Origin of the sequence: Pantoea sp. OXWO6B1 (assembly GCF_001641135.1) — a bacterium.
In the GTDB taxonomy this organism is placed as follows: domain Bacteria; phylum Pseudomonadota; class Gammaproteobacteria; order Enterobacterales; family Enterobacteriaceae; genus Pantoea; species Pantoea allii.
This window is the reverse complement of sequence record NZ_LWLR01000001.1, coordinates 3,128,135-3,243,477: the sequence shown is the minus strand read 5'-3', so window position 1 is coordinate 3,243,477 and position 115,343 is coordinate 3,128,135. Positions and strand designations below refer to the sequence as shown.

Annotated in this window: 105 protein-coding genes, 2 tRNA genes, 2 other RNA genes and 3 pseudogenes (2 of these 112 running past the window's edge); 59 read left to right on the top strand and 53 right to left on the bottom strand. The window is 52.5% G+C overall.

What is annotated here, in order from left to right:
* Both A6A26_RS17340 and A6A26_RS17335 read left to right on the top strand, forming a co-directional pair.
* On the top strand, positions 1-51 hold the 3' portion of the coding sequence (locus A6A26_RS17340; RefSeq protein ID WP_063879885.1) for a tellurite resistance TerB family protein. The gene continues 594 nt to the left of window position 1, outside the view; the window shows 51 of its 645 coding nt (coding positions 595-645); the start codon falls outside the window, past its left edge; it ends in the stop codon at positions 49-51.
* A gap of 116 nt (positions 52-167) precedes the next feature.
* Positions 168-2,240 (top strand): prolyl oligopeptidase family serine peptidase, encoded by a 2,073-nt coding sequence (locus A6A26_RS17335; protein ID WP_063879884.1) that lies wholly within the window; start codon positions 168-170, stop codon positions 2,238-2,240.
* On the opposite strand, the gene exoX is transcribed toward A6A26_RS17335, so the two are convergent.
* Together exoX and A6A26_RS17325 are read right to left on the bottom strand one after the other, a co-directional pair.
* Positions 2,224-2,892, bottom strand: coding sequence for an exodeoxyribonuclease X (exoX, locus tag A6A26_RS17330; protein ID WP_063879883.1), 669 nt, complete (start codon positions 2,890-2,892; stop codon positions 2,224-2,226). The two genes, A6A26_RS17335 and exoX, sit on opposite strands and share 17 nt — an antisense overlap.
* A 2-nt stretch (positions 2,893-2,894) precedes the next feature.
* On the bottom strand, positions 2,895-3,125 hold the full coding sequence (locus A6A26_RS17325; RefSeq protein WP_019105100.1) for a DNA polymerase III subunit theta: 231 nt from the start codon (positions 3,123-3,125) through the stop codon (positions 2,895-2,897).
* Positions 3,126-3,275: 150 nt separating this feature from the next.
* Between A6A26_RS17325 and copC the strand changes: the two genes are divergently transcribed.
* Genes copC through A6A26_RS17310 form a run of 3 tightly spaced genes read left to right on the top strand, consistent with a single transcriptional unit; the run spans position 3,276 to position 4,905 of the window.
* Positions 3,276-3,650, top strand: coding sequence for a copper homeostasis periplasmic binding protein CopC (gene copC, locus A6A26_RS17320; protein WP_063879882.1), 375 nt, complete (start codon positions 3,276-3,278; stop codon positions 3,648-3,650).
* Positions 3,651-3,654: 4 nt separating this feature from the next.
* The gene (gene copD / locus A6A26_RS17315; RefSeq protein ID WP_063879881.1) at positions 3,655-4,530 is read left to right on the top strand and encodes a copper homeostasis membrane protein CopD; all 876 of its coding nucleotides are present in this window, start codon (positions 3,655-3,657) and stop codon (positions 4,528-4,530) included.
* A gap of 27 nt (positions 4,531-4,557) precedes the next feature.
* Complete coding sequence (locus A6A26_RS17310; protein ID WP_063879880.1) at positions 4,558-4,905, top strand: YebY family protein; 348 nt, start codon at positions 4,558-4,560, stop codon at positions 4,903-4,905.
* Positions 4,906-5,260: 355 nt separating this feature from the next.
* Here A6A26_RS17310 and A6A26_RS17305 read toward each other — a convergent pair whose 3' ends face one another.
* Both A6A26_RS17305 and A6A26_RS17300 read right to left on the bottom strand, forming a co-directional pair.
* Positions 5,261-6,805: a methyl-accepting chemotaxis protein gene (locus A6A26_RS17305; protein WP_063879879.1), complete on the bottom strand. Its 1,545-nt coding sequence runs from the start codon at positions 6,803-6,805 to the stop codon at positions 5,261-5,263.
* A 476-nt stretch (positions 6,806-7,281) separates the two neighbouring features.
* Positions 7,282-7,995: a GntR family transcriptional regulator gene (locus A6A26_RS17300; RefSeq protein WP_063879878.1), complete on the bottom strand. Its 714-nt coding sequence runs from the start codon at positions 7,993-7,995 to the stop codon at positions 7,282-7,284.
* A 279-nt stretch (positions 7,996-8,274) separates the two neighbouring features.
* Here A6A26_RS17300 and A6A26_RS17290 point away from each other — a divergent pair.
* The 3 genes and pseudogenes from A6A26_RS17290 to A6A26_RS17275 all read left to right on the top strand — a co-directional run bounded on the left by A6A26_RS17290 (position 8,275) and on the right by A6A26_RS17275 (position 11,962).
* Positions 8,275-9,897, top strand: a pseudogene (locus A6A26_RS17290) (alpha-glucoside-specific PTS transporter subunit IIBC).
* Positions 9,894-11,216 carry a 6-phospho-alpha-glucosidase gene (locus A6A26_RS17285; RefSeq protein ID WP_063879875.1) on the top strand — a complete coding sequence of 441 codons (1,323 nt, stop codon included), beginning with the start codon at positions 9,894-9,896 and terminating at the stop codon, positions 11,214-11,216. Before A6A26_RS17290 ends, A6A26_RS17285 begins: the two are co-directional and overlap by 4 nt.
* 275 nt (positions 11,217-11,491) lie before the next feature.
* Entirely contained in the window at positions 11,492-11,962 is a 471-nt protein-coding gene (locus A6A26_RS17275; RefSeq protein WP_063879873.1) for an MEKHLA domain-containing protein, read from the top strand.
* A 37-nt stretch (positions 11,963-11,999) separates the two neighbouring features.
* On the opposite strand, the gene A6A26_RS17270 is transcribed toward A6A26_RS17275, so the two are convergent.
* Positions 12,000-13,544, bottom strand: coding sequence for a methyl-accepting chemotaxis protein (locus A6A26_RS17270; RefSeq protein ID WP_063879872.1), 1,545 nt, complete (start codon positions 13,542-13,544; stop codon positions 12,000-12,002).
* Positions 13,545-14,137: 593 nt separating this feature from the next.
* On the opposite strand from A6A26_RS17270, the gene A6A26_RS17265 reads away from it, so the two are divergent.
* Positions 14,138-14,332: a hypothetical protein gene (locus tag A6A26_RS17265; RefSeq protein ID WP_063879871.1), complete on the top strand. Its 195-nt coding sequence runs from the start codon at positions 14,138-14,140 to the stop codon at positions 14,330-14,332.
* A gap of 39 nt (positions 14,333-14,371) precedes the next feature.
* Here A6A26_RS17265 and A6A26_RS17260 read toward each other — a convergent pair whose 3' ends face one another.
* A complete protein-coding gene (locus A6A26_RS17260) occupies positions 14,372-15,505 on the bottom strand; it encodes an acyltransferase family protein (protein WP_063879870.1) in 1,134 nt (377 codons plus the stop codon).
* 181 nt (positions 15,506-15,686) lie between these two features.
* Between A6A26_RS17260 and A6A26_RS17255 the strand changes: the two genes are divergently transcribed.
* Both A6A26_RS17255 and A6A26_RS17250 read left to right on the top strand, forming a co-directional pair.
* Positions 15,687-16,433: an SDR family oxidoreductase gene (locus tag A6A26_RS17255; RefSeq protein WP_063879869.1), complete on the top strand. Its 747-nt coding sequence runs from the start codon at positions 15,687-15,689 to the stop codon at positions 16,431-16,433.
* Positions 16,399-16,728 (top strand): GNAT family N-acetyltransferase, encoded by a 330-nt coding sequence (locus A6A26_RS17250; RefSeq protein WP_082875203.1) that lies wholly within the window; start codon positions 16,399-16,401, stop codon positions 16,726-16,728. Before A6A26_RS17255 ends, A6A26_RS17250 begins: the two co-directional genes overlap by 35 nt.
* Before the next feature lie 50 nt (positions 16,729-16,778).
* Here the strand turns inward: A6A26_RS17250 and mdtI are convergent, their stop codons facing one another.
* The 5 genes from mdtI to betI form a co-directional block, all read right to left on the bottom strand.
* The gene (gene mdtI, locus A6A26_RS17245) at positions 16,779-17,108 is read right to left on the bottom strand and encodes a multidrug/spermidine efflux SMR transporter subunit MdtI (RefSeq protein WP_063879868.1); all 330 of its coding nucleotides are present in this window, start codon (positions 17,106-17,108) and stop codon (positions 16,779-16,781) included.
* The gene (gene mdtJ, locus A6A26_RS17240) at positions 17,095-17,445 is read right to left on the bottom strand and encodes a multidrug/spermidine efflux SMR transporter subunit MdtJ (RefSeq protein ID WP_063879867.1); all 351 of its coding nucleotides are present in this window, start codon (positions 17,443-17,445) and stop codon (positions 17,095-17,097) included. The genes mdtI and mdtJ overlap by 14 nt, the downstream gene beginning before the upstream one ends.
* A 407-nt stretch (positions 17,446-17,852) precedes the next feature.
* Positions 17,853-19,535 carry a choline dehydrogenase gene (betA, locus tag A6A26_RS17235; RefSeq protein ID WP_063879866.1) on the bottom strand — a complete coding sequence of 561 codons (1,683 nt, stop codon included), beginning with the start codon at positions 19,533-19,535 and terminating at the stop codon, positions 17,853-17,855.
* Between the two features lie 23 nt (positions 19,536-19,558).
* On the bottom strand, positions 19,559-21,031 hold the full coding sequence (gene betB / locus A6A26_RS17230) for a betaine-aldehyde dehydrogenase (protein ID WP_063879865.1): 1,473 nt from the start codon (positions 21,029-21,031) through the stop codon (positions 19,559-19,561).
* A 17-nt stretch (positions 21,032-21,048) separates the two neighbouring features.
* On the bottom strand, positions 21,049-21,642 hold the full coding sequence (gene betI / locus A6A26_RS17225; RefSeq protein ID WP_063879864.1) for a transcriptional regulator BetI: 594 nt from the start codon (positions 21,640-21,642) through the stop codon (positions 21,049-21,051).
* Between the two features lie 257 nt (positions 21,643-21,899).
* On the opposite strand from betI, the gene A6A26_RS17220 reads away from it, so the two are divergent.
* From A6A26_RS17220 to A6A26_RS17210, 3 genes are all read left to right on the top strand, one after another.
* Positions 21,900-23,930 (top strand): choline transporter, encoded by a 2,031-nt coding sequence (locus A6A26_RS17220; RefSeq protein WP_063879863.1) that lies wholly within the window; start codon positions 21,900-21,902, stop codon positions 23,928-23,930.
* A 131-nt stretch (positions 23,931-24,061) separates the two neighbouring features.
* Entirely contained in the window at positions 24,062-25,414 is a 1,353-nt protein-coding gene (locus A6A26_RS17215; protein ID WP_063879862.1) for an MFS transporter, read from the top strand.
* Between the two features lie 96 nt (positions 25,415-25,510).
* Positions 25,511-25,729, top strand: coding sequence for a DUF1272 domain-containing protein (locus A6A26_RS17210; protein ID WP_063879861.1), 219 nt, complete (start codon positions 25,511-25,513; stop codon positions 25,727-25,729).
* 138 nt (positions 25,730-25,867) lie between these two features.
* Here A6A26_RS17210 and rsmF read toward each other — a convergent pair whose 3' ends face one another.
* The 3 genes from rsmF to yebS form a co-directional block, all read right to left on the bottom strand.
* Positions 25,868-27,295 (bottom strand): 16S rRNA (cytosine(1407)-C(5))-methyltransferase RsmF, encoded by a 1,428-nt coding sequence (rsmF, locus tag A6A26_RS17205; protein ID WP_063879860.1) that lies wholly within the window; start codon positions 27,293-27,295, stop codon positions 25,868-25,870.
* 77 nt (positions 27,296-27,372) lie between these two features.
* Positions 27,373-30,012 (bottom strand): PqiB family protein, encoded by a 2,640-nt coding sequence (locus A6A26_RS17200; protein ID WP_063879859.1) that lies wholly within the window; start codon positions 30,010-30,012, stop codon positions 27,373-27,375.
* The gene (yebS, locus tag A6A26_RS17195; protein WP_063881191.1) at positions 29,981-31,225 is read right to left on the bottom strand and encodes a membrane integrity lipid transport subunit YebS; all 1,245 of its coding nucleotides are present in this window, start codon (positions 31,223-31,225) and stop codon (positions 29,981-29,983) included. The genes A6A26_RS17200 and yebS overlap by 32 nt, the downstream gene beginning before the upstream one ends.
* 211 nt (positions 31,226-31,436) lie before the next feature.
* Between yebS and A6A26_RS17190 the strand changes: the two genes are divergently transcribed.
* From A6A26_RS17190 to htpX, 4 genes are all read left to right on the top strand, one after another.
* Complete coding sequence (locus A6A26_RS17190) at positions 31,437-31,937, top strand: GAF domain-containing protein (protein WP_063879858.1); 501 nt, start codon at positions 31,437-31,439, stop codon at positions 31,935-31,937.
* A 96-nt stretch (positions 31,938-32,033) separates the two neighbouring features.
* Positions 32,034-32,735: an RNA chaperone ProQ gene (proQ, locus tag A6A26_RS17185; RefSeq protein WP_013026035.1), complete on the top strand. Its 702-nt coding sequence runs from the start codon at positions 32,034-32,036 to the stop codon at positions 32,733-32,735.
* A gap of 19 nt (positions 32,736-32,754) precedes the next feature.
* Positions 32,755-34,800 carry a carboxy terminal-processing peptidase gene (gene prc, locus A6A26_RS17180; RefSeq protein ID WP_063879857.1) on the top strand — a complete coding sequence of 682 codons (2,046 nt, stop codon included), beginning with the start codon at positions 32,755-32,757 and terminating at the stop codon, positions 34,798-34,800.
* Between the two features lie 247 nt (positions 34,801-35,047).
* Positions 35,048-35,929 carry a protease HtpX gene (htpX, locus tag A6A26_RS17175; RefSeq protein WP_063879856.1) on the top strand — a complete coding sequence of 294 codons (882 nt, stop codon included), beginning with the start codon at positions 35,048-35,050 and terminating at the stop codon, positions 35,927-35,929.
* A 47-nt stretch (positions 35,930-35,976) separates the two neighbouring features.
* Here the strand turns inward: htpX and A6A26_RS17170 are convergent, their stop codons facing one another.
* The gene (locus tag A6A26_RS17170; protein WP_063879855.1) at positions 35,977-37,341 is read right to left on the bottom strand and encodes an MFS transporter; all 1,365 of its coding nucleotides are present in this window, start codon (positions 37,339-37,341) and stop codon (positions 35,977-35,979) included.
* Between the two features lie 185 nt (positions 37,342-37,526).
* Between A6A26_RS17170 and kdgR the strand changes: the two genes are divergently transcribed.
* Complete coding sequence (kdgR, locus tag A6A26_RS17165; protein ID WP_063879854.1) at positions 37,527-38,321, top strand: DNA-binding transcriptional regulator KdgR; 795 nt, start codon at positions 37,527-37,529, stop codon at positions 38,319-38,321.
* Positions 38,322-38,355: 34 nt separating this feature from the next.
* Here the strand turns inward: kdgR and A6A26_RS17160 are convergent, their stop codons facing one another.
* Positions 38,356-38,592 (bottom strand): YobH family protein, encoded by a 237-nt coding sequence (locus A6A26_RS17160; protein WP_063879853.1) that lies wholly within the window; start codon positions 38,590-38,592, stop codon positions 38,356-38,358.
* 221 nt (positions 38,593-38,813) lie between these two features.
* Between A6A26_RS17160 and A6A26_RS17155 the strand changes: the two genes are divergently transcribed.
* From A6A26_RS17155 to rlmA, 5 genes and pseudogenes are all read left to right on the top strand, one after another.
* On the top strand, positions 38,814-39,086 hold the full coding sequence (locus A6A26_RS17155) for a YebO family protein (RefSeq protein ID WP_063879852.1): 273 nt from the start codon (positions 38,814-38,816) through the stop codon (positions 39,084-39,086).
* An 18-nt stretch (positions 39,087-39,104) separates the two neighbouring features.
* Positions 39,105-40,118, top strand: coding sequence for an MBL fold metallo-hydrolase (locus tag A6A26_RS17150; RefSeq protein WP_063879851.1), 1,014 nt, complete (start codon positions 39,105-39,107; stop codon positions 40,116-40,118).
* Positions 40,119-40,636: 518 nt separating this feature from the next.
* Positions 40,637-40,755 (top strand): annotated as a pseudogene (locus A6A26_RS25565) (DUF2627 domain-containing protein).
* A 37-nt stretch (positions 40,756-40,792) separates the two neighbouring features.
* Positions 40,793-41,002, top strand: coding sequence for a transcription antiterminator/RNA stability regulator CspE (cspE, locus tag A6A26_RS17145; protein ID WP_001062678.1), 210 nt, complete (start codon positions 40,793-40,795; stop codon positions 41,000-41,002).
* 137 nt (positions 41,003-41,139) lie between these two features.
* Entirely contained in the window at positions 41,140-41,949 is an 810-nt protein-coding gene (gene rlmA / locus A6A26_RS17140) for a 23S rRNA (guanine(745)-N(1))-methyltransferase (RefSeq protein ID WP_063879850.1), read from the top strand.
* On the opposite strand, the pseudogene A6A26_RS17135 reads toward rlmA, so the two are convergent.
* The 4 genes and pseudogenes from A6A26_RS17135 to manX all read right to left on the bottom strand — a co-directional run bounded on the left by A6A26_RS17135 (position 41,946) and on the right by manX (position 45,174).
* Positions 41,946-42,405, bottom strand: a pseudogene (locus A6A26_RS17135) (DUF986 family protein). The gene rlmA and the pseudogene A6A26_RS17135 overlap by 4 nt on opposite strands.
* Before the next feature lie 88 nt (positions 42,406-42,493).
* Positions 42,494-43,339, bottom strand: coding sequence for a PTS mannose transporter subunit IID (locus A6A26_RS17130; RefSeq protein WP_013026024.1), 846 nt, complete (start codon positions 43,337-43,339; stop codon positions 42,494-42,496).
* Between the two features lie 15 nt (positions 43,340-43,354).
* A complete protein-coding gene (locus A6A26_RS17125) occupies positions 43,355-44,155 on the bottom strand; it encodes a PTS mannose/fructose/sorbose transporter subunit IIC (protein WP_063881190.1) in 801 nt (266 codons plus the stop codon).
* A gap of 44 nt (positions 44,156-44,199) precedes the next feature.
* Positions 44,200-45,174 carry a PTS mannose transporter subunit IIAB gene (manX, locus tag A6A26_RS17120; RefSeq protein ID WP_063879849.1) on the bottom strand — a complete coding sequence of 325 codons (975 nt, stop codon included), beginning with the start codon at positions 45,172-45,174 and terminating at the stop codon, positions 44,200-44,202.
* A gap of 503 nt (positions 45,175-45,677) precedes the next feature.
* On the opposite strand from manX, the gene A6A26_RS17115 reads away from it, so the two are divergent.
* The gene (locus A6A26_RS17115) at positions 45,678-47,246 is read left to right on the top strand and encodes a TerC family protein (protein ID WP_063879848.1); all 1,569 of its coding nucleotides are present in this window, start codon (positions 45,678-45,680) and stop codon (positions 47,244-47,246) included.
* A gap of 104 nt (positions 47,247-47,350) precedes the next feature.
* Here the strand turns inward: A6A26_RS17115 and A6A26_RS17110 are convergent, their stop codons facing one another.
* The 4 genes from A6A26_RS17110 to pabB all read right to left on the bottom strand — a co-directional run bounded on the left by A6A26_RS17110 (position 47,351) and on the right by pabB (position 52,600).
* Complete coding sequence (locus A6A26_RS17110) at positions 47,351-48,913, bottom strand: EAL domain-containing protein (RefSeq protein ID WP_063879847.1); 1,563 nt, start codon at positions 48,911-48,913, stop codon at positions 47,351-47,353.
* Between the two features lie 213 nt (positions 48,914-49,126).
* Entirely contained in the window at positions 49,127-50,491 is a 1,365-nt protein-coding gene (locus A6A26_RS17105; protein WP_063879846.1) for an L-serine ammonia-lyase, read from the bottom strand.
* A 186-nt stretch (positions 50,492-50,677) separates the two neighbouring features.
* On the bottom strand, positions 50,678-51,241 hold the full coding sequence (locus A6A26_RS17100; protein WP_063879845.1) for a CoA pyrophosphatase: 564 nt from the start codon (positions 51,239-51,241) through the stop codon (positions 50,678-50,680).
* Positions 51,242-52,600, bottom strand: coding sequence for an aminodeoxychorismate synthase component 1 (pabB, locus tag A6A26_RS17095; RefSeq protein WP_063879844.1), 1,359 nt, complete (start codon positions 52,598-52,600; stop codon positions 51,242-51,244).
* A 109-nt stretch (positions 52,601-52,709) separates the two neighbouring features.
* Here pabB and A6A26_RS17090 point away from each other — a divergent pair, with 109 nt between their 5' ends.
* A complete protein-coding gene (locus A6A26_RS17090; protein WP_063879843.1) occupies positions 52,710-52,895 on the top strand; it encodes a YoaH family protein in 186 nt (61 codons plus the stop codon).
* A gap of 15 nt (positions 52,896-52,910) precedes the next feature.
* Here A6A26_RS17090 and A6A26_RS17085 read toward each other — a convergent pair whose 3' ends face one another.
* Positions 52,911-53,255: a RidA family protein gene (locus tag A6A26_RS17085; protein ID WP_063879842.1), complete on the bottom strand. Its 345-nt coding sequence runs from the start codon at positions 53,253-53,255 to the stop codon at positions 52,911-52,913.
* A 152-nt stretch (positions 53,256-53,407) separates the two neighbouring features.
* Here A6A26_RS17085 and A6A26_RS25775 point away from each other — a divergent pair, with 152 nt between their 5' ends.
* The 6 genes from A6A26_RS25775 (at position 53,408) to rnd (ending at position 60,122) form a co-directional block, all read left to right on the top strand.
* Positions 53,408-53,575, top strand: coding sequence for a hypothetical protein (locus A6A26_RS25775; RefSeq protein ID WP_172823901.1), 168 nt, complete (start codon positions 53,408-53,410; stop codon positions 53,573-53,575).
* A gap of 136 nt (positions 53,576-53,711) precedes the next feature.
* Positions 53,712-55,622, top strand: coding sequence for an ATP-dependent DNA helicase (locus A6A26_RS17080; protein ID WP_063879841.1), 1,911 nt, complete (start codon positions 53,712-53,714; stop codon positions 55,620-55,622).
* Positions 55,623-55,667: 45 nt separating this feature from the next.
* The gene (gene tsaB, locus A6A26_RS17075) at positions 55,668-56,366 is read left to right on the top strand and encodes a tRNA (adenosine(37)-N6)-threonylcarbamoyltransferase complex dimerization subunit type 1 TsaB (protein ID WP_063881189.1); all 699 of its coding nucleotides are present in this window, start codon (positions 55,668-55,670) and stop codon (positions 56,364-56,366) included.
* A gap of 60 nt (positions 56,367-56,426) precedes the next feature.
* On the top strand, positions 56,427-57,020 hold the full coding sequence (locus tag A6A26_RS17070; RefSeq protein ID WP_063879840.1) for a Slp/YeaY family lipoprotein: 594 nt from the start codon (positions 56,427-56,429) through the stop codon (positions 57,018-57,020).
* A gap of 204 nt (positions 57,021-57,224) precedes the next feature.
* Positions 57,225-58,901 carry a long-chain-fatty-acid--CoA ligase FadD gene (fadD, locus tag A6A26_RS17065; protein WP_128604249.1) on the top strand — a complete coding sequence of 559 codons (1,677 nt, stop codon included), beginning with the start codon at positions 57,225-57,227 and terminating at the stop codon, positions 58,899-58,901.
* Positions 58,902-59,000: 99 nt separating this feature from the next.
* Complete coding sequence (rnd, locus tag A6A26_RS17060) at positions 59,001-60,122, top strand: ribonuclease D (RefSeq protein WP_063879838.1); 1,122 nt, start codon at positions 59,001-59,003, stop codon at positions 60,120-60,122.
* A gap of 48 nt (positions 60,123-60,170) precedes the next feature.
* Here the strand turns inward: rnd and minE are convergent, their stop codons facing one another.
* The 3 genes from minE to minC are packed head-to-tail and all read right to left on the bottom strand — an operon-like array spanning position 60,171 to position 61,988.
* On the bottom strand, positions 60,171-60,440 hold the full coding sequence (minE, locus tag A6A26_RS17055; protein WP_063879837.1) for a cell division topological specificity factor MinE: 270 nt from the start codon (positions 60,438-60,440) through the stop codon (positions 60,171-60,173).
* Between the two features lie 3 nt (positions 60,441-60,443).
* Positions 60,444-61,256: a septum site-determining protein MinD gene (minD, locus tag A6A26_RS17050; protein WP_063879836.1), complete on the bottom strand. Its 813-nt coding sequence runs from the start codon at positions 61,254-61,256 to the stop codon at positions 60,444-60,446.
* A gap of 33 nt (positions 61,257-61,289) precedes the next feature.
* Positions 61,290-61,988, bottom strand: coding sequence for a septum site-determining protein MinC (gene minC, locus A6A26_RS17045; RefSeq protein WP_063879835.1), 699 nt, complete (start codon positions 61,986-61,988; stop codon positions 61,290-61,292).
* Between the two features lie 154 nt (positions 61,989-62,142).
* Between minC and A6A26_RS17040 the strand changes: the two genes are divergently transcribed.
* The 3 genes from A6A26_RS17040 to A6A26_RS17030 all read left to right on the top strand — a co-directional run bounded on the left by A6A26_RS17040 (position 62,143) and on the right by A6A26_RS17030 (position 63,887).
* Positions 62,143-62,418 carry a YcgL domain-containing protein gene (locus A6A26_RS17040; RefSeq protein ID WP_063879834.1) on the top strand — a complete coding sequence of 92 codons (276 nt, stop codon included), beginning with the start codon at positions 62,143-62,145 and terminating at the stop codon, positions 62,416-62,418.
* 299 nt (positions 62,419-62,717) lie between these two features.
* On the top strand, positions 62,718-63,377 hold the full coding sequence (locus tag A6A26_RS17035) for a fumarylacetoacetate hydrolase family protein (RefSeq protein WP_063879833.1): 660 nt from the start codon (positions 62,718-62,720) through the stop codon (positions 63,375-63,377).
* Positions 63,378-63,440: 63 nt separating this feature from the next.
* Positions 63,441-63,887, top strand: coding sequence for a YcgN family cysteine cluster protein (locus tag A6A26_RS17030; protein WP_063879832.1), 447 nt, complete (start codon positions 63,441-63,443; stop codon positions 63,885-63,887).
* A 41-nt stretch (positions 63,888-63,928) separates the two neighbouring features.
* Here the strand turns inward: A6A26_RS17030 and dsbB are convergent, their stop codons facing one another.
* Entirely contained in the window at positions 63,929-64,459 is a 531-nt protein-coding gene (gene dsbB, locus A6A26_RS17025) for a disulfide bond formation protein DsbB (protein ID WP_063879831.1), read from the bottom strand.
* 378 nt (positions 64,460-64,837) lie between these two features.
* Here dsbB and fadR point away from each other — a divergent pair, with 378 nt between their 5' ends.
* Positions 64,838-65,557, top strand: a complete 720-nt coding sequence (gene fadR, locus A6A26_RS17020) for a fatty acid metabolism transcriptional regulator FadR (RefSeq protein WP_063879830.1) — start codon at positions 64,838-64,840, stop codon at positions 65,555-65,557.
* Positions 65,558-65,596: 39 nt separating this feature from the next.
* Here fadR and A6A26_RS17015 read toward each other — a convergent pair whose 3' ends face one another.
* The gene (locus A6A26_RS17015) at positions 65,597-67,132 is read right to left on the bottom strand and encodes a SpoVR family protein (protein ID WP_063879829.1); all 1,536 of its coding nucleotides are present in this window, start codon (positions 67,130-67,132) and stop codon (positions 65,597-65,599) included.
* A gap of 503 nt (positions 67,133-67,635) precedes the next feature.
* On the opposite strand from A6A26_RS17015, the gene A6A26_RS17010 reads away from it, so the two are divergent.
* Together A6A26_RS17010 and dadX are read left to right on the top strand one after the other, a co-directional pair.
* Positions 67,636-68,937: a D-amino acid dehydrogenase gene (locus A6A26_RS17010; protein WP_063879828.1), complete on the top strand. Its 1,302-nt coding sequence runs from the start codon at positions 67,636-67,638 to the stop codon at positions 68,935-68,937.
* 19 nt (positions 68,938-68,956) lie between these two features.
* Complete coding sequence (gene dadX / locus A6A26_RS17005; protein WP_063879827.1) at positions 68,957-70,027, top strand: catabolic alanine racemase DadX; 1,071 nt, start codon at positions 68,957-68,959, stop codon at positions 70,025-70,027.
* Here the strand turns inward: dadX and A6A26_RS17000 are convergent.
* The 6 genes from A6A26_RS17000 to yeaG form a co-directional block, all read right to left on the bottom strand.
* On the bottom strand, positions 70,020-71,219 hold the full coding sequence (locus A6A26_RS17000; RefSeq protein ID WP_063879826.1) for a multidrug effflux MFS transporter: 1,200 nt from the start codon (positions 71,217-71,219) through the stop codon (positions 70,020-70,022). The genes dadX and A6A26_RS17000 overlap by 8 nt on opposite strands.
* Before the next feature lie 122 nt (positions 71,220-71,341).
* Positions 71,342-72,808: an undecaprenyl-phosphate galactose phosphotransferase WbaP gene (gene wbaP, locus A6A26_RS16995; RefSeq protein ID WP_063879825.1), complete on the bottom strand. Its 1,467-nt coding sequence runs from the start codon at positions 72,806-72,808 to the stop codon at positions 71,342-71,344.
* A gap of 377 nt (positions 72,809-73,185) precedes the next feature.
* The gene (locus A6A26_RS16990) at positions 73,186-73,419 is read right to left on the bottom strand and encodes a DUF1480 family protein (protein ID WP_063879824.1); all 234 of its coding nucleotides are present in this window, start codon (positions 73,417-73,419) and stop codon (positions 73,186-73,188) included.
* Between the two features lie 76 nt (positions 73,420-73,495).
* A complete protein-coding gene (locus A6A26_RS16985; RefSeq protein WP_063879823.1) occupies positions 73,496-75,223 on the bottom strand; it encodes a potassium/proton antiporter in 1,728 nt (575 codons plus the stop codon).
* A gap of 245 nt (positions 75,224-75,468) precedes the next feature.
* Positions 75,469-76,743, bottom strand: a complete 1,275-nt coding sequence (locus A6A26_RS16980) for a YeaH/YhbH family protein (protein ID WP_063879822.1) — start codon at positions 76,741-76,743, stop codon at positions 75,469-75,471.
* A 92-nt stretch (positions 76,744-76,835) separates the two neighbouring features.
* Positions 76,836-78,770: a protein kinase YeaG gene (yeaG, locus tag A6A26_RS16975; RefSeq protein ID WP_063879821.1), complete on the bottom strand. Its 1,935-nt coding sequence runs from the start codon at positions 78,768-78,770 to the stop codon at positions 76,836-76,838.
* 420 nt (positions 78,771-79,190) lie between these two features.
* Here yeaG and A6A26_RS16970 point away from each other — a divergent pair, with 420 nt between their 5' ends.
* Together A6A26_RS16970 and A6A26_RS16965 are read left to right on the top strand one after the other, a co-directional pair.
* Positions 79,191-79,940, top strand: coding sequence for a MipA/OmpV family protein (locus tag A6A26_RS16970; protein WP_063879820.1), 750 nt, complete (start codon positions 79,191-79,193; stop codon positions 79,938-79,940).
* Between the two features lie 70 nt (positions 79,941-80,010).
* Positions 80,011-80,862, top strand: coding sequence for an aldo/keto reductase (locus A6A26_RS16965; RefSeq protein ID WP_063879819.1), 852 nt, complete (start codon positions 80,011-80,013; stop codon positions 80,860-80,862).
* A 16-nt stretch (positions 80,863-80,878) separates the two neighbouring features.
* On the opposite strand, the gene A6A26_RS16960 is transcribed toward A6A26_RS16965, so the two are convergent.
* The gene (locus A6A26_RS16960; protein ID WP_063879818.1) at positions 80,879-81,757 is read right to left on the bottom strand and encodes a D-hexose-6-phosphate mutarotase; all 879 of its coding nucleotides are present in this window, start codon (positions 81,755-81,757) and stop codon (positions 80,879-80,881) included.
* A 72-nt stretch (positions 81,758-81,829) separates the two neighbouring features.
* Positions 81,830-82,828, bottom strand: coding sequence for a glyceraldehyde-3-phosphate dehydrogenase (gene gapA, locus A6A26_RS16955; protein ID WP_063879817.1), 999 nt, complete (start codon positions 82,826-82,828; stop codon positions 81,830-81,832).
* A gap of 340 nt (positions 82,829-83,168) precedes the next feature.
* On the opposite strand from gapA, the gene msrB reads away from it, so the two are divergent.
* Both msrB and A6A26_RS16945 read left to right on the top strand, forming a co-directional pair.
* Entirely contained in the window at positions 83,169-83,579 is a 411-nt protein-coding gene (msrB, locus tag A6A26_RS16950) for a peptide-methionine (R)-S-oxide reductase MsrB (RefSeq protein ID WP_063879816.1), read from the top strand.
* A 2-nt stretch (positions 83,580-83,581) separates the two neighbouring features.
* Entirely contained in the window at positions 83,582-83,863 is a 282-nt protein-coding gene (locus A6A26_RS16945) for a YeaC family protein (RefSeq protein ID WP_063879815.1), read from the top strand.
* 77 nt (positions 83,864-83,940) lie between these two features.
* On the opposite strand, the gene pncA is transcribed toward A6A26_RS16945, so the two are convergent.
* The 3 genes from pncA to sppA all read right to left on the bottom strand — a co-directional run bounded on the left by pncA (position 83,941) and on the right by sppA (position 87,527).
* Positions 83,941-84,549 (bottom strand): bifunctional nicotinamidase/pyrazinamidase, encoded by a 609-nt coding sequence (pncA, locus tag A6A26_RS16940; RefSeq protein ID WP_063879814.1) that lies wholly within the window; start codon positions 84,547-84,549, stop codon positions 83,941-83,943.
* Between the two features lie 16 nt (positions 84,550-84,565).
* Entirely contained in the window at positions 84,566-85,579 is a 1,014-nt protein-coding gene (gene ansA / locus A6A26_RS16935) for an asparaginase (RefSeq protein ID WP_063879813.1), read from the bottom strand.
* A gap of 85 nt (positions 85,580-85,664) precedes the next feature.
* Positions 85,665-87,527, bottom strand: a complete 1,863-nt coding sequence (sppA, locus tag A6A26_RS16930) for a signal peptide peptidase SppA (RefSeq protein ID WP_063879812.1) — start codon at positions 87,525-87,527, stop codon at positions 85,665-85,667.
* 172 nt (positions 87,528-87,699) lie between these two features.
* Between sppA and A6A26_RS16925 the strand changes: the two genes are divergently transcribed.
* The 3 genes from A6A26_RS16925 to A6A26_RS16915 all read left to right on the top strand — a co-directional run bounded on the left by A6A26_RS16925 (position 87,700) and on the right by A6A26_RS16915 (position 90,716).
* Positions 87,700-88,251 carry an NAD(P)H nitroreductase gene (locus tag A6A26_RS16925; protein ID WP_063879811.1) on the top strand — a complete coding sequence of 184 codons (552 nt, stop codon included), beginning with the start codon at positions 87,700-87,702 and terminating at the stop codon, positions 88,249-88,251.
* 252 nt (positions 88,252-88,503) lie between these two features.
* Positions 88,504-90,420 carry a DNA topoisomerase III gene (locus A6A26_RS16920; protein ID WP_063879810.1) on the top strand — a complete coding sequence of 639 codons (1,917 nt, stop codon included), beginning with the start codon at positions 88,504-88,506 and terminating at the stop codon, positions 90,418-90,420.
* Positions 90,420-90,716: a YnjH family protein gene (locus A6A26_RS16915; protein WP_063879809.1), complete on the top strand. Its 297-nt coding sequence runs from the start codon at positions 90,420-90,422 to the stop codon at positions 90,714-90,716. The genes A6A26_RS16920 and A6A26_RS16915 overlap by 1 nt, the downstream gene beginning before the upstream one ends.
* A 35-nt stretch (positions 90,717-90,751) precedes the next feature.
* Here A6A26_RS16915 and xthA read toward each other — a convergent pair whose 3' ends face one another.
* The 7 genes from xthA to A6A26_RS16880 form a co-directional block, all read right to left on the bottom strand.
* Positions 90,752-91,558, bottom strand: coding sequence for an exodeoxyribonuclease III (gene xthA, locus A6A26_RS16910; RefSeq protein ID WP_063879808.1), 807 nt, complete (start codon positions 91,556-91,558; stop codon positions 90,752-90,754).
* A gap of 239 nt (positions 91,559-91,797) precedes the next feature.
* Positions 91,798-91,920, bottom strand: a non-coding RNA gene (locus A6A26_RS16905) — RtT sRNA.
* A gap of 42 nt (positions 91,921-91,962) precedes the next feature.
* Positions 91,963-92,090, bottom strand: a non-coding RNA gene (locus A6A26_RS16900) — RtT sRNA.
* A gap of 42 nt (positions 92,091-92,132) precedes the next feature.
* Positions 92,133-92,217 (bottom strand) — tRNA-Tyr (locus tag A6A26_RS16895).
* A 35-nt stretch (positions 92,218-92,252) separates the two neighbouring features.
* Positions 92,253-92,337 (bottom strand) — tRNA-Tyr (locus A6A26_RS16890).
* Between the two features lie 143 nt (positions 92,338-92,480).
* On the bottom strand, positions 92,481-93,329 hold the full coding sequence (purU, locus tag A6A26_RS16885; protein ID WP_063879807.1) for a formyltetrahydrofolate deformylase: 849 nt from the start codon (positions 93,327-93,329) through the stop codon (positions 92,481-92,483).
* 56 nt (positions 93,330-93,385) lie between these two features.
* A complete protein-coding gene (locus tag A6A26_RS16880) occupies positions 93,386-93,841 on the bottom strand; it encodes a YchJ family protein (protein ID WP_063879806.1) in 456 nt (151 codons plus the stop codon).
* 97 nt (positions 93,842-93,938) lie between these two features.
* Here A6A26_RS16880 and rssA point away from each other — a divergent pair, with 97 nt between their 5' ends.
* The 5 genes from rssA (at position 93,939) to A6A26_RS16855 (ending at position 99,454) form a co-directional block, all read left to right on the top strand.
* Entirely contained in the window at positions 93,939-94,850 is a 912-nt protein-coding gene (gene rssA, locus A6A26_RS16875) for a patatin-like phospholipase RssA (RefSeq protein WP_063879805.1), read from the top strand.
* A 99-nt stretch (positions 94,851-94,949) separates the two neighbouring features.
* Entirely contained in the window at positions 94,950-95,966 is a 1,017-nt protein-coding gene (rssB, locus tag A6A26_RS16870) for a two-component system response regulator RssB (RefSeq protein ID WP_063879804.1), read from the top strand.
* 195 nt (positions 95,967-96,161) lie between these two features.
* The gene (gene galU / locus A6A26_RS16865; protein ID WP_063879803.1) at positions 96,162-97,070 is read left to right on the top strand and encodes a UTP--glucose-1-phosphate uridylyltransferase GalU; all 909 of its coding nucleotides are present in this window, start codon (positions 96,162-96,164) and stop codon (positions 97,068-97,070) included.
* A gap of 21 nt (positions 97,071-97,091) precedes the next feature.
* On the top strand, positions 97,092-98,432 hold the full coding sequence (locus A6A26_RS16860) for a UDP-glucose dehydrogenase family protein (protein ID WP_063879802.1): 1,341 nt from the start codon (positions 97,092-97,094) through the stop codon (positions 98,430-98,432).
* A gap of 14 nt (positions 98,433-98,446) precedes the next feature.
* Positions 98,447-99,454: an NAD-dependent epimerase gene (locus A6A26_RS16855; RefSeq protein ID WP_063879801.1), complete on the top strand. Its 1,008-nt coding sequence runs from the start codon at positions 98,447-98,449 to the stop codon at positions 99,452-99,454.
* A 92-nt stretch (positions 99,455-99,546) separates the two neighbouring features.
* Here the strand turns inward: A6A26_RS16855 and hns are convergent, their stop codons facing one another.
* A complete protein-coding gene (hns, locus tag A6A26_RS16850; RefSeq protein WP_063879800.1) occupies positions 99,547-99,954 on the bottom strand; it encodes a histone-like nucleoid-structuring protein H-NS in 408 nt (135 codons plus the stop codon).
* 413 nt (positions 99,955-100,367) lie between these two features.
* Here hns and tdk point away from each other — a divergent pair, with 413 nt between their 5' ends.
* Positions 100,368-100,988 (top strand): thymidine kinase, encoded by a 621-nt coding sequence (gene tdk / locus A6A26_RS16845; protein ID WP_063879799.1) that lies wholly within the window; start codon positions 100,368-100,370, stop codon positions 100,986-100,988.
* Positions 100,989-101,242: 254 nt separating this feature from the next.
* On the opposite strand, the gene adhE is transcribed toward tdk, so the two are convergent.
* A complete protein-coding gene (gene adhE, locus A6A26_RS16840; RefSeq protein ID WP_063879798.1) occupies positions 101,243-103,930 on the bottom strand; it encodes a bifunctional acetaldehyde-CoA/alcohol dehydrogenase in 2,688 nt (895 codons plus the stop codon).
* A gap of 435 nt (positions 103,931-104,365) precedes the next feature.
* Between adhE and A6A26_RS16835 the strand changes: the two genes are divergently transcribed.
* The 7 genes from A6A26_RS16835 (at position 104,366) to oppF (ending at position 112,968) form a co-directional block, all read left to right on the top strand.
* Positions 104,366-105,013 (top strand): YchE family NAAT transporter, encoded by a 648-nt coding sequence (locus A6A26_RS16835; RefSeq protein WP_063879797.1) that lies wholly within the window; start codon positions 104,366-104,368, stop codon positions 105,011-105,013.
* A gap of 582 nt (positions 105,014-105,595) precedes the next feature.
* A complete protein-coding gene (locus A6A26_RS16830; protein ID WP_063879796.1) occupies positions 105,596-107,212 on the top strand; it encodes an ABC transporter substrate-binding protein in 1,617 nt (538 codons plus the stop codon).
* 157 nt (positions 107,213-107,369) lie between these two features.
* A complete protein-coding gene (oppA, locus tag A6A26_RS16825) occupies positions 107,370-109,010 on the top strand; it encodes an oligopeptide ABC transporter substrate-binding protein OppA (protein ID WP_063879795.1) in 1,641 nt (546 codons plus the stop codon).
* Between the two features lie 91 nt (positions 109,011-109,101).
* On the top strand, positions 109,102-110,022 hold the full coding sequence (gene oppB, locus A6A26_RS16820; protein WP_013025963.1) for an oligopeptide ABC transporter permease OppB: 921 nt from the start codon (positions 109,102-109,104) through the stop codon (positions 110,020-110,022).
* Positions 110,023-110,036: 14 nt separating this feature from the next.
* Positions 110,037-110,945 (top strand): oligopeptide ABC transporter permease OppC, encoded by a 909-nt coding sequence (gene oppC, locus A6A26_RS16815; protein ID WP_063879794.1) that lies wholly within the window; start codon positions 110,037-110,039, stop codon positions 110,943-110,945.
* An 11-nt stretch (positions 110,946-110,956) separates the two neighbouring features.
* Complete coding sequence (locus A6A26_RS16810) at positions 110,957-111,970, top strand: ABC transporter ATP-binding protein (RefSeq protein ID WP_063879793.1); 1,014 nt, start codon at positions 110,957-110,959, stop codon at positions 111,968-111,970.
* Positions 111,967-112,968, top strand: coding sequence for a murein tripeptide/oligopeptide ABC transporter ATP binding protein OppF (gene oppF / locus A6A26_RS16805; RefSeq protein ID WP_063879792.1), 1,002 nt, complete (start codon positions 111,967-111,969; stop codon positions 112,966-112,968). Before A6A26_RS16810 ends, oppF begins: the two co-directional genes overlap by 4 nt.
* Positions 112,969-113,014: 46 nt before the next feature.
* Here the strand turns inward: oppF and A6A26_RS16800 are convergent, their stop codons facing one another.
* Both A6A26_RS16800 and cls read right to left on the bottom strand, forming a co-directional pair.
* Positions 113,015-113,344 carry an HI1450 family dsDNA-mimic protein gene (locus A6A26_RS16800; protein WP_208624999.1) on the bottom strand — a complete coding sequence of 110 codons (330 nt, stop codon included), beginning with the start codon at positions 113,342-113,344 and terminating at the stop codon, positions 113,015-113,017.
* A 38-nt stretch (positions 113,345-113,382) separates the two neighbouring features.
* A complete protein-coding gene (cls, locus tag A6A26_RS16795) occupies positions 113,383-114,843 on the bottom strand; it encodes a cardiolipin synthase (protein ID WP_063879791.1) in 1,461 nt (486 codons plus the stop codon).
* 162 nt (positions 114,844-115,005) lie between these two features.
* Here cls and A6A26_RS25560 point away from each other — a divergent pair, with 162 nt between their 5' ends.
* Complete coding sequence (locus A6A26_RS25560) at positions 115,006-115,179, top strand: YciY family protein (RefSeq protein WP_096010518.1); 174 nt, start codon at positions 115,006-115,008, stop codon at positions 115,177-115,179.
* A gap of 30 nt (positions 115,180-115,209) precedes the next feature.
* Here A6A26_RS25560 and A6A26_RS25770 read toward each other — a convergent pair whose 3' ends face one another.
* Positions 115,210-115,343 carry the 3' portion of a hypothetical protein gene (locus tag A6A26_RS25770; protein WP_164484316.1) on the bottom strand. 40 nt of this gene lie beyond the right edge of the window, so the window shows 134 of its 174 coding nt (coding positions 41-174); the start codon falls outside the window, past its right edge; it ends in the stop codon at positions 115,210-115,212.

Here is a 115,343-nt window from a genome sequence, read left to right as displayed (position 1 = left end):
GATGTCCGTGATGGCATTCAGCAAGATATCCTCCAGCAGAAAGCCAGCTAATCCCGAACAGGGCCGCCACATGGCCCTGAATTAATTAACAATGTTCTTACTTAACTTGGCATCTGATTACATTAGTGCCACGCTTAGTGTTCATTACATTCAGCGGGACGGATGACATGAAAGCACCGAGCGCAAAAAAAATACCTTATGAACTCTCGTTGCATGGCGAGACGCGCGTTGATAATTATTACTGGTTGCGTGATGACAGACGTGAAGACAGCGACGTACTGGACTATTTGCGCGCTGAGAACAATTACGGCCAAAAAATCATGGGTTCACAGCAGCCCTTACAGCATCGTATTCTGCATGAAATTATCGACCGCCTGCCACCGCAGGATCACTCCGTACCTTATGTGAAAAATGGCTATCGCTATCAAAGCCGGTATGAAAGCGGCAATGAATACGCTGCCTATTACCGACAGCCAGCCGCCAGCGAGGAGAGCGAGGCGTGGACGTTGCTGCTGGATGCGAATCAGCGTGCGTCGCACAGTGATTTTTACACCATGGGCGCGCTGCACATCAGCCCGGATAACCGGGTAATGGCGCTGGCAGAAGACTTTCTTTCCCGGCGTCAGTACGGTATCCGCTTTCGCAATCTGGATAACGGCAGTTGGTATCCAGAGGTGCTCAACGATGCGTCCTCCAGCTTCGCGTGGGCCAGCGATTCGCGCACGCTCTATTACGTACGTAAACATCCGCAAACCCTGTTGCCTTACCAGCTCTGGCAACATGAGTTGGGCACGCCGCAGAGCGACGATCGGTTAGTTTACGAAGAAAAAGACGATACCTATCACCTCAGCATCCATAAAACCACATCGAAACAATTCATCCTGGTCGTGCTGTACAGCACCAGCAGCAGTGAAATTCAGCTGATTGATGCCAGTTTCCCGGACGCTATTCCACAGGTTTTTTTGCCCAGACGGCGCGATCACGAATACAGTCTCGATCATTATGACCATACATTTTTTATACGCTCGAATCGCGATGGGAAAAACTTCGGCCTGTATCGCAGCCGCTATCTGGAGGAGTCACGTTGGGAAACCGTGATCCCGGCGCGCGACCATATTGTGATGGAAGACTTTCAGCTCTTCCGTGACTGGCTGGTGGTGGAAGAGCGCCAGCGTGGGCTGACCAGCCTGCGGCAAATCAACTGGCAAACGGGAGAAACCAGCGGCATTGCGTTTGACGATCCCACCTATGTCACCTGGCTGGCATACAACCCCACGACCCGCACCAGCAAGCTGCGCTATGGTTATTCGTCAATGACCACGCCCGCCACGTTGTTTGAACTGGATATGGACACGGGCGAGCGCCGCATTTTGAAACAGAGTGCGGTAAAAGACTTTAATCCGGATGATTACAAAAGCGAGCACCATTGGATCACCGTCTCTGACGGGACAGAAGTACCGGTCTCGCTGGTGTACAACCGCAAGTATTTCCAGAAGGGGCAAAACCCGATGCTGGTTTACGGGTACGGCGCCTATGGCAGTAGCATGGACGCTGATTTTAGCGTCAGTCGCCTCAGTCTGCTGGATCGCGGTTTTGTCTATGCGCTGGTGCATGTGCGAGGCGGCGGGGAGATGGGACAGCAGTGGTATGACGGTGGTCGACTGCTGAATAAAATGAACAGCTTCACCGATTTTATCGATGTGACGAATGCGCTCGTGGCTCGCGGATTCGGTCATCCAGACCGGCTTTACGCGATGGGCGGAAGTGCGGGGGGATTACTGATGGGCGCGATCATTAATCTGGCCCCAACGCTTTATCATGGCGTGGTCGCACAGGTGCCTTTTGTCGATGTGTTAACCACCATGCTGGACGAGTCTATTCCTCTGACGACCGGAGAATATGAGGAGTGGGGCAATCCCAATGAGGCGGAATACTACCGCTATATCCGGCAATACAGTCCTTATGACAATGTTGAAGCAAAAACCTGTCCCCACCTGCTGGTGACAACCGGATTGCATGATTCACAGGTGCAATACTGGGAACCGGCTAAGTGGGTGGCAAAACTGCGGGAGCATAAAACGGATGACAATCTGCTGCTGCTGTGTACCGACATGGACTCGGGGCATGGCGGCAAGTCGGGTCGATATAAGGCTTATGAAGGCGTAGCCCTTGAGCTCACCTTCATTGTCGCCCTTGCGCAGGGTAGCCTGCCACCGGCAGATCTTACGGAAGCTGACTAAGACATTTACGCAGCGCCTGCCGCAATGGTGGGCGCAAATCTTTTACGTTATCCAGCATCCATTTCAAATAACCCGGATCTTTACGGGCAATCACGGCCAACGCCTGACCACGATACTTGCCAAATGGCAGCACATCATCACGTTGAGCGGCAGGCTGCGAGCGTTGACACATTTCTTCCGCATTCCAGCCGGAGATCGCCATAATCCTGATGAGCAGGGCAGCCGTGACATAGCAGTCGTAAAGTGCCCGGTGGGCATGTAACTCCGCGGGCGGGGTAACTTCCAGCTTAAGGCTATGGCGCAGCGCCTGATTGCCATATTTGATGCCCGGCCACAGCTGACGTGCCAGCGTCATCGTGCAGATCCACTCGCCGTGCATTTCCGGCAACATCCGGCGATCGAAACTGGCGTTATGTGCCACATAAAAGGCACTGCCGTGATAGCGGGCGACGGCCTCTTCAATCGGCGGTTTGCCGATGACCATGGCTTCCGTAATGCGGTGCACGGCCATGGCCTGACGACTGATTGGCCGGTCAGGTGACACAAGATCGCTCATTGGATTGACGATCTGGCCGTCAACCACATCGACCGAGGCAACCTCCACCACGCCGCCTTGCAGCCCGCAGGTTTCCGTATCAATTACGCGTAGCATCATTATTTCTGTTTAGGCTCGTAGGGCAGGCGTGACAAGTTGAGAGAGGCCTGACGGTAATGCATTAAACGCTGACGAAACCAGTCGCGCAGGGCTTCTGGTTGTTCATTCGCGACCATTTCAGCCACGACAGGCATGTTATAGCGCTCTTTAAACGCAACGCCTGCCGCCGCCAGATCGACATTAACTTTGTCTTTCTCTTCCTGCGACAGCAAGGCAAGGTTATGACTCATGATGTTCTCCCGATAAACGTGGCCAAACGGAATGTTTTCCTCCGCATAGCGCAAGGTACAGGATAGCATTGCTGGCCTCGACAGTTAAATCGCTGCGGCGTATTCTTGCGCCACGCTCGTGGCCTTAACGACAGCTAACAGGATGATGTGATGAACAAAACAGCGATTTCTCGTGTGGTAATCGGCCTGGTTGCCACTGGTGCCCTGGCTTTTAGCCAGTTCGCGCTAGCCCATGCGCATCTGCAGTCTTCGACGCCTGCAGCCAACGCGGCGGTTTCACCCGCCCCACAGAACATTACGCTGACCTTCACCGAAGATGTGGAAGCGGCATTCAGTGGCGTTGAGGTAACCAATGCACAGCATAAAGCCGTAGGCGAAAAGGCCCGGCTGGATGGCAAGCAGCACAACCGCCTGCTGGTGGATTTTGCCCAACCGCTGGCGCAGGGCAGCTATCAGGTCAACTGGCACGTGCTGTCCGTGGATGGGCATAAGACGCACGGACGTTACGCTTTTACCGTGAAATAAATCTGTGACCCTGTTGTGGCTGGTGCTGCGCGCGCTGCATTTCACGGCGTTGATATTGCTGGTGGGAAGTACCTTTTATACCACGCTGCTGGCGCCTGCTGCGTTTCGGCCATCACTGGCAACCCGTCTGTTTCCCTTGCTAAAGGCAAGCGCCTGGCTGGCGCTGTTAACGGCGCTAGGGATGCTGGCCACGCAAAATGTGCTGATGAGCGGCGACTGGCATAATCTGTCAGACATGTCTGTCTGGTTGGCGGTGTTCTCAACCCGCTGGGGATCGGTATGGCAATGGCAGCTACTGTTTGCGCTGTGCGGCCTGGCCGCGATAATCCTGCGCGGGCGGCTACGTCAGCAGGTCTGGCTGTTGTCTGGCCTGCTGCAGACCGGCTCCCTGGCGCTCACCGGCCATGCCGCGATGCGCGAAGGCATAACCGGACTGCTGCAACAAGGTAACCACGCAGTACATTTAGTCGCCGCCGCCTTCTGGGCGGGCGGGTTAGTGCCGATGCTGGTGCTGATGCGAGTGGCACGTAATATTGAATTCCGGACTGATGCCATCCGAACCATGATGCGTTTTTCCCGTTATGGTCACATTGCTGTAGCCTTAACGATCGTCACCGGTGTGATTAACAGCCTGCTGATTGCCGGGTCGCCAGTAGACTGGCATCTCAATGATTATGTTGTACTGTTGTTGTGCAAGGCAGGGCTGGTGTCACTTATGGTGCTGATTGCGCTCTGGAACCGCTACTGGCTGGTCCCGCGCTTTCATGTTGCGGGCCTTGCTGCGCAACGTCTGTTTATTCGTATGACTCAGCTGGAAATTGTGCTGGCATGCGGCGTAGTGGGGTTGGTCAGCGTGTTTGCCACGTTGTCGCCAACCTGATTGATAAGAACCCGATAAAGGTAAGTTATGTTGCTGAAGAGAGCGATCCCCACACTGCTGTTATTAACGCTGGCTGGTCAGGCGCTGGCGGCGCAAATCATCACCGTCAGCCGTTTTGAAATTGGCAAAGACAAATGGCCATTTAATCGTGAAGAGGTGATGTTAACCTGCGAGAAAGACGGATCGCTGTTTGCCATCAATCCCAGTACTCTGATGCAGTATCCGCTCAATGATAAAGCGGATGCCCAGCTCAACGCTAAGCGGGTGACAGCGCAGCCCATCAGTGTGATTCAGGCACCCGATAAAGCACATCCGGGTCAGATGATGAGTCTGCAACCGATTGTTGAACGCGCCCAGGCGCTGTGCACCCAATAAGACTCAGGGCACGGTGACGTGCCCGAATCACCGCAAATTTGTCTTACCGGTCACAAACCTGTCGGGTTTATGGACTGAGCCGCTGCGCTGGCTGGAAAATCTACAGGGTTGTCCTACGCTTTATTAGCAAGGCGAGAGCCTCTATCAATGCCAACTTTTAGCGCACGGCTCCTTGAGAGCCATTTCCCTGGACCGAATACAGGAATCGTGTTCGGTCTTTTTTTGCTTTTCTGCACGCTACATGACGGCGCAGATTGTCTGAGATGTTATCCACCCGACAGCACCCGGCCCCCGCAACCGGAGGGCCGAAACGTAACCGGCGCGGTCACGTTTCATTGCCTTGTGCTAAAGGGCGCTACACCTGGAACGCTGCAACCATGCCACGCAGTGCGTGTGCCTGTTCAGAAAGTGACTGTGAAGCAGAGGAGGACTCCTCAACCAGTGCGGCGTTGTTTTGGGTAACGCTGTCCATCTGACTCACGGCGATGCTGACCTGCGAAATCCCCTGCATCTGTTCGGACGAGGCCAGAGAGATCTCATCCATTGCCGTTGCCAGTTCACCCACCATGTTAACAATCTTCAGAATACTTTGACCGGTTCCACTCGCGACTGTCACACCGTCTGCAACCTGTTGAACGGCCTGTTCAATCAGCGTTTTTATTTCCTTGGCGGCGATAGCACTACGCTGGGCCAGATTTCGGACTTCCCCTGCCACTACGGCAAAACCGCGACCCTGCTCTCCGGCCCGCGCGGCTTCAACGGCGGCATTAAGCGCCAGAATATTGGTCTGAAAAGCAATGCCTTCAATGACGCCGGTGATATCACGGATCTTTGTCGCACTGTCTGAAATCTCTTTCATGGTTTCCGACATCCGTTGCATATCTGCCTCGCCACGTTGAGCCAGATTGGCTGTCTCGCGCGCTGATGTCGCTGTGTGCTGTGCCCCAGAGGTATTGCTCTTCACTGTCGCGGTTAACTGCTCCATGCTGGCAGCGGTTTCCTGTAAGGCGGCAGCCTGCTCTTCAGTACGGGAAGAGAGTTCGGTATTGCCTTGTGCGATTTCATCGGCGGCCAGCGCGACGTTAGCGGAAGAGCTTTTGATCTCTGAAACCAGGCTGCGGAGCCTGGCCTGCATACCGTCAAGGGAGGCCAACAGGCTTGAAGTATCGTCACGACGCAGTAGCACTGCGGAGGTCAAATCACCGTTGGCAATCGCAGCCGCAATAGACTGGGCCTGAGCAGGCTCGCCCCCTAACTGACGCATCAGCACACGGGTGATAATAAATCCGGTGACGACTGAAAACACGATGGAAAGCAGGCCCAGGATAACCAAAATGAGTGTTGAGGTTCGGGTTGAACGACTGTTATCTTCGACTGCTTTACGGCTGTTATTCAACTGAACGGTAGTCATTTCGCTAAGAGAACTGAGTAGTGCACGTTGAGCAGGACGCACCGTTACCATCAGGTAATTTATGGCTTCTTGTGAACGGTTATCCAGACCAAACTGACCGGCCTTTTCCAGACCGGCGATCACCTGATCTTCATTGACCTGAAGTTTTTCCAGCGCGGCACGCCCGGCGGCCGTGGAGTCCGTACGCATGATGGTTTCAAGGGCTTCACGATTTTTTAAATAAGCCGCTTTTTGCAGTTTCAGCCGCTCCCACTCAGGCTGCATTGCTTTGATATCGGTAAGAAGCGCGAGGTTTCTCGCTGCAATAGCCATATCTCTCAGTTCATCTCGCATATCAACAGCGAGTTGATATTTGCGCATCTTAACATTGACCGCATCATCCATACCGGCACTGGCGGAATTAAGGGCTTTGAAAGAAATAACAATACAAATAATAAAAAGCAGAATTAACAGGCCAAAACCTATTGCCAGACGCGTTGAGATTTTCATCTTAGAATTCCTGAAAGTTAAGTTCAGGGTTCTTATCGGCAGAAAATATATAAAAAATTAATAAAAAATGCACATTTTTGAAATAATAAAATCTGTACGTAGGGTGAAAGTTTCTGGGGGAATGGTCATTTAAAAGGACTTGTAAGTTTAATTAACCAATTGAACATGGGGATGATAGGGAGGAGGATAATTTTTCAAAGCTATTATGCAGCACAGCAGTGGATCGCTAAAGATGTGCCACGAGGAAAGAACTGCATTTTCCTTAATTTGAAATAAGTGCCCCCATTTTCCTTATGCGTGACGCTTTTGTTAAATTAACAGACAAGTTTATCCGATCGCCTGCTACATTAAATTTAACGACATTTTAAAATGTGTTAACGAAACTCTGTCTCAAAAACTAAACTGCGATTCGAACCGGTGATTTTCTTTCACGGGAGTGAAGCACGCTCGCGCCTTGATGAAGACTGCTGATAGCTTTAGTCACTCAACCCGGTGCGTCGTAAATGATAGTTAACCTGGTAATCGTAGGTGTTTCTGTACATCACTGCGTAGTTGATAAATGCGCCCGTATTGCTGTATGAAAGCGAATCGACTCTGAGTAGCAGTGTTTTCTCAGCGATATTCATGAGGTGCGACAGGCGCTTATCTGATAAAACCGGGCTCAAAGATTCGTAATTGCCCTCTAAAACAATGCCACATTCCTGCTCGATATAGTCAAATTTAGATTTTTCCAGATGGGCCAGGGTAAGATCAGGAAATGTTTTAACTGGCATATAACTTTCTTCAAGCATCAGCAGCTTTTCATCAACATATCGTAACCGACGTGAGAAAAAGAGGCGTTCACCGCTGTTTATGCGTAACTGACTGGCTACGGCGGGAGGCGCGGCGATTAATTCAAATGCCAGAACTTTACTAATAACCTCCTTTCCCTGCAGACGTAATACCTCAGCCAGCCCGGTGAGCGAACTGGTTTCATGACAAATATCCTTTCCTGAAACGTAGGTTCCGCTGCCATGTCGTCGCTCCAGCAACCCTTCACTGACCAGCAAATCTATTGCCTTACGTAGGGTCATTCTCGCCACGCCAAATTCTGTGGCGAGCACTTTTTCAGCCGGTATAGCACTACCGACTGCCACGTAGGGTGAATTTAACCGGAGACGAAGTTTGTCAGCAATAAATTTATAGATCACTTCTGTACCTCCTGGAATGGGGACATAACCGCCAACATACGTAGCATAACGTTAAGGCGTGCAGGGGTTATAAATAAACTCAATTTTTATTTTTTTAACCGCACGGCAAGATGTCTGGTTATTACCATGAAAATAGACATCATGATTAAAAATAAAACCATGAGGGTGCTCACAAAGTCGCCAGTGACCACGTATGTCAGGTGAGGTATTGCCTTATTTTGACTGCGGTTACATTGACTATAACGATATATTCTTAGAGTCGTTGCGTGAGGAACTAAAATGCTCAGTCAAATACAGCGCTTTGGCGGCGCCATGTTTACCCCAGTATTGTTATTTCCCTTTGCCGGCATCATCGTTGGCCTTTCAATTATGTTACGCAACCCTTTATTTGTAGGGGAAGCACTAACGCATCCAGATAGTTTATTTAATCAAATAGTGTTCATTATTGAAGAAGGCGGCTGGACGGTTTTTAGAAATATGCCGTTAATTTTTGCGGTTGGCTTGCCGGTGGGGTTGGCAAAACAGGCTCAGGGACGTGCCTGCCTGGCCGTTGTCGTCAGTTTTTTAACCTGGAATTACCTGATTAATGCCATGGGCAGCACCTAGGGCGATTTTTTTTCCGTCGATTTTTCCAAAGGCACTGAAGCCGGAAGCGGACTGGCCATGATCGCCGGGATAAAAACGCTGGATACCAGCATCATCGGTGCCATCGTCATCGCCGGTCTGGTGACGGCGCTACACAATCGTTATTTTGATAAACCACTGCCGGTGTTTCTGGGTATTTTTCAGGGCTCATCATTTGTGGTCATTGTTGCCTTCTTAGCGATGATCCCCTGCGCCTGGTTAACGCTGTTTGGCTGGCCCAAAATTCAAATGGGCATTGAGTCGCTTCAACAGTTTTTACGCGATGCGGGCGCTGTTGGCGTGTGGGTTTATACCTTTCTTGAACGCATTCTGATCCCCACCGGACTGCACCATTTTATTTATGGACCTTTTATCTTTGGCCCGGCAGTGGTTGAAGGTGGCATCCAGGTTTACTGGGCCGAGCATCTGCAGGCGTTCAGCCAGAGCACGCAACCCCTCAAACAACTGTTTCCTCAAGGCGGTTTCGCCCTTCATGGCAACGCCAAAGTGTTTGGCGCAGTGGGGATTGCGTTGGCGATCTATTCGACAGCCTCACCGCTTCAGCGGATCAAAGTCGCAGGGTTATTAATTCCGGCCACGTTGACAGCCGTACTGGTCGGCATCACAGAACCCCTGGAGTTTACCTTCCTGTTTATTTCGCCCCTGTTGTTTGCGGTGCACGCTGTGCTGGCCGCCAGCATGGCGACAGCAATGTATATGTGCGGCGTCGTGGGGAATTATGGCGGCGGCTTACTGGACCAGTTTCTGCCGCAAAACTGGATACCCATGTTCCCTAATCATGCTGGCATGGTCCTGACCCAAATAGGCATTGGCCTGGTTTTTACGGGCCTCTACTTTGTGGTTTTTCACCAACTCATCCTGCGGTTGAACCTGAAAACGCCCGGTCGTGAGGACAGTGAAGTCAGGCTTTACAACAAAGCCGACTACCGGGCAGCGCGACACGCGCCTGCTTCATCTGGTGGGCAGAACCCGCAACACGATCAGGCACGGGGTTTTCTGCATGCATTGGGCGGGGCCAGCAATATAGCCAACATCAACAACTGCGCCACGCGCCTGCGGATAACCCTGGTCGATGAGGCTAAAACGCAAAACGATGCCGCGTTTATGGCGCTGGGGGCGCACGGTGTCGTCCGGCGTGGCAACGGTATTCAGGTCATCGTGGGCTTACAGGTCCCCCAGGTGCGCGAGCAACTTGAAAGCCAAATGAAAGACCAGGCCGAATCTGAAGCAACACCTTCCATGGAGAAACCATTATGAAGACATTCTCAGTTTTAATTGCGGGCGGCGGCAGCACGTTTACGCCGGGTATTGTGCTGATGCTCCTGGCGAACCGGCACCGCTTTCCTTTGCGCCAGCTGAAATTTTACGATAATGACGCCGCCCGTCAGGAAACCATTGCACAGGCCTGTCAGATTATCTTGCAGGAACAGGCACCTGAGATTGCGTTCAGCTACACCACCGATCCGCAGGAAGCATTTAGCGACGTCGATTTTGTTATGGCGCATATTCGGGTCGGTAAATATCCCATGCGTGAGCAAGATGAAAAAATCCCGTTGCGTCATGGTGTGCTGGGCCAGGAAACCTGTGGGCCGGGTGGCATTGCCTATGGGATGCGCTCAATCGGCGGCGTCCTTGAGCTCGTCGATTATATGCAACAGTACTCACCCGACGCCTGGATGCTGAATTATTCTAACCCGGCCGCCATCGTGGCTGAGGCAACGCGGCGCCTGCGACCTGAGGCGAAGATCCTGAACATTTGTGATATGCCGATTGGTATAGAAGGTCGGATGGCGAAAATTGTCGGTCTGCAAGACCGCAAACAAATGCGGGTACGCTACTACGGACTCAATCATTTTGGCTGGTGGACTGCTGTTGAAGATCTGAAAGGAAATGATTTGATGCCACAACTGCGTGAGTACGTGGCGAAACACGGCTATGTGCCGCCTTCAGAGGCGTCGTCAGTGGAGCCGAGTTGGAACGACACCTTCGTGAAGGCGCGCGATGTGCAGGCGCTGGACCCACTGACGTTGCCCAATACCTATCTGAAATATTATCTGTTTCCAGATTATGTGGTCGCGCATTCCAATCCTGCACGCACCCGCGCTAATGAAGTGATGGATCATCGTGAAAAGCAGGTATTCAGTGCCTGCAGGGCAATCAGCGATGCAGGTCATTCATCTGCCGGCGAGTTGGAGATAGACGAACATGCTTCCTACATTGTCGATCTGGCAACCGCGATCGCCTTCAATACTCAGGCGCGTATGCTGTTAATTGTGCCTAACCGGGGTGCCATTTCCAACTTCGACCCGGAAGCGATGGTGGAAATTCCCTGTCTGGTCGGTCGTAACGGTGCAGAAGCGCTTCAGGTTGGAGACATTCCTACTTTCCAGAAGGGCTTAATGAGTCAGCAGGTTGCGGTCGAAAAGCTTGTGGTGGAGGCATGGGAACAGCGTTCCCGGCAAAAGTTATGGCAGGCCATTACCTTGTCTAAAACGGTGCCGAGTGCGGCGGTCGCAAACGCGATTCTCGACGATCTTATCGAGGCGAATAAAGCCTTCTGGCCGCCATTGAGCTAAACCGCCAGCCAGCCTGGGATTGCGTTCAGGCTGGCTGACTTCAGCGCACACAGGGCGAGCCAACAGAATCGAATGCCGTTATGGATCACCCTGTGGATGGAGCGCGGGAGATGCCAATATTCTAACGTGCACTGAGCGGCGATAGCCGTGCTGTGCGCAGCGCGCGAGGTAGATACCTGTGAGCCATTCATCTTCACCGTAACCCATTCTTGATTTTCAACACGCATCCCGCCACATTACCTCCTCGCATCCTGCCTTTTGTAACGGAGTTGATAATGTCGACGGAAAACCAACTGGCTTTATTGCAGCGTATTGATGAACGCTACCGTGCACTCACCGGACGCGGCCTTTATTGCCCCGATGAGCATGTTGATCGCTACCTGTGGCTGCATGAACATGCACCGTACAGCATTCTGGCCCACAGTAGCGAAGCCGATCCGGTATTTGTTTATGCCAATCGTTGTGCACTGAGCTGCTTCAAATACAGCCTGGAAGAGATGCTGCAATTGCCTTCACGACTCAGTGCCGGACCTTCCGACAGGGAAGCGCGGCAGCGCCTGCTGGACATTGTCAAACGCGACGGCATTGCCACCGGCTACAGCGGGCCGCGGGTAGATAAACAGGGCAAGAGTTTCATCATCTATGAGGGCGAGGTATGGCAGTCAGACAGGGACGCAGAGGCCGGCTGGGGCCAGGCCGCACTGTTCTGGCCCGGTCCCCGTAACGGGATGGCAGAGATAACCTGATCGGTCAGGTCATCTCTGCCAGATGAAGAGGGCGCATTTATACCCTGAAGGCTTCGACCATGCCGCGCAGGGCGTGCGCCTGTTCAGAAAGTGACTGTGAAGCGGACGATGACTCTTCCACCAGGGCGGCGTTATTCTGCGTGACGCTGTCCATCTGGCTGACGGCGACGCTGACCTGAGAAATGCCCTGCATCTGTTCGGAAGAGGCCAGTGAGATCTCATCCATCGCGCTGGCCAGATCGCCCACCATGCTGACAATCTTCAGGATGCTTTCACCTGTACCGCTGGCGACTTTCACGCCGCTACCAACCTGTTCCACTGCCTGCTCAATCAGTGATTTTATCTCTTTCGCTGCGGTAGCGCTGCGCTGCGCCAGGGTACGGACTTCGCCCGCCACCACCGCAAAACCGCGGCCATCTTCGCCGGCCCGTGCGGCTTCAACCGCAGCATTGAGCGCCAGAATATTGGTCTGGAAGGCAATTCCTTCGATGACGCCGGTGATATCGCGAATTTTAGACGCGCTCAGCGAAATCTCGTTCATGGTTTCCGACATCCGGTGGACGTCGCTTTCGCCGCTGCGTGCCAGTACGGCGGTCTCGCGAGCCGTAGATGCGGTACTCTGAGCACCGGCGGCATTACTTTTCACTGTGGCGGTAAGCTGTTCCATGCTGGCTGCGGTTTCCTGCAGCGCGGCTGCCTGCTGTTCGGTACGGGAGGAGAGCTCCGTATTACCTTGGGCGATTTCTTCAGCCGCCAGCGCGACATTGCCCGAGGTCTGTTTAATTTCCGATACCAGACCACGAAGTTTGGCCTGCATAGCATCCAGTGAAGCAAGCAGGCTGGTGGAATCATTACGACGGAGCGTGACGCTGGAGGTCAGATCGCCTGCGGCAATCGTGGCCGCCAGCACCTGTGCCTGCGCCGGTTCACCGCCAAGTTGGCGCATCAACACACGGGTTATCATATAGCCGGTGGCCACCGAGAACAGCACGGAAAGCACGGATAAAAACACCAAGGTCAGCGAGGCCCGACTGGTGGCATTGCTGTTGACTTCCACCGCATTTCGGCTGTTGTGCATCAGAATGTCGGTGGTTTTATTTAGGGCGTTCAGCATATCGCGTTGCAGCGGACGCAGGGTTTCCATGAGATAACGTGTCGCTTCATCTCGCTCATTCTTCAGTCCCAGTTGCCCGGCGGACTCAAAGGCACCCATCACCGTGGCCTCAAGTTCTTTGATGTGACTCAAGGCAGCTTGTTCTTCAGCAGTGGACTGGCTCTGCATAATGGTTTCGAGCGTTTCACGGTTTTTGATGAACAGGCTTTTCTGTGTTTCAATGCGTTCCCATTCTGGCTGCATCTCTTTCGTGTCAGAAAGTAAGGCCAGATTTCGCACGGCTATCGCCAAATCCCGCAGCCCGCCGCGCATATCAAGAATAAGCTGGTACTTCCTCATTTTGACATTCACGACCTCATCCATCCCCGTTTTAGCGTTATGCAGCGAGTTAAGGGAGACGGAGGTACAGATAATAAAAAGCAGAATTAACAAACCGAAACCTATTGAAAGACGAGTAGAGATTTTCATGTAGATGTTCCCGATGGATTACCGTTTTGTTCTCTATCGGCACCAGTCTGGAAAAGGATTAACGAAAAAAGCAAAATTTACATAAGTTTCTTTAATATTATTTTTATAAATCAGAAAAATGATCTTAATCAATAAAGAGGGATATTTTTGTTATGGGCAGTATATTCAGGCAGAAGTCAGGAATTTAAGATGGCAGGTTGATGTGTTTAATCGGTTTGAGCGCGGATTTTCGGTGAAAACATAAATTATAATGGTGGTTGCGATTAACCCTGATAGCGCTGATTCAGCGGACATCAGGATCATGCCCGCGACCTGCTATCAGGCTTTAGCCAGTGCCTTAACGCATAACGCCTATCGCACACGGCGATGCCATCCTCTCTCCGCGGAGAGGACGCAACATTACCGAACGGATAACACCGCGTGCCGAGATAGCAGGATGCAACCGGGTGCTGTGCCCGCAGAAAGAGAGGATAAACAGCAGCAAGAATATGTGATCAAGGTAACAATCTTGACGCGAATTTTAAGTTTATCAGACACTTCATTACGCCAGTTTCTTCACTATAGCGACTCCATTCACAGCATGGGAAAGCGCAATGAAGAAACCGTTAGCCGTGGCCTGGTTATTTTTGATGATTTCATTTGGGGCAACCGCACAAGGTCTGGTGCACACCAGGATCGATCGCGTTCATGTCGCCGGATTAAAAACCCATAGCAGCATCGCCGATACGCCGGAGTCACCGGATGAACACGTGAGGGAAAGGCAGCACGAGGTGGGTAAAGCCGTGTGAAGTGAATAAAATGGCTCGCACTCGCGAGCCATTGTTCGGTCAGCGTGCAGGCTTAGCTGACAGGAACCTTTTACCCAGATTGATCCCCGGTTTTTCCACGTATTTGAACAGTAACGATGCCAGTCCATAGGTCAGCGGAATCGACACGGCGCATACGATCAGGAAACGCGTCAGATCATGTTGATACTCAATATCCGTCTGATTAAGCAACAGCGCAATCGCTGGAATCACGATCAGCAGGTGCAGCAAATAAACCGAAAACGAGACGTCACCTAACCATGTACTTAGTCGGTTGTTCAAAAGCTTGCGTGGGATCTGGATCAGTTTCGCCATCAGACTGTTTTCCTGATACTGCCACAGCACGGCCGCCATACCGATAATCATGACGGCTTCCAGCATCACCTGCAGCTTAATGGCACCCAATCCGATAAGAACGCTGACTGCCGGTCCGGCAAGGGCAAACACGATATAAAGCAGGGATTTGCGTCGAACGGCTTCGGCCAGCAACATACCTGAAATAAACATATTCAGTTTAATCAGAATCATCGATGGCATTTCAAACGCTTCATAGTAGTCGGGCAGCAGGTAACGACCGGCACAGCTCAGCGCCATAATGCTCAGCAGGGCGGTGGCATAACCAAAGCGCATCACCGCCAGCATAATAAAGGGAAACAGCAGATAGAACTGCATTTCCAGCCCAATGCTCCAGTCGGGCAGCGTTGTATTGAATCCATAGGCGGGCAGCAAGCCGAACAGGAACGACAGGTGCGTTAGCACGTTCATCAACGACTGATCGGCATAGCGGGAGGATTCTGTCGCGGTGCCGGAATAAAACTGTGCAATGGTATCGCGCATTTCACCAAACCAGGGGCCGTAAATCAGCGCAACGGCCAGCAGCAAATAGTAGAGTGGGGCGATGCGGAAAAAACGACGTAACCAGAATTTCTTGATGGTTTCCGCACTTTGCCAGGGCTCTTTATGCTGGCGTTCTACGTAGTTTTTCGCCATCAGATAACCCGAAAGCAGGATAAACAGATCCACACCAATGCCGGGTGAGGAAATCAGGGTGATATGGCAATGGATAAGCAGACTGATGTGCCCCAGCAGTACCCAAAGAGAAGCAATGCCACGCAACCCCTCCAGCTCCGTGGACCAACCTCGTGTCGCAGACATGGTAAAACCTCGTTAATCAGTTAGTTATACTGGCTCTAAGGCGGTAACTAAGCCTTAACGCTGTTGCCAAGTCCACCCGCAAACAAAAAAGTGAGAGGATTCTGACGCTGTGGTTAATAATTGAACGGCGAGATGATGTGCTCGCTAACGCTGTCTGGTACGTCAAACGGGAACCGAAAACATGAAAAAGAGTGGCAATACGTTGTTGATTACTGGCGGGGGATCGGGCATTGGGCGGGCACTGGCACATCGCTGGCACGACGCCGGAAATCAGGTGATTATCACCGGACGTCGGCAGGAAACCTTAGACGATGCGGCAGCCGGACGAGAGCGCATTGCAACCTGGGTGATGAATGTTACGGATGCAGCCGACGTCAACAACGCCATTCCTCAACTACTGCGCACCTACCCGCACGTGAATGTTTTAGTGAATAATGCCGGTGTGTTCAGCCCCGAAGATATCACTACAGTGCGGGATCTGAGCGAGGTAGCCAGAATGACAGAAACCAATTTTATTGCTCCCATCAGGCTCACGGATGCGCTGATCGATCATCTCAGCGGTCAGCCCGATGCAGCCATCATCAACGTCTCCTCAGGATTGGCCTTTGTGCCTTTTCCGGCGTCACCAACTTACAGTGCGACCAAAGCGGCACTCCATTCTTATACGGCGGCTATTCGGCCACTATTGCAGGGAAAGGTGGAGGTGATTGAGATTATCCCGCCCCAGGTGCAGACCGAGCTGGCGCCCGGACAGTCACAGGATGCCAACAGTATGCCGCTTGATGTGTTTGCCGATGAGGTGATGACGTTATTGCATAGCGGGGCAACGCCTGCGGAAGTCTGCGTGGCGCGCGTGCGCTATTTTCGCGAGGCCGAAGCGAAAGGCCACTTTGATGAGGCTTTGCAAATGCTCGTACAGTACAGCTAAGAGCACGCGGGCACGGTCGGATAACCAGGATAGCCCCATTGGTATTGGCCGGGTCATCGGGGACGGAGGATGCTTTTTTGTCATTACGGATATTGCAGTGATCCCGCAGCATCAAAAGAAAGGCGTAGGCGATCGTATTATGCGTGCGCTGATGAATTATATTCAGCGTCACGCACCGCCGTCAGCTTATATCAGTTTAATCGCCAGCCACGGTACGCCCGCTTTTTATGCGCGCTATGGTTTTGAACCGGCACTGCCTCCCGAGCGCGCAGGGATGTTTTTGCGCATCGCCTGATACGCGTGACGTCATAAATGACAATGGGGGACGTCACCGTCCCCGCAGTGTCAGGCCAGTTTAAGGATAATCATTCCCAGTAATAGCAGGGCAAGCCCGGCCCAGCCTGTTCGGTTGAGCCGCTGATCAAACAGAATCCATCCTGCTGCCACGGTCGCGACGAGGCCAAAGCCACCCCACAGGGCATAAGCAATCGACAGCTCAATGCCTTTTACCGCTTGAGACAGCGCGCTAAACGCCAGCAGCACGCAGGCCAACGACAGAATCCCATAACCGGGTTTTTTAAAGCCGTTGCTGTACTTAAGTAAAATATTAGCGGCGATCTCCAGCAGCACGGCCAGCGCCAGCCAGGTAAAGTGAATAAGATCAGGCAGGATCATGTTCTGCCTCCTTGACCTCACCGCTGCCGGCTTTAATTAACAGGATGCCGACAACCAGGGTGAACAGGCCGCAGACTTTCATCAGCGATAAGGTTTCGTCAAACAGCTGCACGCTAAATACGGTGATCAGCATAATGCCAACGCCTTCCCAGAGCGCATAAGCGACACCCAACGCAATGCGCTTAATGGCGAAACTCAGAAAGAGATAAGAACAGGCAATCATCCCCAGCATGATCACATATCCCGTCTGGCTTTGATTCAGGCTGGACCATTTCATGGTTAAAGTGCCAATGATTTCCGTAACAATAGCGAGTGCTAATAATCCCCAGGCGCGCATGGGTTTTCTCCACAAATAAACGTCATGATTTACCGTGATGCGTAACGCAACGGCAGAAAGAGAAATTTGCTGGCAGAGAGGGGACTAAAGCGCGCTGCGCCAGTGCTGATCGACGGCGTTAACGCTGAAAGCGGTAAGGGTAAAAAGGGCGGTAAAAAGCGTAATGAACGTCCTGCTCATAATTTAACAATGCATCCACGTTGTTGCTTCTCTTCAGTGGACGGATAAAGCCTCCGGTAATAAACACCACAGCGTTATATCACGTAGTCAGATGAAGAGACAGTCTGTTTGTTCGGATATTTGACGAATATCAGATGAATATGACGTGGGTTGAGGCGCGGTTTCGTTCTGGCAGAGAAATAAAAAAGCCGGACAGATGTCCGGCTTGGTGGTGGCACAGAAAACCGTTACGCCGTGCGTTCTGGCACCGTGCGGACGGGAGCATCCCCTGCAACATAGTAGTCTGCCGTGCTGCGTGGCAGTGGTTCAAGGCCACGAATGCTGTCGGCAATTTTTTCACCGATCATGATGGTGGTCGCATTCAGGTTACCGGTGATAATCAGCGGCATGATAGAGGCATCGACAACGCGTAGCCCCTGCAGTCCGTGAACGCGGCCTTCACTGTCAACGACCGACATCTCATCGTTGCCCATTTTACAGGTGCCACAAGGATGGTAGGCCGTTTCGCCGTGGTTACGCACGAACTCATCCAGCTGTTCATCGGTCTGGCATTCAATACCGGGACTGATTTCGCGGCCACGGTATTTATCCAGCGCGGGCTGATTAATGATCTCACGCGTGATACGAATCGCATCGCGGAATTCATGCCAGTCCTGTTCATGAGACATATAGTTGAACAGGATAGCCGGATGGCGACGCGGATCGCGTGATTTGAGGTGCACGTGACCGCGACTCGGTGAACGCATTGAACCCACGTGGCACTGGAAACCATGCGCATCAACCGCGTTCGAGCCATTGTAGTTAATCGCCACCGGCAGGAAGTGGTACTGAATATTTGGCCAGCTAAACTCCTCACGGCTACGAATAAATCCGCCCGCTTCAAACTGGTTACTTGCTCCCACGCCGGTGCCGTTAAACAGCCACTCCGCACCAATCTTAGGCTGATTCCACCATTTCAAGGCCGGATAAAGCGATACCGGTTCTTTGCACTCGTACTGCAGATACATCTCAAGGTGATCCTGCAGATTTTCACCGACGCCTGGCAGGTCGTGTACCACGGGAATATCGAACTGCTTCAGTAGCGCTGAGGCACCGACGCCGGAGCGTTGCAGAATTTGTGGTGAGGCAATGGCACCCGCACACAGCAGGACTTCACGACGTGCGTGAGCCGTGTGCAACGTATTGCTGTCACCGATTAAATACTCGACGCCAATCGCGCGCTTACCTTCAAACAAAATGCGGTCAGTCGTGGCATGTGTGGTGATTTTCAGGTTAGGGCGGCTTTTCGCCCTGTCTAAATAGCCGCGAGCGGTACTGGAGCGTCGGCCTTCAGGCGTCACAAACCGGTCCATCGGGCCAAAGCCTTCTTGCTGATAGCCGTTAAGGTCATCGGTACGCGGATAGCCCGCCTGAACGCCAGCCTGAATCATCGCTTCAAACAGAACGTTATTGCCTTTCTTCGGCGTAGTGACGCTGACCGGACCGTCACCGCCATGGTAATCGTTGGCACCGGTATCGCGCGTTTCTGATTTACGGTAGTAGGGCAGGCAGTCCAGATAGCTCCAGTTCTCCAGCCCAGGCATGTCAGCCCAGTTGTCCAGATCCATGGCGTTACCGCGGATATAGCACATACCGTTGATCAGCGATGAACCGCCCAGGCCTTTGCCCCGGCCACATTCCATCCGGCGGTTGTTCATGTAGGGCTCAGGCTCTGTTTCGTACGCCCAGTTATAACGTTTTCCCTGTAAAGGGTAAGCCAGGGCTGCGGGCATCTGGGTGCGAAAATCAAAACGGTAGTCAGGGCCGCCCGCTTCCAGCAGTAAGACATTTACGTTGCTGTCTTCGGTGAGTCGGGTAGCCAAAACATTCCCTGCGGATCCGGCTCCGATGATAATGTAATCAAATTCCATTCGTCGTTCCTCAGGTTAGGGGATTAAAATACAGACTGAAAACGCGTCAGTTCCACCTGAACCGACTTGACCTGGGTGTAGCTTTGCAGCGTCATCAGGCCGTTTTCACGTCCCACGCCAGAGTGCTTGTAACCGCCAACCGGCATTTCGGCGGCGGACTCACCCCAGGTGTTAATCCAGCAAATGCCGGCTTCAATCTGATGGATCACCCGGTGTGCGCGGTTCAGATCCTGCGTCACCAGACCCGCAGCCAGGCCGAACTCGGTGTCATTGGCGCGGCGCACCACTTCGTCTTCAGAGGTGTAACTCAGAATCGACATGACCGGGCCAAAGATTTCTTCACGGACAATCTTCATCTCATCACGGCAGTCGCTGAATACAGTGGGTTCAACCCAGGCACCCTGATCAAAGCCTTCGCCGGTTAAGCGCTTACCGCCGCACAGCAGACGTGCGCCTTCTTCAATGCCAGATGCAATAAAGCGCATGACATTATCACGGTGGCTAAAGCTGACCAGCGGACCAAAGTTAGTGTCAGGATCGCGCAGGTCGCCTGCTTTAATACGTGCAACGCGCTCAAGAATCCTGGCCTCAAAGGCAGACTGCAGCGCGGCAGGCACAAACACCCGCGTACCGTTGGTGCACACCTGGCCAGAACTGTAGAAGTTGGCCATCATGGCAATATCGGCGGCCAGGTCGAGATCGGCATCATCAAAAATAATCAGCGGAGACTTACCGCCCAGCTCCATCGTGACGTCTTTCAGCGTGGAACCTGCCGCGTTCGCCATGACTTTCTTGCCACTGACCACACCGCCAGTGAATGACACCTTATCAATGCCCGGATGTTCGGTCAGCAGTTGGCCGGTGACCGCGCCAGTGCCCGGCAGCACGTTGAACACACCATCTGGCACGCCGGCTTCTGTGTAGATTTCAGCCAGTTTCAGCGCCGTCAGCGGGGTAACTTCGCTGGGTTTAAAGATCATGGCGTTGCCCGCCGCCAGCGCTGGCGCAGACTTCCAGAGTGCAATCTGAATCGGGTAATTCCAGGCACCGATGCCTGCGACAACGCCTAGTGGTTCGCGGCGGGTATAAACAAATGAGGTATCACGCAGCGGAATTTGTTGGCCTTCCAGCGCAGGGATCAGCCCAGCGTAATATTCCAGCACGTCGGCACCGGTAACGATGTCAACGCTTGCGGTTTCACTGAACGGCTTACCGGTATCAAGCATCTCCAGTTCAGCCAGCTCATCATTGCGCTCGCGCAGGATATCAACCGCACGACGCAGAATGCGTGAACGTTCCATTGCGGTCATGGCCGCCCAGACTTTTTGTCCTTTTCGGGCAGCGGCAACGGCGCGATCGACATCCTCGCGTCCGGCGATCTGAACATCAGCCAGTACCTCACCGTTAACCGGGTTAATGCTCTGGAAGGTTTCACCAGAGGTAGCGGCAACGTAAGTACCATTGATGTAGAGTTGTTGCTCGTTGAATCGGGACATAATTTCTCCTGGTTCCGTTACTCGTGTTCGCCAGCTAACTGCTGACGAATGAATTGGGTGGTCAGTGTCCGGGCGGTAGCCGGATCAAAAGGCTTTCCGCTCAGTGCGGCGCGTAACCACAGGCCATCTATCATGGCGGCCAGCCCGTGGGCGGCAAGGCGGGCCTTTTCTTTGGGCAACTGGCGGCGAAATTCCACTGCCAGCGCTGAAAACAACCGTCGGTGGCTGACCCGTTCCAGCCGTCGAAGCTGAGGCTGATGCATGCTGCTTGACCAGAAATCAAGCCAGGCTTTCATTACCGCGCGTTCCACCTGACTTTCGTCAAAATTGCCGTCGACGATAGCGCGCAGCCGGACTTCTGCCGAAGCCTGCGCCAGTGGAGCCAGCCGAAGCGCGACCGCTTCACGCAGTTGTCGGGTGACATCGCGCATGGTGGCTTCCAGCAAGCCATTCTTGTCCTTGAAATAATGACTAATGATGCCCGTTGAAACGCCTGCGCGCCGCGCAATCTGGGCAATGGTGGCATCATTAATGCCGACTTCATTGATGGTGCCCAGCGTGGCATCAATCAACTGCCGACGTCGTATTGGCTGCATCCCTACCTTTGGCATGACTTTCACTCCAGCCTGAAACCGAGCCTCTATTTAAACTTTTTTTGATTGGATGTTCAATATAAATAGAAACCTTGTTAGGATGATGTGTCTTAAAAGTTGAGTAAGTGAAGCGGTAAGTGTGGCAGATTGGCTAGTTTTGACCAGAATGTAACAGCAGGAAACGAAGCGTAAAAAAACACATGCCGCCAGGGCGCCGGATTTTTAACCGGATTGAACTCTTGCAGAATTTACAAGCCAACAACCAGAGGTAAACGATGACGAGTCCACCAACTAGTGAAAAAGACAGAATCAATCCTGTAGTGTTTTACACATCGGCAGGATTGATTCTGACGTTTTCACTCATCACCATTCTGTTTAGCAACGAAGCTGCAGGCTGGATTTTAAAGGCAGTTAACTGGGTGTCAGCCGCGTTTGGCTGGTATTACATGCTGGCGGCAACGCTGTATATTGTCTTTGTGGTTTATATGGCGTGTTCGCGCTTCGGCTCGATCAAGCTGGGGCCAGAGCAGTCAAAGCCTGAGTTCAGTGTACTGAGTTGGTCGGCGATGCTGTTCGCCGCCGGTATCGGTATTGACCTGATGTTCTTTTCGGTAGCGGAACCTGTTTCACAGTATATGCAGCCGCCGGAAGGTGCAGGGCAGACCATGGAGGCGGCCCGCCAGGCGATGGTCTGGACGCTGTTCCACTACGGCTTAACCGGCTGGTCAATGTATGCCTTAATGGGGATCGCGCTGGGTTATTTTAGCTACCGCTATAATCTGCCGTTAACCATCCGCTCGGCGCTGTATCCCATCTTTGGAAAGCGCATTAACGGCCCGATTGGACATACCGTGGATATTGCAGCGGTTGTCGGCACGATTTTTGGTATCGCAACCACGCTGGGCATCGGCGTTGTTCAGCTGAATTACGGGCTGAAGGTGTTGTTTGATGTTCCCGAAGGGCTAACTGCCCAGACGGCGCTGATCATTCTGTCGGTGGTTATCGCGACCATCTCTGTCACCTCCGGCGTGGACAAAGGTATCCGTATTCTGTCCGAGCTGAATGTGGCACTGGCCCTTGGCCTGATTCTGTTTGTCCTGTTTGCCGGTGATACCAGCTTCCTGCTTAATGCGCTGGTCCTTAATGTGGGCGACTATATCAACCGCTTTATGGGCATGACGCTGAATACCTTTGCTTTTGATCGACCAACGCAGTGGATGAACAGCTGGACGCTGTTTTTCTGGGCCTGGTGGGTTGCCTGGTCGCCATTCGTTGGCCTGTTCCTGGCGCGTATCTCACGTGGTCGTACCATCCGTGAGTTCGTTCTTGGCACGCTGGTGATTCCTTTTACCTTTACGCTGCTTTGGCTGTCTGTATTTGGTAACGCCGCCCTGTATGAAATTATTCATGGCGACGCGGGCTTTGCCCAGGAAGTGATGACGCACGCAGAGCGCGGTTTCTATAGCCTGCTGGCCCAGTATCCGGCGTTTAAGCTGAGCGCATCGGTGGCAACCATTACCGGTATGCTGTTCTACGTCACCTCGGCGGATTCCGGTTCGCTGGTGTTAGGAAACTTCACCTCAAAACTGAAAGACATCAACAGCGATGCGCCCAACTGGCTGCGTATCTTCTGGTCGGTGGCGATCGGTGTGCTGACGTTGAGTATGCTGATGACCAACGGCATCACCGCGTTGCAAAATGCCACGGTGATTATGGGGCTGCCGTTTAGCTTCGTGATCTTCTTTGTGATGGCGGGATTGTATAAGTCACTCAAGGTTGAGGACTACCGTCGTGCCAGTGCGACACGCGATACTGCGCCTTACCTGGCACATGCGACCGATCGTCTGACCTGGAAAAAACGCCTGTCGCGGCTGATGAACTACCCCGGCTCGCGTTACACGCTGAAGATGATGGAAGAGACCATCTTCCCTGCCATGCAGGAAGTGGCAAAAGAGCTGGAGCTGCGTGGCGCCAGGGTCTCGCTGGATAAGGTGGCGGCTGACGACGAGCATCCGCTGGGTTATCTGGATTTGCGCGTTCAGCTGGGCGACGAGCAGGACTTCCTCTATCAGGTCTGGCCGCAGCAATACTCGGTACCTGGTTTTACCTACCGGGCGCGTAGCGGTAAGTCCACCTATTACCGACTGGAAACCTTCCTGCTGGAAGGCAGTCAGGGCAATGACCTGATGGACTACAGCAAAGAGCAGGTGATTATTGATATCCTCGATCAATATGAACGTCACCTGAACTTTATCCACCTCCATCGCGAGGCACCGGGAAGCAACATTACCTTCCCCAACGCCTGAGTCAGCAGCCCGTAAGCCGAGAGGTTTACGGGCTTTTTTCATAGTCGGAATAGTCCCGACCTAAACCGTCACAAAATCAACTATCTTTAAACACTACAGGACACCGATTACCGTGGTTGACAGGGAGTCGTATGCGAAAAATTCTTAGAACATTTCTGCCGCTTTACACCACTACGTTGCTGATGCTACTGGGATCGGGGTTGCTGACGACCTATGTGTCGCTGCGCCTGGCGCATGAACAGGTTAACGGGGCGGTGATCGGCGCGATTATCGCAGCCTATTACATTGGCCTGGTGATCGGCGGGAAAGTGGGGCACAACCTGATTGCGCGCGTCGGCCATATTCGCGCGTATGTAGCCTGCGCCGGTATTATCACCGCGTCAGTGATAGGACACGGTCTGACAGACTTTATACCGCTATGGGTTTTTCTGCGTCTGATTATCGGCCTGTGCATGATGTGTCAGTATATGGTGCTGGAAAGCTGGCTCAATGATCAGGCGGAATCTTCACAGCGCGGCCTGATTTTTGGCTTCTATATGGTGGCAACCTACCTTGGATTGAGTAGTGGCCAGGTGGTGCTGACGCTGCAAAGCGGTTTTGGTATCAATACGTTGTTGATTGTGGCCCTCTGTTTTGCGCTCTGTCTGGTACCCATCGCCCTGACAACGCGCACCCATGTGCGGCCCATGTCGCCCGCGCCCATGGAACTGAGCTATTTTATTCGCACGATTCCAAAGTTGCTCAGTACCACCTTGTTAACCGGTATGGTGGTCGGTGCGTTTTATGGTCTGGCACCGGTTTACGCCAGCAGTAAAGGGTTCAGCGATGCCCAAACCGGGATATTCATGAGCCTGACTATTTTCGCCGGGCTGGTTTCACAGTTTCCCCTCAGTTGGCTGTCCGATCGCTACGACCGCCAGCGACTGTTGTTCTATATTTCCGTCGTATTGATGCTGGCCTGTCTGCCGCTGGTTGTATTGCCAAACCTCTCTTTCAACTGGGTGCTGGGCATCGCGTTTGTCGCCAGCATGGTGCAGTTTTCGCTTTATCCTTTACAGGTCGCTCTGGCTAACGATCAGGTGGCTGCCGAGCAGCGCGTGTCACTCACGGCCTGTTTATTGATGGCCTTTGGCATCGGTGCCAGTATCGGTCCTTTGCTGGTGGGGGCATTAATTCAGCCGTTTGGCAGCAACATGCTTTATCTCTTCTTCACCCTGTGTACGCTGCTGATTGCCGCATTGAGCTATATGAAAACGCCGCTTCCGTTGCCGACCACCGAAGTACCGCTGCCCCATGTGGTCTTGCCAGACAGCCTGGCGACATCGCCATTAGGCGCGGCGCTTAACCCGGTGCTGGAAGATGAGGCGATTCAGGCGGCGATGGTGAATAGCGACGAAGAGAATGAGGATGACGAAGAGGATAAAGAGGACGATGACGATCGGGGCAGCAAGGATACGCAAAATCAGGAACACGCTAACCGCTGATTAAATCCATACGGCATCCTGGTGGCAAGATGAAAATCCTCGACAAGCGGTGCGGCTTTTGCCACGCTGGCAGCCGCTACCGCCAAGGAGGATGCCATGTTAGAACTGCGCCCTAACTGTGAACGCTGTGATACCGACTTGCCTGCCGCATCCTACGATGCGCGCATCTGTTCGTTCGAATGTACCTTTTGCGCTCCCTGTGCTGAGCAGCATCTTAAAGGGCTGTGTCCAAACTGTGGCGGGGAATTAGTCCGGCGGCCAATCCGGCCTGCGGCTAAACTGCTGACGCATCCCGCCAAACTGCGCAACGCATAAAGGCTGAACGCGCCGGCGGCGTCCGGCGTGGTCCTGTCCTGTTTAACGCATCTTCCATCACATCACGCCCGATTTAACCGCAATCCTGAGTCAAAAACAGGGCACGCAACGTGACAGTGTCACATTGCGTGCGTGCGCCTAGCGGAACAGCCTGCCATCACGCACCAGCTCGCGCGGGTAGCTGTTTTTAATGCGGCTACCAACACGTTTGGCCAGCCCGAGCGGCTGATGTTGATAGGTCACTATCATTTCGTCGAGGGTTGGCGCATTTTCAGGATAGATATCACGACCGCGATACCATTCTTCGGCTTCCGCCTCGCTCAACGCAAACGTCTGCTCAGGGCGCGGTGAGGCCAGCGCAATAACCGCCTCGTGTTGCCAGCGATAGCCTTTTGCAAAGGTCTCTGCCAGCTTCAGGCCAATCCGCGAGAAGCGCACCTTACCTAACAGCGGTGTAACCGCGGTCGGGAACAGCCAGATCTCTTTATCACGCTGCCAGAGCTGCAGGCTGTCATCCCATTGAATGGCGACCTTCGCGGCTGCCTGCACAATCTCGCTTTCGAGCTTGCGGCTCAGGTGGCTAAACGGCAGCTTACCGACTTTATAAGTCGGTTCGGGCAAACGCTCGACGGACGCCGTTTTACGTAAGCGGGCGACGAAGAAACCTTCACTGTCAAACAGCTGAGGAAAAACGTGCAGGAAACCCTCAGGCGTGGCTGCCCGCTCCGCACCTGCGAACAATGACTGCAAGGGGGCAATTTCGACGGCATTCGGATAGCGCTCAAGTAGCCCGGCTACCACCTGTTGGTTCTCAATCTGATTCAGCGTACAGGTGGAGTACACCAGCGTACCGCCTGGCTTCAGGGCATGAAACGCGCTGTCAATCAGATCGCGCTGGGTAGCGGCAATATCATGGGTGCTGGCAAGCGACCAGTTTTTCAGGGCATCAGCGTCTTTACGCATGACACCTTCGCCGGAGCAGGGCGCATCCAGCAAGATCGCATCAAACTGCTCCGGTAGCGCAGGTCCAAAGACGCGGGCATCAAAGTGCGTGAGTGCGCTATGGGTGACGCCGCAACGGGTAATATTGGCGTGCAACACTTTGACCCGGCTGGAAGAGAACTCATTGGCAAGGATAACGCCCTGGTTATGCATACAGGCGGCAATCTGGGTGGTCTTTGAGCCGGGTGCCGCGGCCATGTCCATGATGCTCATCGCATCGGGGTGCGCATCAAACAATGCCGTTACCGGCAGCATCGAGCTGGCTTCCTGGATATAGAACAGGCCGCTCAGATGCTCGGCGACGCTGCCCAATGGCAGGCTTTCATCCTCGCGGGTGATCCAGAATCCCTCTTTGCACCAGGGCACGGGCGTTAACTGCCAGCCGTAGTGGGCCGTTTGTGCCAGAAAGTCGCTCACGCTGATCTTTAAGGTGTTAACCCGCAGGCTGCGGCGCAAAGGCTGCAGGCTGATATCCATAAACTGCTGCAGGCTGGTGTCATCGGGCAAACTCTGGCGTATCAGGTCGAGGAAGTCGGCAGGGAAGCGTGAGGCGGAGTCGGACACGGATAGGTTCTCTTTGAGGCAAAGGTGGCAGTGTAGCACGCAGAAAGAAAACGGGCAGCCTGCGCTGCCCGTCTGTCTTAAGGCTGATTCGGGTCCGGAATCGCCGTTCCCCAGTTCCGCCACGCTTTAGGCGGTTCATCCTGCAGCAGGAAGTGTTTATCTGCGGTCGCCTGCGGAGCCAGCGGCACCGTTGGCGGCGTAGCAAACTGAATACCACCGCGAATAAACTGCTGGAAGGTGCCGGTTTTCACCACACCACCAATCAGTCCAAAGTCCAGGTTGTAGCCAGAGGCCAGCCAGAACACGGAATTATTACGCACCAGATGTTGGTATTTCTTACTGATGCGCAGGGCGATCTGGACGCGGTCCGCCATATTACCCAGCGAGGTGCCGGTCACCGTACCCACTTCCACCCCGCGGAACAGCACCGGCGTCCCCAGTGACAGGGAACCCGCCTCGGTGGCATCAACATAGATGTTCAGGCCGTTGAGGTAACGTGAGTCGGTAATGGTGCTTTCCTGCAGCTCAAACGTCCGCGCGCCACGGCCTTTGCCCGGATCGACGTTAACGTAGGGCTGCAGGATGGTTTCCAGATGATTGACGCCCGCAGCAGAAATCTCTGGTGACACGACGGAGAAACGGCTGTCGACGCGGGCGAAACTCTGGACATATTCAGGGTAAAGCACGGCTTTCGCCACCACCTGATTGTTGTCATTGCTCAGCGACAGTGACTCAATTTGCCCGACGTTAATCCCCAGGTAGCGAATTGGCATACCGGCGGACAGTTTGCTCGCGTCATAGGTATGTAATGTAATCTGGCTGCCGACCGCACGGGCCGCAGTTTCAGATGGATACAGGACGCGTTTAACGCCTTTATCGACTTTCGCGCCCGTCAGGTTATCAAAGCTGATGGCCCCTTTTAACGCACGGTTCAAAGGTGACGCCTGCACGGTTAAGCCGCTGCCGTTAAGCTGAACACGTGCGCCGCCTTCCGCCCAGAACACACTTTCGCCAGAGACCAGCTTGCGGTATTCCGGTTTGATATGGACTGCAATATCAAACGCATCGGCTCGCGGCGTGACGTTGGTAATTTCACCCACCTGGAATTTGCGATAGAGCACGATGGAGCCAGCCTGCACGTCAGGTAAGCTTTTGGCAGTCAGCATCAGTGTGGTTGACGGGCCATCGCCGGTAATACCTTCTTCTGCGCGTTCGGCATCGGCAAACAGCGGATAAGCCGTTTTGGGTGCGCCTTGCTTACCCGGCTCCAGGCGAATGCCACCGTCAACCCATTCGCGGGCGCTGGCACCCAGCACCTGCATGCCATCCAGACCAAACTTCACGTCAAGACGACTGTTGACAATGAATTTGCTGTCACCATGGACCAGTTGCCGCTGTTCAGGATCGACTGCGACCACAAAGTTAACGCCGTTTTCATCCAGATCCCGCGAAATTACCTGGCCAATTTTCAGGCCGTGTAACATCAGCGGCTGTCCCGCATCAATGCCATAGCTCTCGGGAGCACTGAGCTTAACCGTGAGGACATTGGGTTTTTGCAGTAACGTCTTGTTGGGCGCGACCACCGTGAAATGCTGCTGCGGCGCACCGTCGCCCGGCACCAGTTCAAAGGTGTTACCGGTGAGTAAGCTGCTCAGGCTGGTATCGGTAAGGCTGAGTTTAGGACTGCGCATCTCAATGCGGGTGCCTGCCCGCATCAGGCCCACGACCGATGGATCGATCGTCATCTCGCCCGTCACTTTACCGCCATCCTGCAAATTCAGCTTGGTCAGGGTGCCCACTTCTAAGCCCTGGTACATCAGCGGCGTCCGGTTTGCTGAGAGGTTATCCCCGCTGGGAAGATCAAGTGATATCAGCACGCCGCGCTGGCTGTGTGCCAGATCGGGATACAGCTGGTAGTTCTGATCGGTTTTCGCGGCTTCAGCGCCGTCAGGGGAGTCGAAGGCGATAGCGCCGTTGACCAGTGCCGCCAGGCTTTCAAGCTGGACTTTGGCACCGCTCAGGCTGACGTCAGCGTTCATCCCCGACACATTCCAGAAGCGGCTGTTGGTTTTCACCAGGTTCACGAAGCGACGTTCAATAAGGACGTCAATCGAAACGCCGTTATTTTGACCGTTGATGCTGTAATCATAAACCCGACCTACCGGGATTTTACGGTAATACACCAGCGAGCCGGTATTCAGCGAGCCGAGGTCAGGTGAATGCAGGTGAATCATCAGTTCACCGGTGTTCACGCGGTATTTGGGCTGGGTATCCAGTGCGGTGAAGGTGTCACTTTCTTTACCATCACCTGGCATCATGCCGATGTAGTTACCGCCAACCAGCGCGTCAAGACCGGACACACCCGCCAGCGAGGCTTTCGGCGTGACCAGCCAGAACTGCGTATTTTCACGCAGCGCATCGCGCATATCGCTTTTGATGCTGGCTTTGATCTGAATCTTGCTGTAGTCATCGCTCAGATTGATGCCCTGCACCGTACCGACTTCCACGCCCTGATAGCGAATAGGCGTCCGCCCAGGCACGATGCCATCGGCCGTCTGGAAATTGATAGAAATGGTGGTGCCGCGCTCCTGAAAGCTTGTCCAGAGCAACCAGCCCGCAATCAGCATTGCGATAATGGGCAGAAGCCAAAAAGGCGAAATCTTACGCTTATTGCGCAGCGTAGCATTAGTCGGTGTAGTCGGCGTTTCCTGTTGCATGTGCATCCCAGAGCAGGCGGCTATCCAGCCACTCAACGGCCATAATGGTCAGGACAACAGCAGCGCCAAAGTAAAACGCGGCTGGTCCCATGGTAAAAGCCAGCAGTTGATCACGGTTGACCAACGACATGGTTAGTGAAATGACAAACAGATCCAGCATAGACCAGCGTCCAACCCAGGTAACAAAACGCAACAGACGAATGCGGGTTTTCATGCCTTGCTCGCAGCGGAAATGGATACTGATCAGCAGCGCCAGCATCACCAGCACTTTGGTAAACGGGACTAAAATACTGGCGATAAATACCACAGCGGCCACGGGGACGTTACCGGAGGCCAGCGAAAGGATACCGGAGAAAATCGTGTCCTCCCGGCGCGAACCATTCAGATACACCACAGAAATCGGCAGCAGATTGGCCGGAATCAACAGCACGATAGAAGCGATCAGTGCGGCCCAGGATTTTTGTAAGCTGTGGCGACGCCGAAAGTCGAGCGGCGTATGACAGCGCGGACAGCGCCCGCGCGCATCAGGAATGTCGGTATAGTGGCAGTTGAGGCAGACCTGCAAATCGTCCCGGCGCGTCACCTGAGGCTGTTGTGGGTAAAAATGTTCCCAGAGTTGCTCCATGTTCAGATGGATCAGGGTTATCACACTCAGCACGGTTAACGCCACATAGGCCACCAGCCCATAGCCCAGTTCAAGATCGGCATAATCCTGCACTTTGATTGAGGCCACGGCGATGCCAATCAAAAAAATATCCAGCATGACCCATTCTTTAAGCTTATCCAGCATCAACAACACCGGACGGAGGTTCATGCCTAAACGCTGACCCAGCGCCAGGTAGCCGATGCCCGCCACCAGGGTGACCGGCGCACCGATAGTACAGAACGCCACCATCGAGGCCGTCAGAACATTGCCCTGCAGCGTCATCTGCACGATGCCTTCCAGCACGCTGGCATTAATGCGCATGCCCAGGAGGCGAATGTCGATGAGTGGCATGCTAAAAGCAAAAGGCATCAGCACCAGCATGGTGGCCGCCATCGCCAGTAAACGCGTCATTGACCAGTCACGGCCGCTCACAATCTGCGCGTTGCAGCGGGGGCAGTGCGCTGACTGATGCGATTTCACATCTGGTAAGGAAAAAAGGGTATCGCATTGCGGACAACGCTGATAACGTGCGTGAGGCAATGTCTGGCTGATAGCGTGAATTTTCATCATTAAGTGCAAGTTTCGCTTATTGTCATTAACGCAAAGGGTCAGTAAGACATCGCCTGGGTACCTGTCTTGGGTATCACGCTTCGATCCACAGAATGTTAAGGTTATAGTAACTAACGCTATGATTCACCTTATGGCTATGGATTTTTAGTGCTTATTTTTAACAAGCGGAGTGGTTAGCCGCTCGGATGTCACTAGTAACGGTTGAATAATGAACAAAACTGCCTTTTACGCCGATTTAGATCGCGATATGCGCGCCTTACTGGCGGGAGAAACGGCGTTCCTCGCCGCGATGGGTAATTTTAGCGCGCTGTTGTATGAACGTCTTGAAGGCGTGAACTGGGCAGGCTTCTACCTGCTGACGGAAGCGGACACGCTGGTACTTGGCCCGTTCCAGGGTAAGATTGCCTGCGTCCGCATTCCGGTGGGTAAAGGAGTTTGTGGTACGGCACTGGCGCAGGAACAGGTTCAGCGTGTTGATGATGTCCATGCTTTCCCCGGACACATCGCCTGCGATGCGGCCAGTAATGCAGAAATTGTGATTCCTCTGAAAATAAACGGTCAGGTTGTCGGCGTTCTGGACATCGACAGCGTGGAATACAATCGCTTTGATAGTGAAGATGAAAAAGGGCTGGTCGCCTTGACTAACGGGCTTTGCGACGTGCTCGCGAACAGTGACTTAGAAAAATATTTGCAACTGACGCGCAGCTAATCGACTGGATTGCATGGCATTTGGCGATGTTGTCATTATAATGTCGCCTGTTCATGCCTGCTCTGGTCGGCAAACCCGTAGTAATCAGGAAATTTCATGGAAAATCAACCTAAGTTGAATAGCAGTAAAGAAGTCATTAGCTTTCTGGCGGAGCGCTTTCCGCACTGCTTTAGCGCTGAAGGTGAAGCGCGTCCGCTCAAAATCGGTATCTTTCAGGATCTGGTAGAGCGCGTTCAGGGCGAAATGAACCTGAGCAAAACGCAGTTGCGTTCGGCCCTGCGCCTTTATACCTCCAGCTGGCGTTATCTCTACGGTATCAAAGCGGGCGCAACCCGCGTGGATCTCGATGGAAACCCATGTGGTGTGCTCGATGAGCAGCACGTGGAGCATGCCCGCAAGCAGCTTGAAGATGCGAAAGCGCGTGTTCAGGCACAACGCGACCAGCAGCGAGCCGCGCGTCGTGAAGCCGGTGAAGGCGAAGAAGGTGCATCTGCACCACGTCGCCCACGTAAACCTGCTCCGCGTAAACCGGCAGAAGGTGAGGCCGCGCGTAAGCCGCGTCCACAGTCTGCTGAGCGTCCTACTGCATCACAGAATCGCAAACCGGCACCACGCCCGGAGCAGCAGGCTAAACCCATCACTGATACCTCAACTTTGCAACCCGGCCAGAGTATTAAAGTTAAAGCAGGCAAAAGTGCGATGGACGCGACCGTTCTGGAAGTATCAAAAGACGGCGTCCGGGTGCAGCTCGCTTCCGGCATGGCAATGATTGTGCGCGCAGAACATTTGCAGTTCTGAAACGGAGGCTGACCCCGGCATGAACACCCTTTTAAAAGTTGGATTGATCGCGGGCCTGCTGTTGTCAGGCCCTTCCTTTGCGGCCGAGAACATCACGCGTGCCGATCAAATTCCTCAATTGCACGAGGACCCGCAGGATCCGACGGTAAGCGAGCGTGTGACCTCGCGGTTTACCCGTTCTCACTACCGCCAGTTCGATCTTGACGGTACGTTTTCCGCTAAGATTTTTGATCGCTACCTGAATATGCTCGACTACAGCCACAACGTATTGTTGGCGTCGGATGTCGCGCAGTTTGCCAGCAAGAAAGCCCAACTGGGTGATGAGCTGCGTAGCGGTAAACTAGATATTTTCTACGATCTTTATAATCTGGCGCAGAAACGCCGCTTTGAGCGCTATCAGTATGCGCTCACGGTGCTGGCTCGCCCGATGAACTTTTCCGGCAATGACACGATCGATATTGATCGTGCTAAAGCTCCGTGGCCGAAAGATCAGAGCGAGTTAAATGCGCTGTGGGACGCCAAGGTCAAATACGATGAGCTGAGCCTTAAACTCGCCGGGAAAGACGAAAAAGAAATTCGTGAAGTGCTGACCAAACGCTATAACTTTGCGATACGCCGTCTGGCGCAGAGCAACAGTGAAGATGTGTTCCAGCTGGCCATGAATTCGTTTGCTCACGAAATCGATCCGCATACTAACTATCTCTCGCCGCGTAATACCGAGCAGTTCAATACTGAAATGAGTCTGTCGCTCGAAGGTATTGGTGCCGTGTTGCAGATGGATGATGACTATACCGTTATCAACTCGATGGTGGCAGGCGGTCCGGCGGCGAAAAGCAAAGCCATTACCGTTGGCGACCGGATTGTCGGCGTCGGTGAGCCGGGCAAGCCAATGGAAGACGTGATCGGCTGGCGTCTGGATGATGTGGTCGCTAAAATTAAAGGACCGAAAGGCAGCAAGGTTCGCCTTGAGGTTCTGCCTGCAGGCAAAGGCACCAAGACCCGCATTGTGACGTTAACGCGTGAGAAAATCCGTCTGGAAGATCGCGCCGTTAAAATGAGCGTTCATAACGTCGGTAAACAGAAAGTCGGCGTGCTGGACATTCCGGGCTTCTATGTTGGCCTGACCGATGACGTTAAGGTCCAGCTGCAGAAACTGCAGAAGCAGAATGTGGACAGCATTGTTATTGACCTGCGTACCAACGGCGGCGGTGCGCTGACCGAAGCGGTTTCGCTTTCCGGCCTGTTTATACCCAGCGGCCCGGTTGTGCAGGTGCGTGATAACAACGGCCACGTGCGCCAGGACAGCGACAACGACGGCATTGTTTACTATAAAGGCCCGCTGGTGGTGCTGGTTGATCGCTTCAGTGCTTCAGCATCAGAAATCTTCGCGGCTGCCATGCAGGATTATGGACGTGCGCTGATTGTTGGCGAGCCGACGTTTGGTAAAGGTACCGTTCAGCAGTATCGTTCTCTGAACCGGATTTACGATCAGATGCTGCGCCCGGAATGGCCGGCACTGGGTTCGGTGCAGTACACGATTCAGAAGTTCTATCGCATCAACGGTGGCAGTACTCAGCGCAAAGGCGTTACGCCTGACCTGCTAATGCCGACCGGCGTAGAAGCGGCAGAAACGGGCGAGAAGTTTGAAGATAACGCGCTACCGTGGGACAGCATTACGGCCGCCACGTACACCAGGACTGGTGATGTCAAAGCGCTGGCACCGCAGCTGACCAAAGAACACGACGAACGTATCGCTAAAGATCGCGAGTTCCAGTACATCATGAAGGACATCGCTCGCTTTAATGCCATGAAAGACAAACGCAATATCGTGTCACTCAATCTTGCCCAGCGTGAGAAAGAGAATCACGAAGAAGATGCACTGCGTCTGGAACGGATTAATGCGCGCTATCAGGCTGAAGGTAAAAAGCCGCTGAAAAGCCTGGATGATTTACCGAAGGACTATAAAGAGCCCGATCCTTATCTGGATGAAACGGTCAAAATTGCCAATGATCTGGCGCAACTGGAGAAGTCATTACCCGACGCTCCCGCGGCAAAGACCAACTAAAGGCATAAGATTGACGAAAAGCACCGCTCAGCGCGGTGCTTTTTTTTATCATTAATTTGGCAGTGATTAGCGCAGTTAATGTGTTCTTCCGGACGGTTTTCGGCAGGTTACGCGGAAGGTTGTGTCATATTGTAAAGTTATGTCTTTTTAGGCACTTAAACGTTAAGGTCGCTTGAAAACCCGCGTAATGCTCATAGGATATGTATCCGCGCATGAGCGCATGAACTACTGAGGAAGATTAACCGTTATGATGCGTATTGCTCTTTTCCTGCTGACCAACCTGGCTGTGATGTTGGTATTCGGGCTGATTCTCAGCCTGACAGGAATTCAGTCAAGCAGTGTTCAGGGCCTGATGATAATGGCAGGTCTGTTTGGCTTCGGCGGTGCGTTTGTCTCACTGCTGATGTCGAAGTGGATGGCGCTCCGTTCGGTCGGTGGTGAAGTGATTGAACAACCACGCAATGAAACCGAGCGCTGGTTACTTGAGACCATTGGCCGCCAGGCACAGCAAGTGGGCATCGCGATGCCACAGGTCGCTATTTACCACGCGCCGGATATCAATGCGTTTGCAACCGGTGCGCGACGTAATGCTTCCCTCGTCGCCGTTTCTACCGGCCTGCTGCAAAACATGAGCCGGGATGAGGCGGAGGCCGTGCTGGCGCATGAAGTTGCGCACATTGCGAACGGCGACATGATTACTATGACGCTGATTCAGGGTGTGGTGAACACCTTTGTTATCTTTGTGTCGCGCATCCTGGCACAGATTGCGGCCGGTTTTATGTCCGGCAACCGTGATGGTGAAGAAAGCAGCAACGGTAATCCGCTGGTCTACTTTGCCGTTTCCATGGTGCTTGAGCTGGTGTTTGGTATCCTTGCCAGCATTATTACCATGTGGTTTTCACGCCATCGTGAATTCCATGCCGATGCCGGTTCGGCCAAACTGGTTGGGCGCGAGAAGATGATTGCGGCTTTGCAGCGTCTGAAAACCAGCTATGAGCCGCAGGAACCCAGCAGCATGATGGCGTTTTGTATCAACGGCAAAGGAAAGTCATTTAGCGAACTCTTTATGTCGCATCCGCCGTTAGACAAACGTATCGAAGCGCTGCGTAGCGGCGAATATCTGAAGTAAACCCCGATAAAAAGGCGACTGCTCAGTCGCCTTTTTTGTCGCCGGACTCAGGACGCTTTCATCCTTGACAGGCTGAGCAGGGCGGCGACGGTAGAGAATCCCCCGGCTAATAACAGCGAGGCGTGGGTTCCGCCATTTCCCATCAGATTGAACAGCAACGCAACCAGCGCTGCACCACTGCTTTGCCCCAGTAAACGTGCCGTTCCTAGCATACCGCTGGCACCGCCGCTGCGGTTGCGCGGGGCTGCGGTGACGATGGTGTGGTTATTGGGTGACTGAAACAGGCCAAAACCTGCACCGCACAGCATCATGCGCCAGATAATATCACTATCCTCAGGCTGGGCCGGCATCCGGGCGAGCAGGAACAGCCCGACAGCAAACAGAGCCAGACCAATCCCGCCCAGTAAACCGGCATGCACCCGCTCAATCAGGCGGCCAGCCACCGGCGAAAGCAGCATGGTAGCAAGCGGCCAGGGCGTCAACAGCAAGCCCGTAGCAACTTCATCACGACCCAGTACGCTTTGCAGATAGAAAGGCAGTGAAACCATGGCCAGCATCTGGGCGCAGAAAGAGCACACTGATGTGCAGATAGACAGGGCGAAAATGGGAATACGCAATAAATCGACCGGCAGTAACGGCACCGCCATCGCTAACTGGCGACGAATAAAGAAATAACCCACCAGGATGACCACCACCACTTCACTGGCTATCAGCCAGTGCGATTGTCCCTGTGCAAAGCCGCCCAGCGCAGAAATCAACAGGCCGAAAAAAAGCGCATTCATCACGGCACTGATGACATCAAACTTCTGTGTTTTTGCCCGCTGTGGGTTATCCGGCAGGTAGCGTAACGCCAGCCACAGTGTCACCGCACCGAGCGGCAGGTTAACCAGGAATAACCAGCGCCAGCTGGCGAACGAGAGAATGGCCGCCGCAACTGTAGGCCCGGCGGCGGTTGAGATCGCGACCAGCAGTGCGTTAATGGCGATCCCGCGTCCCAGATAGCGGGGCGGATAGATAATGCGTATCAGGGCCGTATTCACGCTCATTATCGCGGCACCGCCCAGTCCCTGCATGACGCGCGCCACGGTCAGCATCGTCAGGGAGGACGACAGGGCGCAGAATACGGAGGTCGCGACAAACACCACCAGGCCGAACTGATACACGCGACGGTAGCCGACGATATCACCCAGAAATGACAATGACAGCAGCGAAGAAACAATGGCGATCTGATAGGCGTTAATCACCCACACCGACTGGGCCGGACTGGCCTGCAGTTCACGTGAAATGGTGGGAAGCGCCACGTTGGCAATCGAACCGTCTAACACCGCCATGATGAGGCCAATGGCGATCGTCAGAATGGCCCAGTACCGTTGTGGCACAGCAAGTCCGCCGTCTGAAGAAGAGAGTGACATAGAGGCTAATATTAAAGGGGGTGAATATCATGATCCTAATCAATTACCGGACAAAATGCATCGCGCCGGGCCGAAAAATATATTTTGCAGATGTTACAGGCGTTGAAAGATTGCTGGGGCAATGTCGGCCCATCTATACTGCAACCTCGTTCCGTTTTTTTTGAAACACGTATTCAAGGTGGCACATGGTTCCTGATGAAAAGGACAAACAGCCTGATTCGGTCTCGTCGGTGCAAAAGGTGTTTGGCATTTTGCAGGCATTAAGTGACGCGCGCGAGCATGGGATTACCGAACTGGCTCAACGGCTGATGATGTCGAAAAGCACCGTTTACCGTTTCCTGCAAACCATGAAGTCACTAGGTTATGTGGCCCAGGAAGGGGAAAGCGAGAAATACTCGCTGACGCTAAAACTTTTTGAGGTGGGATCGAAAGCGCTGCAGAACATCGATTTGATTCGCAGTGCCGATGTGCAGATGCGGGAATTGTCCCGCCTGACCAAAGAAACGATTCATCTGGGCGCGCTGGATGACGAGAGCATCGTCTATGTTCACAAGATCGATTCGTTGTATAACCTGCGCATGTCGTCGCGTATCGGTCGCCGTAATCCGCTGCACTCTACCGCGCTGGGTAAGGTGTTATTAGCATGGCGCAGCCGTGATGACGTCAACGAGATTCTGCAGCGCATGACGTTTAGCATTCATACCGCCAATACACTTTCTGACGCGGGTGCGCTGCTGGAGGCGCTGAGTCAGGTGAAGCAGCGGGGTTATGGTGAGGATAACGAAGAGCAGGAAGCGGGCGTGCGCTGTATCGCCGTGCCCATTTTTGATCGCTTTGGCGTGGCCGTCGCCGGGTTGAGTATCTCTTTTCCCACCATTCGCTTCTCAGAGTCGAATAAGCAGACTTATGTCACGATGCTGCAAGACGCGGGACGACGTCTTTCCGCCGAGCTGGGTTATCACGATTACACGTTTTCGTAAAAAAAAGCGGGCCAGTTGGCCCGCTTCAGTGCGATCAGTTATCAACCACTTCACTACTTTTCTTCAACAGCGGGCAGTCGGTCACGCCCACTACGCCGCTGTCCGTGTGCAGATACTGTGCCGTGATCATGCCCCGTGCGGTAAGGTAGTTACACTTAAGTCCCAGTCCCGCCGCATTCTTATTACTGCCAGCCAGAATGCCATAGCCGGTAAACAGCATCGCCAGCCAGATAATCCCCACAACAACAATCGCCCGAATAAACAGTTTCATTGTATCTCCTTATGATGCCTAACGCAGCGTTCCAGTGACTGCTGCCTGACATGATGTACCGCAGCAGCATGCCTCGCTTTTACGCGGGAAGCGATCAGAGATAACTGAAATGAGCAGAATGATGCCCATCCCTTACTCCGCCATTATCTTTTACTGCGCCGCAGGGTAGAATAGACGGTCGCACCTTTTATGGTGGTTTCACCTGGTATCTTGAGGCAGTTATGAATGAGTTAGCCGCTAATGCGGGTCCTGTGGTCAGCTATGGCGTGATGGGGATAATGCTGATTGTGGCGTTGATCCTGTGGTTCTACGTTAACCGCGCCAGCGTTCGGGCAAATGAACAGATTGCGTTGCTGGCGTCGCTGCTGGAAGAGCAAAAGAAACAAAACGCCCTGCTGAAGCGTTTGATCGAGAAGCAAAGTGGTACGTCAGAGCAAAAAACTGACGCGCAGCCGGAAAATGGCGATTTTATTCGCCTCATTCCGGAACGTTAACGCCTGCATGGAGGCCGGATGGCCTGGAAGAATCCCTGGTTTGACAGCAGTAAAGCCCATCACACACCGGCGGGTTTTCGCAACCCCGAACCTGATACTCGCCAGCAGGGTGACCTGAAGCGCTGGCGTAAGGAACGTAAAGCCCAGGGATTACCCCATCCGCCTCAGCGGGGTTATGACGACTTTATTGCGCAGTGGTGGCAACCTGCCGACCTGAGCGGTGAGGATGACCGGCTCTGGTGGCTGGGCCATGCTGCGCTGCTGTTGCGACTGAATCAACGCTATATATTAATCGATCCCGCGCTTTCCCCGCGGGCCTCGCCTCTGCCGTTTATCGGGCCAGAACGGAAAACGCCGTCCCCGCTGACCATCAGTCAGTTGCCTCGTCTGGATTACGTGCTGATCTCCCATAATCATTACGATCATCTGGATAAGCCAACCATCAAGCAGATCGTACGCCATTTTCCTGAGGCTGTTTTTCTGGTGCCCTTGGGTCTGGCGGACTGGTGTAAACGTCGTGGGGTTAAACAGGTGCACGCGCTGGACTGGTGGCAACACAAGGCGATGGGTGGGATTCAGTTTGATGCGGTACCGGCCCGCCACTGGAGTATGCGCACCTTTACCGATCGCAACCGATCTCTCTGGTGCGGTTGGGTCATTAAAACCGACTCAGTGCGCTTTTGGTTCTCGGGTGACAGTGGCTACACGGAAAATCTTCATGCCATTGCAGAACGTCACGGCCCGTTCAATCTGGCCGCGCTGCCCGTCGGGGCCTATGAACCTCGCTGGTTTATGGGGGCACAACATATGGACCCTCAACAGGCGGTGGCGTTGTGGCGGGCAATCGGCCAGCCTCTTACTGTCCCAATCCATTGGGGGGTTTTTGAACTGGCCGATGAATCGCTGGATGCGCCTCCGGCGGAATTGCAGCGTGTTTTAACGCAAAGCGGTGAAGCGAGCAGGCACTTTACGCCATGGCAGATTGGCGAGAGCCGCAGCCTGACATATATCAACCCGATTAATCCGTCGTGATAACATTCTCGTCAGACGCCGCTACGTGTTGACTGGAATCCATTTTAATATCCTACATGGCGCAGGCCTAATTCAAAAAACGCCTGCGCGCAAGCTATAAATGATTGCGTTCACGCTCAACTTATGATTTTGCTGAAAATAATATTTATATGTGTACGGAATAAGTTTTGTTGTACAAGCTTGCCGCAATAGATTACTCGCGCTTCACTTATCTGCTCCTTTATTTGGTGCAATATTGCCATATTAGTGCAATGTTATTTTTTTAATGTTATCCATCGCGAGTGAGGTGGGTAAGGGAGTCAGATATCATCCTGTCCGGGCAGGAAAGCATTATTTTATAGTGATGTCAGGGCTATTACTGGCGTCCGCTATCCAGGGTTTTGTACCAGGAAGTACATTCTCTGGGAGCCACTTTGCAATTATGCAAAAAGCGCCGGTCAGGCATATAAAAATGGCTTGCCATTATTTAGCGGATATGTGATAACAATTCGTGGGTTAAACGAGGTACAGTTCTGTTTATGTATGGCATCTTCAGTAAAGAAGTTACGAGTAAAGACGTTGACGTTGAATACCGCTTCCTTGCCGAACTTTAATCAGTGCCTCATTCAGTAATGTCTCTGTTTTATCTGTAGGTTAGCCTCCGGGCAAAATAAACACTTTAAGGAATTAGTAAAATGGCAAAGATTAAAGGTCAGGTTAAGTGGTTCAACGAGTCTAAAGGCTTCGGTTTTATCACTCCAGCTGACGGTAGCAAAGATGTGTTCGTACACTTCTCTGCTATTCAGGGCAACGGTTTCAAAACACTGGCTGAAGGCCAGAACGTAGAGTTCGAAATTCAGGACGGCCAGAAAGGTCCAGCAGCAGTTAACGTTACTGCTATCTGATTTCGCCTCAGACGGGTGCCAGGCACCACAGTCTCAGATATTAAAGCCTTGGCCATCTGGCCGAGGCTTTTTTTACGCTTTCGATATTGTTTCCCGTCGAGTACACTTCTGCGCGTCGATTTCTGCCGGAGCGCCTGATGTCTTTGATTTGCCCACTTTGTCACTTTCCCCTGAGCCTTACCGAACGCAGCTGGCGCTGTGAGAATCGTCACCAGTTCGACCAGGCGAAAGAGGGCTATGTCAATTTGCTGCCCGTTCAACATAAAGGCTCGCGTGAGCCGGGCGACAGTGCTGACATGATGCAGGCGCGGCGTGAGTTTCTTCAGGCCGGTTATTACCAGCCGTTGCGGGATCGGGTGGTGAGCGTGCTTGATCAGCACCTGCAGCAACCGGCTGCGCAGATTCTGGACATCGGCTGCGGGGAAGGTTACTACACGGGCGCATTCGCCGACAATCTCGCCCCTGAAGGGCAGGTATACGGTCTGGATGTGGCGAAAATGGCGATTCGACTGGCGGCTAAGCGCTATCCGCAGGTGTTATTCTGTGTGGCCTCAAGCCAGCGCCTGCCGTTTAGTGACAACATGTTGGATGCGGTGGTACGTATCTATGCGCCCTGCAACGAGGCGGAACTGAGCCGCGTCATCAAACCGGGTGGCCTGCTGCTAACGGTTACGCCCGGGCCTCATCATCTGGAGCAGTTCAAGGCGCTGATTTATCGCGAGGTGCAGCTTCACGCGTCGGAAGAGAAAGTCTACCAGGGATTTACGCAACGGGCCCAGCACCGTTTGACCTATCCGATGGCGTTGACCGCACAGGCGGCAACCACCCTGTTGCAGATGACCCCGTTTGCCTGGCGCGCGCGGCCAGAAGTCTGGCAGTCCCTCGCTGAAAGCTCGCAATTTCACTGTGAAGCGGACTTTATGATTACCCTTTGGCAACGCGACTAACGCGCCTCGACCAGCGTTTGGTAAATACGTTCAAGATCGTCAAGCTGCTGCACGGCGATCAGCAAACGTCGCTGCTCAAGCTGCATGACTAAAATGCCGTCCTCTGAAAGATTCATGCCCTGTATGCGCCGATAGTCTGTCCACCTGCCCGCATAAAACAATCCCTGACTTTTCATCAGCAGTTTGGGACGACGCAGCCAGAAAAGCCAAAATGATAAAAAACACAGCACCATCAACAGCGCGGTGGTAAGTTTCGGGCCTTGATGGGCGACGTTGTTCCACAACAGGATGAGCAGTAAACCTATGAAGATCAGGCTGTCGGCTTTATGACGGCGTTGTAACGGTACACGTAACAGCGTGGGGCCATGACGACGTGGCAGAACCGCTTCATCATAAACAGCAAAAAAACAGAAGGGCGATGATGCAGAGGGCGATGATGCCGTCGGTCAATGACATTGTTCTTCCTTTACAGATAAAAGCCGGCTTTCTCACGCAGCGGGCCGCTTAAAAGCATCGGGAGCCGAGGCTCCCGATGCGGTTAACGTTACAGCCCGAGCAAACCGATCCAGTAACCAAAAATACCGATAGCAAAGAAGCCAACGATAATCCACAGCGCATTAACCTTGCGGCGCAGCAGCCACATACAGGCGAAAGTCAGCAGGAGTGGGACAATGCCCGGCATCAGCTGATCCAGAATCGACTGTACCGTCGTCACCGTGGTTTTCCCGGTCTGATCGGTAATGCGTGAAACCACCAGCGGAATATTGACGTGCGTCCACTTGTTAACCAGCGCGCCCATAACAAACAGGCCGAGAATCGATGCTCCCTCGGTCAGTTTTTGCAGGAAGCCACCGCCCATGTCGCTGACAATATCGATCCCTTTACGATAACCATAAGCGACGCCGTAGTAACGGGTTAACAGGCGCGCCAGGTTAAACAGGATAAAAAACAGCAGCGGACCGAGCAAACTGCCGCTCATCGCAATGCCTGCGCCTAAGGCCGCAAACACCGGACGAACGGTTCCCCAGAAAATCGGATCGCCTACGCCGGCCAGCGGGCCCATCAGGCCCACTTTGATACCGTTTATTGCACCGTCATCTATCGCTGCACCATTAGCGCGCTGCTCTTCCATCGCCATCGTCACACCTAACACAGGCGCGGCCACGTAAGGATGCGTATTAAAGAACTCAAGGTGGCGTTTGATGGCCTGCTTGCGGTCGTCATTGTTTTCAGGATAAAGACGGCGGATCACTGGCACCATTGAGAAACAGAACCCCAGCGCCTGCATACGTTCAAAGTTCCAGGAACCCTGAAACAGGTTTGAGCGTAAAAATACAGCGCGAACGTCACCCGGCGTCAGTTTCTTTTCGACTTTTGTTATATCAACCATGTTGTCACCTGTTCCTTAATCGAGTTCGTTGTCGAGGTCGTTAGCTGACGGCGATGCCGCGGGCCCACCGGCTACGCGGTTATATTTCGGGCTGAGCTGGATATAAAGCACCGCCATCACGACGCCAATCACGCCTAAAGCCACCAGGTTAAAGTTGGTAAACGCGGCAGTGACGAAACCCAGATAGAAGAACGGCATCAAATAGCCTGCACGCATCATATTGATGACCATGGCGTAACCGACGACCACGATCATGCCACCTGCGATGTTCAGACCGTTGGTGACGACCTCAGGGATGGAGCTGAGCAGAGAGTGAACCGCATCCGTTCCCACCGAGATGGCAACAATCAGCGCCGGTATCGCGATGCGCATTGCCTGAAGCAGCAAGGCGGAAACGTGAATCCATGAGATGGCCGTAAGGTTGCCTTTTTCCGCGGCTTTGTCCGCCGCATGCTGGAACGCCACGGTCAGCGTACGTACGATGATGGTCAGAACCTGACCGGCCGCCGCCAGTGGGATGGCCAACGCAATACCAGCACCCACGCTCTGTCCACCGGCAATCACCAGAATGGTGGAGATAATGGAGGCCAGCGCGGCATCAGGCGCAACGGCAGCACCGATATTCATCCAGCCAAGTGCAATCATCTCCAGCGTACCGCCGATGATGATGCCGGTTTTCATATCACCAAGTACAATCCCGATCAGCGTACAGGCCACCAACGGGCGATGAAACTGGAACTCATCCAGAATCGAACCCATACCGGCAATACAGGCGACAATAAAGATTAAAATAATTTGAAGTGTGGTTATTTCCATCATACTTCTTGTCCTCTACAGGATAGAAAAATATAGCTGGCGTGTTATGCGCTCACCTTAGCCACCAGATCCATCATTTTTAGTTTTTGATCGCCCGAGACTTTGCGCACTTCAAGTTCTATATTGCGCGCGTGAAGCTGGCGGAAGGCGGCGATATCTTTTTCATCGACCGAGACGGCATTATTCACCTGGGTTTTCCCCTGGCGAAATGCCATACCGCCAATGTTGACGCTCTTGATATCCACGCCTTGTTCAACAATCCGCAGGACATCCGTTGGGTTGGTAAACAGCAGCATGACACGATCGCGGGCATATTTGGGGTTATTCCAGACGCGCACCATTTTATCGATGTCCACCACATGTGCGGTGACGCCCGGCGGTGCCACCTGGGTTAACAGCGTTTTACGCACTTTGTCGTTAGCCACCTCATCACTGACCACGATAATGCGGCTGACGTTAGTTTCTTTGGTCCAGCGCGTAGCGACCTGCCCATGAATAAGACGATCGTCGATGCGTGCCAGGCAAATATTCATGTGTTCGTCAGGCGTCAGCGGCCGGTTGACGGGGGCCGCTGCGCGAGGCGCAGACGGCGGGGCGGCAACAGCAGCCGGTTTTTCTTCAGGTTGTGCTTTTAACGCTCTGACGCCTTCACGGCCGGTTTCAACCGCAATCGCCACCAGTTCGTCAAAAGAGGGGTTATCGTCTCGGGCCATCAGGGTTTCGACTAACATAGGAATGTTTACCCCGGCGACCACCTCGTGATGCGTTTTATCAACGACCAGCCGACTGGCCGCATTGAATGGACTGCCGCCCCAGGTATCCACCAGGAAAAGCACCCCCTGTGATGTGTCCAGCTCTGCCAGTCGTGCCTGATATTTTTCTATCAGGGTGTCAGCATTCTCCCCCGGTACAAAATCTATCCATGCGACATTGTTCTGTTCGCCTAAAAGCATCTCTGCCGTTTTAAGCAGCTGCTCCGCTGCCCAGCCGTGTGTACCAATTACAAGAGCAATGGTCACGTGCTACCTCCGTTCGCTTGTTGGTTCATCATAATGTGAGGAACCGTTAAGAATTATCGCGTTAACAACATCTAAATCTTGTTAATGTGAATTAACCTAATTTCAACATTGTTGGGATAACCAACTCACTACGTGAATGCCGGATTTATTTTAGTGTCCGAAAAAATAAAGTTTGTGATATTGGTTGGCTATTTGCAGCATAAATGAGGGAAATTGAGTTTTTATGACGCCTGAACCCGGCCGTGAGAGAGTGTAAAAATAAGAAAATTTTTTGACCTCGTGGTACGAACTGATACATTAGCAATCTGTTTATTATTCAGGAGTAGCGGGCTGCAGCCCACCCTTATGGATCGTCACCGACGTTGCTTAACCTTGTCTTTGCGCTCTTCAGCGCGTCAATTCACGCCAGACCGCGTTTTCTCTGCTTTTCCGCGCTTATTTCAGTCACGTCATCTGACGCTGGCACGCTTTAACGTAATCACATCCTTGTTCAGGAGTCACTAATGGAATTTCTGTTCGACCCCTCGATCTGGGCGGGATTGCTCACGCTCATTGTGCTGGAAATCGTTCTCGGCATTGATAACCTGGTCTTTATTGCCATTCTTGCGGATAAGTTGCCACCTAAGCAGCGTGATAAAGCGCGTTTGATTGGTTTGTCGCTGGCGCTGGTCATGCGTCTGGGCCTGTTATCGCTTATCTCCTGGATGGTGACTCTGACGCGTCCACTGTTTAGCGTGGGAAGTTTCAGCTTCGCCGGACGCGATCTCATTTTGCTGGCGGGAGGGATATTCCTGTTATTCAAGGCCACCATGGAACTGCATGAGCGGCTGGAGAACCGTGAGTTGGAAAACAACGGCAACCGCAGCTACGCCAGCTTCTGGGCGGTTGTGACGCAGATTGTCATCCTGGATGCGGTCTTCTCCCTGGATGCGGTGATTACTGCCGTCGGTATGGTCAATAACCTGCCGGTGATGATGACAGCGGTTGTTATTGCGATGATCGTGATGCTGGCGGCGTCTAAGCCCCTGACAAAATTCGTCAACGCGCATCCCACTGTGGTGGTGCTGTGTCTCAGCTTCCTGTTGATGATCGGCCTGTCGCTGGTGGCCGAAGGCTTTGGTTTTCACATTCCGAAAGGTTATCTGTACGCGGCGATTGGTTTCTCGATTCTTATCGAGTTGTTCAATCAGATTGCCCGCCACAATTTTATCCGTCATCAGTCGCATCGACCTATGCGTGAACGCACCGCCGAGGCGATTTTGCGGTTGATGGGCGGACGTAATCGGGTGCAGTCCGCTCCCGCGAGCACGGAAGAGCAGGCGATTGCCATTGCCATGCCACAGGAAGCCTTTAAAGACGAAGAACGCTATATGATTAATGGCGTGCTGACGCTGGCATCCCGTTCGATTCGCAGCATTATGACGCCGCGTGGTGATATCTCCTGGGTGGATGCCAACCGTCCGGTTGACGAAATTCGTATTCAGCTGCTGGATACGCCGCACAGCCTGTTCCCGGTATGCCGGGGTGAGCTGGATGAAATCATTGGCGTGGTCAGAGCCAAAGAGCTGTTGGTGGCGCTGGATCACGGCGTTGACGTCGCGACCTTTGCTGCCAATACACCGATCATCATCGTGCCGGAAACGCTTGACCCGATTAACCTGCTGGGCGTCTTGCGCCGTGCCAAAGGCAGCTTTGTTATCGTGACTAACGAGTTTGGCGTGGTGCAGGGCTTAATCACGCCGCTGGATGTGCTGGAAGCGATCGCCGGTGAGTTCCCGGATGAAGATGAAACGCCGGATATCATCATGGACGGTGATGGCTGGTTAGTGAAAGGCGGCACCGACCTGCATTCACTGCAGCAGCTCCTCGACTTCCACGAGCTGGTAAAGCCGGAAGAAGATCACGCTTCTCTGGCAGGGTTGCTGATTGCGCAGAAAGGGCAGTTGCCTAAGCCTGGCGACGTCATCGATATTGAGCCGCTTCATTTCCAGATCATCGAAGCCACGGAGTACCGTATCGATCTGGTGCGCGTGACCAAAGATCAACAACATGATGAGGAAGAAAAAGGTTAACCTACCTTCTTAGCGTACTTCTTAGCGTAAAACGCATCACATGGTGATGCGTTTTTTTTTGCGTGAAGACATGACCTGCCGACGTGTGGATGGCGTTGAGGGCACTACAGGTCACAGGTCAGTTGATGATGGCGCAACCACGCCGGAAAGTCCTCCAGCGGCATCGGACGGGCAAAGTAATAACCCTGCAGATGATCCACGCCGCGATCGCGCAGATAGTCTGCCTGCTCCTGGGTTTCTACGCCCTCTGCGACCAGGCTGATATTCAGACGCTGCGCCAGCGAGATCACCATATCGGTGACGGTGGCGTTAATCGCATCCGTCCCGATTGAGGCGGTAAAGATTTTGTCCAGTTTAAGCACGTCTGGCTGCAAATCTTTCAGGTAGGACAGCGAACTGTGCCCGGTACCGAAATCATCTATCGCCAAACGCACGCCGATGTCGTGCAGTTGAGCAATGACCGTCTGATCGACCACGGGCAGGGCATCACGCTCGGTTAACTCGACCACCAACTGGGGGACAGGATTGGCGGGCCACCAAATATTTTGCAGGTCTTCCAGAATGGCACGTTCGCGAAAATGGCTCGCCGCGACATTAACGGCAATATGAAAGTGTGGACTGTGGGGAAGATCCGGCAAGGCGTCGACGACGCGGTTCAGCACAAAGCGGGTTAACGGCTCAATCAGGTTCTGGCGTTCAACCAGGGGAATAAAAACGTCGGGTGGAATCCAGCCCTGACGCGGATTATGCCAGCGCAACAGAAGTTCAATGCCATCACATTTACCGTTTCGGGCATTGATCAGGGGCTGGCAGTAAACCATAAATTCATTGGCTGTGATGCCGTAGCTAATCTGCCAGCTCAGGCTCATGCGATTGGCGGTTGCCAGCCAGACCACATAGCCAATCAGCAAACTCAGCATGAGCGCCAGGGGCAACTGCGAAGGCAGAGAGGCCAGGGCCAGGCGCGAAGGTGAGGGGCCATAAAGGGTAACGGTATAGGGATAACGCAGCGAGGCTTCGGTATAGGTAACTTCATCCTCAGAAGGCAGCGTGGACTCAATGAGAGGATTGCCATATTCAAGGCTTTTGCCGTTCACGTTAAAAATTGCCCGTTCAACCCAGGGTGCCTGCGGCTCCAGCAGGTAGCTGCTCATTAATTCAATATTGATGGCCTGAAGTATTCCGGAACGGTTATCCAGCATCGTGGGCGTCCACAATAACAAGACGGGCGAACCTTTGAGCAAATAGTCATCCGTGGAGAGCAGCATGCGCTTCTCGTTAAGGGCAAGTTCAGGGTAGGTCTGGCTGAACGAGATATCTCGTGAGCCAAAAATACTGGAACAGTAAAGCCTGTCCTCCTCGACCAGCAAAATAGCGCGCACGGTTTGTAGCGAAGAAATTTTTTCGATTAAGGGAAAACGGGCATCCGGACAGGACATTCCGACCAATCCCTGCATGTTGTTGGCGGAGACATCAAGCGGTGAAAACATGCGATCAAAACGCGTAATTGCATTATCGGCAAAACTGATTGCTCGCTGTTGAACATATGATTTTTCTTCAAAGTAGCGAAAAGCCAGCGTTAACGAAAGAACAATCGAAGCAATCACCACAGCAATAAGCAAACGCTTACGTCTGTATTGTCCAACATATTGCTGGGCCATGAACATCAAGAATCACCTTCCCAAAACCAGAAAATAGATATAGCTGGGTTGTTATCGGCACGGCCCAACGCAAATTTAGGACCCGAGCGTAAAATGAAAGGCTACAAGAAAAGCAGAGCGACCCGCAGGTCGCTTTAATATCGTTAATATTTATAGCAGGCAGGACTGACTAATGCACTGGTTAAAAAGAAAAAAATTAGAATTAAATCTCAAAAATGATTAGTCACACTGAACTTTTATTGCCAGGCCGCCCCGTGACGTCTCGCGATATTTCGCATTCATGTCTTTGCCGGTCTCGTACATGGTTTCTATCACCTTATCCAGTGAAACGCGCGGTTCGCTGGTACGACGCAGGGCCATGCGTGCGGCATTGATGGCTTTCACTGATGCGATAGCATTACGTTCAATACAGGGCACCTGAACCTGGCCGGCTACGGGATCGCAAGTCAGGCCAAGGTTGTGCTCCATGCCGATTTCTGCGGCGACGCAAACCTGCTCCGGGCTTGCGCCTAACAGTTCTGCCAGACCTGCCGCCGCCATCGAACAGGCCACGCCAACTTCACCCTGACAACCGACCTCAGCACCGGAAATAGAGGCATTCATTTTGTAAAGAATACCAATGGCACCGGAGGCAAGGAAATAGCGAATAAAGATATCGGGTGTAACCGTTTCAATGAAGTGGTCATAGTAAGCCAGCACCGCCGGCACAATGCCGCAGGCACCATTAGTGGGTGCGGTAACGACGCGCCCACCGGCAGCATTCTCTTCGTTTACTGCCAGCGCATACATGTTGATCCAGTCGATAACGACCATGGGATCGTTAGAGTGCTTGGCGGAGGAGATCAGTAAACGACGCAGCGAGGCAGCGCGGCGTGGAACGCGCAACGGGCCAGGCAGGACGCCTTCGGTGTTGAGACCGCGATCGATACAGGCCTGCATGGTTTGCCAAATTGTCGTGAAATACTGGTTAATCTCTTCACGCGAATGCAGCGCCAGTTCGTTTTTCATCACCAGGCCGGACAGGGAAAGCCCGGTCTCGCGGCAGTGGGATAATAATTCTTTAGCAGAATGAAACGGCCAGGGCACGGACACTTCATCCAGCGCAGACTGACCGAAATGCTCCTCATCGACAATAAACCCACCGCCAACGGAGTAATAGGTTTTTGACAGCACCAGCAGATCGCCGGAAAACGCCAGCAGACGCAGGCCGTTTTCATGCAGCGAGAGATTCTCGCTGCGAAACACCATGCCGCCTTCGCGAGGGAAATCGACTTCATGGGCACCTTTCGCGATCAGCAGACGTTCCCGCTGTTGCACATCTTTAATGAAGGCGGGGATAGCATCGATATCGACGCTGTCAGGCGACTCACCCGCTAATCCCATAATAATGGCGATATCCGTATGGTGACCTTTGCCGGTCAGCGACAGGGAACCATAGACATCGACGGCGATGCGTGTCACCTCATGCAGTTTGCCCTGTTCAGACAACAGATCCACAAACTGTTTACCCGCTTTCATCGGACCGACCGTATGAGAACTGGATGGGCCAATGCCCACTTTAAACATGTCAAAAACCGAAATCATGGGTGACACTCCTCACAAAAAACGTTCAGACTGCCGCAGCAGTTTATGGCGCTAATAGTAAACGGCTAAGCAGGGTAAACGCGCTGCTTTTCGCATGAAATAAACTAATTAACACCACGAGAAAAAATTATAGTGTGATATTGCGCGGAAGCCTGTAAACAGGCGCAAAAATGGAGGCTGCGTCAATTAAAATGCAATCTGCTGACTCAGCGAACGAATAATCCCTGCTGTCATTCCCCAGACCAGGTAATCCTGATAGCGCGACAACCAGACAGGATGACGAATCCCGGCGCGATAGTAATCAAGCTCGGCGTAACGGCTCAGACGTAAAGCTTCCGTGAGCGGCATTTCAAACACACTTAACACTTCATCCGGATTGATGCGCAGCGCAATCTGGTCTGGAATGATGCCCACCACCGGCGTGACCTGAAACCCCGTGCTGCTGGTGACAGCCGGCAGACAGCCCAGGACATCGACCTGCAGAGGCGAAATACCCACTTCTTCGTGCGCTTCGCGTAATGCGGTGGCAACCAGAGAGGCATCTTCAGGGTCCTGCATGCCGCCGGGAAAGGCCACCTGTCCGGCGTGCTTCCGTAATCCGTGCGAACGCTGGGTGAGCAGCAAACCCGGCTGCTGGCGTGCCACTATGGGAATTAACACCGCAGCATGACGACCTGAGAGTGCTTGTGCAGGCTCCAGGGGCTGTTGCAGTAAAAAACGGGTGCGGAAATCCGCGAGCGTCAATGCCATTCAGGCCCCTTTTTCCAGCGCAGGTAAAATACGACTGACTTTATCCAGGGTTTCCTGATATTCAGATTCGACTTCGCTGTCCGCCACTAACCCGCCGCCGGCAGAGCAGTAAAGGTGATGATTTTCAGCCACCAGCGTGCGGATAGTGATACTGGTATCCATACGGCCACATAAACTCAGGTAACCGATGCTGCCACACCAGGCGTTGCGGCGTTGCGGCTCCAGCTCATCAATAATCTCCATGGCACGAATTTTAGGCGCGCCGGTGATCGAGCCGCCGGGAAAGCAGGCGCGCAACAGATCGCAGGCCTGTAGGTGATCAGGCAGCGTGGCGCGAATAGTGCTGACCAGATGATGAACCGCAGGGAAGGGCTCCACCACAAACAGTTCCGGGACGCTGACGGAACCCGCAACGGCGACCCGACCAATATCATTACGCAGCAGATCGACAATCATCAGGTTCTCGGCGCGGTCTTTGGTCGAGGTACGCAGGCTTTCGGCCTGAGCCGCGTCAGCAACAGGATCGCGGTTACGCGGGCGGGTGCCTTTAATCGGCCGGGTCGTAATGACGTGTTGATCCAGCGCCATAAAGCGCTCGGGGGACAGGCTGAGGATGGCACTTTCCGGCAGACGTAAGAAGGCGCTGAACGGCGCGCGGTTGGTCTGGTTCAGTAGGCAAAAAGCACGCCATTCATCGCCCTGATAGCCTGCTTTAAAGCGCTGTGCCAGATTAACCTGATAGCAGTCGCCCGCCTGAATATAAGCCTGCACTTTGTGGAAGCGTTGCGCGTATTCATCCCGGCTAAGGTTGGACTGCCATTTGCTGGTCAGAGAGAAAGGCGCGGTTTCACGTTCGGGCCAGCCTTCAAGCCAGCGAAGACGTCGCGCAACATCATCAATGGCAACCAGCGTTAATGTATGACGGTGATGGTCGGCAATCAGCGCCCAGCTATAAATGCCGATGGCCATATCCGGTGTGTGAAGATCGGCGAGGGCGGTCTGCGGCAACTGCTCAAAACGCCGGCCCAGATCATAGCCAAACAGACCCAGCGCGCCGCCTAAAAACGGCAAGTCCGGATGGCGTTGCGGGGCAATGCCCAACGCGTCGCACTGCTGTTGTACCAGGGACAGGGGATCGTCCTGGCTACGTTGGGAGCGATCGCCCTGCTGAATTTCTGTTATCCTGCCCCGGGTCGTCAGCGTCGTCAGCGGATCGGCGGTCAGGATATCAAAACGATTATCGCTGTGGTCAGCTTGTCCTGAAGACAACAGCATCGCCCACGGCAGATGCGCAATACGGGAAAAATAGTGGGTGATGGCGTCAGGCGAATAACTTAGGTTATGAGTTTGAACGATCATTGAGCACGAAATCTGACATCAGTAAGGCCGTTAGACTGACATATTTTTTCCTGACTGGCACCTGTTTGTTCCCCATGAAATAATGGCAGCCTCATAGCAGGAGTAAAACATGATTACAGGATTACCCGCACTTTCACACGACCAGCAGCAGCGCGCTGTTGAACGTATTCAGCAATTAATGGCTGGTGGCATGTCCAGCGGTGAAGCGATTACCCTGGTTGCGCAGGAGATTCGCGAAAGCCACACTGGTGAACTGATCCGGGCGCGCTTCGAAGATGAAGACGACGAAGGCTGACGCCCGGCAAGCGGTTTAGCGTGCAGCGATAATTTTTATTTCGACTTTATACTGTGGATTCATTAAACCTGCCTGAACCGTGCAGCGAACGGGCGCGTTATCGGGTGAAACCCAGGCGTCCCAGGCGCGGTTCATTGCGGCAAAATCAGCTTTATCCACCAGGAAAATAGTGGCATCAAGGATTTTGCTTTTGTCACTGCCCACCCGCGTAAGCAGGGCATCAATCACCGCCAACGCATTGGCGGTTTGCGCTTCGGCATCCGCCTCCAGGTTTTCAGGCACGCTGGTATAATAAATCGTGTCGTTATGAATGACCGCTTCGGACATACGATGTTCTGGATCAATGCGCGTAATGCTCATCATCTTCTCCCTGTTTTTTTGAACGCCTAGCCTGCCATAATCCCGGTGCGATTGTCATCCGTTGCAGCGCGCGCTGGGCGTCAGCCGCGCATCACGGGCGGAAAAGTGGTATAAAACGTCGCTTACCGGTTCAGGACTATCAGGATGAAGGCATGGCGAATACGCAATATCTGTTTTGGGTGATGTTTGGAGCACTGACACTGCTGTTTATCGTCATATCGACCTTTGTCGGCATGTCACGCACGGCCAAACAGGGGTTTATCACCCTGGCGGTGTTACTGGTGCTACTGATTGCCGGCGCGCTTTACATCAGTCATTAGCGCTGAAAACGGCGTCATCCCTGGGTCTGCAGGCAACAGGACGGCAGGGTGATAAAGACGCCACCGTCAGCGATTTCCTTAAGTCAGGGAATGCTGGCATAATATACAGTGTTTTTTGCCGTTATTGAGAGGGTACGTGGCAGACGATTTTGCAACTGATGGCGCGCTGGCAAAAGGCATTGCGGGATTTAAACCGCGTGAAGCCCAGCGTGAAATGGCGCAGGCCGTCGCGGAAGCCGTGCAGAATAGCGGCGAGCTGGTGGTCGAAGCGGGGACGGGGACAGGCAAAACCTATGCCTACCTGGCTCCGGCTTTACGCGCCAATATAAAAGTGATCGTGTCCACTGGCTCAAAAGCCCTGCAGGATCAGCTCTACGCCCGCGATTTGCCTACCATTGCCAACGCGCTGAAGTTCACCGGTAAAACGGCGCTGCTGAAAGGTCGCTCTAACTACCTTTGCCTTGAGCGCATGGAACAACAGTCGGCGACCGGCGGCGATCTGAGCGTTCAGGCGCTCACGGATTTAGTGACGCTGCGCGCCTGGTCATCGCAAACCACAGATGGGGACATCAGTTCCTGTGCCGGCGTTACCGAAGACAGTCCGATTTGGCCGCTGGTGACCAGCACCAATGACAACTGTCTGGGCAGCGACTGCCCGCTGTACAAAGAGTGCTTTGTGGTGAAGGCGCGTAAGAAGGCCATGGACGCCGATGTTGTGGTGGTTAACCATCATCTGTTTCTTGCCGATCTGGTGGTGAAAGAGGGCGGATTTGGTGAGCTTATCCCCGAAGCGGACGTGATGATTTTTGATGAAGCCCATCAACTGCCAGACATCGCCAGCCAGTATTTCGGTCAGCAGCTCTCCAGCCGCCAGTTAGGCGATCTGGCAAAAGACATCATTATTGCCTATCGCACGGAAGTCCGTGACGTACAGCAGCTGCAAAAATCAGCCGACCGTCTGGCACAATGCGCGCAGGACTTCCGTCTGGCGCTGGGCGAGCCGGGTTATCGCGGTAACCTGCGTGATCTACTCAGCGATAACAACATCATGCGCATGTTTACCCTGCTCGATGATGCGCTGGAGCTTTGTTACGACGTGATCAAGCTCTCGCTAGGGCGTTCGGCGCTGCTTGATGCGGCGTTTGAACGTGCAGCGCTCTATCGCACACGACTGAAACGGATACGCGCCATTAGTGAACCCGGCTTCAGTTACTGGTATGAATGCACATCGCGTCACTTTGTGCTGGCGCTGACGCCGTTATCGGTGGCCGAACGCTTCCGCGAAGTCATGGATAACCGTAAAGCCGCATGGATTTTCACGTCTGCGACCCTGGCCGTCGATGAAAAGATGGACCACTTTGCCGACCGGCTGGGCGTGAGCCAGGCTAAGAATCTGATCCTCAACAGTCCGTTTGACTATTCACAGCAGGCCTTGCTGTGCGTGCCGCGCAATCTGCCTGAACCCAATCGTCCGGGTGGTGCGCGTCAGTTGGCAAAAATGATGAAGCCGCTGATCGACGCGAACAAAGGCCGCTGTTTCTTTCTTTGTACCTCGCATCTGATGATGCGTGAGTTGGCCGCGGAGTTCCGTGCCTCTATGACGTTGCCGGTGTTAGTGCAGGGTGAAACCAGCAAAGGGCAACTGCTGAAGCAGTTCATTGATAAAGGCAATGCACTACTGGTAGCCACCAGCAGCTTTTGGGAAGGTGTGGATGTCCGTGGCGATGCGTTGTCGCTGGTGATCATCGACAAACTGCCGTTTACCTCGCCGGAAGATCCTCTGCTTAAAGCACGCATGGAAGACTGCCGGATTCGGGGTGGCGATCCCTTCAGCGACGTGCAACTGCCCGACGCGGTGATTACGCTTAAACAGGGCGTTGGCCGTTTGATTCGTGATACGGACGATCGTGGCGTGCTGGTGATTTGCGACCAGCGGCTGGTTTCCCGTCCCTATGGCGCGCTGTTTCTTAACAGTCTGCCGCCAACGCCACGAACACGTGATATTGCGCAAGCTATTGCCTTTATTCGTCAGCAACCTGGCGAGTAATTGTGTGCTAAGATGCGCGCCGTTTTTGAATCTTCAGAGGTCGTTATGTCGGTCCGAATTTTAGCGCTGGATACAGCGACAGAAGCCTGTTCTGCGGCATTGCTCAACGGGCAACAGATTGACGCGCGCTTTGAGATAGCGCCCCGCGATCACACGCAACGCATTTTACCCCTGATTGCAGAGCTGCTTGAGTCTCAGCAGCTTGAACTGACCGAACTCGACGCGCTGGCATTTGGCCGCGGGCCGGGCAGTTTTACTGGCGTCCGTATTGGTATCGGGATCGCCCAGGGCCTGGCGTTAGGTGCCGCCTTGCCGATGGCGGGCATCTCCACCCTGGCCACGCTGGCACAGGGTGCCTGGCGGCAGCACGGCGCAAACCGGGTGTTAACCGCGATTGATGCCCGTATGGGTGAAGTCTACTGGGCCGAATATCAGCGCGATGAACAGGGCAACTGGCAGGGGGAAGCGACGGAGAGCGTGCTGTCGCCCGCCGCCGCGCTGGCCCGGATGCAGGCGCTGGAAGGGGAATGGTACACCGCTGGAACGGGCTGGCAGGCCTGGCCGGACCTGCAGCAGGGGCACGCGCTGCAACTGGTCAACAGCAATGTGGCGCTGCCAGCCGCTGAAGATATGTTGCTACTGGCGGTCGCCGCATTACAGCAGGGCGCTACCGTGCAACCTGAACATGCCGAGCCCACTTATCTGAGAAACGAAGTGGCATGGAAAAAACTGCCCGGACGGTAAAATATGACGCAACTTATTGTTATCCAGGCACTCTAAACAGCAACGTTCAGGAGAATACCCATGTCAATGTGTCGTCGCGGTGTTGCAGGTTTGATGTTGGCCTGTGCCCTGGTTTTAAGTGGTTGTGCTTCCGTACCGGATAATATTAAGGGCAACTCGCCGATGCCCCAGCAGGACTTGCTGCGCGTAATGAAAGATCCGGCCATCTATGTTGGTCAGGAATCTCGCTTCGGCGGTAAAGTGGTTAACGTTATCAACCGCAACGGCAAAACCCGGCTGGAAATCGCAACGCAGCCGCTGGATGAGAGCGCAAGACCGGTGTTGGGTGCCAGCTCGCTTGGCCGAATCTATGCTGATATTCCGGGCTTTGTTGATCCTACCGATGTGAAAGATCAGTACGTAACGGTGCTCGGCACGCTAAAAGGCACCGAGCAGGGCAAGATTGGCGAGGCAAATTACCAGTTTGTGGTCATTGACGTGCGGGGCTACCAGCGCTGGCATCTCACGCGCCAGATCGTTGCGCCACCACAGCCGATCGATCCGTGGATTTGGTACGGGCCAACGCGTCATCGCGGCGGTTACTGGGGGCACAATCCTTACTGGGGCATGTATAACACCGGGCCTGCCCAGGTGGAAACTTTCCTGACGCCATAAGCGTTAGCCGTTTTTAATAAGCCCGGTCGCGGTGCTCGCAGCCGGGCTTTTTATTTGTATTGTTAACTAACACGAAATTTAGTGATGCACTTCGCAACCTCAACATGACAAGCAGAGCAAACTGGTACAATCAGTTAAAATATTGTTAAAAATACGATTGTCGAGGCGGCGATGAGTACACAACAAGATTATCGGGGTGAATCCTTGAATAAGGTTTGGCTAAAACGCTACCCGGCAGACGTACCTGCCGAAATCAATGCTGATCGTTACCACTCTCTGGTTGATATGTTTGAGCAGGCCGTTGTCCGCTACGCTGAGCAGCCTGCTTTTTATAACATGGGTCAAAAGATGACCTATCGCCAACTGGACGAGAAAAGCCGGGCCTTCGCCGCCTATTTGCAACATGCGCTGAAACTGCAGCCCGGCGATCGTGTTGCTTTGATGATGCCGAACCTCCTGCAATATCCGGTGGCGCTGTTTGGTGTTCTGCGGGCAGGGATGGTGGTGGTCAACGTTAATCCGCTCTACACGCCGCGCGAATTAAAACATCAACTCAATGACAGCGGTGCCAGTGCAATCGTCATTGTTTCTAACTTTGCGCATACGCTGGAAAAAGTCGTCAGTGAAACCGCCGTGAAACACGTTGTTCTGACCCGCATGGGCGACCAGCTTGCGCCGGTTAAAGCCACGCTGGTGAACTTTGTGGTGAAGTATGTGAAGCGGCTGGTGCCCAAATATCATCTGCCAGGCGCGATATCGTTTCGCCATGTGCTGGATGCCGGTGAAAAAATGGCGTACCAGCGTCCGGAAGTCAGCAACGATGACCTGGCATTTTTGCAATACACGGGCGGCACCACCGGCGTGGCCAAAGGCGCTATGCTTACCCACCGCAATATGCAGGCCAACCTGGAGCAAACCAAAGCGACCTACGGCAAGCTGTTACGTGACGGTAAAGAGTGCGTCGTCACGGCATTACCGCTCTACCACATCTTTGCATTAACCGTTAACGGCTTGCTGTTCGTTGAGTTAGGCGGCCAGAATCTGTTAATCACCAATCCGCGCGACATTCCCGGCTTTGTTAAAGAGATCGCCAAATATCCGTTTACCGCCATTACCGGCGTGAATACGCTGTTCAATGCGCTGCTTAATGACGACAACTTTAACAAACTCGACTTCTCGACGTTACGCCTTTCAGCGGGCGGCGGCATGGCAGTACAAAAAGCGGTGGCTGAACGCTGGGAAAAGCTCACAGGACACTATTTGCTGGAAGGCTATGGTCTGACGGAATGTTCCCCCCTGGTCTCGGTAAACCCCTATGACATCAGCTGTCACACGGGCAGTATCGGATTACCTGTGCCCTCAACGGACGTGATTATTCTGGATGAGAGTGGGAACGAAGTGCCTACCGGAGAGCCTGGCGAACTGTGCATCCGTGGCCCTCAGGTGATGCTCGGCTACTGGCAGCACCCGGAGGCCACAGCAGAAGTCCTGAAAAATGGCTGGCTCCATAGCGGGGATATTGTTACCGTTGATCCCGAAGGATTTATCCGTATCGTGGACCGCAAAAAGGATATGATTCTGGTGTCGGGCTTTAACGTCTATCCTAATGAGATTGAAGATGTCCTGATGCAGCATCCCAAAGTGCGTGAAGCGGCAGCGATTGGCGTGCCCAGCGAGCTGTCCGGCGAGGCCGTTAAAGTCTGCGTGGTTAAAAAAGATCACTCGCTGACCAAAGAAGAACTGCTGGATCACTGTCGTCGCCAGCTCACGGGCTATAAAGTGCCTAAAATCGTCGAGTTTCGCGATGAACTGCCAAAAACCAATGTAGGAAAAATTCTGCGTCGCGAACTGCGCGACGAGGTGAAAACCAGCACAGGCTGATTCACCGTCAGGATTCAGGTTGAACGCCGGCGCTGTCCGGCGTTTTTATTGCTTTTAACATGGAGCACCGCACGTTGTCGGCTGCGGTGAAAACTGAACGTGAACTATTCCCTGATCGAGAACGATGATCACCTGGCCGAGGTGTGCCACAAAGCACGCCAGCATACGGCCGTCGCCCTGGATACCGAATTTGTCCGTACCCGTACTTACTATCCGCAGCTGGGACTGATTCAGCTGTTTGATGGCGAACAGTTAGTGTTGATCGATCCGTTACCCGTTCGTGACTGGTCACCGTTTATTGAACTGCTAACGGACACCCGCGTGACGAAATTTCTCCATGCGGGCGGGGAAGATCTGGAAGTGTTCCTGCACCGTTTCGGTGTCCTGCCACAGCCGATGATTGATACACAGATTCTGGCGGCTTTCAGTGGTCAGCCGCTTTCCTGGGGATTTGCCTCAATGGTGGCGCACTTTACGCAGGTTGAATTAGATAAGAGTGAAGCGCGGACCGACTGGTTAGCCCGTCCGCTCACGGAACGGCAGTGCCAGTATGCGGCGGCGGATGTGCATTACCTGCTGCCGATTGCTCATCAACTGATACAGCAGGTGGAGCAGGCCGGTAATATGGCCGCGGCACTGAGTGAATGCGAAAACCTGTGTCAGCGTCGGCTGGATACGTTAGCGCCGGAGGATGCGTGGCGTGATATCACTAACGCCTGGCAGTTGCGTCCGCGCCAGCTGGCGGCGCTGCAACGCCTGGCGGCATGGCGCCTGAAAGTGGCGCGTGAAAAAGACATGGCGGTCAATTTTGTGGTGCGTGAAGAGAACCTGTGGAAAGTCGCACGTTTTATGCCGGGTTCTCAGGGTGAGTTAGATCATCTGGGCTTATCGGGCCATGAGATTCGTTTCCACGGCAGGGCGATGCTGGCGCAGGTGGCAGAAGCCGCTGAGCTGGATGAGAGTGCGTTACCGCCGCCGTTAAGCAATCTGGTGGATCATGTGAATTACAAGCGGGCGTTTAAGGCAATCAAAGCGCTGGTACAGCAGGTGAGTGAGCAGAGTGGTTTTAGTCAGGAACTGCTGGCGTCTCGTCGCCAGATCAATCAGGTGTTAAGTCAGCACTGGGGGCTTAAGCCACAGAACCGCGAACCCGAGCTGTTAACAGGCTGGCGTGGCGAGTTGCTGAAACCCGGTATTACCGACATCCTTGCCGGGCTGTAAAAAATTTCCCCTGCAACTGCGCAGGGGAAAGTCAGGAAACGGTTGACGTCATTTAGGCACGTCTTCCGTTTCGGGTAGCGTGACGTTCAGTTCAAGAATGGAGATATCATCCCCTTTCTGATCGAGTTGAACCGTCACCATGTCCGGATCAATCTTCACGTATCTGCAAATCACTTCAAGAATGTCGCGCTTAAGTTGCGGAAGATAATGGGGCTCACTGTCGCCCCTTCTCCGTTCTGCCACAATAATCTGTAGCCTTTCCTTGGCTATATTGGCAGTGTTCTTCTTCCGGGATAAAAAGAAATCAAGTAATGCCATGGTTTATCCCCCGAACAGGCGTTTCAGGAAACCCTTCTTCTCTTCTTCAATAAAGCGGAAGGGGCGAACTTCACCGAGTAACCGGTCAACGGTATCGGCATAGGCTTTACCAGCATCAGACTCACCGTCCAGAATCACCGGCTCGCCCTGGTTAGAGGCACGAAGTACGGACTGATCTTCCGGGATTACGCCGACCAGAGGAATGCGCAGAATTTCCAGCACATCTTCCATGCTCAGCATATCGCCACGATTAACGCGACCCGGGTTATAACGGGTCAGCAGCAGATGCTCCTTAACCGGTTCCTGGCTGGTTTCAGCGCGGCGGGATTTTGAAGAGATGATGCCGAGAATACGGTCAGAGTCGCGGACAGAGGAGACTTCCGGGTTCGTGGTAATAATGGCTTCATCTGCAAAATACAGTGCCATTAATGCCCCGGTTTCAATGCCGGCTGGCGAATCACAGACGATGAAATCAAACGCCATCTCTGCAAGATCGTTCAGGACCTTTTCGACACCTTCACGAGTCAGGGCGTCTTTATCACGGGTTTGTGAGGCTGGCAGAATATAAAGTTGCTCAGTGCGCTTATCACGAATCAATGCCTGGTTCAGCGTGGCATCACCCTGAATGACATTAACAAAATCGTAAACAACCCGGCGTTCGCAACCCATGATTAAATCAAGGTTACGCAGGCCGATATCAAAGTCGATGACAACCGTTTTTTTGCCTTTCTGCGCTAAACCGGTGGCGATGGCCGCGCTTGACGTGGTCTTACCAACGCCCCCTTTACCGGATGTAACTACAATAATGCGTGCCATAAATGTTGATTTCCTTAACGAAAGAAAAGGGGCCTAATTAAGTGTCTGTATAGTCAGCGCGCCATCCTGAAGACGGAGGCGTGCTGCTTTAGCAAAAAACGCTTCGGGGATTTGATCCATGATCCAGTACTCCCCGGCGATAGAAACCAACTCTGCTGCAAGGTTGGTGCAAAAAATCTGGCAATCGCTGTCACCGCTGGCACCTGCCAGAGCACGGCCACGCATCATGCCATAGATATGAATATTGCCATCAGCGACCAGTTCCGCACCGGCGCTCACGCTGCTGGTGACGATCAAATCCGCATTGCGGGCATAAATTTGCTGGCCAGAGCGCACCGGCGTGTTAACGATGCGTGTTTTCGCTACCAGCGGTTCGGCTGCAGCGGGCTTGAGTTCCGGCTCCTGCGCGTCACGCTTGTGGCTCTCTTTGCCTTCAGCCAGCACCGGAAGTCCGACGCGGGCAATCATTTTTTTCAGCGCATCATCTTTGCATCCACTGACCCCGACGATACGCAGTCCCGTTTCGCTCACGGCCTGCTGCATCTGTTTCCAGTTCACCGCGGCATCGAGGGCCGCAACATTCAGCACCACGGGTGCGTTCTTCAGGAAATCTGGAGCCTGGTCAATTTTGTCCTGGAGCGCTTTGCGGATCACCTCTGGCTCATGGTGATGCAAATGAACGACGGACAAGGTAAAACTGCTTCCCTTAAATTCGATTGGCGATTGCGGCATCTGTCCCGACTCAGTCCTGTTTTACTACCCTGTGCTAAGCGATGATAAAAGCATCGTTAAAGCGCGATCGGCGAATATTCGAAGTACTGCAAGCATGTTATAGTTACCGCTATATTCAAACAAGCCTCAGCGCTGGTTAATTCGAGTAAAAAATATGTTTTGTGTGATCTACAGAAGTCCGGTCCGCGACCGAACTTATCTCTACGTTGAAAAAAAGGACGATTTTTCACGCGTTCCTGACGCCCTGCTCAAAGGCTTTGGTAAGCCGCAACTCGCGATGGTGGTAAACCTTGCCCAACGCGACAAACTGGCTAATGCAGACATCAATAACGTTAAGCAGGGTTTAAGCGATCAGGGATATTATTTGCAAATTCCCCCACCGATCGAAAGTTTGTTAAAAACGCATCTCGAACACGACAGAAAAGATTAACTCGGATTGTTCCTTTAATATAAATTTTGCGCGACGGTCGGCGGCCAATTTATATTCCCAGCCGGGGTGAATAATAATTGTGCAGCACCGCTGTTTTTTTGCTTTTTCCGTGCAATCCGATCGGTCATCGGTTCGCGGTGACGCACAAATAGCCTGGCTGACTTGTTGACAATTTTCACGCATCTGTCAGGTTTAACCACTCTTAACCGTTATGAACAGGCTGGCTTTGCGTGCCGTCTGTCCGTAACGTCAACCCGCCGATATGGCTGACATTTCGGTAACATAAGCAGGGGATTAGCATGTATCAGCATCGTAACTGGCAAGGCGCTTTGTTAGATTATCCCGTGGGTAAAGTGGTGTGTGTTGGCAGTAACTATGCGAAGCACATTAAAGAAATGGGCAGTGCGACACCGACCGAACCGGTAATTTTTATTAAACCGCAAACGGCCTTATGCGATATGCGTCAGCCTTTATCGATTCCTGATGCGTTTGGTGAAGTGCATCATGAGGTTGAGCTGGCGGTGCTGATTGGCACCACCCTGAAACAGGCTTCAGACGCGCATGTGGCCAAAGCCATTGCCGGTTATGGTGTGGCACTAGATTTAACCCTGCGCGATCTCCAGGCGGGCTTAAAAAAAGCCGGGCAGCCCTGGGAAAAAGCGAAAGCCTTTGATAACGCCTGTCCTCTGTCGGGTTTTATTCCAACTGCGGAATTTTCAGGTGATCCACAGAACACCGAACTGAAGCTGGTCGTGAACGGTGAGGTTCGTCAGCACGGCAATACCGCCGATATGATTCACAAAATCCTGCCGCTGATTGCCCATATGAGCCAGTATTTTACCCTGCACGCGGGTGACGTCATCCTGACCGGTACGCCAGAAGGCGTTGGGCCAATGCACGCTGGCGATACGTTAGAGGTTTCCATCGCGGGCCATGGCATCAGCACGCGGGTACTGTAAAACTTGCATCATTGGGCCAATATCTTTATAAGGTGCGGTTTATGCTAAATCTGGACAACCATCATGACTGAAACCCCTTTCTGGCAACACAAGCGCCTGGCACAAATGAGCGATGAGGAATGGGAATCCTTGTGTGATGGTTGTGGCCAGTGCTGTCTGAACAAGTTACAGGACGCCGATACCGATGAAATTTATTTCACCAACGTCGCCTGTAACCAGCTCAACATCAAAACCTGCCAGTGTCGCAATTACGAGCGCCGGTTTGAATATGAAGAAGACTGCATCAAGCTGACGCGCGAAAACCTGACGACCTTTAACTGGTTGCCTCGCACCTGCGCCTATCGACTCCTGGGCGAGGGGAAACCGCTACCGGCCTGGCACCCGCTGCGCGCAGGGTCAAAAACCGAGATGCACGCTCAGCGCATTTCGGTGCGCTACATTGCCGTGCGGGAAAGTGAAGTCCGCGACTGGGAAGATCATATTATCGACCGGCCAGATCGGAACGGATGATGCACATAAACGAAAGGCTGCCAGCGGCAGCCTTTTTTACGTTAGCGACCAAATAAGTCGCGGCGTTTAGGTTTCAACGGCTGAGCGATCAGTACCAGCACGCCGACCAACAGATAGGCGGCGAAAATACCGATCATCCACTGTGGCATGCTGAGAGACAGAAAATCCCATCCGCGATCTGAGCAATCCCCGCTGGCAACAAATACCGACGGCAGCCATTTATCCAGCGGCAACCATGTCGGGAAACGCGCAGCGAAATCACAGGTCACAAAGGGATTGGGATGCAGCAGGATCATCGTGTGTTCGTAAGACAACTGCAGCCCTTTCCAGGCGCTGTAAATCCACACCAGAATCGCCACCAGGCGTAACGGTGAGCGAGGCAGAAGAAAGCCGATAACGCCTGCCGCCACTACGCCGAACAGCGCGCAGCGGACATAAATACACATTACGCAGGGTTTGAAGCCCAAACCATGCTGAAACCATAACGCCGTAAGCTCCAAGGCCAGTGCTGTGAGTGCCAGTAATAACCAGGCACCGCGACCACGCGAACATTGGTTTAAATATCGCAACATATTGCATTCCCTGTAAACGTCAAGCCCGCAGTGTAAACCAAAAGTCGCTGCACGCCATCCTGCGTGGATAAAAAATCATGTACAAACATGACCTGACACTGCTCCAGATTAATGACCTCACGCAAACCGCCACACAGCATGTTATTGCTGTTCGTCGGTGGCGCTAAACCGGATAGGCAAGACCGCAGCCGTTGCGGTGGGGCAGGCGCAAAAATGAGGTGTGATTCGGGCTTAAATGGCGTCAAAGATTATCAGGGTAATCTGTCTTAATTTTTTGCTAAACCGCGCTTTTAATCGTTGTGCAGGCTATATCCGCTATAGGGCGTCTGGTATGATGAGTGCCCATTACGATCCAGAAAGCAATGAGAACACACAGTTATGGTTATTAAGGCGCAGAGTCCAGCCGGATTTGCTGAAGAGTATATAATTGAAAGCATCTGGAACAGCCGTTTTCCACCCGGATCGATTCTTCCTGCTGAACGTGAGCTTTCTGAACTGATTGGCGTGACGCGCACTACGTTACGTGAAGTGTTACAGCGTCTGGCACGTGACGGCTGGCTGACGATTCAGCACGGTAAACCCACGCGCGTTAACAACTTCTGGGAAACCTCGGGTCTTAATATTCTTGAAACCCTGGCGCGACTCGATCACGACAGCGTGCCCGCACTGATCGATAACCTGTTATCCGTTCGCACCAATATTTCCTCTATCTTTATTAGCCGCGCATTACGCCATTATCCTGAGAAGGCACGCGAAGTGCTGGAGGCCGTTAATAGTGCTGAAGACCAGGTCGATAGCTATACCGAACTGGATTACAAGGTGTTCCGTGGCCTGGCGTTTGCCTCCGGCAACCCAATCTATGGCCTGATCCTGAACGGGCTAAAAGGGCTCTATACCCGGGTTGGACGACACTACTTTTCTAATCCGGAAGCCCGCAAAGTGGCCAGAGATTTCTATCAGACGCTGCTTGCCCTGTGTGATAAAGAGCCCACTCAGGACGAAATCGTCGAGTGCGTGCGCCGCTATGGCCGTCAGAGCGGTGATATCTGGCATTCAATGCAAAAAACGATGCCTGACGATTTAGGCAGCAAGCGTTAATAAAAAACCGGACGTGACGTCCGGTTTTTTTTTGTCCATTTACAGCGGGGAGTTACGCGGTGGATTTCGGTCCAGTAGCTCTACCGTTCCGTCTTCATTCTGTTGTTCCAGAATCACATCAAACCCCCACAGGCGATGGACGTGCTTAAGCACTTCCCGGCGGCTTTTATCCAGCGGTGCACGACTTTGCGGTACATAGCGTAGCGTCAGTGAACGATCGCCGCGTAAGTCGACGTTATAAACCTGTATGTTGGGTTCCAGATTACTCAGGTTGTACTGCGCCGAAAGCTGCTGGCGAACGGCGCGGTAGCCGGATTCATCGTGGATAGCTGCAATCTCCAGAAAGTTATTACGATCGTCATCCAGCACGGTAAACAGACGGAAGTCACGCATGACCTTAGGCGACAGAAACTGGCTGATAAAGCTCTCATCTTTAAATTCACGCATCGCAAAATGCATCGTTTTAAGCCAGTCAGAACCCGCAATATCCGGGAACCAGTAGCGATCTTCTTCGGTTGGCGACTGGCAAATGCGTTTGATGTCCTGGAACATGGCAAAGCCTAACGCATACGGATTAATCCCGCTGTACCACTGGCTGTTATAAGGCGGCTGAAAAATGACGTTGGTATGGCTGTGCAAAAACTCCATCATAAAGCGTTCAGACACTTTGCCTTCATCATAGAGGTGATTCAGGATGGTGTAGTGCCAGAAGGTTGCCCAGCCTTCATTCATCACCTGGGTTTGTTTCTGCGGGTAAAAATACTGGCTCACCTTACGGACGATACGCAAAATTTCACGCTGCCAGGATTCAAGCAGCGGGGCATTCTTTTCCATAAAGTAGAGCAGGTTTTCCTGCGGCTCTGACGGGTAACGCGCCGCTTCAATCTGAGTGGCTTCTTTTTCCCGTCGTGGCAGCGTACGCCACAGCGTATTCACCTGACTCTGTAAATACTCTTCACGGCTTTTCTGCCGAGCTTTCTCTTCCTGCAGCGAGATTTTCTGCGGACGTTTATAGCGATCAACCCCGTAGTTCATTAAGGCATGGCAGGAATCAAGCAGGCGCTCTACCTCCTCTACACCGTAACGCTCTTCACAGTCAGAGATGTAATTTTTAGCAAACAGCAAATAGTCGACGATGGAGCTGGCGTCGGTCCAGCTCCGAAACAGGTAGTTGTTTTTAAAGAAGGAGTTATGTCCGTAGCAGGCATGGGCCATCACCAGCGCCTGCATGGTCATGGTGTTCTCTTCCATCAGGTAGGCGATACAGGGATTGGAGTTAATCACAATCTCGTAAGCCAGGCCTTGCTGTCCGTGTTTATAGCGCTGTTCGGTCTCGATAAATTTTTTGCCGAATGACCAGTGCGAGTAGTTAATCGGCATGCCGACACTGGAGTAGGCATCCATCATCTGTTCTGAGGTGATCACTTCAATTTGGTGCGGGTAGGTGTCCAGACCGTAGTGTTTGGCTACACGGTCAATTTCAGCCAGATAGACATCCAGTAATTCGAATGTCCAGTCAGGACCATCGCTAATTCGTTTGCTGTCCATGAGGGAATCGTCAAAGATTGTGGTCATAGCGCACCTCTGTTTTGGCGAACGAGCGAACGCTGACTGGCTGCCCGTTACGATTTATTTAAGGCTCTTCCTGAGAAAGGAAACCCAAAAAAACTGAGTGAACATATCAATGATAGTTCACTGTCGCTTATCTGATCGGGGAACTCAAACGAATTCTTTGGCAGAAAAATCATTTCAGGTTGAAAGGGTTGGGATTAAATAGCCCTACTTGCTGCGCTGTGGGTTTTTTTTAGCATAAAGCACTGCTTTTTAGGATAAAGGCGCGCGTCAAATGATTCTCCTGCAATAGGAGGAATTAACTATAAACAATGTCATTTATGCCTGATTTTTTGCATCAGGGCGCATAAATCTCTGAATTTCAGTCTGTGAAATGATTTTAGTTACCTGCTGACGGAAAAAGAGGTGAAATAGTTGAATTGTTTAGAGGATGTTTCCACTTTGTGATCACACTGAATGTAAACCAGTGAACAGTGGATTATGCTTTTTAATTTCGCGGGGGACTTATGCACGTAGTGATTCTTGGAAGTGGCGTAGTAGGCGTAACAAGCGCATGGTATCTGGCGCGCGCCGGGCACCAGGTCACCGTGATCGATCGTCAGCCTCAGCCCGCTATGGAGACCAGCGCCGCGAATGCCGGACAGATCTCTCCGGGCTATGCTGCGCCCTGGGCGGCGCCGGGTGTACCACTGAAGGCAATGAAATGGATGTTCCAGCGTCATGCTCCACTGGCAATACGGCTGGACGGCAGTCGCTTTCAGCTCGAATGGATGTGGAACATGCTGCGCAACTGCGATATGCGTCACTACCAGCAAAACAAAAGCCGCATGGTCCGCCTGGCAGAATACAGCCGTGATTGCCTGAAAGCGCTCCGTGCCGAAACCGGCATTGCCTACGAAGGCCGCCAGGGCGGCACGCTGCAGCTGTTTCGTACCCAGCAGCAGTTTGACAGCGCCAGTAAAGACATTGCTGTACTGCGCGAGGCCGGCGTGCCCTACGAGTTGCTGGAGGCGCATCAGCTGTCCAGCGTCGAGCCTGCACTGGCGGCGACCCACCATAAACTCACCGGCGGATTACGCCTGCCGAATGATGAAACCGGGGATTGCCAACTTTTTACTCAACGTCTGGCTAAAATGGCCGAAGAAGCCGGAGTTGTCTTCCGTTTTAATACGCCAATCGATCAGTTGCTACGCGACGGCAATCGTATTTATGGCGTGAAGTGCGGTGAGGAAGTGATTAAAGGCGACAGCTATGTCGTGGCGCTGGGTTCCTATTCGACCTCGCTGATGAAGAATATCGTCGATATTCCCGTCTATCCGCTTAAAGGCTATTCCCTGACGATTCCGGTGACCAATCCCGATGCGGCACCGGTTTCTACGATTCTTGATGAAACCTACAAAGTGGCAGTGACGCGCTTTGATAACCGTATTCGCGTCGGCGGCATGGCCGAGATTGTTGGTTTTAACACCAAACTGCTGGAGGCGCGTCGTGAAACCCTGGAGATGGTGGTCACAGACCTTTATCCTGAAGGCGGTGATGTCAGCCAGGCGAGTTTCTGGACCGGCCTGCGCCCTATGACGCCAGATGGAACGCCGGTGGTTGGCGCTACGCCGCTCTCGAACCTTTATCTGAATACCGGACACGGTACACTGGGATGGACAATGGCGTGCGGTTCCGGTCAGTTACTCGCTGACGTCATGTCCGGAACATCATCCGCGATAGCCGCAGATGATCTCACCGTCTTTCGCTATTTACCCGGTTTTGCGGCCAGCCGATCGCCGCTTCGCAACGTTAACGCTACCCGTTAAGCCTTCAGGGAGAGGAAGTATGTCACGTCCAATTGTCGCTACCATCGATCAACACGCGTTGCGACATAACCTGGCGATTGCGCGCCGGGCGGCTCCTGCGTCACGCATCTGGTCAGTGGTCAAAGCGAATGCCTATGGTCACGGCATTGCCCGCGTATGGGAAAGCCTGTCAGCGACCGATGGTTTCGCTCTGCTTAACATGGAAGAGGCCATTATGTTGCGCGAGCAGGGCTGGAAAAAGCCGATATTACTGCTCGAAGGGTTCTTTCATCCTGATGACCTGGCATTAATCGATCGCTACCGGCTGACCACCAGTGTGCACAGCAACTGGCAGATTCACGCCCTGGCCAATGCCACGCTTTCTGCGCCTGTTGATATTTATCTGAAGATCAACAGCGGTATGAATCGTCTGGGGTTCCGTCCTGAGCAGGTCAATGGGATCTGGCATAAACTGCGTGCGATTGAAAACGTCGGGGATATCACGTTGATGGCGCACTTTGCCGATGCGGAAAATCCTGACGGTATTGTCGAACCGTTAAAGCGCATCGCGCAGGCCACGGAAGGGCTGGAAAGCCCGCTTTCATTGTCCAATTCGGCCTGTACGCTGTGGCATCCCGAAGCACATCACGACTGGGTGCGCCCGGGGATCATACTGTACGGTGCCTCACCAAGCGGTGACTGGCAGGATATCGCCAGCAGTGGTCTGAAGCCGGTGATGACGCTCACCAGTGAGATTATTGGCGTGCAGCAACTTCAGGCTGGAGATGGCGTAGGCTATGGCTACCGCTATCATGCAAAGCAGCCACAGCGTATCGGCGTGGTAGCCTGCGGCTATGCAGATGGTTATCCGCGCCATTCACCGACAGGCACCCCGGTTGCTGTTGACGGCATTATGACGCAGGTTGTCGGCGCGGTGTCTATGGACATGATTACGGTTGATCTCACGCCTTGCCCGCAGGCTGGCATTGGCTCGTCTGTCGAGTTATGGGGCGAAAACGTCAAAATCGATCAGGTGGCGAAAGCAGCCGGAACCGTGGGCTATGAGCTCATGTGCGCACTGGCCCCCCGCGTTCCGGTTAAGCTTATTTAACAGCGGTAATACGACTTTGCATGTTTTTGCTGCAGCGCCAGGCCAGGAAGGCCAGCGCTGCGCCCAGCAGCATCATCAATGTCAGCGACAGCTTTTCTGCCATCGGCAGGGCTACGACGATCAGACTGCCTGCTGCGCCTCCCGCCATCTGAATAAACCCCTGTAGCGCTGAAGCGACGCCCGCCTGCTGTTGATAGGGCTCCAGCGCATAGCTGGTGGCTGGCCCAACGGTGAAGGCCAGGCCAGCGACGGCAACCGCGACCGGAAACATATACAGCGCCCAGTGGGATTGCATACTCGCAGGGAATAACGTCATGCCTGCCACCAGCAGCACGGCACCCGTTAGCATCGTAATAAAGCCGATGGCCAGGCAAAACGGTCGGCCCGCTTTACGAATCGCTTTATTCACCACCACGCTAACCATCATGATCCAAAAACCATTGGCGCCGAAGGCGAAAGAGAAAGCCAGAGGGGACAGACCGCCTTCGGTCATTAATACCTGTGGGGCCAGTGATACATAGGTCAGCACCATGCCCAGGGCACCGGCACCGGCATTGGCAAAAGCAAAGGCCAGGAAGCGAGGTTGACGGAGAATGGTGGCGTACTGATTCACGGGAAGGCCTTTAACGCGCAGCGTATCCGCCGGGCGCGTTTCAGGGAGCCAGACGATAACCATCAGCATCACTACTGCCGCGTAAGCGCACAGGAACCAGAAGGGCGCTCGCCAGTCAAAGGCGCTGGCCAACAGCCCACCCAGTAACGGAGCCAGTGCGGGCACAATATTCAGTGCGCCATTCAGGAAGCCATAAGCCCGGGCGGCATCATCGCCGCTCAGTCGGTCGCGCACGCCGCTAAAGGCTACCACCGCGCTGCAACATACCGCGCAACCCTGTACCAGACGGGCCAGTAAAAACAGCGGGAAAGAGGTCGCCGTGGCGGCGATGGCGCTGCCCGCAATATAGAGCGCCAGGCCCAGCAAGGCGATGGGCTTACGTCCATAGTTGTCCACCAGCGGGCCACTGACCAGTTGCCCCAGGCCCATCACCAGCAAAAAGAGTGGGATAGTCGTTTGCACCAGGGCAACAGGTGTTGATAAGCCTTCGGCAATCTGGGGCAGCGTCGGTAAATAGAGATCGATGCCTAAAGGTGCCAGTAACACCAGGCTCAATAACAATAAGGTATATTTTTGCATAGCAACCAGAGGGTAAACGTTCGATAAAGCGAGGGAAGAGGGTAATGATTAACAGGACAAAAGGAAAGCGAATTACCGGGCGAAATCGCGATGCCTGTCCGAAACAGGCATCGCTGGCTACATCAGTAAGCGCCGTCGCGGCGGAATACCACGCCCGCCGTTTTAAACAGAATGGCGATGTCCGTCCACAACGCCCAGTTTTTAACATACCAGGAGTCAAAATAGACGCGGGTATCGTAATCAATATCGTTACGACCGCTGACCTGCCATAACCCGGTCATGCCCGGTTTTGCCATCAGGTAGTAATCCACATCGCCGGCATAACGCTCAAGCTCAGCCTCAATCACCGGCCGTGGTCCCACCAGACTCATTTCGCCACGGATCACGTTCCAGAGCTGCGGTAACTCATCAAGACTGGTTTTACGCAGGAAGCCGCCAATGCCTGTAATGCGTGGGTCTTTCTTAAGCTTAAAGTCTTTGTCCCATTCCCGGCGTGCCTCTTCGCTGGTCGCCAGGAGTTTTTCCAGAACCTCTTTGGAATTCGTGACCATCGAGCGGAACTTGAGACATTTGAACTTTTTGCCATCCTGGCCGATACGTTCGTGACCGTAAATCGCATTGCCGCCGTCACGCTTGACCATGTAGCAAAGCAGGCCGAAGACCGGTGCAAGGAAGAGCAGTAGCAATGATGCCACCACAATATCGAAGCCACGCTTCAGGAAGCGTGAGGAATGCTTCGCCAGGTTATTACTTACGCGCAGAATCATCACTTCATGGCTAAAAATAAACGACATGTCCGTACCGTAAAGCGGCACGCCGCGTAAGGTCGGGATCACTGACACGGAACGGCAGTTCATTTTGGATAAAAACTTCAACCAGCGGTCGCGTTCCGGTTGCTGCTCATACTCCATCGCGACAATAAACTGCACATTGTCACGGTCGATGGTGTTCCAGTTGATATCCTTCGCCGAGATGACGGGCACGCCATTAACACTCTGCTGCTGCGGCGCGTCTTCTACAGAGATAAACGCCTGAACGTTATAACCGAGAATTTCTTCACTTTGTAAGGCCGCGAAGGCTTCGGTGGCGTTGCGACCTGAACCAATGATGATGGTCTCTTTTTTCCATTGACCGGCTTTATTAATGGCTTTTTTTACGCCGGCGCGCATCAGCGGCAGCAGAAGCAGGGCATAGCTCCAACTGAACACCCACACCATGCGGGAAAAGTCCCATTTAGAAAACGCGATTAATGCCAGATCGAGCAGAGAGAAAACAACCAGTGTTTTGATAATCTCTTTCAGTTCGAACCAAAAGGGTTTGCGGTAAGTGTAGTGACGCAGACGCATCCAAAACCAGCCAGTACATAATACCGACATAATAAACTGCGCAATAAAACGGTTTTCAATTTGATGCGGTGGAATAAACGCATCAAGATCTCCCCAAATACCCTGAATAGTGGCAGCAGAGAGAAACAGCGCTAAATTCAGCGCAATAAGGTCGGAAAAACTGAGTGCAAACTTTACAAGAATATTCTTACGAAGACCGCTCCATGAGCGACTCGCATTGTTTATTACCATTGTACTTGCCATAAAACCTGCTCTCTTAATTAAGTAAAAGATGGCCTGACCAGAATCAAGTACGCGTTCAGGGGTTAACGACTGAAAATCCAAAACCGGGATGTTTTCAGTTTGTTACAGTCATTAGAGCCATTAACGCTGCAAGAAAAAATTTCGCTAAGCGTGAGTTGAGTCACGTAAAAATGCAGCACTGGGGAAGAGTATGCAGGAGATATTTGACAGAGTTAATACGGAATAATTCTTAAAAAACCAGGCGATAATCGCGTGAGTTTTGTTTAAGTGGCTAATTTGAAAGATAATATTTAAAAAGTATAACTTATGAGCAGTGCGTACAGGGGCTTTTTTTAGGAATTACCGCCAAATCCACTGTCTGGCGGCAATTCACAGGATCATGCTGATTTTTTTAATACCCAGCGGTCTTGTTGCTTATCGTAATGCCCGATGTGCAAGATGACTTCCTGGTCATCAATCCAGGCAGGAACGCTGGTGTCATGATCCCAGCCGTCGAGCTGATAACTCAGGCCGGGGTTGGTGTGGCAGGGAATACTCACTGTCACAGGTTCTTCGCTGCTGAATTCTGCATCGACAATTTCGTAGCGACCAATTTTAACCACGTGACCCATGGATAACTCCCGTTTTAACTGAATGTCATAAAAGCTTAGTGCAATTCAGCCAATTAACCGCGCCAATTAATTAAGATTATTCCTTGTCTTCACTTGGGCGCACACCAATTTTCACGATTTGATTATCTTCTTTTTCCGCCACGGTCCAGGTGAGCTGATTCCATTCAATCTGATCGCCTACGACGGGCGTGCCGCCGAGCATGCCGAGCATCAGTTGTCCCAGTGATTGTTGCGCGTTGGTGTGTTCATCCAGTTCAAGACCATATATTTGCGCCACATCGTTCAGGCGAGCGTCGGCATCAAGAATAAAGTCACCGAAGAAACGCTGATCCAGCGAGACGGGCGGCGACTGGCTGAACATTTTTCCCAACGCAGGCAGATCACGCTCACGACCAATGACGCAAATCACGTCGTTTTCTTTTAAACGCGTCGCGCTATCTGGATGCATCAACACGTTATCCCGAAACAGGGCGGCGATACGGGTTTCACGCGGCATCTGTAGATCGCGCAGCGCGGCGCCTACGCACCATTTGTCGGCACTAAGCTGATAGACAAACTGCTCCCAGGGATTTTCCGGATGGATATCCAGCCCGATGCGGCTGATGGGCGACGCCGTAGGCGGTACCACCACTTTGGCTTTCTTCGCGGCATATCCCAGCGAGGTGCCCTGCAGCATCAGTGAGACCAACACGACAAAGAAGGCAATATTAAAATAGAGCGACGCGTTTTCCAGGCCCGCCATCATCGGGAACACCGCCAGGATAATCGGCACCGCGCCACGCAGGCCCACCCAACTGATAAAAACCCGCTCGCGCCCGGTGAAGCCACGGAAGGGCAATAAGCCGATGAAGACGGACAGGGGGCGCGCAACCAAAATCAACCACAGCGAGAGAATCATGGCCGGGACCGCGATATGCCAAAGATCCGACGGCGTGACTAACAGGCCCAGCACGATAAACATGCCTATCTGACTGAGCCAGGCCATACCATCAAAGGTTTGCAGAATGCCAAAGCGGTTGCGGATAGGGCTGTTGCCGAGCAAGAAACCACACAGATACACGGCCAGAATCCCACTGCCTTCCAGGACCGTGGTCAGGGCAAACACCAGAATACCGCCGCTGAGTGCCAGTAAAGGGTAAAGGCCAGGAGCCAGGTTAATGCGGTTAATCAGCTGCTGCAGGGCCCAGCCGCCGCCCAGGCCCAGCACAATGCCCAGACCAAACTGTTGAATCAGGTGTACCACAAACATCCAGTCAAGGCCGGTTTTGCCCTGCTCGATCATCTCTATCAGCGTAATGGTGAGAAACACTGCCATAGGATCGTTGCTGCCAGACTCAATTTCCAGCGTTGAGCTTACGCGTTCATTCAGGCCTTTATCGCCCAGCAGTGAGAACACCGCCGCCGCATCGGTGGAACCGATAATGGCACCAATTAAAAAGCCCTGCATCATATCGAGCCGGAAAAGCCATGCGGCGACCAGACCGGTTAATCCAGCCGTGATAATGACGCCTACCGTTGCCAGCGACAGTGCCGGGCCCAGCGCCACCTTGAACGAGCTGGCTTTGGTGCGCATTCCGCCATCCAGCAGAATAATCGCCAGGGCAAGGTTAGAGATCAGGTAAGCGGCTGGGTAGTTATCGAAGGCGATACCGCCGATGCCATCAATCCCGGCTAACATTCCCAGCGCCAGGAAAATGACCAGGATAGGAATGCCCAGACGGGATGAAAAGGAACTGAGTAAGATACTCGACGCAACCAGCACGGACCCAATAATAAAAAGACTATAAACAATAGTGTGGTTCAAACCCGGTCTCCTGAGATACGGCAATCAATGTTAGCTAATGTGTAGAAACACCCATGCTATGTCTGCAAGATAATGTTTTATCAATGAGTTGTCATGGTCATTATGCAATTTATATCAATTGCTAATGCCTTTGTTACTCCAGTTTAACGATATTAATAGAGTAGTTGGAGGGTTTGTGACGGGGAAGGCCATGTTTTAACAGGTTATTAGACAAAAAAAAGCCGACAGGGCGTCGGCTTCGTGTCTCAGGCTTCCATTGCCTGCTTGTGAAACAGCTCACGGAACACCGGGTAGATATCCTCGGGTTCACGAATGTGCTGGATCGCAAAGTTATCGAATATCGACTGCAGGTGTTCATATTCGCGCCACAGGGTCTGGTGAGCACGACGGGTGATTTCAATATAGGTGTAGTAACGGACGACCGGTAAGATGTTCTTCGCCAGAATCTCATGACACAGCGGTGAATCATCCGCCCAGTTGTCGCCATCTGACGCCTGAGCAGCGTAGATATTCCACTGTGCCGGATCGTAACGCTCTTTGACCACTTCATCCATGAGCTTCAGGGCGCTCGACACGATGGTCCCGCCGGTTTCCTGTGAATAGAAAAACTCCTGCTCGTCGACTTCTTTGGCCTGTGTATGGTGCCGGATATAAACCACATCGACATTTTTGTAAGTGCGGCTCAGGAACAGGTAGAGCAAAATATAAAAGCGTTTTGCCATATCCTTGGTAGCCTGATCCATGGAGCCCGAGACGTCCATCAGGCAGAACATAACCGCCTGGCTGGAAGGTTCAGGGCGTTTTTCAAAGTTTTTGTAGCGTAAATCAAAGGTATCGATAAAGGGCACCCGAGCGATACGCGCACGCAAGTCGGCAATCTCTTTGCGTAAGCGCTCCTCTTCGAGCAACTGAGCCGGTTCTGACTTTTCAACCGTGGCGAGTTCATCTTCAAGCTGATGCAGCTGGCGACGTTTACCTGCGGTCATGGCAGTACGACGCGCCAGAGAGTTCTGCAGAGAGCGCACCACGCTGATGTTGGCCGGCACACCATTTGAGGTAAAACCCGCACGGTGGGTTTTATACTCGTTTAACTGGCGGTGCTGATTTTTACGCAAGTTGGGCAGCGCCAGATCTTCAAACAGCAGGTCCAGATATTCATCTTTGGAGATCTGAAAAACGAACTCATCCTGACCTTCACCGTCCTGACCGGCGTTGCCCTGACCGGAACCGCTGCCACCGCCGCCCTGCGGCCGCTCAACACGGTCATTTTGTATAAAGTGATCGTTGCCCGGATGGACACGATGGCGTTGCCCGCCGCGACCCTGATGGAAAATCGGTTCATTGATGTCATCAATCGGGATGGAAACGGATTCGCCACTACTGATGTCGGTCACCGAGCGTTTGTTGATGGCCTCGGAGATCGACTGCTTAATCTGGGACTTATAACGACGCAAGAAGCGCTGGCGGTTGACCGCGCTCTTGTTTTTACCGTTTAGTCGGCGATCGATAAAATAGGCCATGATGTTCCCCCAAACTACATTGCAAGCAGGCCGGGCTGTCCCGTCCTTAAGTGACCGGTGCTATCCCGCACCGGTTTGCTTACAGACTCTGATCAGGACGATTTACGTACGCGCAGATACCATTCACACAGCAGGCGAACCTGTTTGCGGGTATAGCCTTTTTCCATCATACGATCGACAAAATCATCGTGCTTCTTCTGCTCATCCGTGGACGTTTTCGTATTGAACGAAATAACCGGCAACAGCTCTTCGGTATTTGAGAACATTTTTTTCTCAATCACCGTACGCAGTTTCTCATAACTGGTCCAGTTCGGATTGCGGCCGTTATTATGGGCCCGTGCACGCAGCACAAAATTGACAATTTCATTACGGAAATCTTTAGGATTACTAATCCCCGCAGGTTTCTCAATTTTTTCCAGTTCCGCATTAAGTGACTCACGGTCAAACAGCTGCCCTGTATCAGGATCGCGATACTCCTGATCCTGAATCCAGAAATCGGCATAAGTGACATAGCGGTCAAAGATATTTTGACCATATTCGGAATAGGATTCCAGATAAGCCGTCTGAATCTCTTTGCCAATAAACTCTGCATATTTCGGAATTAAATAACCTTTCAGGTGCTCAAGGTATTTTTCCGCCTGATCTTGCGGGAACTGCTCACGTTCTATTTGCTGTTCCAACACGTAAAACAGGTGAACAGGGTTGGCTGCCACTTCAGCATGATCGAAGTTAAAGACGCGGGACAGAATTTTAAAGGCGAAACGGGTGGACAATCCGTTCATCCCTTCGTCTACGCCGGCGTAGTCATGGTATTCCTGCCAGGACTTCGCCTTGGGATCGGTATCCTTGAGGCTTTCACCGTCATATACACGCATCTTGGAGTAGATACTGGAGTTATCCGGATCTTTCATGCGTGACAGAATGGAGAATCGCGCCAGAGTTTCCAGCGTGCCGGGCGCGCAAGGTGCCGTGGACAGCTCACTGTGATTCAGGAGTTTCTCGTAGATCTTGATCTCTTCGGATACGCGGAGGCAGTAAGGCACCTTAACGATGTAAACACGGTCAAGGAACGCCTCATTGTTTTTGTTGTTACGGAACGTCACCCACTCAGATTCGTTCGAGTGCGCCAGAATGATACCGTTAAACGGCAGAGCAGAGATGCCCTCTGTACCGTTATAGTTACCTTCCTGGGTGGCGGTTAACAGGGGATGCAGCACTTTGATGGGTGCTTTAAACATCTCAACGAATTCCATGATGCCCTGGTTCGCCCGGCATAACGCACCTGAGTAACCGTAGGCGTCAGGATCGTTCTGAGCATGGTTTTCCAGTTTACGAATGTCGACCTTACCGACGAGTGCGGAGATATCCTGATTGTTTTCATCACCGGGTTCGGTCTTGGCGATGGCTAACTGCTCCAGAATCGACGGCCATACTTTCACCACTTTGAAGCGGGTGATATCCCCACCAAATTCGTGCAGGCGTTTAGCCGCCCATGGCGACATAATGGTGCCAAGGTAGCGGCGGGGTACGCCGTACTCTTTTTCCAGAATATTGGCGTCTTCCTGCGGATTAAACAGGCACAGGGGATGATCGTTGACCGGGCTGCGTTCGCCATCGGCGCTCAACACAAAGATGGGCACACGCTGCATCAGCGATTTCAGCCGCTCAGCCAGAGAGGACTTACCGCCGCCGACCGGACCCAGCAGATAAAGAATTTGTTTCTTCTCTTCAAGGCCTTGTGCCGCATGTTTCAAGTAAGAAACGATTTGTTCAATCGCTTCTTCCATACCGTAAAACTCTTCAAATGCCGGGTAACGTCCCATCACCCGGTTAGAAAAGATTCGGGAAAGGCGTGGCTCCTGAGCGGTGTCAACCATCACGGGTTCACCGATAGCCATTAACAGTCGCTCTGCGGCGTTGGCGTATGCACTGCGATCCTGTTTACAGATGGTAAGAAATTCCTGCAGTGTGAACTCTTCGTCCTTGGCAGCTTCATAACGCTGACGATAATGATCGAATATATTCATAGCGATGCCCGTCCTTTCGTTTTTAGCACAGGTAAAGGAGCAATAATCAGTGCTCGTACAGCTCCCGGAAGATATTATCTTTTGCTACAGCAACCCTTATGCCAACCTGATCATTGTTATCGGGATGCACAACTTTTATGGTTACTCTCTTTCAACAAAACCCTCGGTATTAAGTTTAACTGTAGAAGGCATTCAGGAAATTTCATCATAGATTTTTGATTAGTGAGCCACATATCAATAACAAAATCATTTTGTTGCGAAACCTTTTTGACGCATAAATGGCAAATTTGTGATGTCTCTAACCCGGTTATGCCACATCCTGCCTTAAATTGGGTAGATGATTTTCATATAAGGTTAATTCAGTCTGTAAAAAGCGTTAGACTGTATGAGTGATTGTTATATTTATGGAATGAATAAATTGTGAACCAATTCAAACTTAACACGCTTATCGCACTTCTCCCTTGTTATTTTCTGGGGCAGGCAGTTCAGGCCGCGCCTTTATCACTCGGTGCATCAGTGATTTATGCGCAATCCCCGTATCGGGGTGGGCAGGACCGCTATTTGCCCGTGCCCATCATCAATTATGAAGGAGAAAACTTCTGGTTTAACACGCTACAGGGCGGTTACTACCTGTGGAAAGACCCTCAGGATCAGCTGTCTCTGACGTTGCTGGGCTCACCACAAGAATATGACCCGGGTGACAACGATCTGGGCGATATGAAAGGGCTGGATAAGCGCCGCATGACGCTGATGGGCGGTGCGACCTACAGACATACCGCAGACTGGGGGATTGTTCGTACTTCACTGCTCGGTGACGTACTCAACAACAGTAATGGCATCATCTGGGATCTTACCTACCTCTACCGCTTTAACTTCGGCGATTTTACGTTAACGCCGGGGATTGGAGCCATGTGGAACAGCGCGAATCAGAACCGTTACTACTATGGCGTATCTGGCCATGAGAGCGATCGTACCGGTATCAGCCGCTATCATCCCGATGACAGCTGGTCACCTTATGCGGAGCTGAATGCCAGCTACAGCATTACGCCACAGTGGAATGCTAACCTGTCAGGACGCTACACCCGTTTTGCCAGTGAAATCAAAGACAGTCCCATGGTTGATAAAAGTGGACAGTTCACGATCTGGACAGGCGTAAGTTACACTTTCTGATTTGCACCTTAAGAGGGCAGGCGTTGCCCTCTGTTAGTTTGTCTGCCCTATAACAGTGCAGGAGCGTAAAATGGCAAAATACGTTAACGTGGCAGGTCAACAGGCAATACCGGCGATAGGGCTTGGGACCTGGTACATGGGTGAAGACAGCAACAGCCGACAGCAGGAAGTCAGCGCGCTTCAGGCTGGGCTGGATGCGGGCTTGAAAATTATTGATACGGCCGAAATGTACGCCGATGGCGGGGCGGAAGAGGTGGTCGGCGAGGCGCTAAAAGGGCGCCGTGACAGCGCGTTGCTGGTATCGAAAGTTTACCCATGGAATGCCGGAGAATATGACGCGATAGCCGCCTGTGAAGCCAGCCTGCGGCGTTTGCAAACCGACCGCCTTGACCTCTACCTGCTGCACTGGCGTGGCAGTGTGCCCCTGGACGAAACCATAAGCGCAATGCAAAGCCTGCAGCAGCAGGGAAAAATTGTGCATTGGGGCGTTTCAAACTTCGACAGCGATGATATGGATGAGCTGTGGGCCGAAGCCGGTGGTGAAGCCTGCGCAACCAATCAGGTGCTTTATCATCTGGCTTCACGCGGTATCGAATATGATCTTCTGCCCCTGTGCCAGCAGCATGCGATGCCGGTAATGGCCTATTGTCCGCTGGCTCAGGCAGGACGCTTACGCAATCGGCTGTTTTCAGAGCCAACCCTGGTCGCCATTGCTCAGCAGAAGGGGATTACGGTTGCTCAGCTTCTGCTGGCGTGGGTTATCCGTGCGCCGGGTGTGATTGCTATCCCTAAAGCCAGCTCACTGCTGCATGTGCAGGAAAATGCCGCGGCGCTGGATATTAGCCTGAGTGATGAGGAGTGTTTCCTGATCGACAAAGCTTTCCCGCCGCCGCGGCACAAAATGCCACTGGACGTCGTATGAAAAGCGCCCTTAAGCCTTAACTCGATTTCCCTTTCAGACGAATCGTGGTCGCCAGTCGGGCCGGTTTTTCGCCCGCACTGCGTAACGGTTTGCTGATGCGAGCCGTTTCCACACAAACCATGGTTTTGTAACCTTCGTTGGGCATGTCTGTCATGCTGCAGGACAGCTCAACGCCTGGGTTCCATGTGACAACGTCACTTTGGTGGTGATGATAAACCTCGATTTGCCGCTGTCCCACCTGATCGTTAATCACGGAGCAGTCGTTTGCCGCAGTAAAGATACGGTCAACCCGGCTGGTAAAACGCTGCTTACCGTCACTGGTGCCTTCCTGATTGTCGTTAACCTTATCGATATAGGTATCACCCAGTCCCGAGACATCGACCCCATTGATATCTGCCACGTTAAAGTAGCTGTGCAGCGCAGCGGTGGACTCATAGTCACCATAGGCTTCCAGTTCGATCTCACAGTGCTGCCCAAGACGAAAACGTGCTATCAGCGTAAATTCGTGTGGCCATAACTTCAGCGTCTGTGGGTTGCTTTCCAGCACCAGCGTTAAGATCACGCCTTCTTCGTTTTCATCATGAGCAGACAGCTTCCAGGATTGATTACGGGCAAATCCATGCGCCGGTTCACCCGCAGGTCCAAACCAGGGCCAGCAGATGGGGACGCCGCCGCGAATCGCTTTACCTGGCGAGAAAGGGCTTTTATCGCTCAGCCACAGCACGTGCTTTTCCCCGCTGGGTTGCCAGGCAATAAGGTGAGCGCCCTGTAAAGTTATGGCCGCACGCACGCGAGGATGGCTGACAACGATTGCCGGAAGATCCCCGACCTGACGCTGTGACAGGTAAGGCGTAATCTGTTTAACCACGGGGAGAGAAAAGAGTTTGTCTTGCATGCCCGACTCCTTACGAAATGGATCAAAAAAAGGGTGACCGAAGTCACCCTTATTCTCTTCTGTCTGGCTGCCTTATTTAGCAGAAACCAGCGCAATCAGGTCGAGAACTTTGTTTGAATAACCGGTTTCGTTATCATACCAGGAAACCAGTTTAACGAAGTTGTCATTCAGCGCGATACCGGCTTTAGCATCGAATACTGACGTCAGGATTTCACCGTTGAAATCGGTAGAAACCACGTCATCTTCAACATAGCCCAGCACGTCTTTCATTTCGCCTTCTGAAGCGGCTTTAATAGCGGCACAGATTTCTTTGTAAGACGCTGCTTTTTCCAGACGAACGGTCAGGTCAACAACAGAAACGTTTGGAGTAGGAACGCGGAACGCCATACCTGTCAGCTTGCCATTCAGTTCTGGCAGCACTTTACCTACCGCTTTCGCTGCACCGGTAGAAGAAGGGATGATGTTCTGAGACGCGCCACGACCGCCACGCCAGTCTTTATGAGACGGGCCATCAACGGTTTTCTGTGTCGCGGTGGTCGCGTGAACGGTGGTCATCAGGCCTTCAACGATGCCGAACTTGTCGTTGATCACTTTTGCCAGTGGTGCCAGACAGTTAGTGGTACAAGAGGCGTTAGACACGATGTCCTGACCCTGATACTTGTCGAAGTTTGCACCACGAACGAACATTGGGGTGTCATCTTTAGATGGACCGGTCAGAACGACTTTCTTGGCACCTGCAGTGATGTGCTTACGTGCAGTCTCGTCGGTCAGGAAGATACCGGTTGCTTCAGCAACGACGTCAACGCCGACTTCGTCCCATTTCAGGTTAGCCGGATCTCTCTCAGCAGTAACGCGGATTTTCTTACCGTTAACAACCAGAGCGCCGTCCTGTACTTCAACGGTGCCGTCAAAACGGCCGTGAGTAGAGTCGTACTTCAGCATGTACGCCATGTAGTCAGCGTCCAGCAGGTCGTTGATAGCAACGATTTCGATGTCAGAGCGCTGTTGAGCAGCACGGAAAACGATGCGACCGATACGGCCAAAACCGTTGATACCTACTTTGATAGTCATATATTCCACCAGCTAGTTGTTAGTGAATAAAAGGTTGGCTGTAAAATTACAAAAACCTTACCAGGCGTCAAGCGGAATCGTGTCAATTGTTGCGACAGGTCAATCCACTCAACAGGAATTATTTGTGCCGCAACCGCTTGCGCGCACCTGAAAAAAACGTGCTCTGTTGAATCCTTCGCCGAATATATAGGGATATGCCAGAGAAAAGGTGATCGAAGTCACAAATCTACCTTGTAGGATACGGACTGAAGGGTTGAGCACAAAAAAAGACCCGACTAATGTTGATCGTTTGTTAGAATAGTAGTCGATTTTTACAGAATGACATCCCGGAATTGCTCAAATGCCTAAAGAAACCGCACCCGAAGCAAAAATCGCCCAACTGACTGAGATGCAACGTTATGTCACGCAGCAGCGTGGAACGGAGCCACCGTACAGCGGTGCGCTGCTGCACAATAAGCAGGAAGGGATCTACCACTGTTTGGTCTGCAACGCTCCCCTGTTTTTGTCTGACACCAAGTATGACTCAGGTTGTGGCTGGCCCAGCTTCTATCAGCCGGTAAGCGATGACGCGATTCGCTATCTGGAAGATAATTCACATGGTATGCAGCGTGTTGAAATCCGTTGTGGCAGTTGTGATGCCCATCTCGGTCATGTTTTCCCGGATGGTCCACAACCGACCGGTGAACGCTACTGTGTTAATTCCGCCTCGCTGAACTTTACCGATCAGCAAGGTGACGAGACGAAAGGATAACGATGAAACAGCAACTTGACGCGATGCTTGATGCCATGACGCCTGAAATCTATGACCGTCTGGTTATGGCTGTGGAAACCGGAAAATGGCCGGATGGCGTGGCGCTTACCCAGCAGCAGCGTGATAACAGCCTGCAACTGGTGATGATGTGGCAGGCGCGGAATAACGAGGCCCCACAGCATATGACGATCGGCAAAGACGGCGAGATGGTCACCAAGTCTAAAAAGCAGTTGAAAGATGAGTTTGGCATTGAGCCAGACGTGACTCGTATCAACCTGCATTAAGCCTGGACAGCCTGTGAAAGTGACAGGCCGTTCGAGACGTGAAGGGCTGGCAACAAGCCAACCCTTCACGTTCAGCTTCAGATAATAACCGCACCCTGTGCTGCCATCTGCGCCAGGGCAATTTCGCTGTCTTCAGGATTGAGATTCACGCCCCGGCAACCTTCCGCCACCACGTCCACCTGATAGCCCAGTTCAAGTGCATCCAGAACGCTGTACTTCACACAGTAATCGGTCGCCAGGCCCAGCATCACCAGATGCGTGATGTCGCGCGCGCGTAACCAGCTGTCCAGCTCGGTTTTACGCCGGTGGCCGTTATCAAAAAAGGCGCTATAGCTGTCAACGTCCTGATCTTCACCCTTGTGGAAGACCGCGTCGAACAGGCTGCGATCAAGCCCAGGATGAAAGTCTGCGCCGGTTGAGTGCTGAATCCCATGATCCGGCCACCAGATTTGGGGCAGACCATTAAGCTCGCCCAGGGTATAAACCGGCTCACCAGACACGGAGGCAAAACTGCCATGGTTGGCAGGGTGCCAGTCCTGTAATGCCACAACGCACTCACCTTTTTCGCGAAAGGCACGGGCATAGCGATTAGCAATCTCTACCGTATGATCGCCTTCTGTAACGGCCATGGGGCCGCCGGGGCAGAAGTCGTTCTGAATATCAATAATGATCAGTGCCCGTTTCATTCCCGTTTGCTCCGTCTCAATCTTCGGTCAGTTCGCCACGCAGGTTTTGCTGCATTTTGGCACGGATTTGCTCGCTTGAGAGATCCTGACTTAACAGATAGTGAAGTTTTGTCAGGGCGGCTTCTACCGTCAGATCAAAGCCACTGATGACGCCCGCATGTTCCAGCGCATTTCCGGTTGCGTAGCCGCCCATATTGACCTTACCGGAGATACATTGGGTGAGGTTAACCACCACAATGCCGCGCTCGCTGGCCTGCTGTAGCTCAGACAGGAACTCGGCGTTCTGCGGGGCATTGCCTACGCCGTAAGAGCGCAAAATAAGGGCTTTAACCGGCTGGCGCAAAAAGTTACGCACGACATCCGCCGATATGCCGGGATAAATCGTCACCACGCCAATGGGCTGCGGCGTGATCGTATGTACGATGAGCTCGCCCTGACCTTGCGGCGCAGGCGGTGTGTTCAGACGGCGAATATGGATGCCGGCTTCCAGCAGGGCTGACAGATTGGGTGAGGCAAACGCATTAAATCCGTCGGCATGAGCTTTCGTCGTACGGTTACCGCGATAGAGGGTGTTATTAAAAAACAGCGTCACCTCGTTAACCGGATAGTTAGCGGCAACATACAGCGAGTTCAGCAGGTTTTGCTGACCATCTGAGCGCAATTCGGCTAACGGGATTTGCGAGCCGGTCACAATGACCGGTTTTGCCAGGTTTTCCAGCATAAATGACAATGCTGACGCGGTAAAAGCCATGGTATCTGTACCATGCAGAATTACAAAGCCATCATAGCGGTCGTAATTCAGCCGGATATCTTCGGCAATGGACTGCCAGTCCTGAGGCGTCATATCGGACGAATCGATCAGGGGCTGATATTCATGGATCGTGAAGTCAGGCATTTCCGGGCGATGGAATTCGGGCATTTTTGCCAGTTCTTGCTGTAGGTGACCTGAAACCGGAATATAACCTTGAGCAGAGCGTTGCATACCGATGGTACCGCCGGTATAGGCAACGTAGATGTTTTTCTTTTGCATAGGTGAACTCAGACTTGCTGTAAAACGCGCAGTATAAGGGCAACAGCAGGGAAAAGCAGCCCGACCAGCAGTCGGGCTGAGAGGTTTATCGCACTTCACCGCAGGTCAGGCAGAAGGCATAACGGTTTTGTGGATCGTTAAGATGGTCGAACAGGCCGGGCTGATTTCGCATGGCGCTCATGACATCGTACATCGGCGCGGGCAGCCAGGCTTTCAGCTGGCCAGGCAGCACGGCCTGAACAGAGGCGTTCATCTGGTTCAGCATCAAATCGACAAAGCCGGGATCTTCCTGATACCAGTCAAGCTGCGGTTGTGAAACCTTCGCCAGCTCGGCCGCTTTCTTCACCGCATCGTCAAAATCACCCAGTGCATCCACCAGTCCATTGGCTTTCGCGTCGCTTCCGGTCCATACATGACCCTGGGCGATGGCGTCGATTTGCTCCGGCGTTTTGTGACGTGAGGTCGCAACCAGCCCAACAAAATTGTGGTAGCCGTTTTCGATGGTCAACTGCATCAACTGCTGGACTTCAGGCGGCAGCGCTTTGGTGCTGGCGACATCCGCCAGCGGTGAGGTCGCGACGCCGTCCGTATGGACACCGATGCTGTCCAGGGTGTTTTCCAGCGTATTAATCACGCCGAAGATACCGATAGAACCGGTCAGGGTGACAGGACTGGCGATAATGTAGCTGGCTGGGGTAGAAATCCAGTAACCACCAGAAGCCGCCATACCGCCCATGGAAACCACAATCGGTTTACCGGCGGCTTTCGCCGCGGCCAGTTCGGAACGGATAGCTTCCGAGGCCGTTACGCTACCGCCAGGGCTGTTGACCCGCAAAATGATCGCTTTGATCTTAGGGTCCAGTCGCGCATCACGAATCTGTGCCGCCGTGGTATCACCGCCTACATTGCCCGGCGTTTCATCACCGTCCATGATGGCGCCGCTGGCCATAACAACGGCAATATTGCCTTTCTGTTGGCTGGCGTCCGGTTTAACGTTGTAGTCATAAATACTGACGCTGCGATAATCGCTGCTCTGTTTATCAAAACCAAAGGTCTTGATGAGCATCTGATCGGCATCAGCACGTGAGCCCAGAACATCGACCAGTTTGTTATCCAGCGCATACTGACCGGTATCGCCTTTAACGGCCTGTAAGCCGGCAATGATGGCTGCCGCGCCAGGGAACAGCTGATCAGGGGTGATCTGACGGTTAGCCGACACGGTATTAAGGTAATTCTGCCAGAGTTGTCCCACCCAACGGGTGTCCGCATCGCGCGCGGCAGGCGACATATCATCACGCAGGAAAGGCTCAACAGCAGACTTATAGGTGCCGACGCGGAAGACGTGTGAATTGACCTTCAGCTTGTCGAGCAGCGTTTTGTAGTACAACCCATTGGTGGCGAAACCATGCAGGTCAACGGTCCCCTGAGGTGACAGGTAGATTTTTGTCGCATAACTGGCAAGGTAGTACTGGGCCTGACTGTAACTGTCGCCGAAGGCGTAAATGGGTTTGCCGCTCTCACGAAATTCGCGCAGCGCTTTACCAACATACTGCAGCGACGGCTGATCGCCGCCGGCAAAGTCACGCAGATCTAACACCATGCCTTTAATATTGCTGTCGCCCTTTGCCTGACGAATCGCATCAACCACATCAAACAGGGAGTTTTCCTGTAGGCGGTCGCTGCTGGTGCCTAATAACTGGCGACCAATTTTACTCAGGCGATTGCTGACGGAAGGTTTATCGACCAGCACACCGGTCAGATCAACTTTTAAAGCGCCTTGTTGCACCGGGGCAGAATGACTGCCTGAGCCGCTGACCTGAAGCCAGATCCCGACACAGACGACAATCAAGAAAATCAGGAACAGGTTAAGGATACATTCCCTGATAAAGTTCAACACTCGCCAGATCCCGCGGAACAGACCAGCAATTATTCGCCACAATGTGCGCATCACACTCTCCATATTGATATACCGGAAATAGCCGCTTTGTAGGCCAGGTCTCCGTTGACGACCTCATCCTAAAGAGCGGCGCAACAAAAGTCAGCAGGAAATCACCCTGGACTGTTACAAAAAATCCACCTGTGCCAGGATTATGCGTGCTTTAACCCCTCAGGAGAAAAACATGGATGCACTTGAATTATTGGTTAATCGTCGCTCGGCCTCCCGCTTAGCGGAGCCAGCCCCCGGCGGCGAGGTGCTGGATAATATCCTGCGCGCCGCCATGCGCGCGCCCGATCACGGTACCTTGCAACCGTGGCGCTTTATCATAGTGGAAAACGAGGGCCGCGATCGCCTCAGCCAGCTGCTTGAGAAGGCGGCGCGGGACAATCAACTGGATGAAAAGGCCATTAACAAAGCCAGCCAGGCCCCGTTTCGTGCGCCGATGATTATTACCGTTGTGGCCCACTGTGAGCTGAACCACAAGGTGCCTCGCTGGGAGCAAATCGCCTCGGCAAGCTGCGCGGTGATGGCCATGCAGATGGCGGCGGTCGCCCAGGGCTTTAATGGTATCTGGCGAAGCGGTCCCTGGACCGACGATCCGCAGGTACGCGACGCGTTCGGTTGCCGGGAACAGGACGCTATTGTGGGCTTCCTTTACCTGGGCACACCGCAGCTGAAATCCAGCACTACCGTGGTACATCCCGACACGGCGCCGTTCGTTCGCTATTTCTGAACGCTCCCAAACGAGAGATTGTGCGGTTATTGTGCGAATAGTTCCGCATTGAACCCGACGCGCTTATCAGCCGCGCGCCGCCAGGCTACCATAGCGCTGCTTCATCTGGCAGCGCATACTCTTCTCCAGGCCTGTGCGTGTGATGCAACCGTTCAGCGGGCTAAGGGGCAGGCATCGTGCCGCTCAACCCTCCGCTGACCGGTTTGCGCTGTCACCCTTGTTGTTTGCTGACGTTAAGGATTACCCGATTTAATGCGTTTGTTTATTGCAGAGAAACCCAGCCTTGGACGGGCCATTGCCGACGTGCTGCCTAAACCGCACCGGCGTGGTGATGGCTTCATCGCCTGCGGCAATGATCAGATTGTCACCTGGTGCGTGGGGCATTTACTTGAGCAGGCGCAGCCTGATGTTTACGACAGCCGTTATGCGCGCTGGTCGCTGGCGGATCTGCCGATTATCCCTGAAAAATGGCGTCTGCAGCCGCGGCCTTCCGTTGCGAAACAACTTAAAGTGGTGGAGGGATTACTGGCGCAGGCCGATGAAGTGGTCCACGCAGGTGACCCCGATCGGGAAGGGCAGCTGTTAGTGGATGAAGTGCTGGATTATCTGCAACTCCCCGCAGAGAAACGCAGTAAAGTGCAGCGCTGCCTGATTAACGACCTGAACCCACAAGCGGTGGAACGGGCCATCAACCGGCTGCGTGAGAATCGCGAATTTATTCCACTCTGCGTGTCCGCCCTGGCGCGTGCACGTGCCGACTGGCTTTACGGTATCAATATGACGCGCGCCTGGACGCTGCTGGGCCGCAATGCGGGCTATGATGGTGTGCTGTCAGTGGGAAGGGTGCAAACGCCGGTGTTGGGGCTGGTGGTACGCCGGGACGAAGAGATCGCGAATTTTGTCCCCAAAGATTACTTTGAAGTCAAAGCGCACATTGTGACGCCGGATGAGAGTCGCTTTACCGCCAACTGGGTCCCCAGCGAAGCCTGTGAGCCCTGGCAGGATGAAGAAGGTCGGCTGCTGAAACGCTCGCTGGCGGAGCATGTGGTGGCACGCATCAGCGGTCAGCCAGCTATCGTTACCGCCTACAATGACAAGCGCGAGAACGAGATCGCGCCGCTCCCTTTTTCTCTCTCTACTCTGCAAATCGAGGCGGCTAAACGTTTTGGGCTGAGTGCGCAGGCGGTACTGGATGTGTGCCAGCGTTTGTATGAAACCCATAAGTTGATCACCTATCCACGTTCTGACAGCCGTTATTTGCCCGACGAACATTTTGCCGGTCGCCACGCCGTACTCAATGCGATTCAGGCGCATCAACCTGACCTGACGCCACCAGCGGAGTTTGATGCAGACCGCAAAAACCGCTGTTGGGATGACAAAAAAGTGGATGCGCACCACGCCATCATTCCCACCGCTCGCGCCAGCGCCGTCAGGCTTAACGAAAACGAACAGCAGGTTTATGGACTGGTCGCCCGGCAATATTTAATGCAGTTTTGCCCGGATGCGGTGTTCCGTAAATGCACCATCGATCTGGATATCGCGGGCGGTAAATTTGTTGCCAAAGCCCGTTTTCTGGCTGAGGCAGGATGGCGAGCGCTGCTCGGCGGTAAAGAGCGTGATGAAGAAAATGATGGCACGCCGTTGCCTGTCGTCGCGAAAGACGATGCGCTGCTGTGCGAGCGCGGTGAGGTACTGGCGAAGCAGACTCAGCCGCCGCGCCATTTTACGGATGCAACCTTGCTGTCGGCCATGACCGGCATTGCGCGCTTCGTTCAGGATAAAGAATTAAAGAAAGTGCTGCGTGCGACCGATGGTTTAGGAACGGAAGCCACGCGCGCAGGCATTATTGAGTTATTGTTCCGCCGTTCATTTTTACACAAGAAAGGACGCTATATTCATTCGACTGATGCAGGCAAAGCATTGATCCATTCATTACCGGATCTCGCTGCCCGGCCGGATATGACGGCTCAATGGGAATCGACCCTGACGCGTATCAGTGAAAAAGCCTGTCGTTACGATGAGTTTATGCAGCCGCTGGTACAAACGCTGAGCGGGTTAATTCAGCAGGCGCGGCAGCAGCCGTCGGGACCGGCGTTTCGTGGTTTACCATCCACCGGACAAAAACGTCCGCAGCGTAAAGCAAGGCGTAAAACTAAGGAAACCGAATAATGAAATCAGCATGGCTCCTCCTGGCTGTGATGGCTGTTTGCAACCCGGCACAGGCTAACTATCGTCACCAACAGGGTGATGCAGGCGGTAGCGATACCGATGTGATCGTTAATATGCCAGCGGAAGCCTGGACGCAGGGACAAAACCGCCAGCAGAATTGTCTGCAGTGCTGTATTTTTGAAAACCGTAATTATACGGAAGGCGCGGTAGTGAAGTCAGAAGGGGTGCTGCTACAGTGTGCGCGCGATGAGAAATCGCTGGGTACTAACAATTTGATTTGGAAAATTGTGAAATAAAAACGCGTGGCTTTTTACCACGCGTCAGGGCCGTATCAGAAACGGAAGGTTGACCAGACCGGGGCATGGTCGGACGGTTTTTCCATGCCGCGGATGTCATAATCAATCCCGGTTTCAATGCAGTGCGACGCCAGCCCGGTGCTCGCCAGCAGCAGATCGATGCGCAGGCCGCGATTATCATCAAAGCCTTTTGAGCGATAGTCGAACCAGGAAAAACGGTCGTTAACGTCCGGGTTCTGTGCGCGCCATGTATCGACCAGGCCCCAACTGAGCAGGCGATCCATCCATTCACGTTCCTCTGGCAGGAAAGAGCACTTACCGGTGCGTAACCAACGCTTGCGGCTGTCTTCACCGATACCGATATCAAGGTCGGTACTGCTGATATTCATATCACCCATGATCAGTACCGGCTTATCGGCGGCCAGGCTGTCACTCAGATAGCTTTGCAAATCGCGATAAAACTTCTCTTTCGCCGGAAATTTCGTCGGATGGTCACGGCTCTCGCCCTGGGGGAAATAGCCGTTTATTACGGTGATATCACCGATCGGGCTGGGGATCTCGGCCATGATCAATCGACGCTGCGCATCATCGTCATCGCCCGGAAACCCACGGCGCACGGACACCGGCTGAACTTTGGTCAGCAGCGCCACGCCGTAATGGCCTTTCTGACCATGGTAAAACACGTTATAGCCCAGCTTTGCCACGTCTTCTAACGGGAACATATCGTCATGAACTTTGGTTTCCTGCAGTCCGATGACGTCCGGCTGATGTTTTTCGACCAGCGCTTCAAGTTGATGGGGGCGAGCCCGCAAGCCGTTAATGTTAAATGAAATAAATTTCATGGGATGACCTTCAGCGAATGATAAGCAGGATGGTAGCGATTTTTGCAGTAAAAGTCATGGCAGAGCAGGGCAATTTCAACGAGTGGTAGACAGGCTGTATCAGGGGGGCTTGATGTCAGGATTATTCGGCGCGTTGTCTCGCGCTGCTCGACCCGAACCTTAGTCGAAGGTTCTCATCCCTCTCCCAGCAGAATAGGGTGATTGGGATTATCTTGGGCAGATCAGGAGAATATTTAAGATGGTGGTGGGAGAAGGATTATTCGGCGCGCCTCACCCTGCGGGCCGCGCTGACGCGCGTTGTCTCGCGCTGCTCGACCCGAACCTTGATCGAAGGTTCTCATCCCTCTCCCCAGATAACTATGATGGTTTTGGTTTCTTAGGGCAGAAAGGCAGCATTTTCGTGATGGTGGTGGGAGAAGGATTATTCGGCGCGTTGCGCCTCACCCTGCGGGCCGCGCTGACGCGCGTTGTCTCGCGCTGCTCGACTCGAACCTTAGTCGAAGGTTCTCATCCCTCTCCCCAGATAACTATGATGGTTTTGGTTTCTTAGGGCAGAAAGGCAGCATTTTCGTGATGGTGGTGGGAGAAGGATTCGAACCTTCGAAGTCTGTGACGGCAGATTTACAGTCTGCTCCCTTTGGCCGCTCGGGAATCCCACCGGGGATGATATGTGTGTTCAGGCAGCAGATTCAGATGGTGGTGGGAGAAGGATTCGAACCTTCGAAGTCTGTGACGGCAGATTTACAGTCTGCTCCCTTTGGCCGCTCGGGAATCCCACCAGGGACTGAATTGTTGTGCTCTGAAGCGGGGCGCATCATACCAAATGCGCCAGGACTGTAAAGCGCCGACTGGCAAATGGTGAACCGTTTGTCCACTTTTTACCCGTAGCGCTGGAATGTCAGCCAATCCAGCGCCGTGGCGGTTAAAGAATAATCGTGCGGTTACCGTAAACAAACACGCGCTGACCTAATACTTTATCTAACGCGCGGCTCAGGACATTTTTTTCGACGTCGCGTCCGGCACGCATCATTTCTTCTGCCGTATAGCTGTGATCGACGTTGATGACGTCCTGCATGATGATCGGGCCTTCATCAAGATTGTCATTCACATAGTGCGCTGTCGCCCCAATGATTTTAACGCCACGCTCGTAAGCCTGGTGATAAGGCCGCGCGCCGATAAAAGCCGGCAGGAATGAGTGGTGAATGTTAATGATCTGATTGGGATAGCGCTGCACAAAACCCGGCGTCAGCACGCGCATGTACTTGGCAAGCACCACATAATCTGGCTGATAACGGTCAATTTCTTCTGCCATACGGTTGTCATGCTCTTCACGTGACAAACCTTCATGGCTGACCAGGACAAACGGAATATCGAAACGCTCCACCAGCGAACGCAGCGTATCGTGATTACCGATGACGGCGGCAATTTCCATATCCAGACCGCCAAATGCACTCTTCATCAGCAGGTCGCCAAGGCAGTGCGCTTCTTTAGTGATCAAAATAACCACACGGCGACGACCTGCGCTGTGCAGTTCACGTACGGAACCTTGTGGAAGGGCACTGTCGAGATCGGCCAGCAGGGTCGTATCGTTAAAAATCCCTTCCAGCTCTGTGCGCATAAAAAAACGCCCGGTGCGATGGTCAACAAACTCATTGTTTTGCACGATATTCAGTTCGTGCTTGTAACAAATATTGGTGATTTTGGCGATCAGACCTTTTGCATCGGGACAAATGGTTCGTAAAACTTTTCTTTGCATGGTTTGCGCTTGCATCTCAATCAGAGTCCTGTCAAAGCATTAAGGGTAAAACCGTTACGCAGGCAACTGCCTTAGCCGCAACATTTCTTGTATTTTTTATCGGCGCCACAAGGACAGCGATCGTTACGCCCAATAGCGGGCGTTATTCCGTCTACATAGTACCAGCGTTGATCCTCGCGAAGAAAGCGTGAACGCTCGTACATCGCCCGATTAACACCGTTTTCACGATAACGGGCGAAAAAAGCCACAAAGGCTTCATCCTGATTACGCCCCGGCTCACAGTGCGTGACGTTCAGACTCAGCCATTCAGTACCAGCAAAACTTTCAGACAACAGCCCGGCAAGCGCGGGATCGCACCTGGTGGGATGCCAGGTCGACACTAAATAGTCGACGTCGTGTTTAACGTAAGCGCAGTAGCGAGAGCGCATAAGTTGTTCAGCTGATAAGGGAATTTCTGTTCCTTTAACAAAGGGCTGACAACATAGGCTATACTGCTTGCCGCTACAACATGGGCAAGATTCGGACACATATTCTCCTGTGAGTAACAGTGGGTGTTGATGATATCGTTTACTTTATCCGACCCACGCTTGTGACGCTATGTATTGACGCCAGGACCCGAGCAAGATGAGAAAACAAAAGATTGGATTGGCTCTGGGTTCCGGTGCCGCCAAAGGATGGGCGCATATTGGCGTCATCGACGCGCTGGAAAGCGCAGGCATTGAAATTGATGTCGTCGCAGGCTGTTCCATTGGTGCCCTCGTCGGCGCGGCTTATGTCAATCATCGGCTGCCGCACATGAAAAAATGGGTCAGCGCCTTCAGCTACTGGGATGTCATCCGCTTAATGGATCTTTCCTGGCAGCGCGGTGGACTTCTGCGCGGTGAGCGGGTGTTTAATCATGTCCGTCAGCTTATCACCAACAATGCGCTTGAGGCATGTGACAAGCCTTTTGGCGTGGTGGCGACCAACTTAAGCACGGGACGTGAATTATGGCTCACCGAGGGAGAATTGCATCAGGCCGTGCGCGCTTCCTGTAGTATGCCAGGCTTATTGCCACCGGTCGGCTACAATGGTTATTGGCTGGTAGATGGTGCCGTGGTGAATCCGGTACCGGTTTCACTGACTCGGGCACTGGGAGCCGATGTGGTTATTGCCGTGGATCTTCAGCACGATGCGCACCTCATGCAACCCAACTCAATGGTGCTGACGCCCCAAAGTACTGAGGAACATGCCGCAGCGGTTGCGCTCAATCTCGACTGGCGCGGAAAGTTGCGCCAGAGACTGGTCAGTTTTACCCAGCGACGGGCATCACAAATGCCGGGTGCAATGGAGATCATGGCCACTTCAATCCAGGTTTTGGAAAATCGCCTGAAGCGAAACCGGATGGCAGGCGATCCGCCCGACGTGCTCATCCAGCCGTTTTGTCCACAAATATCCACGTTGGACTTTCATCGTGCTGAAGAAGCTATTGCGGCGGGGAAGGTTGCCGTTGAGAAACAAATGGATGAATTATTACCGCTGGTCCGTAGAAGATAATCTGGTTGTTCACGCACAGATGTTACTTCGGTCTATTCTGAAAGGCGCAACTGCGTTTTATGAACCACTATTGAATTATCGGGTACGCAGGGGGATGGAATGGAAAAACCACTGATCGGCAAAAAGATACTCATTGTCGAAGATGAGGCCGTTTTCCGTTCGCTATTAAACCAATTTCTGTCGTCCATGGGTGCTGTCACGGTTGAAGCAGAAGATGGCCTGCAGGCTATTGAGCAACTTAAGCAGCATTCTGTGGAGCTGGTCATTTGTGATCTGGAGATGCCTGTCATGAGCGGCATCGAATTCGTCGAGCATGTCCGTAGCCGTGGCAACAGCGTGCCGATTCTGATCATTTCGGCCACGGAAAATATGTCCGATATCGCGCAGGTGCTGCGTCTTGGCGTGCAGGATGTGCTGCTCAAGCCGTTAAAAAACTTCGAGCGCTTTCGCGAGGCGGTCTACGAATGCCTTTACCCCTCCATGTTTACGTCGAAGGTTGAGGAAGACGAACAGCTGTTTCAGGACTGGGATGCGCTGGTTCGCGATCCGTCAGCGGCAGCAAAACTCCTTAAAGAGCTTCAGCCGCCTGTCCAGCAACGTATTGCTAACTGCCGAATTAATTATCGCCAACTGACAATGGCTGAGCAGCCCGGTCTGGTGCTGGATATTGCCGCGCTTTCTGATAAAGACCTCGCCTTTTATTGTCTTGATGTCACTCGCGCCGGCGACAACGGCGTTTTGGCCGCTTTGCTCCTGCGCGCATTATTTAATGGATTACTGCAAGAGCAGTTATCAGGACAAAAGCAGCGTTTGCCGGAGCTGAGCAGTTTGCTCAGACAGGTTAATTTACTGCTGCGCCAGGCTAACTTAACCGGCCAGTTTCCGTTGTTGGTGGGATATTACCATCGCGGATTAAAAAATTTGGTGCTGGTTTCAGCGGGATTAAATGCCACTTTGCATGTTCAGGCCCATCAAATACAACTCAGTAACGGTGTACCTCTTGGCACTATGGGCAGTACACATACTAACCAAATTAGTCAGCGTGCGGATGACTGGCAATGCCATATTTGGGGGGCCGGAGGCCGCATACGACTGATGTTATCGTCTGATCAGTAAACCCTGATGAATGTTTTATTATCGCCCGCAAGACAGGGCCAGAAGTTAGCTTTATACTTGGGTAATAGTCTTAAATTCTCCGGATAGATGTCTTCCAGGATAAATCCGTTCGCGAGTAACTGATATACTCATTTCCGAATTTAAACCGACATATCAAGCATTAAAACGTGAACGGCCTATAAGAGAGGTATTTTGATGTCTGCCTATAAGACCAAAGTTAAGAAAGCGGTAATTCCGGTAGCTGGTTTGGGGACGCGTATGCTTCCTGCTACCAAAGCGATTCCAAAAGAAATGTTACCGCTGGTTGATAAGCCGTTAATTCAGTATGTCGTTAACGAGTGTATTGCCGCGGGTATTAATGAGATCGTACTGGTTACTCACTCATCTAAAAACGCCATTGAGAACCACTTCGACACCAGTTTCGAACTGGAATCCATGCTGGAAAAACGTGTTAAGCGTCAGCTGCTGGACGAAATTCAGTCTATCTGTCCTCCGCACGTGACCATCATGCAGGTACGTCAGGGTATCGCTAAAGGTCTGGGCCACGCTGTTATGTGCGCGCATCCATTGATCGGTGATGAGCCTGTTGCCGTTATTCTGCCGGATGTCATCATCGACGAATACGAATCTAACCCAACCAAAGATAACCTGGCAGAAATGCTCAGCCGTTATGAAGAATCCGGCCGCAGCCAGATCATGGTTGAGCCAGTCAGCGATGTGACGGCTTACGGTGTTGTGGACTGTCAGGGTGCAGAACTGAATCCTGGCGACAGCGCACCAATGGTGGGCGTGGTTGAGAAGCCTAAAGCGTCTGAGGCCCCATCTAACCTCGCGGTTGTTGGTCGTTACGTTCTGTCTGCTGACATCTGGCCTCTGCTGGCGAAAACGCCTCCAGGTGCGGGGGGCGAAGTTCAGCTCACCGACTCTATCGCCATGCTGATGGACAAAGAAACCGTCGAAGCTTATCACCTGAAAGGGGTAAGTCATGACTGTGGTAACAAACTGGGCTACATGCAGGCTTTCGTTGAATATGGTGTTCGCCATCCGGTGTTGGGCAAAGAGTTCACAGAATGGCTCAACAAAACCGTTAGCGATAAAAAGTAATTTTAAACACAGGATAGCTCAATGAAAGTCACTGTATTTGGTATCGGCTATGTCGGTCTGGTTCAGGCTGCGGTGTTGGCCGAAGTCGGACATGACGTTCTCTGCATTGATGTGGATGAAAAGAAGGTCGAAAACCTTAAACAAGGCAAGATCCCCATTTTTGAACCGGGTCTGACGCCGCTGGTAATGTCGAATTACGAATCGGGTCGTCTGAAGTTCAGCACTGATGCTGCACTGGGCGTGAATCATGGCGTGATGCAGTTTATCGCCGTGGGTACACCGCCTGACGAAGATGGCTCGGCCGACCTGAAATATGTTACTGCTGTGGCACGTACCATTGCTCAGCATATGACCGATCACAAAGTCGTTATTGATAAGTCAACAGTGCCAGTGGGAACCGCTGACCGTGTCCGTGCCGTCATGACAGAAACCCTGAAGGCGCGTGATGCCAACATCAGCTTTGATGTGGTGTCCAACCCAGAGTTTCTGAAAGAAGGTGCGGCAGTTAATGACTGCATGCGCCCGGAGCGTATCGTCGTAGGGACGGACAATGACGATGTTGTGGAGCTGTTGCGTGAGCTGTACGAGCCATTCAACCGTAACCACGATCGCATGATCCTGATGGATATTCGCAGTGCAGAACTGACTAAGTACGCGGCTAACTGCATGCTGGCGACCAAAATCAGCTTTATGAACGAAATTTCCAATCTCGCAGAACGTTTAGGCGCGGATATCGAAAAAGTGCGCCAGGGGATTGGGTCTGACTCACGCATCGGCTATCACTTTATCTATCCAGGCTGCGGCTATGGCGGTTCCTGCTTCCCGAAAGACGTTCAGGCGCTTATTCGTACGGCTGAATCCATTGGCTATACGCCACGCCTGTTGAAGGCGGTGGAAGACGTCAATGACAGTCAGAAGACCAAGCTGCCGACCTTTATCAAACGCCACTTTGGTGACGATCTTAAGGGTAAAACGTTTGCCCTGTGGGGGTTGTCATTCAAACCTAACACGGATGATATGCGTGAAGCATCAAGTCGCGTGTTAATGGAAACCTTATGGGAAGCTGGCGCATCCGTTCAGGCCTTCGATCCCGAAGCCATGGATGAAGCGCAACGTATCTATGGTCATCGCGATGATTTGAAGCTGATGGGCACCAAAGAGGCAGCATTGCACGGTGCAGACGGCCTGGTGATTTGTACGGAATGGCAGAACTTCCGTGCACCTGACTTTGACGCTATTAAGAATGCACTGAAAGAACCCGTTATTTTTGATGGGCGTAACCTGTATGATCCCGAGCGTCTCAACAAACGCGGCTTCGTTTATTATGCAATCGGCCGTGGAGCATCTATTCAGGCTATATAATTAGTGAGGGATTTATGAATTTTCTGGTTACCGGCGCAGCAGGCTTTATTGGCTTTCATGTAAGTCAACGCCTGCTGGCCGCCGGTCACCAGGTTGTCGGTATTGACAACCTGAATGACTACTATGATGTAAACCTTAAACAAGCTCGCCTTGATGTCATCGGCGATAATCCGTCTTTTACCTTCATCAAAGTCGATTTGGCCGATCGCCAGGCTATTGCCGCACTTTTTGCACAGCACAACTTTCAACGCGTTATTCATTTGGCCGCTCAGGCAGGGGTACGTTATTCCATTGAAAATCCCCATGCTTATGCCGATGCCAACGTTATTGGGCACCTGAATATACTCGAAGGGTGCCGCCATCATAAAATCGAACATCTGCTCTATGCGTCATCCAGTTCGGTTTATGGCTTAAATAACAAGATGCCATTCTCAACAGAGGACAGTGTCGATCATCCGGTTTCATTGTATGCAGCGACCAAAAAAGCCAATGAGCTGATGTCGCATACTTACTCACATCTTTATCAATTACCCACAACCGGATTACGTTTTTTCACGGTATATGGTCCGTGGGGACGTCCGGACATGGCATTGTTTAAATTTACTCGGGCAATGCTCGCCGGTGAAGCGATAGATGTGTATAACCAAGGGCAAATGAAGCGCGACTTTACCTATATTGATGATGTAGTCGAGGCGATCGTTCGTTTGCAGGATGTGGTTCCGCAAGCCGATGTTAACTGGACCGTTGAAACGGGTTCTGCCGCGTCAAGCTCAGCCCCCTATAGTGTTTATAACCTGGGCAATAGCCAGCCTGTGAGTCTGATTCACTATATTGAGGCGATTGAAAAAGCGCTTGGCATATCGGCTAATAAAAACCTGATGCCAATGCAACCCGGAGATGTCCTGGCAACCAGCGCCGATACGACAGCGTTATATAATGCCATTGGATTTAAACCACAAACCGGTGTCGATGAAGGCGTCAGACGCTTTGTTGACTGGTACCGTAATTTTTACTCGGTGTGAAAAATAAAAAAGGAAGCAGTCGCTTCCTTTTTTTTGGTGTTGGTAATCAAATAGCTAAAGTGAAGCCAACAAAGAGCGAAACACGCCATTCATTACAGCAGGAAGTCGTCTAACTGCTTACCTTGTTCTTCCATGGCTTTTTTGATTGCTGCTGGCGTACGGCCCTGGCCTGTCCAGGTTTTAGCATCGCCATTTTCGTCAACAAACTGATATTTTGCAGGGCGAGCAGCACGTTTGGCTTTGCCTGAACTTTTTGATTCTGACAGCGCGCCGAATAATTCATTGGGATCGATGCCATCGGCTAACAGCATTTCACGATATTGCTCAAGTTTACGCGCACGTTCTTCGTTTTCTGCTTTGGAGTGTGACTCTTCATCGCGACGCTCATTTACCACGACTTCAAGTTTTTCCAGCATTTCTTCCAGTGTTTCCAAAGAACACTCTCTGGCCTGGGCACGCAGCGTGCGGATATTATTAAGATTTTTAAGTGCTTCGCTCATTGTCCTGATCTCTGAATAATTAATAGGAGAGTTGTTCTGCCCGCTAATAGTAGTGGTGGAGAAAAATAACTTCAACATTAAATTAATTTTTAGCTTAAAAAGAGGAAAGAAGCAATTTAATGAATTATTAATTCGGCCTGATAACGTGTGGCAGCTGTACCCGTGAATCAACGAGAACATTAAGCGCTTAGCGGAAAATGCGCTTGCGCATAAAGGGTAAATTAATGGTTAACCATGAAAGTGCTTTAATATTTATCTCTTAAACAAGACAAATCGCCGTGCCATATTAACCAGACATTATCAATTAGTGGTGCTAATCTGAACAGAAGATGCTGAAAATCACCACGGCATCAGGGAGCAGATATGGTAAAATCGCCATTATTTTGTTTCATCATATCTGAGAAACGGCGCACATGGCTCAACTCTATTTCTACTATTCAGCAATGAATGCAGGTAAATCAACCGCTCTTTTGCAGTCATCTTACAATTACCAGGAACGCGGTATGCGAACGCTGGTCTATACCGCGGAAATCGATAATCGCTTTGGCGCAGGTAAGGTCAGTTCGCGTATTGGATTATCCTCACCGGCGGTACTGTATAATGCTGACAGCCAACTGGATGTGGAGATTGCACAAGAGCATGCACGCCAGCCTGTGCATTGTGTTCTGGTGGATGAAAGCCAGTTTCTGACGCGTGAACAGGTTAAGGCGCTGTCTGACGTGGTGGATGACCTGGATATTCCGGTACTGTGCTACGGGCTGCGGACCGACTTTCTTGGCGAGCTCTTTATCGGCAGTCAGTATCTGCTGGCCTGGGCAGATAAGCTGGTTGAACTGAAGACGGTTTGTCACTGCGGACGTAAAGCGGGCATGGTGCTGCGCCTCGACAGCGATGGTAAACCTTTCAGAGAAGGGGAACAGGTGGTGATTGGTGGAAATGAACGTTATATCTCGGTATGCCGTAAGCATTATAAGAAGGCGATAGAGCAGGGATGTTTGCAGGCCATTCATGGCGCGCAAACGCCCGTCGACTGATGACGTCACTCAATGGATTCGCTGCGGTTTGCCAGACCTTTCTCTGTTAAGGCCTCAAGCCTGTCGCGTTGCCTGACCTCAAATAATCAATAAGTCCGGTTCAGGACACCGTTATCATTCGTCATCGCGATCATCGCGCTAGCCAGGAGAGCGACGACGTTCTGCATAACAGTACAATAATTGTAATAAAAAACCCCTTGAGGCGCGTGCCAGACAAGGGGTTTTACAGCCCGTATTACCGGGCATTAACCTGATTAGGCTTTTTTAGCTTTCTTCGCCGCTTTACTGTCACCGACCGGCTGATCCACTGCCGCTTCAGCGGCACTTGAATAAGGCTCCACAAATTTGCGGCCATAATAGCTGTCAAGCATCAGCTGTTTCAGTTCGGCAATTAACGGATAGCGTGGGTTAGCGCCAGTACACTGGTCATCAAAGGCATCTTCGGCCAGTTTGTCCACTTTCGCCAGGAAATCGGCTTCCTGAACGCCGGCTTCACGAATTGAGGCCGGGATACCCAGTTCGGTTTTGATTTCGTCCAGCCAGGTCAGCAGTTTTTCGATTTTCTGCGCGGTGCGATCGCCCGGAGCCGTCAGACCCAGGTGATCCGCGACTTCAGCATAACGACGACGTGCCTGCGGACGATCGTACTGGCTGAATGCGGTTTGCTTAGTCGGATTGTCATTGGCGTTATAGCGGATGACATTGGAAATCAGCAGCGAGTTAGCCAGTCCATGAGGAATATGGAACTCCGAGCCCAGCTTATGCGCCATTGAGTGGCAAACCCCCAGGAAGGCATTGGCAAAAGCTATACCGGCAATGGTGGCGGCATTGTGTACACGTTCACGGGCTACCGGGTTTTTGGCCCCCTCTGCATAGCTGGCGGGTAAATGCTCTTTGAGTAGCTTAAGTGCCTGCAGCGCCTGACCATCGGAATATTCATTTGCCAGGACGGACACATAGGCTTCAAGCGCATGGGTTACCGCATCCAGACCACCAAAGGCACAGAGTGAACGTGGCATATCCATGACCAGGTTCGCATCCACGATGGCCATATCCGGCGTCAGAGCGTAATCCGCCAGCGGATATTTCTGCCCGGTGGCGTCATCCGTTACTACCGCAAAAGGTGTCACTTCAGAACCGGTACCGGAGGTGGTGGTAATCGCCACCATACGTGCTTTCACGCCCATTTTCGGGAATTTATAGATACGTTTGCGGATATCCATAAAGCGCAGCGCCAGCTCTTCGAAATGGGTTTCCGGATGTTCATACATGACCCACATAATTTTGGCCGCATCCATCGGGGAACCACCGCCCAGCGCCAGAATGACGTCGGGTTTAAAGCTGTTCATTTGTTCTGCGCCTTTGCGCACGATGCTTAATGTGGGGTCCGCTTCAACCTCAAAGAACACTTCGGTTTCGATACCGTGGGATTTTAAGACGCGGGTAACCTGATCGGCGTAGCCATTATTGAACAGGAAGCGGTCTGTCACCACAAACGCGCGTTTTGCCCCGTCAGTAGCGATCTCTTCCAGTGCAATGGGTAAAGAGCCACGACGGAAGTAAATGGACTTTGGAAGTTTATGCCACAACATATTTTCAGCTCGCTTGGCTACGGTTTTCTTATTGATCAGATGTTTAGGTCCAACGTTTTCAGAAATGGAGTTACCACCCCACGAACCACAGCCCAATGTCAGAGAGGGGGCGAGTTTAAAGTTGTACAAATCACCAATGCCGCCCTGAGAGGCCGGAGTATTGATAAGAATGCGGGCCGTTTTCATTTTGTCGCCAAAGTAGTGCACGCGTTCTGTCTGATTGTCCTGATCGGTATAAAGACAGGAGGTGTGACCAATGCCGCCCATCGCCACCAGTTTCTCCGCTTTGCTGACGGCATCTTCATAATCTTTAGCACGGTACATCGCAAGTGTCGGCGACAGCTTTTCATGGGCAAAAGGTTCTGATTCATCGACCCGTTCAACTTCACCAATCAGGATTTTTGTTTCTGCCGGAACGCTGAGGCCAGCCATCTCTGCAATTTTCACCGCGGGCTGACCGACAATGGCGGCGTTAAGCCCGCCGTTTTTCAGAATAATATTTTGTACGGCACTGAGATCCTGTCCCTTGAGCAGATAGCCGCCATGGCTGGAGAAGCGCTCACGCACGGCGTCATAAACGGAGTCCACCACGATGACAGACTGCTCAGAGGCGCAGATCACGCCGTTGTCGAACGTTTTCGACATCAGAATGGACGCGACGGCGCGCTTAATATCGGCGGTTTCATCAATCACCACCGGTGTGTTACCCGCCCCTACGCCAATAGCCGGTTTTCCTGAGCTGTACGCGGCTTTAACCATGCCGGGTCCACCTGTAGCAAGAATCAGGTTGATATCGGGGTGATGCATCAGCTGATTGGACAGTTCAACAGAAGGCGCGTCGATCCAGCCGATAATGTCTTTAGGCGCGCCAGCAGCGATGGCAGCCTGCAGTACAATATCCGCCGCTTTATTGGTTGCGTCTTTGGCGCGAGGGTGAGGTGAGAAGATAATACCGTTGCGGGTTTTAAGGCTGATAAGGGCTTTAAAGATAGCGGTCGACGTGGGGTTGGTTGTGGGAACAATGCCGCAAATCAGGCCGATGGGTTCAGCAATCGTGATGGTGCCAAAAGTGTCATCGGTTTGCAGCACGCCGCAGGTTTTTTCATCCTTGTAAGCGTTATAGATATATTCAGAAGCAAAGTGGTTTTTGATAACTTTATCTTCAACAATGCCCATACCGGATTCTGCAACCGCCATTTTAGCGAGGGGAATGCGGGCATCGGCGGCGGCCAGCGCAGCGGCGCGGAAGATGGCATCGACCTGTTGTTGAGAAAAGTTGGCGAATTCTTGCTGGGCTTTTTTTACACGTTCAACCAGTGCATTGAGTTCAGCGACATTAGTAACGGCCATTGTGCTCTCCTGAGGAAGTTAAACTTTTTTAGTAAACAAGCCTGGGTCCCTGAGTATAGTTATGATGCAAATGCCAACCATTTCGGGAGTAAAGCAGCAAGTTTTCAATTGTTTACTAAAAGCGCTTTCTTGCGGTTTAAACGTGAGACACGCGTTGCTGACAGGCAAAGAGTACCTGGTTTGGGGGAGACCAATGATGATTCAGATCAATTTAGATCGCGGCTGACACCTTTCAGCCAGCCTGCGATCACAGCCATACGACGAAGTAAAAAGACCGTAATAAAAGTAACATCTACCGCAGGATATTTAATGGCTGGTAGAACGCGCTAAAGTGTAAGTAAATTAACAGAATAAATAACTAACAGGTCATCTGGCGCCCAGGGCATTTTTCCCTTACATTAGGCGCGTTTTTTCATCTGGGATGTGGAGTCAACCGTGAATCCTGCGCTATTAGATCTGTCTGGCTATATCAAGTTTTTCGTAGGCCTGTTTGCACTGGTTAACCCCATTGGCATCATTCCGGTATTTATCAGCATGACCCGTTATCAGGGCGTGGCTGAACGCAATAAAACCAATCTGACGGCAAATCTCGCCGTGGCGATTATTCTTTGGACCTCACTGTTTTTAGGCGATGCGATCCTGCATGTTTTTGGTATCTCTATCGATTCGTTCCGCATTGCAGGCGGTATTCTGGTCGTGACGATCGCCATGTCGATGATCAGCGGAAAGCTAGGCGAGGATAAACAAAACAAGCAGGAAAAATCGGAGACGGCCATTCGGGAAAGTGTCGGCGTGGTTCCGCTGGCGCTGCCGTTAATGGCTGGCCCTGGCGCGATCAGCTCTACCATCGTCTGGAGTACCCGTTACCATAACTGGCTTAACCTGCTGGGTTTTACCGTAGCTATTGCCATTTTTGCCTTCAGCTGTTGGTTACTGTTCCGCGCTGCTCCCTTGATGGTCAGGTTGTTAGGGCAGACCGGTATTAACGTCATCACCCGTATCATGGGGTTATTGTTAATGGCCCTGGGGATTGAATTTGTCGTTACCGGGATTAAAGCGATTTTTCCCGGTCTGGTCGGATAAAAGGCACTTATTTAAATAAAAATAATAAGAAGCGCGCTAATCTGGTGCAAATTCCGGTTGTTTTGCACCATTTTAATGCAATTATTTATCTGTCTTCATATCCCTCAGCAGTTATCACTTCCACTAATAGCTTCCTGCACCCACTCCTTGCCCGCATTCCCACCCTGTCACTATTTTCACATTACATTCTGCTTTAACTGCCTAAGTTGGCATGATTAATGCTGGTATACGTCCCAAAAAGCGTTTTTAAATGATGGGGCGAGGTGAAATAACCCTACAACAACACAGTCAAACGGCTGGATTGTTATTTTTTGGTTAAATTACCATCAAATCGATGAGTCTGTTTATTAATCAGTCTGTTAAGCTATTTTTATGGCGAAAATTAACACTTCCTCTGGGAAAAATCTCATGATAAAAGAGAATCAGGTAACATTTTAGCTATTTAGTTTTGGCGCCCCTCAACGGCATCTGCTAATTTTCGGCGCATCGATAAAGTTTTCCCGAATGTCCAAACAATAAGATTTATTCCTTATTGATGACGGGATGGCAGAATAAAAGTTGGCACTTAACAAGGGTTGGTAAATGAACACGCAGCACTATCTGGCTTGTTTAGCATTAACTATGACAGTTTTACCCACCAGTGCCGCGACTGTGCCATCAGATGTCGCGTTGTCCGCAAACCAACAAATCGTCATTAATAACGGATCAGAAGTGGCCTCACTTGACCCGCATAAGACAGAAGGTGTGCCGGAGTCGAACATCATCCTCAACCTGCTGGACGGGCTGGTTAACACGGATAATGATGGCAAGGTCGTGCCGGGCGTTGCCGAAAGCTGGCAAAATCAGCAGGGCAAAGTCTGGACATTTACGCTGCGCGACAATGCTAAATGGAGCAACGGTGAGCCGGTGACGGCAAAGGATTTCGTTTATAGCTGGCGTCGTCTTGCCGATCCTAAAACGGCTTCCCCTTATGCCAGTTATTTGCAGGCTGCGCACATTGCCAATGTTGAGGCGATTCTTGCCGGTAAAGCCGCCCCAGACCAACTGGGAGTAAAAGCCCTTGATGACCGCCATCTGCAGGTTACCTTAACCGAGCCGGTGCCCTATTTAGTGGCAATGCTGGCGCACACCGCGATGAAGCCCGTCTATGCACCTGCGATTGAAAAGTGGGGCGAAGCATGGACACAACCCGGCCACTACATCGGTAACGGTGCCTATACGCTGAGCGACTGGGTAGTGAATGAAAAAATCGTCCTGAAGCGTAATCCGCGCTACTGGAACAACCGCCAGACCGTCATTGAGCAAGGAACGTTTTTACCGATCAGCTCGGAAAACAGCGATATCAATCGTTATCGTAGCGGTGGTATTGATATGACCAACAGCGCGGTTCCGCCTGACATGTTCGCTAAATTGCGTAAAGACATCGGCGATGAAGTGAAAGTCAGTCCGCTGCTCTGCACCTTTTATTACGAAATTAATAACAAAAAACCGCCGTTTACCGATGCGCGCGTTCGCGCGGCCATCAAAATGACGCTGGATCGCGACATCATCGCCAATAAAATTATGGGACAGGGGCAAATACCTGCCTACAGCTTTACGCCGCCTTATACTGCTGGCGCAAAATTGGCCGCGCCTGCGTGGATGGCCTGGTCTCAGCCGCAACGAAATGACGCGGCGAAAAAATTGCTGGCCGAGGCCGGTTATAACGATAAAAACCCGCTGCGGTTTACGCTGCTTTATAACACCTCTGATCAAAACAAAACCCAGGCTATCGCCGCCGCGTCCATGTGGCAACGCAACCTGGGCGCGCAGGTGACGTTACAAAATCAGGAATGGAAAACCCTGCTGGAAACACGTCATCAGGCACAATATGACGTGGTTCGCGCCACCTGGTGTGCGGATTACAATGAGCCCTCTACTTTCCTCAATATGTTCCAGAGTCAGTCGTCGACCAATACGGCGTTTTACCGCAGCGCGGAATACGATCGCCTGTTAGCCGCAACATTAACAACTGAGAATGAAGCCGATCGCGCATTATTGTATCAGCAGGCTGAAACACAACTCGACAAAGACTCAGCAATTGTGCCAGTTTACTATCGCGTCAGTGTGCGACTGGTCAAACCCTGGATTGGCGGGTTTACCGGCCACGATCCGCAGGACATGACAGATCTGAAATATTATTTTATTAAACAACACTGAGTCACGCGCTTAACCGGCGGCACAGTCGGGAAGGGCGTGACCGTGCAGACCACACTACAGGGTCAATACTCCCCGGCAGGCAAACACCGGGGACCCGAATACGGGGAACGCTGAGGTCGCAAATACCCTCAGTGAAAATAAAAAACTGGAGTTATGAATGAACAACATCACGAAGAAAACCCTGATTGCTGCCAGCGTCTTTGCAGCGATGAGTGCGTTCACAGCGAACAGCGTTATGGCAGCCACGGTACCTGCTGGGGTTGAACTGGCCGCGAAGCAGGAGCTGGTTAAAGGAAACGGTAGCGAAATCCAGTCGATGGATCCGCATAAAATTGAAGGCGTGCCGGAATCAAACGTCAGCCACGATTTGTTTGAAGGGCTGGTGATTAGTGATACGGATGGCCACCCAATCCCGGGCGTAGCGGAAAGCTGGGATAATAAAGATTTTAAGGTCTGGACCTTCCATCTGCGTAAAAATGCCAAATGGTCGAATGGTGAGCCGGTAACGGCACAGGACTTTGTTTACAGCTGGCAGCGTCTGGCGAATCCTAAAACGGCATCGCCTTATGCTAGCTTCTTGCAATATGGTCACCTTGAGAATGTTGACGATATTATTGCCGGTAAGAAAAGTCCGTCTGAGCTAGGTGTCAAAGCCCTGGACGACCACACCCTGCAGGTCACCCTGGATGAACCTGTACCTTATTTTTACAAATTGCTGATCCACTCATCGATGTCACCAGTGAATAAAGGCGCAATCGAGAAGTATGGTGACCAGTGGACATTACCGCAAAACATGGTCAGCAATGGTGCCTTCAAGCTTGATTCCCATGTTGTCAACGAACGCATTACGTTAGTACGCAACCCAGAGTATTGGGATAATGCGCACACTGTATTGAACAAAGTAACTTTCCTGCCCATTTCCTCAGAAGTTAGTGATGTTAACCGCTACTTCTCCGATAACGGCAGCGACATGACCTATAACAATATGCCGATTGAGCTGTTTAAGAAATTACAGCGTGATAACGGTAAAGAACTGCATGTCGATCCGTATCTGTGTACTTACTATTATGAAATTAACAACCAGAAAGCGCCATTTACCGATCCACGTGTGCGTGCTGCACTTAAACTGGGTCTTGATCGCGACATAATTGTCGATAAGGTACTGGCTCAGGGGCAGAAGCCAGCATATAGCTATACACCACCGGCAACTGATGGCATGTCATTGTTAAAACCAGACTGGTTTACCTGGTCGCAGGAAAAACGCAACGCTGAAGCGAAAAAACTGTTGGCCGAAGCAGGTTACACGCCTGAAAAACCGCTGACATTTAATTTGCTGTACAACACGTCTGATTTGCATAAAAAGCTGGCTATCGCTGCCTCTTCAATCTGGGCAAAAAACCTGGGCGTCAAAGTGAAACTGGAGAACCAGGAGTGGAAAACTTTCCTGGATACGCGTCATCAGGGCAACTTTGATGTTGCACGTGCTGGCTGGTGTGCCGACTACAACGAACCAACGTCATTCCTGAACACCATGCTGTCAGACAGCAGTAATAACACGCCACACTATAAGAGCCCTGAGTTTGATAAGGTGATGAAAGATGCGTTGGCTGCTGGGGATGAAAAAGCCCGTGCCGCCGATTATCAGAAAGCCGAACAGATTCTGGATAAAGATTCCGTTATCGTGCCACTTTACTACTACGTCAATACACGTTTAGTGAAGCCGTATGTGGGTGGCTATACCGGTAAAGATCCACTGGATTACACCTACGATAAAAACCTGTATATCATCAAGCACTAACAGAACATATACCAAGAACAGCGGCGGCGCCTCGCGCGCCGCCTGTACTTTTTTTAATGCAATGTGAAGCACCAGCCTGGTAGGTACGGCAATGTTAAAATTCATCCTGCGTCGATTGCTTGAAGCAATTCCGACGCTTTTCGTTCTGATTACCATCTCCTTCTTTATGATGCGACTGGCACCCGGCAGTCCTTTTACCAGCGAGCGCACGCTGTCGCCAGAGGTCATGGCAAATATTGAGGCGAAATATCACCTCAACGATCCTATCGGCAAGCAATATGTTGATTATCTTATTCAACTGGCGCACGGCGATTTTGGTCCCTCGTTTAAATACAAAGATTATTCGGTGAACTACCTGGTCGGCCATGCGTTTCCGGTTTCTGCCAAGCTGGGCCTTGCCGCCTTTATTCTGGCGGTGGTGCTGGGGGTAACGGCCGGCGTAATCGCGGCGCTGAAACAAAACAGCCTGTGGGATTATGTTGTGATGGGGGTGGCAATGACCGGCGTGGTGATACCCAGTTTCGTGGTCGCACCGCTATTGGTTCTGGTTTTCGCTATCACGCTTAAGTGGCTCCCCGGCGGCGGCTGGAACGGCGGACAATGGAACTACATGCTGCTGCCGATGGTGGCGCTCTCACTCGCCTATATCGCCAGTATCGCGCGTATTACCCGCGGCTCAATGATTGAAGTTATGCACTCCAACTTTATTCGTACCGCGCGTGCGAAAGGTTTGCCGTTGCGTCGTATCGTATTACGTCATGCACTGAAGCCTGCGCTGTTGCCAGTGATTTCTTATATGGGACCGGCCTTTGTCGGCATTATCACCGGCTCTATGGTCATTGAGTCCATCTACGGGTTGCCGGGCATTGGTCAGCTGTTCGTGAACGGTGCGCTGAACCGTGATTACTCACTGGTGCTGAGCCTGACCATTCTGGTGGGGTTATTAACCATTCTGTTTAACGCGATTGTCGATGTGCTGTACGCCGTAATCGACCCGAAAATCCGCTACTGATTCTGGAGTTCGCCATGATGTTAAGTAAGAAAAATAGCGAAGCTCTTGATGCATTCAGTGAAAAACTGGAAGTCGAAGGGCGTAGCCTGTGGCAGGATGCCCGACGTCGTTTTATCCATAACCGTGCCGCGTTAATTAGCCTGATGGTGCTGATGCTCATCACGTTGTTTGTGATTTTCGCGCCTATGCTGTCACAGTTCTCCTATTTCGATACAGACTGGGGAATGATGTCATCACCGCCGGATACGACCTCGGGTCACTGGTTCGGCACTGACTCATCAGGGCGCGATTTATTGGTGCGCGTCGCCATTGGGGGGCGTATTTCCCTGATGGTCGGGATTGCCGCCGCCCTGATCGCCGTCATCGTCGGCACCCTGTACGGTTCAATCGCCGGTTACCTCGGGGGGAAAACGGATTCCGTGATGATGCGTATTCTGGAAATCCTTAACTCCTTCCCGTTCATGTTCTTCGTTATCCTGCTGGTGACCTTCTTTGGCCGCAATATCCTGCTTATTTTTGCCGCTATCGGTATGGTTTCCTGGCTGGACATGGCGCGTATCGTGCGTGGTCAGACCTTAAGCCTGAAACGTAAAGAGTTTATCGAAGCCGCGCATGTCGGTGGCGTTTCCACCTGGAAAATTGTGACGCGCCATATCGTCCCTAACGTACTGGGTGTGGTGGTGGTTTACGCTTCGCTGCTGGTGCCCAGTATGATTCTGTTTGAATCTTTCCTGAGCTTCCTGGGGCTGGGAACCCAGGAGCCTTTGAGTAGCTGGGGCGCATTGCTTAGCGATGGTGCTAACTCCATGGAAGTCTCGCCATGGCTGTTACTGTTCCCGGCGGTTTTCCTGGTTGTCACCTTGTTCTGTTTCAACTTTATTGGCGATGGCCTGCGTGATGCCCTCGACCCCAAAGATCGTTAAGGAGTTTCCCGATGACTATTCATGAATTTCAGCCTTCTCAGGCTGCACGCACGGGAAGCGAACTGCTGCTTGATGTCAAAGATTTACGCGTCACTTTTGGCACCCACGATGGTGACGTAACGGCGGTTAACGATCTCAACTTTTCACTGCGCGCGGGGGAAACCTTAGGCATTGTGGGCGAGTCGGGCTCAGGCAAATCCCAAACCGCGTTTGCGCTGATGGGGCTGCTGGCCAGCAATGGTCGTATCGGCGGGTCGGCGTTGTTTAACGGTAAGGAGATCCTTAACCTGCCCGAAAAACAGCTGAACAGACTGCGTGCCGAACAAATCGCCATGATCTTTCAGGACCCCATGACCTCACTGAACCCCTACATGCGGGTTGGCGAGCAGTTAATGGAAGTGCTGAAGCTGCATAAAGGCATGAGCAGCGCCCAGGCATTTGAAGAGTCGATAAAAATGCTGGATGCGGTAAAAATGCCGGAAGCGCGTAAACGCATGAAAATGTATCCCCATGAGTTTTCAGGCGGGATGCGTCAGCGTGTAATGATTGCGATGGCGTTGATGTGTCGTCCTAAGCTGCTGATTGCCGATGAACCCACGACCGCACTGGACGTGACGGTTCAGGCGCAGATTATGACATTGCTGAATGAACTCAAGCGCGAGTTCAATACGGCGATCATCATGATTACCCACGATCTGGGGGTGGTCGCGGGGATCTGCGACAAAGTGCTGGTGATGTATGCTGGACGCACGATGGAATATGGCCGTGCACGCGATGTCTTTTATCAGCCAGCCCATCCTTACTCTATTGGCCTTCTTAACGCCGTCCCAAGGCTGGATGCAGAAGGGGAAAGCCTGACGACTATTCCCGGGAATCCGCCTAACCTGCTGCGTTTGCCGCAGGGTTGTCCGTTCCAGCCGCGCTGTCCTCATGCCATGGATATCTGTTCTAAAGCACCGCCGCTGTTACCTTTTGCAGAAGGGCGTTTACGCGCCTGCTTTAAGCCGGTGGAGGAACTCGTATGAGCAGCCTGGCAGAGAAAAAAGTCTTACTCGAAATCGCCGATCTGAAAGTCCATTTTGATATCAAAGATGGCAAGCAGTGGTTCTGGCAGCCGCCAAAAACCCTTAAGGCCGTCGATGGGGTCAGCCTGCGCCTGTATGAGGGCGAAACGCTGGGTGTTGTCGGTGAATCAGGTTGCGGCAAGTCTACGCTGGCGCGTGCCATTATTGGCCTGGTTAAGGCCACAGAGGGCCGCGTATCCTGGCTGGGACGCAACCTGCTGGGACAGAGCCAGGAAGAGTGGCGCAAGGCGCGTAGCGATATCCAGATGATTTTTCAGGACCCGCTGGCCTCGTTAAACCCACGTATGACCATCGGCGATATCATCGCAGAGCCGTTACGCACTTATCACCCGGAGCTGTCGCGCCAGGATATCAAAGATCGCGTCAAGACCATGATGATGAAGGTCGGGCTCCTGCCTAACCTGATCAACCGTTATCCTCACGAGTTCTCTGGCGGGCAGTGCCAGCGTATTGGCATCGCGCGCGCCTTGATACTTGAGCCTAAGCTGATCATTTGCGATGAGCCGGTGTCGGCGCTGGACGTCTCTATCCAGGCGCAGGTGGTTAACCTGCTACAGCAACTGCAGCGTGAAATGGGGCTGTCGCTGATCTTTATCGCCCATGACCTGGCGGTGGTGAAACATATCTCCGATCGCGTATTGGTGATGTATCTGGGACATGCCGTTGAGCTGGGCACTTACGATGAGGTGTACACCAATCCGCAGCATCCTTATACCAAAGCGCTGATGTCGGCGGTGCCGATCCCCGATCCGGACCTGGAGAAAAATAAGCAGATTCAGCTTCTGGAAGGGGAATTACCGTCCCCGATTAATCCGCCCTCTGGATGTGTCTTCCGTACGCGTTGCCCGATTGCCGGCCCAGAGTGTGCGAAGACCCGACCGCTGCTTGAAGGCAGTTTCCGTCACGCGGTGTCCTGCCTGAAGGTGGACCCGTTATAAAGCAAAACGCCGGGCATTTGCCCGGCGTTTATTTGCCATCTGTCCGCTATTCACGCCATAAAATATGGCACAGCTTGTGATCTTTTTCGCGACACAGCAGTACGCGCGCGAAGACATCCGTAATTGGCTCGCCGTCCGCTTCACCCAGACCGATCACCACTTCTGAGAAAAAGTCAGGATTCAAATCAAAATCCACATGATCCTGCCAGTCATCTGACGGATCGAACAGCTCTGCGCCACCGCGCTCTTCAAACTGCAGATTGAACAGAATGATATCGGCAGGATCAAGATTGTCGCCTGCCAGTTCAAGAAAAATGTCGTAGGCCTGTTCCAGCGTTTCGTCTTCTGTCAGGCGGTTGTTTAGATCCATTCTCAGTCCCGTTTATCTAAGGGCAGTTCGTAATTTCGCTCGTTTTACAGTAAAGGACTAAAGAAGTAAAACAGTCGTTCGACAATCCGCTGCCACCAGGCACGTTTTGCCCAGCGTTTAGCGTCAAGCAGGCGCGAACGGGCAATATAGTCGTCCTGCACACAGGCCAGATCGCTGCCAAATCCGGCATCATCCACGGCAAGGGTAATTTCAAAGTTCAGCCACAAACTACGCATATCCAGATTGACGGTGCCGACCAGGCTCAACTGACCGTCCACCAGTACGCTTTTGGTATGCAGCAGGCCATCTTCAAACTGATAGATCTTCACGCCAGCCTCAAGTAGCTCGCCAAAAAATGAGCGGCTTGCCCAGCCGACCAGCAGAGAATCATTATGAAGGGGCACCACAAGACTCACGTTGACTCCGCGTAACGCCGCCGTGCAGATAGCATGAAGCAGGTCATCACTCGGCACCAGATAGGGCGTGGTCATGATTAGCTGCTCACGTGCTGAATAAACTGCCGTAAGCAGCGCCTGGTGAATCAAGTCTTCCGGAAAACCAGGGCCGGAAGCGATAACCTGCACGGTGTGGCCACTTTCCTGCTCAAATGGCATGATATTGCGGTCGGGCGGCGGCGGCAGAATACGTTTGCCTGTTTCAATCTCCCAGTCACAGCTATAGACAATCCCCATCGCCGTCGATACCGGGCCTTCCATTCGGGCCATCAGATCAACCCACTGACCCACGCCAGCCTCTTGTTTAAAGAAGCGCGGATCAACCAGATTCATGCTGCCCGTGTAGGCAATATAGTTATCAATCAGCACCATTTTACGATGCTGACGCAAATCCATGCGGCGCAGGAATACGCGCAGCAGGCTGACCTGAAGCGCCTCCACAACGTCGATGCCTGCGTTACGCATCATGCCCACCCACGGGCTTCTGAAAAACGCAACGCTCCCCGCAGAGTCAAGCATGAGCCGGCAGTGAACGCCACGGCGTGATGCGGCCATTAACGACTCGGCCACTTCGTCCGCCAGACCGCCCGGATTCCAGATATAGAACACCATCTCGACGTTATGACGCGCCAGCTGGATATCGCGAATTAACGCCTTCATCACGTCATCAGAACTGGTCAGTAGCTGTAGCTGATTACCTTTTACGCCCGCAATGCCCTGGCGGTTATTGCACAATTGAAATAAAGCGCGCGCAACGTCGCTGTAATCCGTTGCAAAAATTTCGGTGCGCTTTTTTAAATCATTCAGCCAGCGGGCGGTGGACGGCCACATGGTACGCGCCCGTTCAGCACGGCGTTTCCCCAAATGCAGTTCGCCAAAGGATAAATAAGCAATGATGCCCACCAGTGGCAGAATAAAGATAATCAGCAGCCATGCCATGGCTGAGGTCACGGCCCGTCGCTTCATCAGGATGCGCAGCGTGATGCCGGCGATCAGCAACCAGTAACCAAACAACAACAACCAGCTGATAAGCGTGTAAAACGTGGTCATTAAGTGGACATCCTGTTCGCGCTTGAGTTTGAGAAGTTTACGTGGAGATGCAGAGGAGCGAAACCCTTAATAATAACGGCTTTTCGATGAAAGATCCGATTTGGCATTGGCTCAGAGATCTTTATAATGCCTGCGCGTGAGTTTGGTGTCAGAGAGGACGTAATGAGAAAAAGCAGAAACGAAGTTGCCCGCTGGAGAATGTTGCGTCAGGTACAGCGCCGACGTTCGCGCTGGCTGGAAGGGCAGTCACGTCGCTATAAACGTATTCACGGGATTCGCCATCAACTGGCGCAGCAGCAACGTCGCTCCATTCTGTTTATCACGCAAAATCTGTAATCATTCAGCCGCGTTGAGCGGCTGATAAATCTACTGCCCGGTCATCAATAATTTTACGTTGACCAACTGTACCGCGGCGGCCAGAACAATCAGCATCACTATCAGGTGTTTTTTATTACGCCAGCCGTGTTTGCGCCACAGACAGAGCGCCGCCCCAACTAACA

Bases quoted from the DNA above. Each gene is read 5' to 3' on its own strand.
- A6A26_RS17335 (WP_063879884.1), top strand. From the start codon at position 168: ATGAAAGCACCGAGCGCAAAAAAAATACCTTATGAACTCTCGTTGCAT.
- exoX (WP_063879883.1), bottom strand. From the start codon at position 2,892: ATGCTACGCGTAATTGATACGGAAACCTGCGGGCTGCAAGGCGGCGTG.
- A6A26_RS17325 (WP_019105100.1), bottom strand. From the start codon at position 3,125: ATGAGTCATAACCTTGCCTTGCTGTCGCAGGAAGAGAAAGACAAAGTT.
- copC (WP_063879882.1), top strand. From the start codon at position 3,276: ATGAACAAAACAGCGATTTCTCGTGTGGTAATCGGCCTGGTTGCCACT.
- A6A26_RS17310 (WP_063879880.1), top strand. From the start codon at position 4,558: ATGTTGCTGAAGAGAGCGATCCCCACACTGCTGTTATTAACGCTGGCT.
- A6A26_RS17305 (WP_063879879.1), bottom strand. From the start codon at position 6,805: ATGAAAATCTCAACGCGTCTGGCAATAGGTTTTGGCCTGTTAATTCTG.
- A6A26_RS17285 (WP_063879875.1), top strand. From the start codon at position 9,894: ATGAAGACATTCTCAGTTTTAATTGCGGGCGGCGGCAGCACGTTTACG.
- A6A26_RS17275 (WP_063879873.1), top strand. From the start codon at position 11,492: ATGTCGACGGAAAACCAACTGGCTTTATTGCAGCGTATTGATGAACGC.
- A6A26_RS17270 (WP_063879872.1), bottom strand. From the start codon at position 13,544: ATGAAAATCTCTACTCGTCTTTCAATAGGTTTCGGTTTGTTAATTCTG.
- A6A26_RS17265 (WP_063879871.1), top strand. From the start codon at position 14,138: ATGAAGAAACCGTTAGCCGTGGCCTGGTTATTTTTGATGATTTCATTT.
- A6A26_RS17260 (WP_063879870.1), bottom strand. From the start codon at position 15,505: ATGTCTGCGACACGAGGTTGGTCCACGGAGCTGGAGGGGTTGCGTGGC.
- A6A26_RS17255 (WP_063879869.1), top strand. From the start codon at position 15,687: ATGAAAAAGAGTGGCAATACGTTGTTGATTACTGGCGGGGGATCGGGC.
- A6A26_RS17250 (WP_082875203.1), top strand. From the start codon at position 16,399: ATGAGGCTTTGCAAATGCTCGTACAGTACAGCTAAGAGCACGCGGGCA.
- mdtI (WP_063879868.1), bottom strand. From the start codon at position 17,108: ATGATCCTGCCTGATCTTATTCACTTTACCTGGCTGGCGCTGGCCGTG.
- mdtJ (WP_063879867.1), bottom strand. From the start codon at position 17,445: ATGCGCGCCTGGGGATTATTAGCACTCGCTATTGTTACGGAAATCATT.
- betA (WP_063879866.1), bottom strand. From the start codon at position 19,535: ATGGAATTTGATTACATTATCATCGGAGCCGGATCCGCAGGGAATGTT.
- betB (WP_063879865.1), bottom strand. From the start codon at position 21,031: ATGTCCCGATTCAACGAGCAACAACTCTACATCAATGGTACTTACGTT.
- betI (WP_063879864.1), bottom strand. From the start codon at position 21,642: ATGCCAAAGGTAGGGATGCAGCCAATACGACGTCGGCAGTTGATTGAT.
- A6A26_RS17220 (WP_063879863.1), top strand. From the start codon at position 21,900: ATGACGAGTCCACCAACTAGTGAAAAAGACAGAATCAATCCTGTAGTG.
- A6A26_RS17215 (WP_063879862.1), top strand. From the start codon at position 24,062: ATGCGAAAAATTCTTAGAACATTTCTGCCGCTTTACACCACTACGTTG.
- A6A26_RS17210 (WP_063879861.1), top strand. From the start codon at position 25,511: ATGTTAGAACTGCGCCCTAACTGTGAACGCTGTGATACCGACTTGCCT.
- A6A26_RS17200 (WP_063879859.1), bottom strand. From the start codon at position 30,012: ATGCAACAGGAAACGCCGACTACACCGACTAATGCTACGCTGCGCAAT.
- yebS (WP_063881191.1), bottom strand. From the start codon at position 31,225: ATGAAAATTCACGCTATCAGCCAGACATTGCCTCACGCACGTTATCAG.
- A6A26_RS17190 (WP_063879858.1), top strand. From the start codon at position 31,437: ATGAACAAAACTGCCTTTTACGCCGATTTAGATCGCGATATGCGCGCC.
- proQ (WP_013026035.1), top strand. From the start codon at position 32,034: ATGGAAAATCAACCTAAGTTGAATAGCAGTAAAGAAGTCATTAGCTTT.
- prc (WP_063879857.1), top strand. From the start codon at position 32,755: ATGAACACCCTTTTAAAAGTTGGATTGATCGCGGGCCTGCTGTTGTCA.
- htpX (WP_063879856.1), top strand. From the start codon at position 35,048: ATGATGCGTATTGCTCTTTTCCTGCTGACCAACCTGGCTGTGATGTTG.
- A6A26_RS17170 (WP_063879855.1), bottom strand. From the start codon at position 37,341: ATGTCACTCTCTTCTTCAGACGGCGGACTTGCTGTGCCACAACGGTAC.
- kdgR (WP_063879854.1), top strand. From the start codon at position 37,527: ATGGTTCCTGATGAAAAGGACAAACAGCCTGATTCGGTCTCGTCGGTG.
- A6A26_RS17160 (WP_063879853.1), bottom strand. From the start codon at position 38,592: ATGAAACTGTTTATTCGGGCGATTGTTGTTGTGGGGATTATCTGGCTG.
- A6A26_RS17155 (WP_063879852.1), top strand. From the start codon at position 38,814: ATGAATGAGTTAGCCGCTAATGCGGGTCCTGTGGTCAGCTATGGCGTG.
- A6A26_RS17150 (WP_063879851.1), top strand. From the start codon at position 39,105: ATGGCCTGGAAGAATCCCTGGTTTGACAGCAGTAAAGCCCATCACACA.
- cspE (WP_001062678.1), top strand. From the start codon at position 40,793: ATGGCAAAGATTAAAGGTCAGGTTAAGTGGTTCAACGAGTCTAAAGGC.
- rlmA (WP_063879850.1), top strand. From the start codon at position 41,140: ATGTCTTTGATTTGCCCACTTTGTCACTTTCCCCTGAGCCTTACCGAA.
- A6A26_RS17130 (WP_013026024.1), bottom strand. From the start codon at position 43,339: ATGGTTGATATAACAAAAGTCGAAAAGAAACTGACGCCGGGTGACGTT.
- A6A26_RS17125 (WP_063881190.1), bottom strand. From the start codon at position 44,155: ATGGAAATAACCACACTTCAAATTATTTTAATCTTTATTGTCGCCTGT.
- A6A26_RS17115 (WP_063879848.1), top strand. From the start codon at position 45,678: ATGGAATTTCTGTTCGACCCCTCGATCTGGGCGGGATTGCTCACGCTC.
- A6A26_RS17110 (WP_063879847.1), bottom strand. From the start codon at position 48,913: ATGTTCATGGCCCAGCAATATGTTGGACAATACAGACGTAAGCGTTTG.
- A6A26_RS17105 (WP_063879846.1), bottom strand. From the start codon at position 50,491: ATGATTTCGGTTTTTGACATGTTTAAAGTGGGCATTGGCCCATCCAGT.
- A6A26_RS17100 (WP_063879845.1), bottom strand. From the start codon at position 51,241: ATGGCATTGACGCTCGCGGATTTCCGCACCCGTTTTTTACTGCAACAG.
- pabB (WP_063879844.1), bottom strand. From the start codon at position 52,600: ATGATCGTTCAAACTCATAACCTAAGTTATTCGCCTGACGCCATCACC.
- A6A26_RS17090 (WP_063879843.1), top strand. From the start codon at position 52,710: ATGATTACAGGATTACCCGCACTTTCACACGACCAGCAGCAGCGCGCT.
- A6A26_RS17085 (WP_063879842.1), bottom strand. From the start codon at position 53,255: ATGAGCATTACGCGCATTGATCCAGAACATCGTATGTCCGAAGCGGTC.
- A6A26_RS25775 (WP_172823901.1), top strand. From the start codon at position 53,408: ATGGCGAATACGCAATATCTGTTTTGGGTGATGTTTGGAGCACTGACA.
- tsaB (WP_063881189.1), top strand. From the start codon at position 55,668: ATGTCGGTCCGAATTTTAGCGCTGGATACAGCGACAGAAGCCTGTTCT.
- A6A26_RS17070 (WP_063879840.1), top strand. From the start codon at position 56,427: ATGTCAATGTGTCGTCGCGGTGTTGCAGGTTTGATGTTGGCCTGTGCC.
- minE (WP_063879837.1), bottom strand. From the start codon at position 60,440: ATGGCATTACTTGATTTCTTTTTATCCCGGAAGAAGAACACTGCCAAT.
- minD (WP_063879836.1), bottom strand. From the start codon at position 61,256: ATGGCACGCATTATTGTAGTTACATCCGGTAAAGGGGGCGTTGGTAAG.
- minC (WP_063879835.1), bottom strand. From the start codon at position 61,988: ATGCCGCAATCGCCAATCGAATTTAAGGGAAGCAGTTTTACCTTGTCC.
- A6A26_RS17040 (WP_063879834.1), top strand. From the start codon at position 62,143: ATGTTTTGTGTGATCTACAGAAGTCCGGTCCGCGACCGAACTTATCTC.
- A6A26_RS17035 (WP_063879833.1), top strand. From the start codon at position 62,718: ATGTATCAGCATCGTAACTGGCAAGGCGCTTTGTTAGATTATCCCGTG.
- A6A26_RS17030 (WP_063879832.1), top strand. From the start codon at position 63,441: ATGACTGAAACCCCTTTCTGGCAACACAAGCGCCTGGCACAAATGAGC.
- dsbB (WP_063879831.1), bottom strand. From the start codon at position 64,459: ATGTTGCGATATTTAAACCAATGTTCGCGTGGTCGCGGTGCCTGGTTA.
- fadR (WP_063879830.1), top strand. From the start codon at position 64,838: ATGGTTATTAAGGCGCAGAGTCCAGCCGGATTTGCTGAAGAGTATATA.
- A6A26_RS17015 (WP_063879829.1), bottom strand. From the start codon at position 67,132: ATGACCACAATCTTTGACGATTCCCTCATGGACAGCAAACGAATTAGC.
- A6A26_RS17010 (WP_063879828.1), top strand. From the start codon at position 67,636: ATGCACGTAGTGATTCTTGGAAGTGGCGTAGTAGGCGTAACAAGCGCA.
- dadX (WP_063879827.1), top strand. From the start codon at position 68,957: ATGTCACGTCCAATTGTCGCTACCATCGATCAACACGCGTTGCGACAT.
- A6A26_RS17000 (WP_063879826.1), bottom strand. From the start codon at position 71,219: ATGCAAAAATATACCTTATTGTTATTGAGCCTGGTGTTACTGGCACCT.
- wbaP (WP_063879825.1), bottom strand. From the start codon at position 72,808: ATGGCAAGTACAATGGTAATAAACAATGCGAGTCGCTCATGGAGCGGT.
- A6A26_RS16990 (WP_063879824.1), bottom strand. From the start codon at position 73,419: ATGGGTCACGTGGTTAAAATTGGTCGCTACGAAATTGTCGATGCAGAA.
- A6A26_RS16980 (WP_063879822.1), bottom strand. From the start codon at position 76,743: ATGGCCTATTTTATCGATCGCCGACTAAACGGTAAAAACAAGAGCGCG.
- yeaG (WP_063879821.1), bottom strand. From the start codon at position 78,770: ATGAATATATTCGATCATTATCGTCAGCGTTATGAAGCTGCCAAGGAC.
- A6A26_RS16965 (WP_063879819.1), top strand. From the start codon at position 80,011: ATGGCAAAATACGTTAACGTGGCAGGTCAACAGGCAATACCGGCGATA.
- A6A26_RS16960 (WP_063879818.1), bottom strand. From the start codon at position 81,757: ATGCAAGACAAACTCTTTTCTCTCCCCGTGGTTAAACAGATTACGCCT.
- gapA (WP_063879817.1), bottom strand. From the start codon at position 82,828: ATGACTATCAAAGTAGGTATCAACGGTTTTGGCCGTATCGGTCGCATC.
- msrB (WP_063879816.1), top strand. From the start codon at position 83,169: ATGCCTAAAGAAACCGCACCCGAAGCAAAAATCGCCCAACTGACTGAG.
- A6A26_RS16945 (WP_063879815.1), top strand. From the start codon at position 83,582: ATGAAACAGCAACTTGACGCGATGCTTGATGCCATGACGCCTGAAATC.
- pncA (WP_063879814.1), bottom strand. From the start codon at position 84,549: ATGAAACGGGCACTGATCATTATTGATATTCAGAACGACTTCTGCCCC.
- ansA (WP_063879813.1), bottom strand. From the start codon at position 85,579: ATGCAAAAGAAAAACATCTACGTTGCCTATACCGGCGGTACCATCGGT.
- sppA (WP_063879812.1), bottom strand. From the start codon at position 87,527: ATGCGCACATTGTGGCGAATAATTGCTGGTCTGTTCCGCGGGATCTGG.
- A6A26_RS16925 (WP_063879811.1), top strand. From the start codon at position 87,700: ATGGATGCACTTGAATTATTGGTTAATCGTCGCTCGGCCTCCCGCTTA.
- A6A26_RS16920 (WP_063879810.1), top strand. From the start codon at position 88,504: ATGCGTTTGTTTATTGCAGAGAAACCCAGCCTTGGACGGGCCATTGCC.
- A6A26_RS16915 (WP_063879809.1), top strand. From the start codon at position 90,420: ATGAAATCAGCATGGCTCCTCCTGGCTGTGATGGCTGTTTGCAACCCG.
- xthA (WP_063879808.1), bottom strand. From the start codon at position 91,558: ATGAAATTTATTTCATTTAACATTAACGGCTTGCGGGCTCGCCCCCAT.
- purU (WP_063879807.1), bottom strand. From the start codon at position 93,329: ATGCAAGCGCAAACCATGCAAAGAAAAGTTTTACGAACCATTTGTCCC.
- rssA (WP_063879805.1), top strand. From the start codon at position 93,939: ATGAGAAAACAAAAGATTGGATTGGCTCTGGGTTCCGGTGCCGCCAAA.
- rssB (WP_063879804.1), top strand. From the start codon at position 94,950: ATGGAAAAACCACTGATCGGCAAAAAGATACTCATTGTCGAAGATGAG.
- galU (WP_063879803.1), top strand. From the start codon at position 96,162: ATGTCTGCCTATAAGACCAAAGTTAAGAAAGCGGTAATTCCGGTAGCT.
- A6A26_RS16860 (WP_063879802.1), top strand. From the start codon at position 97,092: ATGAAAGTCACTGTATTTGGTATCGGCTATGTCGGTCTGGTTCAGGCT.
- A6A26_RS16855 (WP_063879801.1), top strand. From the start codon at position 98,447: ATGAATTTTCTGGTTACCGGCGCAGCAGGCTTTATTGGCTTTCATGTA.
- hns (WP_063879800.1), bottom strand. From the start codon at position 99,954: ATGAGCGAAGCACTTAAAAATCTTAATAATATCCGCACGCTGCGTGCC.
- tdk (WP_063879799.1), top strand. From the start codon at position 100,368: ATGGCTCAACTCTATTTCTACTATTCAGCAATGAATGCAGGTAAATCA.
- adhE (WP_063879798.1), bottom strand. From the start codon at position 103,930: ATGGCCGTTACTAATGTCGCTGAACTCAATGCACTGGTTGAACGTGTA.
- A6A26_RS16830 (WP_063879796.1), top strand. From the start codon at position 105,596: ATGAACACGCAGCACTATCTGGCTTGTTTAGCATTAACTATGACAGTT.
- oppA (WP_063879795.1), top strand. From the start codon at position 107,370: ATGAACAACATCACGAAGAAAACCCTGATTGCTGCCAGCGTCTTTGCA.
- oppB (WP_013025963.1), top strand. From the start codon at position 109,102: ATGTTAAAATTCATCCTGCGTCGATTGCTTGAAGCAATTCCGACGCTT.
- oppC (WP_063879794.1), top strand. From the start codon at position 110,037: ATGATGTTAAGTAAGAAAAATAGCGAAGCTCTTGATGCATTCAGTGAA.
- A6A26_RS16810 (WP_063879793.1), top strand. From the start codon at position 110,957: ATGACTATTCATGAATTTCAGCCTTCTCAGGCTGCACGCACGGGAAGC.
- oppF (WP_063879792.1), top strand. From the start codon at position 111,967: ATGAGCAGCCTGGCAGAGAAAAAAGTCTTACTCGAAATCGCCGATCTG.
- cls (WP_063879791.1), bottom strand. From the start codon at position 114,843: ATGACCACGTTTTACACGCTTATCAGCTGGTTGTTGTTGTTTGGTTAC.
- A6A26_RS25560 (WP_096010518.1), top strand. From the start codon at position 115,006: ATGAGAAAAAGCAGAAACGAAGTTGCCCGCTGGAGAATGTTGCGTCAG.